At 72.1% G+C, this 112322-nt stretch carries 106 protein-coding genes, 1 tRNA gene and 1 pseudogene (2 of these 108 cut by a window edge); 61 read left to right on the forward strand and 47 right to left on the reverse strand.

Annotated elements, in window-relative coordinates; genetic code table 11:
* On the forward strand, window positions 1–73 hold the 3' portion of the coding sequence (locus ACFPCY_RS16210; protein WP_378255894.1) for a DUF5063 domain-containing protein. Its footprint begins 476 nt before the window's first position; only the last 73 of its 549 coding nucleotides appear in the window; its start codon lies beyond the left edge, outside the window; the stop codon is at window positions 71–73.
* Window positions 74–215: 142 nt separating this feature from the next.
* On the opposite strand, the gene ACFPCY_RS16215 is transcribed toward ACFPCY_RS16210, so the two are convergent.
* Window positions 216–1298, reverse strand: a complete 1083-nt coding sequence (locus ACFPCY_RS16215; RefSeq protein ID WP_378255896.1) for an NAD(P)/FAD-dependent oxidoreductase — start codon at window positions 1296–1298, stop codon at window positions 216–218.
* Between the two features lie 228 nt (window positions 1299–1526).
* Between ACFPCY_RS16215 and ACFPCY_RS16220 the strand changes: the two genes are divergently transcribed.
* Together ACFPCY_RS16220 and ACFPCY_RS16225 are read left to right on the forward strand one after the other, a co-directional pair.
* Window positions 1527–1961 carry a hypothetical protein gene (locus tag ACFPCY_RS16220; protein ID WP_378255898.1) on the forward strand — a complete coding sequence of 145 codons (435 nt, stop codon included), beginning with the start codon at window positions 1527–1529 and terminating at the stop codon, window positions 1959–1961.
* A 223-nt stretch (window positions 1962–2184) separates the two neighbouring features.
* The gene (locus ACFPCY_RS16225) at window positions 2185–2781 is read left to right on the forward strand and encodes a class I SAM-dependent methyltransferase (protein WP_378255900.1); all 597 of its coding nucleotides are present in this window, start codon (window positions 2185–2187) and stop codon (window positions 2779–2781) included.
* A 9-nt stretch (window positions 2782–2790) separates the two neighbouring features.
* Here the strand turns inward: ACFPCY_RS16225 and ACFPCY_RS16230 are convergent, their stop codons facing one another.
* Window positions 2791–3399: a TetR/AcrR family transcriptional regulator gene (locus tag ACFPCY_RS16230; protein ID WP_378255901.1), complete on the reverse strand. Its 609-nt coding sequence runs from the start codon at window positions 3397–3399 to the stop codon at window positions 2791–2793.
* A 199-nt stretch (window positions 3400–3598) separates the two neighbouring features.
* Here ACFPCY_RS16230 and ACFPCY_RS16235 point away from each other — a divergent pair.
* The 5 genes and pseudogenes from ACFPCY_RS16235 to ACFPCY_RS16255 form a co-directional block, all read left to right on the forward strand.
* Window positions 3599–3979 (forward strand): annotated as a pseudogene (locus tag ACFPCY_RS16235) (MFS transporter); the annotation flags it as partial.
* Window positions 3980–4238: 259 nt separating this feature from the next.
* A complete protein-coding gene (locus ACFPCY_RS16240; RefSeq protein ID WP_378255903.1) occupies window positions 4239–5111 on the forward strand; it encodes an MFS transporter in 873 nt (290 codons plus the stop codon).
* 83 nt (window positions 5112–5194) lie between these two features.
* Window positions 5195–6469 carry an aspartate kinase gene (locus tag ACFPCY_RS16245; protein ID WP_378255904.1) on the forward strand — a complete coding sequence of 425 codons (1275 nt, stop codon included), beginning with the start codon at window positions 5195–5197 and terminating at the stop codon, window positions 6467–6469.
* Between the two features lie 129 nt (window positions 6470–6598).
* Window positions 6599–7867, forward strand: a complete 1269-nt coding sequence (locus ACFPCY_RS16250) for an FAD-dependent monooxygenase (RefSeq protein WP_378255906.1) — start codon at window positions 6599–6601, stop codon at window positions 7865–7867.
* 188 nt (window positions 7868–8055) lie between these two features.
* A complete protein-coding gene (locus ACFPCY_RS16255) occupies window positions 8056–8727 on the forward strand; it encodes a TetR/AcrR family transcriptional regulator (RefSeq protein WP_378255908.1) in 672 nt (223 codons plus the stop codon).
* Between the two features lie 57 nt (window positions 8728–8784).
* Here the strand turns inward: ACFPCY_RS16255 and ACFPCY_RS16260 are convergent, their stop codons facing one another.
* From ACFPCY_RS16260 to ACFPCY_RS16280, 5 genes are all read right to left on the reverse strand, one after another.
* On the reverse strand, window positions 8785–9666 hold the full coding sequence (locus ACFPCY_RS16260) for a hypothetical protein (protein ID WP_378255910.1): 882 nt from the start codon (window positions 9664–9666) through the stop codon (window positions 8785–8787).
* Between the two features lie 178 nt (window positions 9667–9844).
* Window positions 9845–11602, reverse strand: a complete 1758-nt coding sequence (locus tag ACFPCY_RS16265) for a S9 family peptidase (RefSeq protein ID WP_378255912.1) — start codon at window positions 11600–11602, stop codon at window positions 9845–9847.
* 23 nt (window positions 11603–11625) lie between these two features.
* Window positions 11626–12582: a serine hydrolase gene (locus ACFPCY_RS16270; protein ID WP_378255914.1), complete on the reverse strand. Its 957-nt coding sequence runs from the start codon at window positions 12580–12582 to the stop codon at window positions 11626–11628.
* A gap of 419 nt (window positions 12583–13001) precedes the next feature.
* Window positions 13002–13958, reverse strand: coding sequence for a MerR family transcriptional regulator (locus ACFPCY_RS16275; RefSeq protein ID WP_378255916.1), 957 nt, complete (start codon window positions 13956–13958; stop codon window positions 13002–13004).
* A 202-nt stretch (window positions 13959–14160) separates the two neighbouring features.
* Window positions 14161–14424 carry a hypothetical protein gene (locus ACFPCY_RS16280; protein ID WP_378255918.1) on the reverse strand — a complete coding sequence of 88 codons (264 nt, stop codon included), beginning with the start codon at window positions 14422–14424 and terminating at the stop codon, window positions 14161–14163.
* A gap of 310 nt (window positions 14425–14734) precedes the next feature.
* Here ACFPCY_RS16280 and ACFPCY_RS16285 point away from each other — a divergent pair, with 310 nt between their 5' ends.
* On the forward strand, window positions 14735–15844 hold the full coding sequence (locus ACFPCY_RS16285; RefSeq protein WP_378255920.1) for a pyridoxal-phosphate dependent enzyme: 1110 nt from the start codon (window positions 14735–14737) through the stop codon (window positions 15842–15844).
* Between the two features lie 181 nt (window positions 15845–16025).
* On the opposite strand, the gene ACFPCY_RS16290 is transcribed toward ACFPCY_RS16285, so the two are convergent.
* Window positions 16026–16451, reverse strand: coding sequence for a MarR family winged helix-turn-helix transcriptional regulator (locus ACFPCY_RS16290; protein WP_378255922.1), 426 nt, complete (start codon window positions 16449–16451; stop codon window positions 16026–16028).
* A 197-nt stretch (window positions 16452–16648) separates the two neighbouring features.
* On the opposite strand from ACFPCY_RS16290, the gene ACFPCY_RS16295 reads away from it, so the two are divergent.
* Both ACFPCY_RS16295 and rnhA read left to right on the forward strand, forming a co-directional pair.
* On the forward strand, window positions 16649–18691 hold the full coding sequence (locus ACFPCY_RS16295) for a phosphocholine-specific phospholipase C (protein WP_378255924.1): 2043 nt from the start codon (window positions 16649–16651) through the stop codon (window positions 18689–18691).
* A gap of 98 nt (window positions 18692–18789) precedes the next feature.
* Window positions 18790–19236, forward strand: coding sequence for a ribonuclease HI (gene rnhA / locus ACFPCY_RS16300; protein ID WP_378255926.1), 447 nt, complete (start codon window positions 18790–18792; stop codon window positions 19234–19236).
* A gap of 29 nt (window positions 19237–19265) precedes the next feature.
* Here the strand turns inward: rnhA and ACFPCY_RS16305 are convergent, their stop codons facing one another.
* Both ACFPCY_RS16305 and ACFPCY_RS16310 read right to left on the reverse strand, forming a co-directional pair.
* Window positions 19266–19919 carry a class I SAM-dependent methyltransferase gene (locus ACFPCY_RS16305; protein ID WP_378255928.1) on the reverse strand — a complete coding sequence of 218 codons (654 nt, stop codon included), beginning with the start codon at window positions 19917–19919 and terminating at the stop codon, window positions 19266–19268.
* Between the two features lie 76 nt (window positions 19920–19995).
* Window positions 19996–20832 (reverse strand): alpha/beta fold hydrolase, encoded by an 837-nt coding sequence (locus ACFPCY_RS16310; protein WP_378255930.1) that lies wholly within the window; start codon window positions 20830–20832, stop codon window positions 19996–19998.
* 104 nt (window positions 20833–20936) lie between these two features.
* On the opposite strand from ACFPCY_RS16310, the gene ACFPCY_RS16315 reads away from it, so the two are divergent.
* From ACFPCY_RS16315 to ACFPCY_RS16325, 3 genes are all read left to right on the forward strand, one after another.
* Entirely contained in the window at window positions 20937–21677 is a 741-nt protein-coding gene (locus ACFPCY_RS16315) for a TetR/AcrR family transcriptional regulator (protein WP_378255932.1), read from the forward strand.
* Complete coding sequence (locus tag ACFPCY_RS16320) at window positions 21652–23124, forward strand: FAD-binding oxidoreductase (protein WP_378255934.1); 1473 nt, start codon at window positions 21652–21654, stop codon at window positions 23122–23124. The genes ACFPCY_RS16315 and ACFPCY_RS16320 overlap by 26 nt, the downstream gene beginning before the upstream one ends.
* A gap of 171 nt (window positions 23125–23295) precedes the next feature.
* The gene (locus tag ACFPCY_RS16325; protein ID WP_378255936.1) at window positions 23296–24255 is read left to right on the forward strand and encodes an MBL fold metallo-hydrolase; all 960 of its coding nucleotides are present in this window, start codon (window positions 23296–23298) and stop codon (window positions 24253–24255) included.
* 50 nt (window positions 24256–24305) lie between these two features.
* Here the strand turns inward: ACFPCY_RS16325 and ACFPCY_RS16330 are convergent, their stop codons facing one another.
* Window positions 24306–25706: an MFS transporter gene (locus ACFPCY_RS16330; RefSeq protein ID WP_378255938.1), complete on the reverse strand. Its 1401-nt coding sequence runs from the start codon at window positions 25704–25706 to the stop codon at window positions 24306–24308.
* Window positions 25707–26043: 337 nt separating this feature from the next.
* Between ACFPCY_RS16330 and ACFPCY_RS16335 the strand changes: the two genes are divergently transcribed.
* Together ACFPCY_RS16335 and ACFPCY_RS16340 are read left to right on the forward strand one after the other, a co-directional pair.
* Entirely contained in the window at window positions 26044–27096 is a 1053-nt protein-coding gene (locus ACFPCY_RS16335; protein ID WP_378255940.1) for a NucA/NucB deoxyribonuclease domain-containing protein, read from the forward strand.
* 54 nt (window positions 27097–27150) lie between these two features.
* A complete protein-coding gene (locus ACFPCY_RS16340; protein WP_378255942.1) occupies window positions 27151–28146 on the forward strand; it encodes a hypothetical protein in 996 nt (331 codons plus the stop codon).
* 46 nt (window positions 28147–28192) lie between these two features.
* On the opposite strand, the gene ACFPCY_RS16345 is transcribed toward ACFPCY_RS16340, so the two are convergent.
* Window positions 28193–29248 (reverse strand): LacI family DNA-binding transcriptional regulator, encoded by a 1056-nt coding sequence (locus ACFPCY_RS16345; RefSeq protein WP_378255943.1) that lies wholly within the window; start codon window positions 29246–29248, stop codon window positions 28193–28195.
* A gap of 153 nt (window positions 29249–29401) precedes the next feature.
* Between ACFPCY_RS16345 and ACFPCY_RS16350 the strand changes: the two genes are divergently transcribed.
* Together ACFPCY_RS16350 and ACFPCY_RS16355 are read left to right on the forward strand one after the other, a co-directional pair.
* Window positions 29402–31279, forward strand: a complete 1878-nt coding sequence (locus ACFPCY_RS16350) for an RICIN domain-containing protein (RefSeq protein ID WP_378255945.1) — start codon at window positions 29402–29404, stop codon at window positions 31277–31279.
* 71 nt (window positions 31280–31350) lie between these two features.
* Window positions 31351–31833, forward strand: coding sequence for a hypothetical protein (locus ACFPCY_RS16355; RefSeq protein WP_378255947.1), 483 nt, complete (start codon window positions 31351–31353; stop codon window positions 31831–31833).
* A 78-nt stretch (window positions 31834–31911) separates the two neighbouring features.
* On the opposite strand, the gene ACFPCY_RS16360 is transcribed toward ACFPCY_RS16355, so the two are convergent.
* On the reverse strand, window positions 31912–32910 hold the full coding sequence (locus ACFPCY_RS16360; protein WP_378255949.1) for a DUF5954 family protein: 999 nt from the start codon (window positions 32908–32910) through the stop codon (window positions 31912–31914).
* Window positions 32911–33078: 168 nt separating this feature from the next.
* The gene (locus ACFPCY_RS16365; protein ID WP_378255951.1) at window positions 33079–34026 is read right to left on the reverse strand and encodes a bile acid:sodium symporter family protein; all 948 of its coding nucleotides are present in this window, start codon (window positions 34024–34026) and stop codon (window positions 33079–33081) included.
* Between the two features lie 184 nt (window positions 34027–34210).
* Here ACFPCY_RS16365 and ACFPCY_RS16370 point away from each other — a divergent pair, with 184 nt between their 5' ends.
* The 3 genes from ACFPCY_RS16370 to ACFPCY_RS16380 are packed head-to-tail and all read left to right on the forward strand — an operon-like array spanning window position 34211 to window position 37206.
* The gene (locus tag ACFPCY_RS16370; RefSeq protein WP_378255953.1) at window positions 34211–34810 is read left to right on the forward strand and encodes an RNA polymerase sigma factor; all 600 of its coding nucleotides are present in this window, start codon (window positions 34211–34213) and stop codon (window positions 34808–34810) included.
* The gene (locus ACFPCY_RS16375) at window positions 34807–35901 is read left to right on the forward strand and encodes a hypothetical protein (protein ID WP_378255955.1); all 1095 of its coding nucleotides are present in this window, start codon (window positions 34807–34809) and stop codon (window positions 35899–35901) included. Before ACFPCY_RS16370 ends, ACFPCY_RS16375 begins: the two co-directional genes overlap by 4 nt.
* A gap of 21 nt (window positions 35902–35922) precedes the next feature.
* The gene (locus ACFPCY_RS16380; protein ID WP_378255957.1) at window positions 35923–37206 is read left to right on the forward strand and encodes a hypothetical protein; all 1284 of its coding nucleotides are present in this window, start codon (window positions 35923–35925) and stop codon (window positions 37204–37206) included.
* 40 nt (window positions 37207–37246) lie between these two features.
* On the opposite strand, the gene ACFPCY_RS16385 is transcribed toward ACFPCY_RS16380, so the two are convergent.
* Together ACFPCY_RS16385 and ACFPCY_RS16390 are read right to left on the reverse strand one after the other, a co-directional pair.
* Window positions 37247–38164, reverse strand: coding sequence for an ABC transporter ATP-binding protein (locus ACFPCY_RS16385; protein ID WP_378255959.1), 918 nt, complete (start codon window positions 38162–38164; stop codon window positions 37247–37249).
* Window positions 38157–39110: an ABC transporter permease gene (locus ACFPCY_RS16390; protein ID WP_378255960.1), complete on the reverse strand. Its 954-nt coding sequence runs from the start codon at window positions 39108–39110 to the stop codon at window positions 38157–38159. Before ACFPCY_RS16390 ends, ACFPCY_RS16385 begins: the two co-directional genes overlap by 8 nt.
* A 134-nt stretch (window positions 39111–39244) precedes the next feature.
* On the opposite strand from ACFPCY_RS16390, the gene ACFPCY_RS16395 reads away from it, so the two are divergent.
* From ACFPCY_RS16395 to ACFPCY_RS16430, 8 genes are all read left to right on the forward strand, one after another.
* Window positions 39245–39844, forward strand: coding sequence for a TetR/AcrR family transcriptional regulator (locus ACFPCY_RS16395; RefSeq protein WP_378255962.1), 600 nt, complete (start codon window positions 39245–39247; stop codon window positions 39842–39844).
* A gap of 97 nt (window positions 39845–39941) precedes the next feature.
* The gene (locus ACFPCY_RS16400; protein WP_378255964.1) at window positions 39942–40691 is read left to right on the forward strand and encodes an alpha/beta hydrolase fold domain-containing protein; all 750 of its coding nucleotides are present in this window, start codon (window positions 39942–39944) and stop codon (window positions 40689–40691) included.
* Complete coding sequence (locus ACFPCY_RS16405) at window positions 40688–41197, forward strand: hypothetical protein (protein WP_378255966.1); 510 nt, start codon at window positions 40688–40690, stop codon at window positions 41195–41197. Before ACFPCY_RS16400 ends, ACFPCY_RS16405 begins: the two co-directional genes overlap by 4 nt.
* Before the next feature lie 186 nt (window positions 41198–41383).
* Window positions 41384–41548: a hypothetical protein gene (locus tag ACFPCY_RS16410; RefSeq protein WP_378255968.1), complete on the forward strand. Its 165-nt coding sequence runs from the start codon at window positions 41384–41386 to the stop codon at window positions 41546–41548.
* 9 nt (window positions 41549–41557) lie between these two features.
* Window positions 41558–42550 carry a hypothetical protein gene (locus tag ACFPCY_RS16415; protein ID WP_378255970.1) on the forward strand — a complete coding sequence of 331 codons (993 nt, stop codon included), beginning with the start codon at window positions 41558–41560 and terminating at the stop codon, window positions 42548–42550.
* A 92-nt stretch (window positions 42551–42642) separates the two neighbouring features.
* Window positions 42643–42873, forward strand: coding sequence for a hypothetical protein (locus ACFPCY_RS16420; RefSeq protein WP_378255972.1), 231 nt, complete (start codon window positions 42643–42645; stop codon window positions 42871–42873).
* 58 nt (window positions 42874–42931) lie between these two features.
* Window positions 42932–43558 carry a YaaA family protein gene (locus tag ACFPCY_RS16425; protein ID WP_378255974.1) on the forward strand — a complete coding sequence of 209 codons (627 nt, stop codon included), beginning with the start codon at window positions 42932–42934 and terminating at the stop codon, window positions 43556–43558.
* Between the two features lie 5 nt (window positions 43559–43563).
* Window positions 43564–44256 (forward strand): GIY-YIG domain-containing protein, encoded by a 693-nt coding sequence (locus ACFPCY_RS16430; protein ID WP_378255976.1) that lies wholly within the window; start codon window positions 43564–43566, stop codon window positions 44254–44256.
* A gap of 49 nt (window positions 44257–44305) precedes the next feature.
* On the opposite strand, the gene ACFPCY_RS16435 is transcribed toward ACFPCY_RS16430, so the two are convergent.
* The 5 genes from ACFPCY_RS16435 to ACFPCY_RS16455 form a co-directional block, all read right to left on the reverse strand.
* Window positions 44306–44932, reverse strand: a complete 627-nt coding sequence (locus ACFPCY_RS16435) for a 2'-5' RNA ligase family protein (RefSeq protein ID WP_378255978.1) — start codon at window positions 44930–44932, stop codon at window positions 44306–44308.
* Complete coding sequence (locus ACFPCY_RS16440) at window positions 44929–45144, reverse strand: hypothetical protein (protein WP_378255980.1); 216 nt, start codon at window positions 45142–45144, stop codon at window positions 44929–44931. The genes ACFPCY_RS16435 and ACFPCY_RS16440 overlap by 4 nt, the downstream gene beginning before the upstream one ends.
* 85 nt (window positions 45145–45229) lie before the next feature.
* Window positions 45230–45478 carry a hypothetical protein gene (locus ACFPCY_RS16445; protein WP_378255982.1) on the reverse strand — a complete coding sequence of 83 codons (249 nt, stop codon included), beginning with the start codon at window positions 45476–45478 and terminating at the stop codon, window positions 45230–45232.
* 10 nt (window positions 45479–45488) lie between these two features.
* On the reverse strand, window positions 45489–45965 hold the full coding sequence (locus ACFPCY_RS16450) for a hypothetical protein (protein ID WP_378255984.1): 477 nt from the start codon (window positions 45963–45965) through the stop codon (window positions 45489–45491).
* Window positions 45966–46086: 121 nt separating this feature from the next.
* Window positions 46087–46431 carry a hypothetical protein gene (locus tag ACFPCY_RS16455; protein WP_378255986.1) on the reverse strand — a complete coding sequence of 115 codons (345 nt, stop codon included), beginning with the start codon at window positions 46429–46431 and terminating at the stop codon, window positions 46087–46089.
* A 40-nt stretch (window positions 46432–46471) separates the two neighbouring features.
* Here ACFPCY_RS16455 and ACFPCY_RS16460 point away from each other — a divergent pair, with 40 nt between their 5' ends.
* Window positions 46472–46849 carry a 5-formyltetrahydrofolate cyclo-ligase gene (locus ACFPCY_RS16460; protein WP_378255988.1) on the forward strand — a complete coding sequence of 126 codons (378 nt, stop codon included), beginning with the start codon at window positions 46472–46474 and terminating at the stop codon, window positions 46847–46849.
* Window positions 46850–46991: 142 nt separating this feature from the next.
* Here ACFPCY_RS16460 and ACFPCY_RS16465 read toward each other — a convergent pair.
* Together ACFPCY_RS16465 and ACFPCY_RS16470 are read right to left on the reverse strand one after the other, a co-directional pair.
* Window positions 46992–47065: transfer RNA gene (locus ACFPCY_RS16465), tRNA-Pro, on the reverse strand.
* Between the two features lie 80 nt (window positions 47066–47145).
* The gene (locus ACFPCY_RS16470; RefSeq protein WP_378255990.1) at window positions 47146–48063 is read right to left on the reverse strand and encodes a metallophosphoesterase; all 918 of its coding nucleotides are present in this window, start codon (window positions 48061–48063) and stop codon (window positions 47146–47148) included.
* 101 nt (window positions 48064–48164) lie between these two features.
* Here ACFPCY_RS16470 and ACFPCY_RS16475 point away from each other — a divergent pair, with 101 nt between their 5' ends.
* The gene (locus tag ACFPCY_RS16475; protein ID WP_378255992.1) at window positions 48165–48623 is read left to right on the forward strand and encodes a GatB/YqeY domain-containing protein; all 459 of its coding nucleotides are present in this window, start codon (window positions 48165–48167) and stop codon (window positions 48621–48623) included.
* A 126-nt stretch (window positions 48624–48749) separates the two neighbouring features.
* Here the strand turns inward: ACFPCY_RS16475 and ACFPCY_RS16480 are convergent, their stop codons facing one another.
* Window positions 48750–51074 carry a penicillin-binding protein gene (locus ACFPCY_RS16480; protein ID WP_378255994.1) on the reverse strand — a complete coding sequence of 775 codons (2325 nt, stop codon included), beginning with the start codon at window positions 51072–51074 and terminating at the stop codon, window positions 48750–48752.
* A 339-nt stretch (window positions 51075–51413) separates the two neighbouring features.
* On the opposite strand from ACFPCY_RS16480, the gene ACFPCY_RS16485 reads away from it, so the two are divergent.
* Window positions 51414–51725: a WhiB family transcriptional regulator gene (locus ACFPCY_RS16485; protein ID WP_378255996.1), complete on the forward strand. Its 312-nt coding sequence runs from the start codon at window positions 51414–51416 to the stop codon at window positions 51723–51725.
* A gap of 589 nt (window positions 51726–52314) precedes the next feature.
* Here ACFPCY_RS16485 and bagB read toward each other — a convergent pair.
* The 3 genes from bagB to bagA are packed head-to-tail and all read right to left on the reverse strand — an operon-like array spanning window position 52315 to window position 54739.
* Window positions 52315–53505 carry an ATPase BagB gene (gene bagB / locus ACFPCY_RS16490; protein WP_378255998.1) on the reverse strand — a complete coding sequence of 397 codons (1191 nt, stop codon included), beginning with the start codon at window positions 53503–53505 and terminating at the stop codon, window positions 52315–52317.
* Window positions 53505–53747 (reverse strand): hypothetical protein, encoded by a 243-nt coding sequence (locus ACFPCY_RS16495; protein ID WP_378256000.1) that lies wholly within the window; start codon window positions 53745–53747, stop codon window positions 53505–53507. Before ACFPCY_RS16495 ends, bagB begins: the two co-directional genes overlap by 1 nt.
* Window positions 53744–54739, reverse strand: a complete 996-nt coding sequence (gene bagA, locus ACFPCY_RS16500) for an ATPase BagA (protein ID WP_378256002.1) — start codon at window positions 54737–54739, stop codon at window positions 53744–53746. The genes ACFPCY_RS16495 and bagA overlap by 4 nt, the downstream gene beginning before the upstream one ends.
* A gap of 255 nt (window positions 54740–54994) precedes the next feature.
* Here bagA and ACFPCY_RS16505 point away from each other — a divergent pair, with 255 nt between their 5' ends.
* Complete coding sequence (locus tag ACFPCY_RS16505; protein WP_378256004.1) at window positions 54995–56014, forward strand: slipin family protein; 1020 nt, start codon at window positions 54995–54997, stop codon at window positions 56012–56014.
* A 64-nt stretch (window positions 56015–56078) separates the two neighbouring features.
* Here ACFPCY_RS16505 and ACFPCY_RS16510 read toward each other — a convergent pair whose 3' ends face one another.
* A complete protein-coding gene (locus ACFPCY_RS16510; protein ID WP_378256006.1) occupies window positions 56079–57368 on the reverse strand; it encodes an MFS transporter in 1290 nt (429 codons plus the stop codon).
* Window positions 57369–57447: 79 nt separating this feature from the next.
* On the opposite strand from ACFPCY_RS16510, the gene ACFPCY_RS16515 reads away from it, so the two are divergent.
* On the forward strand, window positions 57448–57939 hold the full coding sequence (locus ACFPCY_RS16515) for a MarR family winged helix-turn-helix transcriptional regulator (protein ID WP_378256008.1): 492 nt from the start codon (window positions 57448–57450) through the stop codon (window positions 57937–57939).
* Window positions 57940–58095: 156 nt separating this feature from the next.
* Here the strand turns inward: ACFPCY_RS16515 and ACFPCY_RS16520 are convergent, their stop codons facing one another.
* Window positions 58096–59028 (reverse strand): NADP-dependent oxidoreductase, encoded by a 933-nt coding sequence (locus ACFPCY_RS16520; protein WP_378256010.1) that lies wholly within the window; start codon window positions 59026–59028, stop codon window positions 58096–58098.
* Window positions 59029–59175: 147 nt separating this feature from the next.
* On the opposite strand from ACFPCY_RS16520, the gene ACFPCY_RS16525 reads away from it, so the two are divergent.
* The 5 genes from ACFPCY_RS16525 to ACFPCY_RS16545 all read left to right on the forward strand — a co-directional run bounded on the left by ACFPCY_RS16525 (window position 59176) and on the right by ACFPCY_RS16545 (window position 62271).
* A complete protein-coding gene (locus ACFPCY_RS16525; protein ID WP_378256012.1) occupies window positions 59176–59721 on the forward strand; it encodes a winged helix-turn-helix transcriptional regulator in 546 nt (181 codons plus the stop codon).
* 24 nt (window positions 59722–59745) lie between these two features.
* Window positions 59746–59901 carry a DUF4177 domain-containing protein gene (locus ACFPCY_RS16530; protein WP_378256014.1) on the forward strand — a complete coding sequence of 52 codons (156 nt, stop codon included), beginning with the start codon at window positions 59746–59748 and terminating at the stop codon, window positions 59899–59901.
* 2 nt (window positions 59902–59903) lie between these two features.
* Window positions 59904–60365 carry a RidA family protein gene (locus tag ACFPCY_RS16535; RefSeq protein WP_378256016.1) on the forward strand — a complete coding sequence of 154 codons (462 nt, stop codon included), beginning with the start codon at window positions 59904–59906 and terminating at the stop codon, window positions 60363–60365.
* Window positions 60366–60478: 113 nt separating this feature from the next.
* Window positions 60479–61354 carry an NUDIX hydrolase gene (locus tag ACFPCY_RS16540; RefSeq protein WP_378256018.1) on the forward strand — a complete coding sequence of 292 codons (876 nt, stop codon included), beginning with the start codon at window positions 60479–60481 and terminating at the stop codon, window positions 61352–61354.
* A gap of 11 nt (window positions 61355–61365) precedes the next feature.
* A complete protein-coding gene (locus ACFPCY_RS16545; protein WP_378256020.1) occupies window positions 61366–62271 on the forward strand; it encodes an MBL fold metallo-hydrolase in 906 nt (301 codons plus the stop codon).
* Between the two features lie 315 nt (window positions 62272–62586).
* Here ACFPCY_RS16545 and ACFPCY_RS16550 read toward each other — a convergent pair whose 3' ends face one another.
* A complete protein-coding gene (locus ACFPCY_RS16550) occupies window positions 62587–63273 on the reverse strand; it encodes a Crp/Fnr family transcriptional regulator (RefSeq protein WP_026412280.1) in 687 nt (228 codons plus the stop codon).
* Window positions 63274–63922: 649 nt separating this feature from the next.
* Window positions 63923–65278 (reverse strand): rhodanese-like domain-containing protein, encoded by a 1356-nt coding sequence (locus ACFPCY_RS16555; RefSeq protein ID WP_378256022.1) that lies wholly within the window; start codon window positions 65276–65278, stop codon window positions 63923–63925.
* Window positions 65279–65447: 169 nt separating this feature from the next.
* On the opposite strand from ACFPCY_RS16555, the gene trxA reads away from it, so the two are divergent.
* From trxA to nth, 5 genes are all read left to right on the forward strand, one after another.
* Window positions 65448–65801: a thioredoxin gene (gene trxA, locus ACFPCY_RS16560; RefSeq protein ID WP_378256024.1), complete on the forward strand. Its 354-nt coding sequence runs from the start codon at window positions 65448–65450 to the stop codon at window positions 65799–65801.
* A 244-nt stretch (window positions 65802–66045) separates the two neighbouring features.
* Window positions 66046–67458, forward strand: a complete 1413-nt coding sequence (locus tag ACFPCY_RS16565; RefSeq protein ID WP_378256026.1) for an MMPL family transporter — start codon at window positions 66046–66048, stop codon at window positions 67456–67458.
* Window positions 67416–68222, forward strand: a complete 807-nt coding sequence (locus ACFPCY_RS16570) for an MMPL family transporter (protein ID WP_378256028.1) — start codon at window positions 67416–67418, stop codon at window positions 68220–68222. Before ACFPCY_RS16565 ends, ACFPCY_RS16570 begins: the two co-directional genes overlap by 43 nt.
* A 45-nt stretch (window positions 68223–68267) precedes the next feature.
* The gene (locus tag ACFPCY_RS16575; protein ID WP_378256030.1) at window positions 68268–68534 is read left to right on the forward strand and encodes a metal-sensitive transcriptional regulator; all 267 of its coding nucleotides are present in this window, start codon (window positions 68268–68270) and stop codon (window positions 68532–68534) included.
* A gap of 149 nt (window positions 68535–68683) precedes the next feature.
* Complete coding sequence (gene nth, locus ACFPCY_RS16580) at window positions 68684–69442, forward strand: endonuclease III (protein ID WP_378256032.1); 759 nt, start codon at window positions 68684–68686, stop codon at window positions 69440–69442.
* 256 nt (window positions 69443–69698) lie between these two features.
* Here nth and ACFPCY_RS16585 read toward each other — a convergent pair whose 3' ends face one another.
* Window positions 69699–70274, reverse strand: a complete 576-nt coding sequence (locus ACFPCY_RS16585) for a TIGR03086 family metal-binding protein (RefSeq protein WP_378256034.1) — start codon at window positions 70272–70274, stop codon at window positions 69699–69701.
* Between the two features lie 559 nt (window positions 70275–70833).
* On the opposite strand from ACFPCY_RS16585, the gene ACFPCY_RS16590 reads away from it, so the two are divergent.
* Window positions 70834–71430 carry an NUDIX hydrolase gene (locus tag ACFPCY_RS16590; RefSeq protein ID WP_378256036.1) on the forward strand — a complete coding sequence of 199 codons (597 nt, stop codon included), beginning with the start codon at window positions 70834–70836 and terminating at the stop codon, window positions 71428–71430.
* Window positions 71431–71626: 196 nt separating this feature from the next.
* Window positions 71627–72823, forward strand: coding sequence for a MarP family serine protease (locus tag ACFPCY_RS16595; protein ID WP_378256039.1), 1197 nt, complete (start codon window positions 71627–71629; stop codon window positions 72821–72823).
* Between the two features lie 262 nt (window positions 72824–73085).
* Here the strand turns inward: ACFPCY_RS16595 and ACFPCY_RS16600 are convergent, their stop codons facing one another.
* The 5 genes from ACFPCY_RS16600 to acs form a co-directional block, all read right to left on the reverse strand.
* Entirely contained in the window at window positions 73086–73448 is a 363-nt protein-coding gene (locus tag ACFPCY_RS16600; RefSeq protein WP_378256041.1) for a DUF309 domain-containing protein, read from the reverse strand.
* Window positions 73449–73811: 363 nt separating this feature from the next.
* Entirely contained in the window at window positions 73812–74735 is a 924-nt protein-coding gene (locus ACFPCY_RS16605; RefSeq protein WP_378256043.1) for an alpha/beta fold hydrolase, read from the reverse strand.
* A gap of 16 nt (window positions 74736–74751) precedes the next feature.
* Window positions 74752–75216 (reverse strand): phage holin family protein, encoded by a 465-nt coding sequence (locus ACFPCY_RS16610; protein WP_378256045.1) that lies wholly within the window; start codon window positions 75214–75216, stop codon window positions 74752–74754.
* A 442-nt stretch (window positions 75217–75658) separates the two neighbouring features.
* The gene (gene nhaA / locus ACFPCY_RS16615; protein WP_378256047.1) at window positions 75659–76891 is read right to left on the reverse strand and encodes a Na+/H+ antiporter NhaA; all 1233 of its coding nucleotides are present in this window, start codon (window positions 76889–76891) and stop codon (window positions 75659–75661) included.
* A gap of 443 nt (window positions 76892–77334) precedes the next feature.
* Window positions 77335–79302 carry an acetate--CoA ligase gene (acs, locus tag ACFPCY_RS16620; RefSeq protein ID WP_378256049.1) on the reverse strand — a complete coding sequence of 656 codons (1968 nt, stop codon included), beginning with the start codon at window positions 79300–79302 and terminating at the stop codon, window positions 77335–77337.
* Window positions 79303–80135: 833 nt separating this feature from the next.
* Between acs and ACFPCY_RS16625 the strand changes: the two genes are divergently transcribed.
* The 9 genes from ACFPCY_RS16625 to ACFPCY_RS16665 all read left to right on the forward strand — a co-directional run bounded on the left by ACFPCY_RS16625 (window position 80136) and on the right by ACFPCY_RS16665 (window position 90165).
* Window positions 80136–80936: a Fic family protein gene (locus ACFPCY_RS16625; protein ID WP_378256051.1), complete on the forward strand. Its 801-nt coding sequence runs from the start codon at window positions 80136–80138 to the stop codon at window positions 80934–80936.
* A gap of 1128 nt (window positions 80937–82064) precedes the next feature.
* Window positions 82065–83138, forward strand: coding sequence for a septum site-determining protein Ssd (ssd, locus tag ACFPCY_RS16630; RefSeq protein WP_378256053.1), 1074 nt, complete (start codon window positions 82065–82067; stop codon window positions 83136–83138).
* Window positions 83139–83160: 22 nt separating this feature from the next.
* Entirely contained in the window at window positions 83161–84327 is a 1167-nt protein-coding gene (locus ACFPCY_RS16635) for a TadA family conjugal transfer-associated ATPase (protein WP_378256055.1), read from the forward strand.
* Between the two features lie 8 nt (window positions 84328–84335).
* Window positions 84336–85040 (forward strand): type II secretion system F family protein, encoded by a 705-nt coding sequence (locus ACFPCY_RS16640; protein WP_378256057.1) that lies wholly within the window; start codon window positions 84336–84338, stop codon window positions 85038–85040.
* Window positions 85041–85784: 744 nt separating this feature from the next.
* Complete coding sequence (locus tag ACFPCY_RS16645; RefSeq protein WP_378256059.1) at window positions 85785–86372, forward strand: type II secretion system F family protein; 588 nt, start codon at window positions 85785–85787, stop codon at window positions 86370–86372.
* A 313-nt stretch (window positions 86373–86685) separates the two neighbouring features.
* A complete protein-coding gene (locus tag ACFPCY_RS16650) occupies window positions 86686–86880 on the forward strand; it encodes a DUF4244 domain-containing protein (RefSeq protein ID WP_378256061.1) in 195 nt (64 codons plus the stop codon).
* A gap of 26 nt (window positions 86881–86906) precedes the next feature.
* Window positions 86907–87266: a TadE family type IV pilus minor pilin gene (locus ACFPCY_RS16655; RefSeq protein WP_378256063.1), complete on the forward strand. Its 360-nt coding sequence runs from the start codon at window positions 86907–86909 to the stop codon at window positions 87264–87266.
* 98 nt (window positions 87267–87364) lie between these two features.
* The gene (locus tag ACFPCY_RS16660; protein WP_378256066.1) at window positions 87365–88045 is read left to right on the forward strand and encodes an Rv3654c family TadE-like protein; all 681 of its coding nucleotides are present in this window, start codon (window positions 87365–87367) and stop codon (window positions 88043–88045) included.
* Window positions 88046–88326: 281 nt separating this feature from the next.
* Window positions 88327–90165, forward strand: coding sequence for a hypothetical protein (locus ACFPCY_RS16665; protein ID WP_378256068.1), 1839 nt, complete (start codon window positions 88327–88329; stop codon window positions 90163–90165).
* 723 nt (window positions 90166–90888) lie between these two features.
* Here the strand turns inward: ACFPCY_RS16665 and ACFPCY_RS16670 are convergent.
* Entirely contained in the window at window positions 90889–93675 is a 2787-nt protein-coding gene (locus ACFPCY_RS16670) for a DEAD/DEAH box helicase (protein WP_378256070.1), read from the reverse strand.
* A 255-nt stretch (window positions 93676–93930) separates the two neighbouring features.
* Between ACFPCY_RS16670 and ACFPCY_RS16675 the strand changes: the two genes are divergently transcribed.
* Window positions 93931–94284, forward strand: a complete 354-nt coding sequence (locus ACFPCY_RS16675) for an STAS domain-containing protein (RefSeq protein ID WP_026412268.1) — start codon at window positions 93931–93933, stop codon at window positions 94282–94284.
* Between the two features lie 16 nt (window positions 94285–94300).
* Window positions 94301–94747: an ATP-binding protein gene (locus ACFPCY_RS16680; RefSeq protein ID WP_378256072.1), complete on the forward strand. Its 447-nt coding sequence runs from the start codon at window positions 94301–94303 to the stop codon at window positions 94745–94747.
* 155 nt (window positions 94748–94902) lie between these two features.
* Here the strand turns inward: ACFPCY_RS16680 and ACFPCY_RS16685 are convergent, their stop codons facing one another.
* From ACFPCY_RS16685 to ACFPCY_RS16700, 4 genes are all read right to left on the reverse strand, one after another.
* On the reverse strand, window positions 94903–96120 hold the full coding sequence (locus tag ACFPCY_RS16685; RefSeq protein WP_378256074.1) for an ABC transporter permease: 1218 nt from the start codon (window positions 96118–96120) through the stop codon (window positions 94903–94905).
* A gap of 110 nt (window positions 96121–96230) precedes the next feature.
* Window positions 96231–97043 carry an ABC transporter ATP-binding protein gene (locus tag ACFPCY_RS16690; RefSeq protein ID WP_378256077.1) on the reverse strand — a complete coding sequence of 271 codons (813 nt, stop codon included), beginning with the start codon at window positions 97041–97043 and terminating at the stop codon, window positions 96231–96233.
* On the reverse strand, window positions 97040–98131 hold the full coding sequence (locus ACFPCY_RS16695) for a peptidoglycan-binding protein (protein WP_378256079.1): 1092 nt from the start codon (window positions 98129–98131) through the stop codon (window positions 97040–97042). Before ACFPCY_RS16695 ends, ACFPCY_RS16690 begins: the two co-directional genes overlap by 4 nt.
* Complete coding sequence (locus ACFPCY_RS16700; RefSeq protein ID WP_378256081.1) at window positions 98128–98667, reverse strand: hypothetical protein; 540 nt, start codon at window positions 98665–98667, stop codon at window positions 98128–98130. The genes ACFPCY_RS16695 and ACFPCY_RS16700 overlap by 4 nt, the downstream gene beginning before the upstream one ends.
* A 173-nt stretch (window positions 98668–98840) precedes the next feature.
* Here ACFPCY_RS16700 and ACFPCY_RS16705 point away from each other — a divergent pair, with 173 nt between their 5' ends.
* From ACFPCY_RS16705 to ACFPCY_RS16720, 4 genes are all read left to right on the forward strand, one after another.
* Window positions 98841–99497, forward strand: coding sequence for a response regulator transcription factor (locus ACFPCY_RS16705; RefSeq protein ID WP_378256083.1), 657 nt, complete (start codon window positions 98841–98843; stop codon window positions 99495–99497).
* Entirely contained in the window at window positions 99494–101014 is a 1521-nt protein-coding gene (locus ACFPCY_RS16710) for a sensor histidine kinase (protein WP_378256084.1), read from the forward strand. The genes ACFPCY_RS16705 and ACFPCY_RS16710 overlap by 4 nt, the downstream gene beginning before the upstream one ends.
* A 491-nt stretch (window positions 101015–101505) precedes the next feature.
* The gene (locus ACFPCY_RS16715; protein ID WP_378256086.1) at window positions 101506–103983 is read left to right on the forward strand and encodes a sodium-translocating pyrophosphatase; all 2478 of its coding nucleotides are present in this window, start codon (window positions 101506–101508) and stop codon (window positions 103981–103983) included.
* 384 nt (window positions 103984–104367) lie between these two features.
* On the forward strand, window positions 104368–104838 hold the full coding sequence (locus tag ACFPCY_RS16720) for a SixA phosphatase family protein (protein WP_378256088.1): 471 nt from the start codon (window positions 104368–104370) through the stop codon (window positions 104836–104838).
* A gap of 123 nt (window positions 104839–104961) precedes the next feature.
* Here the strand turns inward: ACFPCY_RS16720 and ACFPCY_RS16725 are convergent, their stop codons facing one another.
* The 5 genes from ACFPCY_RS16725 to ACFPCY_RS16745 all read right to left on the reverse strand — a co-directional run.
* Window positions 104962–107313, reverse strand: a complete 2352-nt coding sequence (locus tag ACFPCY_RS16725) for an FUSC family protein (RefSeq protein ID WP_378256090.1) — start codon at window positions 107311–107313, stop codon at window positions 104962–104964.
* Window positions 107314–107576: 263 nt separating this feature from the next.
* Entirely contained in the window at window positions 107577–108782 is a 1206-nt protein-coding gene (gene serB, locus ACFPCY_RS16730; RefSeq protein WP_378256092.1) for a phosphoserine phosphatase SerB, read from the reverse strand.
* A gap of 164 nt (window positions 108783–108946) precedes the next feature.
* Window positions 108947–109990 (reverse strand): S-adenosylmethionine:tRNA ribosyltransferase-isomerase, encoded by a 1044-nt coding sequence (locus ACFPCY_RS16735; RefSeq protein ID WP_378256094.1) that lies wholly within the window; start codon window positions 109988–109990, stop codon window positions 108947–108949.
* A 120-nt stretch (window positions 109991–110110) separates the two neighbouring features.
* Window positions 110111–111421 carry an MFS transporter gene (locus ACFPCY_RS16740; protein WP_378256096.1) on the reverse strand — a complete coding sequence of 437 codons (1311 nt, stop codon included), beginning with the start codon at window positions 111419–111421 and terminating at the stop codon, window positions 110111–110113.
* A 353-nt stretch (window positions 111422–111774) separates the two neighbouring features.
* Window positions 111775–112322, reverse strand: partial view of an SDR family NAD(P)-dependent oxidoreductase gene (locus tag ACFPCY_RS16745; RefSeq protein ID WP_378256097.1) — the 3' portion only. It continues 157 nt past the right edge of the window; 548 of the gene's 705 nt are visible here — the last part of the coding sequence; its start codon lies beyond the right edge, outside the window — the gene reads right to left on this strand; the stop codon is at window positions 111775–111777.

Here is a 112322-nt window from a genome sequence, read left to right on the forward strand (position 1 = left end):
CCTCCGCGCCCTGCACGCGGTGGTCGCGAACGCCCGCCTGGACGTCTCCGAAGAGGCCGCCACGGTCGCCTGACCACCCGTCCGACGGCCTCGCCGGCGTTCCGCCGGCCGTGCCGCCCATCCGGCGGCTATGTCGGCCGTCCGCGGGGCGCGTCGGCGTCCGAGGGCCGCGGTCCCGGTCACCTCGGCGGAGGTGACCGGGACCGGCTCGTTCCTCACTTCGATCCGGGCAGGGCGCCGACGATGCCGGTGTGCGCGCTGAACTTCGCGCCGCGCACCACGCCCTCCTTGGCCAGCGCCGCAGGCCGTCCGGCGAAGTACTGGCGCCGGGGGCTGTCGTCGCGGCGGAGCACCTGGATGATGCCGTCGCGCCGGCCGAGGCTGATGCAGGAGGCGAGGTATTCGGGCGCGTAGGGCTTCGGCGCCTCCCCCTTGGCCAGCCGGACGAGGTTGTCGGCGGCGTGCGCGCCCTGCGGTTCCGCCGTCTGGCAGGACATGCGCGACCCGGGGATCGCGGCGCAGTCGCCGGCGACGATGACGCGCGGGTCGGTGACGCTGCGCAGGTACTCGTCCACGATGGCGCGTCCATGCTCGTCCACCTGCAGCCCGCTGCGCGCGGCGAGGTCCGGGACGCTGCCGATGACGGCCCACAGCGTGAGGTCCGAAGCGACCTCCTCGCCCGAGCCCAGCCGGACCGTGCCGCCGTCCGGACGGACCTCGGTCACGACGTCCTCCACGATGGTCACCTTCAGCTTGTCGAGGCCCTCGCGCAGTCGCCGGCGCGCGCCTTCGGAGAGCGGCGCGGCGAGCGTCCGTCCGACGAGCCGGACCTTAAGGTCGGGACGGGCGTCGGCGATCTCGGCGGCCGTCTCGATGCCGGTCGCGCCGGACCCGACGACCGTCACCGTGCCGCCCGCCTTCACCTCGGCCAGCGCCTCGCGGGACCGCTGCGCGCCTTCCCAGGTGCCGATCGGGAGGGCGCCGGGCAGCGGCGTGAGGGTGCTGCCCACGGCCAGGACGAGGAAGTCGAACTCCAGCGCCCGTCCGTCGTCGAGCAGCACCTCGCCGTCGCCGATCTTCTCGACGGACGCCCGGCGCGTGCGGACGCCGTCCCGCAGCATGTCCGCGAGCGGGGTCGCCGCGTCGCCCGTCCCGGCGACCTGCTGGTGCAGCCGGACCCGCTCGACGAAGTGGGCGCGCGGGTTGACCACCGTGATCTCGGCGTCCGGGAGCCTCTTCGCCACCCGGTTCGCAGCGACCGTCCCGGCGTATCCCGCGCCTGCCACGACCACCTTCATGTCCGCCTCCTCCATCGGGGTGTCTGCACAAGAGACACCGGAGGCGGCACGTCCATAACAGTGACCTGCATCACGGATCGCGCAGTGGGAGTGCCGTCGAAGCCGTAGGACGGATGTGACATTTGTACTGCCGAGGACCGGAGGGATGTTTCTGCCGGTGGATGGGGTCCGCGCGACAGGATTCAGACGTCGGCACGACGCGGACACGGACCCACCCAGGAGCAGGACATGAGCGAGACCCTGAAGGCCAGCGACATCAAGCCCCTCCCGATCTGGTTCTTCGCCTTCGAGGGCACGATGGGCGCGGCCTACGACCTCCTCAAGGCCTGGGACGGCGCCTGGATGGTCCTCGCGGCGCTCGGCGCGGTCAACATTGCCGTCGGGCTCACCGTCCTGCGGCGGCGCAAGAAGCTCGTCAAGGCGATGCTGAAGAACAACCGCACCCGCAAGATCTTCTTCGCGCTGATCGGCCTGCGGATGGGCGTCCACCTCGTGCTCGGCGCGATCGGCGCCGAGGTCCACAGCGCGCCGATGCACCTGGCGCTCGGGCTCGGGATGGCGGCGATCACGATGGGCCTGCTCTGGTTCGACCAGCGGATCACCTTCCGCGTCCTCGGCCTCACCGAGGCGCGTCCCCAGGTCGCGCCGGTCCCGGCGGCCTGACCCTTCACTCCACGCGCGACGAGGCCCGGCAGGCGGACGCCCTGCCGGGCCTCTCGGCTGCCCGCTTCTGGCAGGCTGTCCGCACGAGCCACGCAAGCCGGACGCGCCACGCGAGGCCGCGCAAGCCGGACGCGCTGCGCAAGCCGCGTAAGCCGCGTAAGCCGGGTGAGCCGGGCGAGCTGCGCGAGGCCCGACGAGCCGGATAAGTCGAGGAGGCGGTCAGGTGGGGCGGGAACGACGCTGGAACCACAACATCCACTACCACCCGCGCATTCTCGGCGCCGTGCCCGAGGGTGCGAGCCGCGCGCTGGACGTCGGTTGCGGAGAGGGAATGCTTGCCCGGGCGCTACACCGGACCATCCCGGACGTCACGGGAATCGATCTCGACACCACCAGCCTGGAACAGGCACGCGCGTACAACGACGGCATCGAATACATCCAAGGCGATTTCCTGACTCATCCCTTGGAACTCGCCTCGTTCGACGTCGTCGCGTCCGTCGCCACGCTGCACCACATGGACGCCGCCAAGGGGCTCGCCCGGATGCGCGATCTGGTCCGTCCGGGAGGCGTGCTGGCCGTCGTCGGCCTCGCGCGGAACGAACTGCCCAGGGAGTTGCCGCAGGTGCTGGCCGCTATGGCGGCCGGGGCCGTGTACCGGGTGGCGAAGGGCCACTGGGAGCACCCGTCACCGATCGTTTGGCCGCCTCCCGTGACCTACGCCGAGATGCGGGCGCTGGCCGCGGAGATCGTGCCCGGCGCCGAGTACCGGCGGCATCTCCTGTGGCGCTACAGCATCGTCTGGCGAAAGCCGCTCGGCTGAACGACGCCGTCAGGAGTGCCCGGTGGATTGCGTTGCCAGGGCTGTCCAGCCGTTTTCGAGGAGGGCGAAGATCCGGGCGAGCGACTCCTGGTAGTCGTCCTGAAGGCGGGCCAGATGCGCGGCCTCCAGGGCGAAATGGGCCAGGCCGAGGCAGGCGGGATCAGACGCGGGAAGCCCTGATTCCGAGGCGATCGCCTCGGCCAGGGCCGTCTCGTGGCGCAGCCACATGCGGCGGGAGTACTCGCGCAGCGCGGGGGTGCTCTCGATCAGGCGCAGAAAGTCCTCGAACGCCGGGTCCTTGCGCATCCGCTCAGCGCGCTCGTCGCGGAGCAGGTCGAGCAGGGCGCCGGGCACCGACGTCCCGGCCGGACGGTCCCGGACGGCCCGGACGAGCATCGCCTCCCGGTCGGCGTCCTGGTCGAAGAGCAGCGCCTCCTTGCCGTCCGGGAAGTGCTTGAACAGCGTCGTCACCGACACGTCCGCGGCCTCGGCGATCTCACGGACGCCGACCGCGTCGTAGCCGCGTTCGAGGAACAGCTTCAGGGCCGCGTCCGCCAGCGCCCGGCGGGTCGCGGCCTTCTTGCGTTCGCGGCGTCCCATGGTCTCGGTCTCGGTCACCCCGCCATCCTACGCCATCGGTGCAACAGGTAACTAAGTTTAACTGTTGCACTTTTTTAGCGGTTGCACCTACCGTGAGTAGGGCCGCAACCGAGGGAGGTAGGAGATGACCGGGAACGCCCGCGTCCGATGGACGCTGCTGGGAGTGATGCTGGCGATGCTGCTGGCCATGCTCGACAACGCGATCGTCGGGACCGCGATGCCGACGATCGTCCGCGACCTGGGCGGGGTGGCGCACCTCTCCTGGGTCGTGACCGCGTACACGCTCGCGACCGCCGTCTCGACGCCCGTCTGGGGCAAGCTCAGCGACCTGCGCGGACGCCGGAACGTGTTCCTCACCGCGATCGGCGTGTTCCTCGCCGGATCGGTGGCGTCCGGGACGGCGCAGACGATGGGGCAGCTCATCGGGTTCCGCGCCGTCCAGGGGCTCGGCGCGGGCGGCCTCGCCGTGGGCGCGTTCGCGCTGATCGCCGACCTCGTCCCGCCGCGCGAGCGGGGCCGCTACCAGGGGATGTCGTCCGCCGTGATGGCCCTCGGCACGATCGGCGGCCCGCTCGTCGGCGGCTTCATCACCGGCCATCTCGGCTGGCGCTACGCCTTCTACGTCAACCTTCCGCTCGGCCTGCTCGCCTTCGCCTGGTGCCGCGCGATGCTGAAGCCCACCGCCCGTCCGACGACGCGGGAGCCCGGCGCCCAGCCGGCGTCGGCGCCCGCCCGCAAGCCGACGCCGAGCCCCACTGCCCGTTCGGCGGCGCGCGAGCCCGGCGCCCAGCCGGCGTCGGCGCCCGCCCAAGAGCCGACGCCGAACTCCGCCGGCCGGGCGGCGGCGCGGGGGGGCCGTGCGCCTCGACTGGGAGGGTGTTCTGCTCCTCGGCGGGACGATCGCGACCGTCATCCTCGCCGCGACCTGGGCGGGCGTCCGCTACGCGTGGACGTCCCCGCAGATCATCGGCCTGGGGGCGCTGGCGTTCGCGGGGCTCGTCGCGTTCGTCGTGACGCAGCGCCGGGTGGCCGATCCGCTGCTGCCGCCGCGCGTGTTCGCCCACCGCAACATGCGGCTGGCCTCCGCGATCGTGCTGATCGTCGGCGCGGTGATGTTCACCGGCGCGCTCTACCTGCCGCTCTACCAGCAGACCGTGCAGCACGCGAGCGCCGCCGACTCCGGACTCCTGCTGCTGCCGATGATGATCCCGATGGTGCTGGCGTCCCAGCTCCCGGGGCGGGTGATGACCCGCACCGGCCGTTACAAGATCTTCCCGATCGCGGGCGGCGCGGCCCTGACGCTGGGCGCGGCGCTGCTCGCCAGCCTGGACGCCTCGTCCGGACGCGTCGAGACGTCCGTCTACATGGCGGTCGTCGGCATTGGCCTCGGTCTCACCATGCAGATGACCACGACCATCGCGCAGAACAGCGTCGAGATGCGCGACATCGGCGCGGCGACCGCCGCGACCACGCTGTTCCGCACGCTCGGCGGCACCCTGGCCGTCGCCGCCTTCGGCGCGCTGTACACCCGTTCCGTCCTGCACGCGGGACAGATCGCGGGCTCTGCCCAGGGCTTCTCGCACATCTACACGGGCGTCGCGATCCTGTGCGCCCTCGCGTTCGTCGCGGCCCTGTTCGTCAAGGAGGTTCCGCTACGCGGCAAGCCCAAGATCGAGACAGCGGAGACCCCCGCTGTCTCGGATGCCGGACGGGGCGTCTCAGCTCGGTAGTTACCTCGTCGTAATGACATCGGCGGCGCTCGGTAGACTCTCGTCGGCAAGCCCCAGAATCCCGAACCCGAGGAGCGCTGCCCGTGGCCCTTGTCGTGCAGAAGTACGGTGGCTCCTCCGTCGCCGATGCCGAGCGCATCAAGGCGGTGGCCCAGCGGATCGTGGCGACCCGGAAGGCGGGCAACGACGTCGTCGTCGTGGTGTCCGCGATGGGCGACACGACCGACGACCTGATCGACAAGGCGAAGCAGGTGTCGCCGCTGCCCCCCGGGCGCGAGCTGGACATGCTGCTCACCGCCGGCGAGCGCATCTCGATGGCGCTGCTCGCCATGGCGATCTCCAACCTGGGCCACGAGGCCCGCTCGTTCACCGGCTCGCAGGCCGGGGTGATCACCGACGGCGCGCACGGCAAGGCGAAGATCATCGACGTCACGCCGGGCCGGATCCGGACCGCGCTCGGCGAGGGCTCGATCTGCATCGTCGCCGGGTTCCAGGGCGTGTCGCAGGGCACCAAGGACATCACCACGCTCGGCCGCGGCGGCTCCGACACCACCGCCGTCGCGCTCGCCGCGGCGCTGGACGCCGACGTCTGCGAGATCTACACCGACGTGGACGGCGTGTTCACCGCCGACCCGCGGATCGTCCCGGCCGCGCGCCGCATCCCGCGCATCTCCTACGAGGAGATGCTGGAGATGGCCGCGTCCGGCGCCAAGATCCTGCACCTGCGCTGCGTGGAGTACGCGCGCCGTTACAACATGCCGATCCACGTCCGCTCGTCCTTCTCCACGAAGGAGGGCACCTGGGTCGTCGACAGCAGCGAGATCGAAGGGCACGAGATGGAGCAGGCGATCATCTCCGGCGTCGCGCACGACCGGAGCGAGGCCAAGATCACGGTGGTGGGGGTGCCGGACAAGGTCGGCGAGGCCGCCTCCATCTTCTCGGCGCTGTCCGAGGCCGAGATCAACATCGACATGATCGTGCAGAACGTGTCCGCGGCGTCCACCGGGCGCACCGACATCTCGTTCACGCTGCCGGTCACCGACGGGCAGGCCGCGCTGACCGCGCTGAACAAGCTCAAGGACCGGATCGGCTTCGAGTCGCTGCGGTTCGACGACCGGATCGGCAAGGTCTCCCTGATCGGCGCGGGCATGCGCTCGCACCCGGGCGTGACCGCGAAGTTCTTCGGCGCGATCGCCGACGCGGGCGTCAACATCGAGATGATCTCCACCTCGGAGATCCGGATCTCGGTCGTGGTCGCGCAGGACGACGTGGACACCGCCGTCGCGTCCGCGCACCGCGCGTTCGACCTCGACTCCGACCAGATCGAGGCGGTCGTCTACGGCGGCACCGGCCGCTGACCAGCGCTTTCCCGAAGGGCCGTCCGGCGCGCCGGACGGCCCTTCGCATTGTCAGCGGGTGGTGCGCGGACGGTCAGCGCCTCCGGCGAATCTCCGTGTCATCGCAGGAACGACACAAGGGAGCGCGTCATGAAGGTTCTGATCTCGGGTGCGAGCATCGCCGGTCCGTCCCTCGCCTACTGGCTGACCCGGTACGGGCACGAGGTGACCGTGGTGGAGCGCGCGGCCGGCATCCGGCCCGGCGGCCAGGCGGTGGACTTCCGGGGCCGCGTCCACATGGAGGTCCTGACGAAGATGGGCATCCTGGACGAGATCCGGCGCCACCGGACCGAGAACGGGCCGCTGCACCTGATCGACGAGCGCGGCGAGGACCTGCTCGCGCTGCCCGCCTCGTTCACCGGCGGGCAGGTCGAGATCCAGCGCGGCGACCTGGCGCGCATCCTCTACGACCTCACGAAGGACGCCGCGCGGTACGTGTTCGACGACTCGATCACGTCCCTCCAGGAGACCGCCGACGGGGTGTACGCGACCTTCGAGCGCAGCGCGCCCGGGTGGTTCGACCTGGTCGTCGGCGCGGACGGGCTGCACTCGAACGTCCGGCGGCTGACCTTCGGCGACGAGTCGCAGTTCGTGCGGGACTCCGGGTACAACGTCGCGATCTTCAACGCGCCGAACCGGCTCCGGCTGGAGCGCGACGGCCTGCTCTACAGCGAGCCCGGCCGCGGCATCTCGGTCTACCCGCTGGGCGGCGGCGCGTCCGCGAACGTGATGTGCGTGTACGCCGCCGGGGACGCCACCGTGGACCGGCGCGACATCGAGGGCCAGAAGCGCCTGGTCGCCGGGCGTTTCGCCGGCATGGGCTGGCACACCCGTCCGCTCTTGGCGGACCTGGCGGGCGCGCCGTACTTCTACCACGACTCGATCAGCATCGTCCGGATGAAGTCCTGGACGAAGGGGCGCGTCGCGCTGCTCGGCGACGCCGGATACGGCGCGACCTGCGGCGGCATGGGCACCGGTCTCGCGGTCGTCTGCGCCTACGTCCTGGCGGGCGAGATCGCCGCCGCGGACGGCGACCACCGGGTCGCGTTCCCCGCCTACGAGCAGGCGATCCGCAAGTTCACCAAGGCGTGCCAGCAGGTCGCGGGCGGTGTCGGGCCGTTCTTCGCGCCGAAGACCGCGCGCAGCCTGCGGCGCCGCACCCGGATCTACAAGGTGCTCACCGCCGGGCCGCTGCTGCGCCTGCTGGACAAGCTGACCACCAAGGCCGCCACGTCCATCGAGCTCAAGGACTACCCCGCGCCCGTCCGCCACGCCGCCGCCGCTCACGCCGCCGCTCACGTCCCCGCTCACGTCCCTGCTCACGGCGCTGATGACGGCACCGTTCGCGCCCGCGCATGAGGCGCCGGACGGACGCGGCGACTCGCGCGGGCGGGACGGTGATCCTTCCGGTCTGGGAACGGGTCCCAAAGGGGGCGAAACGGGACCGGAAGGTGGCGGGAAGGGCAGGGCCGGGTCGCCGAAAGGCGCGCCCGGCCCTGAATCGCGACGAACGCAACAGCCAAGTGTCTCTGCGGGCCTTTAGGGTGATGGGCGTGACCGAGACCAAAGCCGTCAGGTCCGAGACGCGGACACAGATCGTCCAGACCGCGCTCCGCCTCTTCCGGGAGCGCGGATACGAGGCGACGACCATGCGCGCCATCGCCAAGGAGGCGGGGGTCGCGGTCGGGAACGCCTACTACTACTTCGGTTCCAAGGAAGAGCTCCTCCAGGCCTACTACGACCAGCTCCAGGAGGAGCACGAGGAGGCCTGCCGGGCCGTCCTGGCGAGCGAGCGCGACTTCGCGCCGCGGCTGCGCGGCGTGCTGCGCGCGCGGGTCGACACGATGGTCCCCTACCACGAGTTCGCCGGGAAGTTCTTCAAGTTCGCCGCCGAGCCCGACAGCCCGCTCAACCCGTTCAGCTCCGAGTCCGGGTCCGCGCGCAGCGCCGCCGTCGCGCTGTACCGCGAGGTCGTGGACGGCTCGACGCTGAAGATCGACGACGACTTCCGCGCCGAGCTGCCCGAACTGCTCTGGCTGTACTCGATGGGCATCGTCCTGTACTGGGTGCACGACTCGTCCGAGGGCTGCCGCAAGACCTACCTGCTCGTGGATCGGACCGTTCCGCTGGTGAACAAGATGGTCTCGATGTCGCGGCTGCCCGGGTTCAAGTCCGTGACGCGCGACCTCGTCGGGATCATCCGCGACGTCCGCGCCTGACCACCGCCCACCGCCACCGCCTGCTGCGCGGCCCCGTGGGGAGGCGTGCGCCGCCGTCTACTCGGGGACGAGGATGTCCCAGTGGCTGGCCTCGCGGGCGAAGACGTCCCCGTCGGGGGAGCGGTAGAGCTCGGCCCGGTCGCCGCCGCGCTGCCCGGCGTACTGGAAGTGGCCGGGGATGTAGGCGTCCAGGCATCCGGTCGGCATCACGTCGATCTTGTGACCGGTCTCGTGGCTGAGCCTGCCCGGGGCGTGGCCGCGCTCCGTGCCGCCGGAGACGGTCAGCGGGCAGCGGCTCGCCCGGGCGAAGGCGACCAGGTCGTCCAGCGAGCCGCGCAGCAGCCCGTCTAGCGCGGTGCAACGCGGGTTCGCGCGGTCGGCGCAGTGCCCGTTGGAGCGCCAGCGGACGTTGCCGGCGCTCAGCAGCCGCTCGACGGCCTGCTGCGTGAGCGGGACGGCGCGGGCGACATGGGCCATCCGGGCCGCCAGATCCGCGAGGCGTTCGCCCAGGTCGCCCAGCAGGCTGTGGTGGGAGTGGGGACGCAGCGCCGTCGCCACCAGCGCCCGGCCGCCCCCGCCGTACATCCGGCGCGATCTCCTGATCGCCATGGCGCGGTTTCCGGAGTCGGCCGCCGAAGCCCGGTCGGCGGCGCCCGCGAGCGCCGAGGCGCCCTTGCCCGCCGAAGCCCCCTTGCCGGCCGCTGAGACGCCCTTGCCCGCCGCCGACGCCCGCTCGCCTGGCGTCGAGGTGCGCTCGCCCGTGGTCGAGGTGCGCTCGCCCGGCGTGGAGGTGCGCTTGGCCGTGGTCGAGGTTCGCCCGGACGTCGCCGTCGTGGCGGCGTCTAAAGGCGGGACGCGCGGCCATGACGGCACGGTCGCCGTGCTCGCCGCGAGCGGCACGGCGGCCAGGGCCAGCCACCAGTCGATCCGCCTTCTCATCGGTCCTCCCGGCACGCTCTGCGTCGCCGGGGGGACGGCGCTCGGTGCGCCGCGCGGCATCGTGCCGGACGATTCCCGGCCCGCACGCCGGTCAAACCGGACAGATCCCCGCGTCCCACCCGGACGGACCGGGCGACGAACCGCGTTCGCCCAGGTGGGACGGGGTTTCGTGTAGATGTCAGAGATGCTTCAGGGCGAACCCGATCTCCGCCTCCATCTGCTTGATCCGCTCCTCGACGACGAGCGAGCCGTGCCCGGCGTCGTAGCGGTACACCTCGTGCGGACGGCCCAGCTCGGCGAGCCGGGCGAGGTAGTTGTCGATCTGGCGGATCGGGCAGCGCGGGTCGTTCTCCCCGGCGAGGATCAGCACGGGCGCCCGCACCCGGTCGACATAGGTGATAGGTGAGGATTCGCGGTATTTGTCCGGAACCTCGTCCGGCGATCCGCCGAACAGCGACCGGTCGAACGCCTGGAGCGCCTCCATCTCGTCCTCGAACGCGGCGACGTAGTCGGCGACCGGGACGGCCGCGACCGCCACCGACCAGTCGTCCGGCTGCGTCCCGATTCCGAGCAGGGTGAGGAAGCCGCCCCACGACCCGCCCGTCAGCACCAGCCGCTCGGGATCGGCCAGCCCGGACGCGACCGCCCAGTCGCGGACGGCCTTCACGTCCTCCAGCTCGGTGAGGCCGACGCGGCCCTCGATCGCGTCCCGCCACGCCGAGCCGTACCCGGTGGAGCCGCGGTAGTTGACCCGGACGACCGCGAACCCGTGGTCCACCCACGCGCCGACGGACGCCACGAACGAGTCGTCGTCCTGCGCGGTCGGGCCGCCGTGCACGTCGAACACCGTCGGGAACGGGCCCTCGCCCTCCTCGGGACGGCTGACCAGCGCGTGGATCCGGCCGCCGGGGCCGTCCACCCAGGCGTCCTCGACCGGCACCGACGGCGGCGCGGGCGGCCCCTCCGGCGCCAGCACCACCGTGCCGGCCGTGGACCGGATCACCGGCGGCTCGGCCGCCGACGACCAGGCGAACTCGACCGTGCCGTCCGGGCGCGCGGTCGCGCCGCCGATCGACCCGCGCGGCGTCTCGATCCGGGACAGCTCACCAGAAGCCAGGTCGTACCGGTACAGCTCGTCGCGCGCCTCGTACGAGTGCGTGACCAGCAGCGCCGTCGCGTCCGGGAACCAGTCCGCGTCGATCTCGCCGGGCAGGTCGAAGGTGATCTCGTTCTGCTCGCCGGTCACCGGGTCCCAGACGAGGACCTCCTCGCGCCCGCGCCGCTCGTGCCCGACGAGCAGCCGCGAGTCGCCCGCGACCGGCGCGAACCCGGACGAGTACACGCCCTTGCCCGGCCCGTCCCAGAGCTCGCCGACCGTCGAGCCGTCCTCGGTCCGGACGACGCGGATCGCCATGTGCCGGCTGTCGCCGTGCTCGCTGTGCCCGATCGCGATCAGCGACTCGTCCCGCGAGAGGCCGCCGACGTGCGCGTCCTCGGCGTGCTCGTAGAGCGTCACCAGCTCGCCGTTCCGGTACCGATGGACGGTGCTGCCCTGCTCTCCGGACCGTCCGACCACGACCGTCCCGCCGCTGCCGAGCGCCAGCCCGGACGGGTAGGACGGCTCCAGCCCCGGCACCGCGATCTCCGCCTCGCCGCCGCCGAACGGGGTGCGCTTCCACACCCCGAACTCGTCGCCGTCGGTGTCGTCGAACCACCAGACCCACGCGCCGGACGGGTCGACGGCCCCCATCCACGTCCCGTTCGGCCGGTCGGTGACCCGGCGCCGCTCCCCGGTGTCCCGGTCCCAGACGTAGATCTCCCACGTCCCGGTCGCGTTCGACTGGTACGTGCTCCGCTGCGGCGCGTCGCGCGCCCACCTGGGCAGGCTCACCCGTGCGGCCCGAAACCGCGCCTTCCAACGTTCCTCGTCGACCATGCCCCCAGTATCGAGCGTCCCGGTCAGACGTTGGGCGGGACCGAGCCGTCGGACTGCTCCCACGGGACGTTCTGGGCGCCCTGCGTGGTCAGCGAGCGCAGGCCGGGGTTCAGGTTGCCGTGGACGGCCCGGGCGACGCGCTCGATCGTGCTGACGCCATACGCCATGGACGGCGTGTCGCGGGTGAGGACGGCGATCGTGTAGGAGTGGCCGCGTCCGGTGAACGCGCCGATGCTGTGCACGCGCCACGCGGAGCCGTGGCGGGGGAGCCAGCCGTTCTTGACGTGCCAGGTGATGCCGGACGGCGTGCCCGCGGGCGTGCCCCAGCGCTGCGAGGAGATGACCTCGTGCATCAGGCCGAGCGCGTAGGAGCGGGCCTTGTCGGTCAGCAGGCCGTTGCGTTCGGTGTACTTGCGCAGCAGGACGATCTCGTCCCGCGCGGTGATCTGGGTGAGGCCCCAGTAGCCGCCCGACCCGAGCGTGGTCTGGGTCATGCCCGCCTGGCCCAGGAAGCGCTGCATGCGGGTGCGGCCGACGTGCGTCCACAGCTTGGACGCCGCGTCGTTGTCCGACCGCGTGATCATCTTCTTGGCGAGGGACTTCTCCGACGCCGTCATGGGCCGCTTCTCGTCCAGCACCTTGCGCAGCAGCGCGCCGAGGATGGTCGCCTTCACGACGCTCGCCGAGTCGAAGCGGCGCCCGGCCAAGACGCCGCACCAGAGCTTGCGCTCGACGTCGTAGACGGCGACGGACTCGGTTCCGGAACGTCCGCGCAGGGCGGCGGCGATGGCGTTGCCGAGCCGCTTGGCGGTGGCGGGCGCGGACGGCGAGGAGCAGATCGCCGCCGCGGACGACGAGGTCCCTCCGGCGGGCGTCGGCGAGGCGCCTCGAACCGGCGCGGCCTGGGCGGCTCCGGCGGTGGACGCGAGTGCGGCGGTGAGAACGGCGGCGGTGAGGACACGCGGTACACGTCGGGTCACGTCCGTCACGCTAGTGATCTCACGACACACGCCAGGGCCGGGTTGCGGTAACGGTTCGGCAACGGTGCGGCCCGGCAGGGACGAGGCGGTGCCCGCTAGGTGCGTAACGCGGCACGCCTAGGTGCGTGGCGCGCCCGGACAGGTGCGTGCGGGGTCGCGAATAGGGGTCGCGCCGCGGCGGAGGTGCCCGCCGAGGCGGAGAAGAGCGCTGCCGCGGCGGACGAGGGGGCTGCCGCGCCAGGTAAGGCTGCCGCGCCAGGCTGCCGCGCCGGGCAAGGGCTGCCGCGGCGGGCAAGGCTGCCGCGCCAGGCTGCCGCGCCGGGCACGGTTGCCGCGCCGGGCAAGGGCTGCCGCGGCGGGCAAGGGCTGCCGCGGCGGGCAAGGGCTGCCGCGGCGGGGAAGGGGGCCGGCGCGGGCGGTCACTCGGGCTGGGTCGCGAGGCCTCCGAGGACGCGGTCGATCTCGGCGCGGACCTGGCGGTCCATCGCGGCCGCGAAGCCGACCTCGACCGCGAGCTCCGCGCCCGGACGCAGCCGGGCGAGGGTGCCGGCGAGCTCGCCGGTGTCCTTGCCGGCCGGTCCGCCGACGACGTACTGCGAGGTCAGCCGGACGAACAGGGCGGCCAGCTCGTCCAGGCGGCGGCGCAGCTCCAGCCCGGCGGCGAGCACCTCCTCCAGCGGCACGCCCGCGCGGACGAACGCGATCGTCGTCTCCAGCTGGCGGCGGCTCCAGTGCGTGACGCGGTCGCCGTCCACCTCCAGCAGCCCGGCCTCGGCGACCGCGCGCAGCCGCTCGCGGGTGACCTGGCCGGGGAAGAGCGCGGCGAGCTCGTCGTAGCTCATGGTCACCGGCTCCTCGTGCGACCACGGGTCGGTGACGGCCCGCTCGACGCCGAGGACGCTGTGGATGTCGCGGCCCTGCTCCCACGCCGACAGCAGCTCCCGGATGCCCTCCAGGGTGTGGCCGCGCTCCAGCAGGTTCGCGATCATGCGGAGCCGGGCGAGGTGCTCCTCGGAGTAGAGGCCGATCCGGCCGGTGCGGCGCGGCGGCGGCAGGAGCTTGCGCTCCTGGTAGTAGCGGAGCGTCCGGACGGGCAGCCCGGCGGCCTCGGCGAGCTCGCCGATCCGGTACTCGCGTCCGGACCCGGGGCCCTGGCCCGGTCCCTGGCTCGGTCCCAGTTCCGATCCCAGGCCCGGTCCCTTGCCTCGGCCCGGTCCCTGACCCTGGCCGGGGACGGCGGGAACGGCGGGAACGGCGGGGACGGCCGGGGCCGCACCGGGCCGCTCCTCGGCGGCGTCTTCGCTGCTGCCCTCGGGGGTGCCTCGCCTGGCGCCCTCGCCGGTGCCTTGGCCCATCAGATCCCGTTCAGCGCGCACCGGGTCAGCATAGTTCGCCCGGCCGGGCCCTGATCACGTGGTGTTGCGAAGTGTTCGCGTTGCGCGCGGTTTGCGACGGGTCCGCGGTTCCGCGGCGGCGGTTTCCTCGTCGGTGGCGACGAGCTGGGACAGGGTGCGGGGCGCGACCCTGGACTCCGGGCGGTCGGCGAAGCGGGAACGGCGCATCGTGGCCCCCTCCCCGTCAGGCCGCGGAGACCGGGCTGGGGAAGGCGTGCGAGACGGCGTCGAGCGCCCAGCGCATCCTCCGCGCGAACAGTTCGGGGTGGTCGCCGGCCTCCTGCGCGACGTACGCGGCGCAGTCGCGGCAGGCGCACAGGCCGTCCTCGACGACGCTGCGGATCTGCTCGTCGGACGGGCCCTGCGACTCCTGGAGGCGCGAGGCGAACAGGATCTGGGCCAGGTCGGCTTCGGTCATCTCGGTCGGCATCGTCGGCATCGTCGCCATCGTGGACCTTCTTCCTTCGGGAGGGGTCTCCCGGCCCCTTCTCCTGCTTATGACTCTGACGGTCCGGCGAACTCATCGCCATCGGTGAAAACCCCCATTCGGTGGTGGACCCGACCCCCATGTCCGTCAGGTAAGTCCCCTGTGTCCTCTGCTCACGCCGCGTGAGCGAGCGGTCACGTCACCGTCTCTTACCCGCATCGCGGCGAGAATGCCTCGCGCGCATGACGGGCCCTTCTCGGGAACTCACCGGAGATCGCCATCGGAAACGTCCGCTGGACCGGGAGAACGCCGGTAGGGAAAGGTCGGGATCATGCAGCCGCCCGCCACCGACCTCACGCCCGCGTCGAGCACGGACGCCGCGACGCCCCGATGGTTCGCCAACCCCGTCGCGCGCTCCTGGCGGTGCGAGCCGCCCTCGCGGGACGTCGCCGCCTTCCACGCCGGGCTGCACGGGTACGCGCCGACCCCGCTGGTCGAGCTGCCCGGGCTCGCCGCCGAGCTCGGCGTCGGGCGCCTGCTGGTGAAGGACGAGTCGGCGCGGCTCGGGCTGCCCGCCTTCAAGATCCTCGGGGCGTCGTGGGGCGTGCACCGCGCGCTGGCGGCCCGTTACGGCCTGCCCCCTTCGGCCACCGCGGCGGAGCTGCGACTCAAGATCGCCGAGTTCGGGCCGGTCCGGCTCGTCACGGCCACCGACGGGAACCACGGCCGCGCCGTCGCCCGCATGGCGCGCCTGTACGGGCTGCCCGCGCACGTGTTCGTGGCGGCGGGCGTCCATCCGTCCGCGTGCGCGGCGATCGAGGGCGAGGGCGCGCGGGTGACGGTTCTGGACGTCCCTTACGACGAGGCCGTCCGGCGGGCGGCGGAGTCGGGCGGGCTGCTCGTCCAGGACATGGGACGGCCCGGCTACGAGGACGTCCCGCGCTGGATCTGCGACGGCTACACGACGCTGTTCACCGAGATCGACGAGCGGCTCGGCGGCCCGCCCGACCTGGTGGCGTTCCCGGTCGGGGTCGGCTCGCTCGCGCAGGCCGCCGTGACGCACTACCGGGGCGGGCCGGAGCCGGGGCCGTCGCTGCTCTCCGTCGAGCCGGACGCGGCGGCGAGCCTGCTGGCCTCGCTCGTCGCGGGCCGCCGCGTCGCCACCCCGCCCGGCCGGACGATCATGGCGGGCCTCAACTGCACCACGCCGTCCGAGACGGCCTGGCCGATCCTGCGCGCCGGGATCGACGCCGCCGTCGCGGTGTCCGACGCCGACGCGGCGCGGGCCGTCCGCGACCGGGGCGAGCTCGGCGTGGACGCGGGTCCCTGCGGCGCGGCGTCCCTCGCGGGTCTCCGCGCCGCGCTGCCGCGCCTGCCCCGCCAGGGCACGGTCGTCATGCTCAGCACTGAAGGCCGGGAGGCCAACCCCAACGCCGGCTGACGACGCCGACCGCGGGCCAGGCCGCGGGGCCAGGTGGCGGCGTCGGGCCGCGCCGTCCGGCCGCGGGGTTGGGCCACGGGTCAGGTGCGGGGTTGGGCCACGGGTCAGGCCGCAGAGTCGGGCGGCCGCGTCCGACCGCGGGATCGGGCTGCGGGTTGGGGCCGCGGGGTTGGGCTGGGGGTCAGGTGCGGCGGCCGGCCAGGGGGCGGAGGCTGGCCAGCAGGGCCTGCTGGTCGGGGGCGGCGGCGAAGAAGGCGCCGTCGGCGCTCTCGACGGCCTTGATGGCGGCCTCGGCCATGGCGCGGCCCTGGTCGGTGATGCGCAGCCGCTTGGCGCGCGTGTCGGCGGCGTCCGTCTCGCGGACGAGCAGGCCCTTGTCCTCCAGCCGCCGGACGACCTGGGACGTCATCTTCACGTCGGTGTCGGCATGCTGGGCGAGGGTGAGCTGGTTCGGCCGGACGCCGTCGCGGTCCAGCCACCACAGGCTCGCGAGCAGGACGAACTGGACGTGCGTCAGCGAGAACGGCGCGAGCGTCGCCGTGATCTGCCGCTGCCAGCGCAGCGTCGCCCGCCAGAGCAGGTAGCCGGGGCTGTCGTCCGGATCCATGTCACCCTCCGCGCAGATGGTCTACGCACATCCTAACCCGGCGGCGGGTGCTGTTCACGCCGGGGACGGGCGGCCGTAAGCGGCCGTTGACGTTTTCGTGTGCGGTGGGCGACATTGTTTGCGCGATAATCCCCCGCTTGGCGCAACTCTGCGCAATTCGCGCCCGATGCGCCGTTCGCTCCGTGAGGAGACGTGCCATGACCGCAGTGAACCGCCGCAGGTTCCTCCAGATCGCGGGTGGCGCGACCGCCCTGACGATGCTGCCCGAGAGCATCGCCAGGGCAGCCGCCATCCCGGCGCACCGCCGCACCGGAACCCTCAAGGACGTCGAGCACATCGTCGTCCTGATGCAGGAGAACCGCTCGTTCGACCACTACTTCGGCGCGCTGCGCGGCGTGCGCGGCTTCAACGACCCGCGGCCGGTCGTCCTGCCCAGCGGGAAGACGGTCTGGCACCAGCAGAACGGGAGCACCGAGGTGCTGCCGTTCCGCCCGGACGTGGACGACCTCGGCATGAAGTACCTGCCGGGCCTCGACCACGACTGGAACGGCGGCCACAAGGCGTGGCACGACGGCCGCTACGACCAGTGGATCCCGGCCAAGGGCGTCAACACGATGGCGCACCTCGAACGCCGGGACATCCCGTTCCACTACGCGCTGGCCGACGCGTTCACCATCTGCGACGCCTACCACTGCTCGTTCATCGGCGCGACCGACCCGAACCGCTACTACATGTGGACGGGCTACGTCGGCAACGACGGCAAGGGCGGCGGCCCCGTCCTCGGCAACGACGAGAAGGGCTACGGCTGGACGACCTATCCCGAGCGCCTGGAGAAGGCCGGGATCTCCTGGAAGGTCTACCAGGACACCGGCGACGGCCTCGACGCGAGCGGCTCGTGGGGCTGGACGAACGACCCGTTCATCGGCAACTACGGCGACACGTCCCTGCTGTACTTCGACAACTACCGGAACGCCAAGCCGGGGGACGCGCTCTACGAGAAGGCGCGGAAGGGCACGACCGTCAAGCAGGGCGGCACGTACTTCGACATCCTCCGCGACGACGTGAAGAACGGGCGTCTCCCGCAGGTCTCCTGGATCACCGCGCCCGAGGCGTACTCCGAGCACCCGAACTGGCCGGTCAACTACGGCGCCTGGTACGTCGCGCAGGTCCTGGACGCGCTGACCTCGAACCCGGACGTGTGGAGCAAGACCGTCCTGCTGCTCACCTACGACGAGAACGACGGGTTCTTCGACCACGTCGTCCCGGCGTTCGCGCCCGCGTCGGCCGACCAGGGGCTCTCGACCGCCGACAGCAGGTACGAGGTGTTCCCCGGGAACGCGAGCCGCCCCGCCGGCCCGTACGGGCTCGGGCCGCGCGTGCCGATGCTCGCGATCTCGCCGTGGAGCAAGGGCGGCTGGGTCTGCTCCCAGACCTTCGACCACACGTCGGTCATCCAGTTCATCGAGAAGCGGTTCGGCGTGGTCGAGCCGAACATCTCGCCGTGGCGGCGCGCGGTCTGCGGCGACCTGACGTCCGCGTTCGACTTCGCGCGCACGCCCGACCCGAAGCCCGCGCAACTGCCGTCCACCAGCGGATACGTTCCGCCGGACAGGAACCGGCACGCCAGCTACCCGATCCGGCCGCCCGGCAGCCCGGCGATGCCGAAGCAGGAGGCGGGCTCGCGGTACGCGCGTCCGCTGCCGTACGCGCTGGACGTCACGGCGTCGGTCGCGCCGTCCAAGGTGACGGTGAGCTTCGCGTCCGGGCCGTCGGTGGGCGCGAACTTCTACGTCACCTCGTCCGCGCGCCCGGACGGCCCGTGGACGTACACGGTCGAGGCGGGCAAGAAGCTCTCCGACACCTGGACGTTCCCGGGCGCGTACGAGCTGTCGGTGTACGGCCCGAACGGCTTCCTGCGCCAGTTCAAGGGCGACACGACGAAGCCCGCGCCCGAGATCGCCGTCACGAAGGCCGGCTCGCACCTGCGCGTCACGGTGACGAACCGGAGCGCGGCGGCCGTGGGCATCGCGATCGCCGACGCCTACGAGGGGCTGAAGGCGGTCACGCACACGGTGCGGGCGGGGCACAAGGTCACCCACACCGTCCCGCTGCACCGGTCGGCGTCCTGGTACGACGTGACGGTGACGGTGCCGGGCGACCCGTCCTACCTGCGCCGGTTCGCCGGGCATGTGGAGAACGGCCGTCCGAGCCTGAGCGACCCGGCCCTCAACGCCCGTTGACGCATCGGGCGGCGGTCCCCAGGGGGAGCGGTGTTCACGCGGAGCGATCGGCGCCGGACGGTAAGGTGTCCGGCGTCGATCGCCCGTCCGCTGGAGCCGTGTTGTCCGAACCCGTGATCATCTACACCGACGGCGGTTGCAGCCCGAATCCGGGCGCGGGCGGCTGGGGCGCGATCCTGCGCTACGGACCGCACGAGAAGGAACTGCGCGGCGGCGAGCCCGACACCACCAACAACCGGATGGAACTGATGGCCGCCATCGAGGCCCTCGAACACCTCCGGCGGCCGTCCGTCGTCCAGATCCACACCGACAGCCAGTACGTCCGGCAGGGCATCACGCAGTGGATGAACTCCTGGAAGCGCAACGGCTGGCAGACCGCCGCCCGCAAGCCCGTCAAGAACGCCGACCTGTGGCGCCGCCTCGACGAGGCCGTCCGCCGCCACCAGGTCGAATGGTTCTGGGTGAAGGGCCACGCGGGCGACCCCGGCAACGAGCGCGCGGACGAGCTGGCGACGCTGGGCCGCGCCGAGTTCGGAACGGTCTAGCGGACTTCTAGCGGATCTCTAGCCGTTCGCTAGCCGTTCGCGGCGCTTCCTGGACGGAGCTCGAAGACGGCGGCACGCGTCGTGTCGCGTTCTTCCAGATTGCCGGTCTCCGGCACGTCGTACTCGGCGACGGCTTCCAGACCGCGCGGCAGGTAGGGCCGTCTCGGATCGCCGACCAGCACGTGCGCGCCCCGCTCGGCGCAGGCCCGGAGGACGGCGAGCATCGGCGGAGCCATGTCGGGGTCGTAGCAGACGTCCCCGGCGAGCACGACGTCGGCGGCTTTCAGTTCGCTTGCCGACTCGTCCGCCGTCACGTCGGCTCGGACGGTTTCGACTACGACATTGTTGAGCGCGGCGTTCTCCGCGGCGGCGGTCTGCGCGAGCGGATCCACGTCGAACGCCGTCACGGCCGCCGCGCCGACGAGCGCCGCCGCGATCGCGACCAGACCCGAGCCGCTCGCGATGTCCGCGACGCGGCGTCCGGCCACGGCCTCCGGACGGTCGAGGACGAACCGCGCGAGCGCCTGCCCGCCCGACCAGGCGAAAGCCCAGAACGGCGGGTCGTCGGCGCGGGTGGCCGTCCAGGTGGCGAACGGCTCCTCCGCGAGCCTCAGCCGTATCTCCGGCACCAGCGGCGGTGAGGTCAGCCGGGTCAGTCCTCGCACCACCGCACGCTCGTCCACCAGCACACCGTAGTCAGCGCGAGCGTCTTGCGCGCGCGAGGCGAGCCGTCATGGCGGACGCGCTCACGCGCGGGGGTCAAGCGCGGGAGCGCTTCGCTTCTGCGTCGTCCCAGAAGGCGGCGAGCAGTTTGTTGAGCGTGTCGGGTGCATCGACATGCGGATAGTGCGCCGATCCCGGAATCGATACGTGACGTGCGCCGATGCGTTCGGCCGTCACGCGCGCGCACGCGAGGAGCGGCCCGCCGCCGCGCTCGCGGTACAGGTCGGGAGCCGTTTCCCACGTCCCGGACACGACGAGCTTGGGAAACGGCGCGACGCTCAATGCGGGAACCGGAATCCCGGCCTCCCAGCACACCCGCTCGGCCGCCGCACTGGCCGCCGCGCGCAACCGCTCCTCGGTCGGCTCCATCGGCGGAAGGCCCACCGATTCGGTCGCGGCGCGCAACCACTGCTCGGGCGTCAGGTCGGGGACGTCGGCGTACGCCTCGCGGTTGGCCCGCAACGCGGCGGCGACCTGCGGATCGTCCGCCGCGGCCTGGTAGCACCCCGGCTCGATCAGGACCAGCGACCGGACGGCGTCCGCCCGCCGCGCCGCCGCGATCATCGCGCCGACCGCGCCGTACGAGTGCCCGACGAGGTGCGCGCCGTCCCCGAGCAGCTCGGCCACGTCGTCGGCGTCGGCCAGGTAGTCGCTGCGGAACACCGGACCGGCGTCCGGGCTCCCGCCGTGCCCGCGCCGGTCCATCAGGACGAGCCGGAACCGGTCCGCGAGCCCGCGCTGCGCCGCGAACCCGGACACCGGGTCATCGCCCCAGCTCAGTGACCCGTGCACGAACACGACCCGCGGGCCGTCCGCCGGTCCGACGACGCTCGCGTGCACCTCGCCCGGCAGGTTCCCGTTGGGGCGGAACATCGAGCCACCTCCTTAAACGACGTTCGATGGAGTTAAACAGTGTATAAGGCCGCGCCTCGGGCCATCGTCCGCCTCGGCTCCGCCGCCCCGGTAGCGTGGGCGGCGTGCCGTCCTTCGACTCGGTGTGGCTGCGGCCCGACCGTCCCGCCCGCGACCGGCGGCTCGACCGCGACCGGATCGTCGCCGTCGCGGTCGAGCTGCTCGACTCGGGCGGGCACGGAACCCTGTCGATGCGCCGCGTCGCCGCCGAGCTGGGCGTCACCGCCGGTTCGCTGTACTGGTACGTCCGGACCAAGGACGAGCTGCTCGAACTGGCCCTGGACCGCGTCCTCGGCGAGATCCGCGCAGATCTCGGCGAGCCGACCGGACTCGACTGGCGCAGCGCTGTGGCCGCGCTGGCACGAAGCCATCGCGCGATGCTGCTCCGGCATCGGTGGGTTCTGCAGGAGTTGGGCAGCCGTCCGAATCTCGGACCGAACGCCTTCGCGCTCGCCGAAACCGGTCTGCGGCTCATGTCCCGCGCGGGTTTCGCCGACGCGGAACTGGACGCCGCCCTGGCCCTCGTCAACGATCACGTCGTAGGCGCGGTCCTCGCCGAGCTGGCGTGGCGGGACGCCCTGGCCGGTCCCGGCCCGGCCTGGAACGAGGCAACGGCCGACTACCTGCGGAAAGCGGTCAGCGGCCATCCTCTCCTGGCCGGACGCATGGCCGCCTCCACCGGCGCCGATCCCGAGCGGGAGAGCGAGCGCCGCTTCACCTTCGCCCTCGACTGCCTGCTGGACGGCCTCGCCACCCGCGTCCGCAGCCTCCCGGCGCACGATGACCGACCTGAGCCCGCAGCATGAATCGAGAGGTGCCGTGTCTGTAGAGGAACTGGCCCGGGCGTTGCCGGACAGCGCGCTCGTCACCGACGCCGACGTGCTGGCGAGCCTCGGGCACGACGAGGCCGAATGGGCTCCGGCGGGCAAGGCCCTCGCCGCGCTGCGCGCCACGTCCGCCGACGAGGTGTCGCGGGCCGTGGCCGCCTGCGCGGACCTCGGAATCCCGGTCGTGCCGAGGGGCGCGGGCACCGGGCTCTCGGGCGGCGCGAACGCCGTGGACGGCTGCCTCGTCCTCGACCTGTCCCGGATGGACGCGATCGTCGAGATCGACGCGGAGAACATGGTCGCGGTCGTCCAGCCGGGCGTGGTGAACGACGACCTGAAGGCGGCCGTCGCCGCACACGGCCTCTGGTACCCGCCGGACCCGGCGAGCGCGCCGTGGTCCACGATCGGCGGCAACGTCGCGACCAACGCCGGGGGACTGTGCTGCCTGAAGTACGGCGTGACCCGCGACTACGTCCTCGGCCTGGAGGCCGTCGTCGGCGGCCCCGGCGGCGGGTACGGCACCCGCCTCCGGTTCGGCCGCCGGACGACCAAGGGCGTCGCCGGATACGACCTGACCGGCCTGTTCGTCGGCGCGGAGGGCACGCTCGGCGTCGTCACCGAGGTCACGCTGCGGCTGCGTCCGGCCCGGCGGGACGCGCCGCGCACGGTCGTCGGCGCGTTCGACGACCTCGTGGCCGCCGGACGCGCCGTCGCCGCCGTCACCGCGCGCGGCCTCGTCCCGGCCGCGCTGGAGCTCCTCGACCGGTTCTGCCTGGAGGCCGTCGAGGAGTGGAAGCACCTCGGGATCGAGCCGTCCGCGGAGGCGCTGCTGCTCGCCAGCATCGACACGCCGGGCGCGTCCGGCGACGAGGACGCCTCGGCCGTGGCCGCCGCGTTCCGCGACTGCGGCGCGGTGTGGGCCGAGCAGTCGACCGATCCGGTCGAGGCCGAGGCGCTGTTCGAGGCGCGCCGGCTGGCGTACCCGGCGCTGGAGCGCCTCGGGCCCGTCCTGACCGAGGACCTGTGCGTGCCGCGCTCGCTCGTCCCCGCGATGCTCGCCCGCACCGAGGAGATCGGCCGCCGGCACGACGTCCGGATCGCGACGATCGCGCACGCCGGGGACGGCAACCTGCACCCCCTCCTGATCACCCCGCCCGGCGACGACGCGGCCCGCGCCGCCGCCCAGGCCGCGTTCGAGGAGCTCCTCACCGCCGCCGTCGAGATGGGCGGCACCGTCACCGGCGAGCACGGCGTCGGCCTGCTCAAGCGCCGCGGCATGCAGCGCGAGCTGCCGCTGGGCGTCCGCGCCATGCAGAAGGCCGTGAAGGACGCCCTCGACCCGCTCGGCGTCTTCAACCCGGGCAAGGTCATCGGCGACGACCCCGACCTCGGTGACGCGACGTCTCGGGCACGCGCCTCGGCCTGACGACGACCACCGCCGCGCGCCGCGGCTCCGCGCGCCGCGACTTTGCGCAGAATCCGCGGGCCCGGAATCCGCGCGCTGCGAATCCGTGCAGGCCTCTGGACGAATTCTCCGTGCGCCTGGAAAATCCGGCTGGTCCACGCCCGCCGAGCCCTGACCTTCCGAGGAGGAACCATGGCCGTTCCGTATCGCCGGGGGCTGCACGAGATCGCCGCGGAAACCTACGCCTATCTCCAGCCGGACGGCTCGTGGGGCTGGAGCAACGCCGGGCTCGTGGTCTCCGGAACGGACGCGCTGCTCGTGGACACGCTGTTCAGCGTCCCGCTGACCCGGGCGATGCTGGACGAGATCGCCGCCGTCCGGCCGGACGTCCGGATCCGGACGCTGGTCAACACGCACAGCGACGGCGATCACTGGTGGGGCAACCAGCTGCTCCCGGACGCCGAGATCGTCGCCTCGGAGGCGACCGCGGCCGTCATGCGCGCCGACCACACGCACGAACTGCTGGCCGCGCTGTCGCCGGGCCAGCTCTCCGGCGCGGTGGACGAGATGGTCAGGTCGTTCGACTTCGACGGGATCGTCCCGGCGTATCCGGCGCGGACGTTCGAGGGCGGGCTGGACCTCGCGGTGGGGGACCGGGGCGTCCGGCTGATCCAGGTCGGGCCCGCGCACACGTCCGGGGACGTCCTGGTCCACGTGCCCGACGCGAAGGTGCTGTTCACCGGCGACATCCTGTTCGTCGGCGGGCATCCGGTCGTCCACACGGGGCCGGTCTCGGGCTGGATCGCCGCCTGCGACCTGATCCTGGATCTGGACGTCGAGACGATCGTCCCGGGGCACGGGCCGGTGGTCGGGAAGCCGGAGGTGCGGCGGTTCCGCGAGTACCTGGTCCGGTTGCTCGACCACGCCGTCCGGTCGCACGAGGCGGGCGTCCCGCTCGACGACGCCGCCCGGACGATGGATCTGACCGGTTTCGCCGATCTGGGCAATTCCGAGCGGCTCCTGCTGAACGTCGGAGCGGTCTACCGCGAGCTGAACGGCGACGGCACGCCCGACGAACTCGGGCTCCTCACGCGCCTGGGCGAGTTCGCCGCCCCCGACGTGAAGGACGCGAAGGACCAGCCCGGCGAGTGACGACGCGAAAGGCCCCGCCGTGACGGCGGGGCCTGGCGTTTCCGGAGAGGTCAGCGGCCCTTGGGGAGCGCCTGCACCAGCGCAACGACCAGGACGTTCAGGACGATCAGCAGGTCCAGCCCGGTGGCGAAGGCGTGCGGGACGCCGCCGTGCGCGCCGTAGAAGACGACCCCGACGAGCGCCACCCCGATCGCACCGCCCGCCTGCTGCGCGGTGCTCAGCACGCCGGACGCGGCGCCGGCGTGCTCGGCGTCCACGCGGCTCAGCACCAGGGCGGGCAGCGGCGCCATGACCAGTCCCATCCCGGCCCCCGCGACGACCAGGCCGGGGATGACCCAGGCGACCGCGCCGTGCTGCCCGAGGCCGGTCGCGGTGACCGCGAGGACGCCGTAGCCGACCGCCATGGCGAGCGCGCCGAGCGCGAGGGTCTGGCGTCCGAGCCGCTCGGCGACGGCGCCCGCCCGCGCCGAGGAGACGAAGTAGCCGAGGCCGAGCGGCAGGAAGATCAGCCCGGACTCCAGCGCCGAGAGGCCGCGTCCCATCTGGAGGTAGAGCGCGAGGATCAGGAAGAACGAGCCCATCGTCATGGAGTGCAGCAGCGCGACGACCGCGCCGACGCCGAACGAGCGGTGCCGGAACAGGGCCGGCGCGACCAGCGGGGCGGCGGCGCGGCGCTGGTGCAGGGCGAATGCGCCGAGCAGGACGACGGCTGCGCCGAGGCACTCCCAGGTCCACATCGGCCAGCCTTGCTCGCGTCCCTGGACGAGCGGGTACACGATCGCGACGAGGCCGAGCGAGGCGAGGACGGTGCCGGCCAGGTCGAGCCGGGCGGCGCCGTTCGCGCGGGACTCGGGGACGAGCCGGGGCACCAGCGCGAGCGCCGCGGCGCCGACCGGGACGTTGATCCAGAAGATGGCGCGCCAGCCCAGCCCGGCGACGTCCGCCTTGATGAGGACACCGCCGATGAGCTGCCCGAACACGCCGCCGAAGCCCATCGCGATCCCGTAGGCGTTGAACGCCTTCGCCCGCGCCGGACCGGTGTACACGGTGTTGACGATGCCGAGCACCTGCGGCATGAGCAGCGCCGCGCCGATGCCCTGCGCGACGCGTCCGGCGATCAGCGCGCCCGCGGTGGAGGACTCCGCGCAGGCCGCCGAGGCGAGGGTGAACACCGCGAGCCCGAGCGCGAACATCCGCCGCCGCCCGTAGAGGTCACCGAGGCGTCCGGCGGTGATCAGCCCGGCGGCGAGCGCGACGCCGAACCCGGCGACGACGAACTGGATCTGCGAGGGAGTCGCGTGCAGGTCCCGCTGGGTGGCCGGGATCGCGACGTTGACGATGAAGAAGTCGAGGGTGGTGATGAAGACCCCGGTGAGCAGGACCAGAAGGGTCCCCCAACCGGGGACGGCCACCCGCGCGGGTGCCGATTCCGGTGCCTTGACGGCGGTCATGTCGCGCTCCTGGCGAGTCGGTGATCGCTGATGCACCGAGACTGCCCGCCGCACCCGCCGCCCGGCGATTACGCGAGAGGTCATGGAACCTCCGCACCCCGCTTCCCGGCCCGCCGCGCGCCCGGCCCGCCGCGCGTCCTGCCCCGCGTGCCCGCGGGTCCGGCCCGGAGCTCGTCCCTCTCTGGTGATGTGTCACACCGTTCGTCCCGGAAAGGGGAAAGCGTCGCGCTGGCCACAGCCGGTCAATGGATAAATCCCCATATCTCCAATCTTGTTGACGATCATCGGGTTTCTCTAATTTGAGGCCATTGATCACTTCCATCGCGGGGAGGTTGATGTGCCGAAGCGCTGGCCGGTCCGGGCCGCCGTTCTGGGGACCACCGGATTCCTGCTGGTCCCGCTGGCCGCCGGGACGGCGTCCGCGGGCGCGGCGAACGACGGAGGCGGCGACCGGATCGTCGTGACCGCCACTCCGACGGCGCCGACCGCGGCCGGGAGCGACTCCCGCGCGGCGGCGGCGTGCAACGTGTTCAACCGCACCGGGGTGTGCTGGAACACCCGCCTCACGGTGACGCTCTACCGCAACACCACGCCCGTCGGGCAGGTGTTCGGGACGCTCACGCAGGTCATCGAGCTCAACATGAAGAGCCGCGCGTTCAGCGAGCGGTTCGCGCTGCACACCGACCGGATCGTCGGCAGCGCGTCCGGCGTGTTCGGGACGATCGCGGTGTCGTGCGGCGGCGGCTGCAAGGCCAGCCCGAGCGGCATCAGCGGAAAGGTCCTGCGGGTCGGATCGACCATCAACGGGAAGATCGGCTACAGCGACTCGGTGCGAAAGGGCAAGGCGCATTCCTCGCCCACGCATTACACGATGACCTTCACCAAGGCGGGTTACGTTCCGACGAAGCCGGCCGTCTGGAACTCGCCGCTGAAGTTCCGCTGCGACGACGCGATCGGCGGGCTCGGCGCGGGCTGCGTGTTCCCGGCCTACACGCCGACGCTCACGAGCATGCGCAGCCTGAGGTTCATCAGCCAGAACATCCGCAACCTGCAGAAGAAGGGCGCGCCGAAGCTGCTGCACCGCAACAGCAAGCTCACCACGTCCAACCGGCGCGCGGTGTGCGGACCGGCGAAGCTGCCGCGCGGCTGGAAGCCCCCGGCGGGCTGGCCGAAGCCGCTCAGCGACAAGAAGAACAAGCCGAGCTGCGACGAGTACGCGTTCGCGGGCACCAACGAGGGCGGCAAGAAGCCGCACAACGGCTACGCCTGGGTGCCGAAGCGCGAGAACGACTCGCAGGGCGGCAAGCTGATCGCCTTCTACAAGGCCTGGCGCGTGCTGGACGCCACGTCCGCGCGCGGCCAGGGTGACGCGTTCTACGTGTCGGTCTGACATGAGTGGCGGGACGGGGCCCTCGCGGGCCCCGTCCTGTACGAGGATGTGGGCATGAGCGACGGGGGCGTCCACCGGGGGATCGTGCATCCGAGCCACTACCAGTACTGGCTGGGCGACGGCACGGAACCCGACGTGGACACGCTGTACGAGAGCCGGCGCGACCACGACCTCGTGGCCCTCGACCGCAGCGGCCACATGGCGTGCGTCTTCACCGGTATGTACGGGTTCGACCTGCCGGTCACGGTCGCCGTGTGCCCGGCCCGTCCCGAACCCGAGCTGGACGGCTGGGACGAGGCGATCGAGTTCAGCCTCACCCTGTCCGGCGGTCGCGCCGGCGTCGAGTCGATCCTGTCCTCGGACGGCACGATCGACTTCGACCTGCCGCCCTCCCCGGACGGCGCGTACCGCCTGCGCCTGCACGCGCGCGGGCGCCGCGAGGCCGCCGAGCTCCAGCACATCTCGAAGGACGACGGCGACGAGCTCGTCGAAGAGCACCTCATCCAGCTCTGGGCCGCCCCGCCCGAGCCCGTCCGGTGGCTCAAGGAGGATGACCAGGAAGCCCGGGACGCCGATGAGTCCGTCCCGCGCACGGACTTCCTGGTCGAGACCGGGAAGCACGACCGGTACTGGCTGACCGACTTCAGCACCGGACGCCACGCCGCCGACGTCGAGGGACGCGGCGACGGCGTCGTCCAGCCCGAACCGGGCGGCCACATGGCGGCGATCTACACGGCCCGGCCGGACACGGTCGTCGAGGTCGTCATCGACATCCTCGACGCCGCGCCCGCCCCGGACACCGCCGAGTGGGACGTGTCGGCCGAGGTCGGCATGGTCTTCACCGACACGCTCGTGGGCTGCAACTTCGGCGAGGACGACACGAGCCCGACGCTCTACCAGGAGCTTCCGGCGGAAGGCGGCGAGACGCGCGCCTACCGCGTCCGCGTCTCGATGAAGGGACGCACCGCCCCCTTCGAGAGCGCCGAACGCGAAGCCGGGGACGACCGCCCTCGCGAACGGCACCTGATCGAGATCTGGCCGGACGAGTAAGTCCCGTCCTGGCGCTCCTTAGCTCTGGGGATCGGGCAGAGACGGCTCAGCTGCGGGGAACCGGGCCGGAGCTGTCGCGGGGAACCGGGCCGGAACTGTCGCGGGCGACCAGGGTCGGGCGGAGGAGCTGGAGCGAGTTGACCGGCGGACGGCCGTCCTCGACCGCGCGCAGCAGCAGCTCGATCGCCTGCCGCGCCATCGCGCGGCTCGGTATCGCGACGGTCGTCAGCGACGGGTGGACGTGCCGGGCCTCGTCCACGTCGTCGTGCCCGACGACCGACAGCGAGCCGGGCACGGCGCGGCCGAGCGTGCGGGCCGCGTCCAGCGCGCCGATCGCCAGCACGTCGTAGGTCGCGAAGATCGCCGTCAGCTCCGGGTGCGCGCGCAGCGCCTCGGACGCCGCGGTGAACCCGCCCGCCGCGGTCGGGTCGGACACCGGGAAGACCATCGCGTCCGGGACGGTCAGCCCGTCGCGGGCGAACGCGCGCCGGAAGCCGTCGAGGCGGTCGGCGTGCGCGGGCAGGCTCGCGACGACCGCGACCCGCTCGTGGCCGAGCTCGCGCAGGTGCCGTCCGGCCAGGTGGCCCGCCTGCTCGTAGTCGATCGTGACGACCGGCAGCGTGCCGGGGATCTCGGTCTCCCAGGCGCACAGCGCGATCGGGAACCCGGCGCCCGCGAGCAGCGGGAGATGGTCGTCCAGACCGTCGTCGCCCGCGATGAGCAGGGCGTCCACCGAGCGGCTGGCCAGGCTCGCCATGTGCCGCCGGGCGCGCTCGGCGTCCTGCCGGGTGGTGCAGAGCAGCAGGTGGTAGCCGTGCTCCTCCAGGACGTTCTCGGCCTCCTCGACGACCTCGGAGTAGAACGCGTTGGTCACCGTCGGGACGAACAGCCCGACCGTCCGGGACGCGCCGGTCGCGAGCGAGCGGGCGACCAGGTTCGGGGTGTAGCCGAGCTCGGCGATGGCGGCGCGCACCCGCGCCTCGGTCTCCGGGCGCACCCGGACCCGTCCGGTGACGACGTTGGAGACCGTCTGCTTCGTGACGCCCGCGCGCTCGGCCACCTCGCGCATCGTGACCACGGCGCCTCCAGTTGACCGGTCCAAGAGATCACCTCCATTGGTAGTGGTGGGTCACCGTCCCGGTCAAGGGAAAGGGGAAACCCCCCTTGTTTGACCGGTCAAATTCGCTTACCGTCCCGAAGGAACGATCACGGCACGACGACATCCGACCCGGGGGACGGACCGGAAGGAGCACGTGTGTCAGCGAAGATCACCGCACCACTCTCAGCGCGCGCCACGGCACGCACCACGCCACGCACCACGCCGCGTACCACGGCACGCACCGCGGCACGCACCGCGGCACGCACCGCGGCACGCACCGCGCCGCGCACCGCGCCACGCACCGCGGCACGGCGGATCACCGCGTCCCTGACGACGCTGACCGCCGCGGCGGCCCTGACCGTCGCCGCCGCGTCCGAGGCGACGGCCGCGGGCTACACGGTCACGATCGGCTCCACCGGAGCCTACGCGTACCCGACCGACACTCCGGCCGGCGCGTTCACCGACAAGGACGGCACGTTCTACTTCCAGCAGTCGGCCGCGCTCTACGGCAAGACCGATCCCCGGTACTGGGACTTCTACACCGGTTCCGACTTCGACCACGCCTCCCGCGCCAGGACGATCAGCGACGCGAACGGCGACACGACCGCGCGCTGCAACAACAGCCCGACGGGCGTCGAGGCGACCGCCGCGCCGTCCGGGTCCGGATACTCGCAGAAGAACTTCTGCGACCTCGTCGGAACGTGGGTCGATCCCGACACCGGGAACTGGGTCGGCCTCGTCCACAACGAGTTCACCCCGCAGCCGTTCGGCGACGGCCTGCACTACGACTCGCTCGACTACGCCGTCTCCACCGACCAGGGCCTGACCTGGACCATCAAGGGCCACGCGATCACCTCGCCCTACAGCACCAGGCGCGGCGACAACGCGGCGTTCCCGAACCAGACCTACAACTACGGCGACGGCGACCCGCGCCTGTTCGTGGACGCCGCGTCCGGCTACTTCTACGTCTACTACGGTTCCCGAGTCATCCCGAAGGGCGGCGTGGGCGGGAGCAACGGCGGGCTCGCGCACGTCGCGCGCGCTCCGATGTCGGCGAAGATGGCGTCCGGCTCCTGGACGAAGTGGTACGACGGCTCCTGGTCGCAGCCCGGCATCGGCGGCAAGGAGAGCAACATGGTGCCGGTGACCTCGGCCGACCCGTCCGGGTACACGCCGGTGGACCGCGACTACGACCCGTCCAACACCGGGAACGTGGACCAGCAGGTCGCGGCGGGCGAGCTGCCGCCGAAGTCCGACCTGTTCATCATGAACATCGCCTACGACGCGCACCTCGGCCTCTACATCGGCGAGCCGGAGGTCGTGAAGGGCACCGCGCCGCAGCGGTTCTACGCCACCGCGGACCTCTCGACGCAGAAGTGGCGGCTGATCGGCGACTCGGGGAGCTACACGTCCGGGTCCTGGTACCGCTGGTTCGTGGACAGCGCGAACCGGACGAACTCGACGATCGTCGGGAAGTCGTTCCGGTCGTACTGCTCGATCGCCTGCGCGTCCTCGGACGGCGAGTACGCGAACGTCACCATCACCTCCGACACGCCCGCCGCCCCGCCGATCGACCTCAACCGCACCTACCGGATCGGCAACGGCAACGGACGCGTCCTCGCGCAGGTGGGCGGCGGATCCGCGACGACCTCGGTGGCCGCGCCGACCGGGTCCGCGCTGGAGGGCTGGAAATTCACGGCCAACGGCGACGGGTCGTACCGCGTCACCAACGCGAGCACCGGCAGGTCCCTCGGCGTCAGCGCGAGCGGGACCGCCGGACGCGCGTGGGGCGCGAAGTCGACCGTCACCGCGAGCGGTTCGAGCGTCGGCCAGCAGTGGTGGCTCGTGCCGTCGGGTGGCGGGACGTTCCGCCTGGTCAACCGGTACAGCGGGCTCGTGCTCGGCATGTCCTCGGCGACCGGACGGCTCGCCGAGACGACCCCCGCGCGGAACTGGACCGACCGTTCGGGCAGCTCCGTGGGCGGCGGGCGGACGGCGGCCGAACAGACCCTCAAGCTTACGGTGAACTCTTGACGACGGCCCTCCCGGAAAGCCGCCCGCGTTCCGTACGTTGGACGTGAGGCCGGACTTTCCGGGAGGGACCGGTGCCGACGGGCAGGTGGCTGGACCGCGTGGACGAGGCGTCCGGACGGGTGCTGCTCGTGGTCGCCGCGCTGGTCGGGACGGCCGCCGCGCTGGCCCTGCTCGCCTGCGTCGGGCTGATCGTGGCGGGCGTCGTGCACGCCCTGGTCCCCTATTGGCCGTACGTGCTCGGCGGGTTCGGGCTGCTGGTCGTCCTGCCGCTGACGATCACCTTGCTGGAGTCGCGGTTCGAGCCGCCGCCGGCCACCTCGCCTTCGGTTTCCGGGTCGATCTCCGGCTCGATCTCCTGGCACACGGAAACGCCGTACAGCTGCCGGAGCTGCGGTCACAACTGGACGTCCCACGGCCTCGGCCAGGGGACGTGCTCGGTGACCGGACCGCCCTACACGACCGAGACGTCCGTCGGCTGGGAGGGCGACATCGTCCAGACGCGGAGCGGCACGCCGTGCGGCTGCCCGCGCTACGACGGCCTCGAACCCGACTGAACCGCCGCCGTCCCCGGAACCGGGTCAGCCGCAACGTTCCCGGAAACCGGGTCAGCCGCTACGTTCCCGGAAACCGGGTCAGCCGTAACGTTCCTGGTCGGACGGCCGGGGCGACTCGGGGCCGTCCGGACCGACGCGCACCATGCGGCCGATCCGCACGACGCGGAACCGGCGCGGCTCGCCGCCGATCGTGACGTTCCACTCCGGGCCGGGCGCGGCGTCGATCTCCGCGGCGGCGGACGCCCAGTCGGCGAGCTCGGCCGGTGTCGGCGGGTCGCCCTGGAACTCGCGCAGCATCGGCAGCAGCTGGGTGAAGTGGCCGCTCAGCCGCTCCTTGGCCCGGTCCGGGCCGTGGCCGCCGGTCAGCGGCTCCCAGCCGCCCTCGGCCGTGACCTCCACGATCGAGTACGTCGGCGGCAGCATCACCACGCCCGGATGGGTGCGGCAGGCGTGCCGCGCCTCGGCCTCGACCTGCTCGGGCACGGTCCCCGGGATCGGCCCGAAGTCGGCCAGGTTCAGGCGCAGCTGCGCCTCCCAGAACCCGGCGGGCGCGCCCGGATCGATCGGGTGGCCGCGCCGCGGCGACGACTCGTCCGGCGGCTCGGCGTCGCTCGACCTCGGCGGCTCCATCCCGGACGAGTTGATCAGGACGAACTTCTCCATCCGGATCACGCGGTAGCGGCGCGCGCCGATCTCCCACTCGTCCTTCGCGAGCGGCTCGCCCTCCTCGGGATCGAGCCTGGCCGCCGCCGCGAGCATCGCCCGGACGGTCTCCGGGTCGGTCTCGCGCCGCGCGTCGCCCGAGTCCGACGCCGCCGCGCCGGCCGCCTGGCGCAGCGTCGCGGCGAGATCGACGCGCGCCGAGAGCGGGTCGCCGGCGCCGGTGCACAGGATCGTCCAGGCCCCGTTGACCTGCTCGGCGCTGCCGAAGTCCGGCGAGCCGCCGGGCAGCATCTTCGGGTAGGAACGGATCCGCTCCCCGAGGTCGGCGTCGCGCATGGCCGCCATCGGCTCCAGATCCGTGCTGACGTTGATGGTGTCGTAGCCGTGCATCAGCGGAAACGCCTCGACGCTCATCGCCGGACGGCCCGTTCGCGAGTGTCCATGGACACATGGTGACCCGACCGGCACCCTCCGTGCCCGCCGATTCCCGGAATCCGCTTTCCGGGCCCCGCTTTCGGGACCGCCCGGATCCCGCCGGACCGCTGCGGGATACCGCCGGACCGCTGCGGGATCTCGCTCGGGTCAGGTATCGGCGGGGCGGCGCGAGAACCAGGCGGCGGCGAGCGCCCCGGAGACGTTGTGCCACACCGAGAAGATCGCGGCCGGGAGCGCGGCGAGCGGGCTGAAGTGCGCGGTCGCCAGGGACGCGGCGAGCCCGGAGTTCTGCATGCCGACCTCGAAGGTCAGCGCGCGGCTGCCGCGCTCGCCGAGCCGTCCGGCGCGTCCGGCGAGGTAACCGAGCAGCAGCCCGAACCCGTTGTGCAGGACGACCGCGGCGAACACCACGCCCGCCGCCGAGGTGATCGCCTTGGCGCTGCCCCCGACCACGATCGCGACGATCACCCCGATGGCCGCGACCGACAGCCACGGCAGCACCGGCGCCAGCCGGGTGACCAGCCCGTTCGCGACCGCTCGCAGCACGAACCCGGCCACCACGGGGATCAGCACGGTCTTGAGGATGTCGGTCACCATCGACCCGGCGTGCACCGGCAGGTACTCGCCCGCGAGCAGCAGCGTCAGCGGCGGCGTGAGCACGGGCGCGAGCAGCGTGGACACGGTGCCGATCGAGACCGCGAGCGCCACGTCGCCGCGCGCCAGGAACGCCACGACGTTGGACGCCGTCCCGCTCGGCGCGCATCCCACGAGGATCAGCCCGGCCGCGAGCTGCGGCGACAGGCCGAGCGCGTGCGCGATCAGCCAGCCGAGCCCCGGCATGATCACGTAGTGCGCGGCCAGGCCCATGCCGACCGCCCACGGGCGCCGCGCGACGCCCCGGAAGTCCTGCCCGGTCATGGTGAGGCCCATGCAGAACATCACGACGCCCAGCAGGTACGGCACCGCCTCCTTCCCGCCCTTGAGGGTGTCCGGCATGAGCAGGCCGAGGCCCCCGGCGAGCAGCACGAGCAGGGGGAAGGCGGTCACGGCCAGGCGCGCGCCCCGGTTCGGAGCGCCCTCGGCCTGCGGAGTCATTTGTTCCGTATCCACCCTCATGGGTTATTCGCTGGGACGGCTGTGACGCAACACCATCTCAGTGGCTGGACGTCCGCACCGCCTCCCCCGGGGCAGGGCGGAAGGAATTCGGCGTTCCGATGTAATCCGGCGGGGACTTCCCGGACTTCTCGGCGTCAAGGCCCCCGAGGAGAGAGGAGGTGGCGTGGACGAGCAAGAAGCGAGATTCACCCGCCTCTACGAGACCTGCTACCGCAACGTGTACGGGTACGTCGTGCTGCGGGTCGGTCCGCACGCCGCGGAGGACGTCACCGGCGACGTGTTCGCCGTCGCCTGGCGGAAGATCGACGAGATCCCGGACCGGGCGCTGCCCTGGCTGCTCGGCGTGGCGCGGAACCTCGCCCGGCAGTCGCACGACACGGCCGGCCGGGCCCGCCGCCTGGTCGACCGGCTGGCGTCCCTTCCCGTGCCCGCCGACCGGGACGCCGCCGACGGCGTCATCGCCCGCGACCAGGCGCTCGCCGCGCTGGCCGAGCTCTCGCCCAAGGAGGTCGAGGCCGTCACGCTGACCGCCTGGCACGGCCTCGACCCGGCCGAGGCGGCACGCGTCGCCGGCTGCTCCCGCGCGGCCTTCACGGTGCGCCTGCACCGGGGCCGCCGCCGCCTGGCCAAGGCCCTCGACCTCCCACCCGCCGCGTCGGCCGCGTCCGCCGCGTCCGCCGTCCCCAGCTCATCCGGTGGAACCGCCGCGCCCGGAGGCGCCGCACGGACCGTCCGCCCTCGAGTCACCACGGAGAAGCCGTGAAGAACGACCAGGTCACGCAGGTGATCAACGCACTGAAGCCGACGGTGGACGAGCTCGCGGACGCCGCGTTCGAGCGCCGTCCGGACCCGTCCGCGATTCGCGCGCGGGCCGAGGTGTCCGCGCCGTCCGTGGCGCGCACTCGCCGTCCCGTCCGGAAGGCCGGGTTCGCCCTCGGCGCGGTCGCCGCGCTGACGGCTGCGGGCGTGGCCGTCGCCGTGATGCTGCCCGGCGGAGACCACGCGCCCGGGACGACCCCGCACACCGCGGCGCTCGACGCACGAACGGTCCTCCTGGCCAGCGCGGACACCGCGGCGAAGCAGCCCACCACGCACGGGACGTGCTGGTACAGCCGCACCCGCTCCTTCGAGGAGTACCGTCCGCTCACGGCCGCCGAATCGCGCGCGAAGCCCGATTTCAAGCCGCTGCCGTACCGGGCGAGCGTCGCCAGCAGCAGCGACCACTGGATCTGCGCCGACCCGGGCGCGAAGAAGCTGCGGATGCAGAGCCGCCTGCCGCTGGACATCCGGGTCACCTTCCCGAGCAAGAAGGACGAGGCGGCGTACCGGAAGGCGGGCTCCCCGCCCCTGGACGTCAACGGCGGCACCACCGCGACCAAGCCGTTCACCGCGCGGTACGGCGACACCTCGCACGAGGTGAACCCCCTCATCGGATCCCACGAGATCGAGTGGCGGGCCGTCCCGAACCTGCCCGCCACCCGCCAGCAACTGGACTCCTACCTGCGGAAGCTCTGGCAGCAGGACCGCCGGGGCGGCGCGCACGGCTACACGGCGCCGGCCGACTACTGCCGCTACGTCTTCGTCACCGCGTGGGACCTGTTCATGGCCCCGACCTCGGCCGGGACCAGGTCGTCCCTGTACCGGATCATGGCCGGCTGCCCGTCCATCCGCGCCACCGGACGCGTCACCGACGCGCTCGGCCGGCCGGGCGTCGGCCTCAAGGTCGGGGACGTCCGGCTGGTGGTCGATCCGGCCACCGCGCAGCTCCTCGACTTCCAGGAGAACGCGTCCACCCACACGGCCTACGAGAAGCAGGGCTGGGTCGACGCCATCGGCGCGCTCCCGGCCCGCTGACGCCGAGCGAAGGACCATCACATGCGTAGATCAGCGTTCTTGTCCGTGGCCGCGGGCCTCACGATGGCGGCCACCGCGTCGCCCGCCCTCGCCGAGTCGGGGACGGGAGCAGGTACGGGCTGGCGTCAGTTCGACGTGCCCGTCGAAGGCGAGACGAACGTGCTGACCGTCGCCGCGACCGGCCGCCACGACGCGTGGGCGGGCGGGCTCGTGCTCAGGGAAAGGTCGAAGAGCAAGCAGGACCTCGCAGCCAGGCGATCACTCGCGGGCAGGGGAGACGGTTCTCCGGAGTCCTCGGCCATGCCGGGCTGGTCCGGGATGCCGGGACCTTCCAGAGGGACGGCGCCGCGCGCGACCGCCAGGGCCGCGGACGAGTGCGTCGACCGCAGAACGTTCTACACGCTCATGCTCCACTGGAACGGCAAGGCGTGGACGAAGGTCACGATGCCGGAGGTCGGCCGTGTCAACCACATCAGCGCCTTGCGCGCGGACGACGTGTGGGCCTCGGCCGACTGCGCCCTGCTCCACTGGGACGGGCGAACCTGGAAATCCGTCCCGTACGAGCCGATCCCGAACGCCCAGCAGGTCGGGAACTGGTCGATCAAGGCCGTCGGACCGCGGGACGCCTGGCTGCTCGTCTACACCTACGACAACACAACGGGCTTCATGCGCTCGTACGTGCAGCGCTGGGACGGGGAGCGCTGGCGCGACGTCCGGCTGCCCGATCTCGGCGACGAGTTCATGCTCGACAGCATCGACGCTCGCGGCCCGAACGACGCCTGGGCCGTCGGCACGGCCTATTCGCCGGACGACAGCGAGCCGGAGAAGACGCTTCTCCTTCACTGGGACGGCCGGAGCTGGCAGCGCACGCCCGAACCGTCCACCGGCGAATGGACGAACCGGCTGACGCGCGTGCGCATGGTGTCCCGAAACGACGTCTGGGTCTCCGGCTGGGGCAAGCGCAAGCCCGACTGGGACCAGATCCGGCGTCCTCTGCTCCTGCATTGGGACGGCCGGAAATGGTCCGCCGCGAAGGTTCCCGACGGACGGGGCGAACTGATGGACGTCGCCGTCAGCGGGCGCCGCGCCTTCGCCGCCGGTGACGACTTCGCCCCGGCCGAGGCGACGTACTCGACCTACGCGCTGCGGCTGACCGGGCAGGGCTGGGAGCAGACGGCGCCGCCCGTGTCGGGGACCGGAACCATCGAAGGGCTCGCGCCCATCCCCGGCGGCGGGATGTGGAGCGTCGGCACGATCCACGACGCCGACGACCGCATGCGTCCGGTGATCGCCCGCCAGGGCTGACCGATCGGCCGGCGGCCGGCCCTGAGCGGGTGATCACCGGTCAGGGCCGGCCGAAACCGGAGCCGGAGTCCGTCCGGGAGGCCGAGTTCGTCCGGGAGTCGGGGTCCGCCCGGGAGTCGGGGGCCGTCCGGGAGCCAGGGTCCGGGCGGGAGGCGGAGTCCGGCCGCGGGGCGGGGTTCGCGTGGGTGAAGTCCTCGTAGGCGGCGAGGACGTCGTCGGTCGCGCCGTCCATCCGCAGGACCCCGGACTCCAGCCAGAGCGTGCGGTCGCAGGTCTCGCGGATGGTGGCGCTGTTGTGGCTGACCAGGAAGACGGTTCCGGCCTCGGCGCGGAGCTGCTCGATCCGCTCCCTGCTCCGCCGCTGGAACGTGCCGTCGCCGGTGGACAGCGCCTCGTCGATCAGCAGTACGTCGTGCGTCTTCGCGGCGGCGATGGAGAAGCGCAGGCGCGCCGCCATCCCGGACGAGTACGTCCGCATCGGCATGTGGATGAAGTCGCCGCGCGCGTTGATGCCGGAGAAGTCGACGATGCCGGGATAGCGGTCCCGCGTCTCCTGCGGCGTCATGCCCATCGCGAGGCAGCCGAGCGTGACGTTCCGCTCGCCGGACAGGTCGTTCATCATCGCGGCGTTGACGCCGAGCAGCGACGGCTGGCCGTCGGTGTAGACGCGTCCGCGCTCGGGCGGGAGCAGTCCGGCGATCGCGCGGAGCAACGTGGACTTGCCGGAACCGTTCGTCCCGACCATGCCGACCGCTTCGCCCCGGCGCGCGACGAAACTGACGCCCTTCACGGCGTGCACCTCGCGCGTCCCGGGGAGGGATCTGCGGGTGGTCAGGCGTCCGAGGGCCGAGGTCGCGCTGCCGCGTCCCGTCCCCGATCCGTGGACGCGGTAGACGACGTGCACGTCGTCCACGATCACCGTCGGCGGCGTCCGCCGCGCCTTCCCGATCTCAGCCACGACCGTATTCCTCCTCGGCCTTCCAGAAGTAGACGTAGCCGCCGATGCCGATCACGAGCGCCCACGCGAAGGCCAGCGCCCAGACGTGCGGGGGCAGGCTCGCGGACGGCACCGAGCGCATGAGCGAGTAGCGCATCAGGGCGATGTAGACGTGCGCCGGATTCGCCTCCAGTAGCGTCCCGGCCCAGGCCGGCGCGTGCTCGGTGAGCGTGGTCAGGTTGTAGAAGACGCCGGAGAAGTACAGCCACGTGCGCGTCACGAACGGGACGAGCTGCGCGGCGTCGGTGTACTTCGCGCCGACGCGTGCCATCGCCAGCGCGAGACCCATGTTGAACAGCGCCTGCGCGAGCAGGACGGGCGCGATGAGCAGCCAGCGCGGCGTCAGCGGCTCCCCGAAGGCGAGGACGATCGCCGCGAGCACGCCGGTGGAGAACAGCGTCTGCTGGAGCTGGTTGAGCGTCAGCGCGATCGGCAGGCACGCGCGCGGGAAGTGCAGGGCGCGGATCAGGCTCAGGTTGCCCTGGACGGCCCGCGTCCCGGCGAGGACGGTGCCCTGCGTGAAGCTGTAGACGAACACCCCGGTGCACAGGTACGGGACGAAGTTCGTGACGGTGTGCCGGGTGCCCATGAGCACTCCGAAGATCAGGTAGTAGACGCCCGCGTTGAGCAGCGGCGTCATGACCTGCCAGAGCTGGCCCAGCTTCGCGCTCGCGTACATCGAGGTCAGGCGGGCGGTGGCGTAGGCGGTGATGAAGTGCCGCCGCGACCAGACCTGCTTCGTGTACGCGGCCAGGGACGGTCTGGCCCCGCTGACGCCGAGCCCGTACTTGGCGGCCAGCTCGTGCGGCGGGAGATCGTCCTCGTCGTCGGCGGGTGTTCGGGGTGCTGGTGGTGGTGGTGCTGGTGCGGTGCGGATTCGCGGATGGCTGACGGCGTGCTGACTCATGGCGCGCTCGCATTCGGGAGAGGACGCGACCCGCAAGTTGGATAGAACGGTACCGTTTCGTCGCGTCGGCTCAACGGTAGGCGGATGATGGACGGAACGCAACCGTTCCGTCCATTCGGCTAGGCTCGACCGCCATGACCACCCAGCCCCGTCCGCGCCGCGCCCCCAGCGGAGCCGCCGTCCTGCGCGAGGACATCACCGAGGCCATCCGCGCCGCGGTCTTCGAGGAACTCGCCGCCGCGGGCTACGGCCGCCTGTCGGTCGAGGCGGTCGCGCGCCGGGCGGGCGTCGGCAAGACGGCCGTGTACCGGCGCTGGCCGTCCAAGCTGGAGCTGGTCATCGACGCGGTCTCCGCGGTGGCGGCGCTGCGCCTCCCCGTCCCGGACACCGGCTCGCTGCGCGGCGACATCCGCGCGCTGCTCGGCATCCTGTCCCGCGCGCTGCGCCATCCGCTGGCCGCGCAGATCGTCCCGGACCTGCTGGCCGAGGCCGCCCGGAACCCCGAGATCGCTCAGACGCTGGAAAAGGCGCTGCTCAACGCGCAGCGGGACATCACGTCCAAGGTCTTCGGCGCCGCCACCGCGCGTGGCGAACTTCCCGAGGACGTCGATGCCGGCCTCGCGCTCGACCTGCTCCTCGGGCCGCTGTACTGGCGGCTGACCGTCCTGCGCACCGCGCCGACGCGCGCCTACCTGGACGAGCTGGCCGCCACGGTCGTGGAGAAGCTCGCCTGACGTTCGCCCTAACAGAACTCCAGTTTCATTTGCTACCTGGTCCGTGCTACGCTCCCGGCCATTAACGGAACTGGGGTTCTTTTAGGGGGTGAGGGCGTTGGCCGCCTGGTCGCCGATGTGCCTCCCGACGCCGGACGGCGCGATCACCGCCCGCCTCCACCGTCCTCCCGCCACGGACCGGTGGCTGGTGTGGGCGCACGGCGGGAGCTGGCGGTCCGGCTCGTCCGCCGAATGGCACGCACCCGTCTCCGACCTGGCACTCGCCGCCCGCGCGACGGTCGTCAGCGTCGACTACCGGCTCGTCCCCGCCCACCGGCATCCGGACGCGCTGCGTGACGTGCTCGCCGCCGTGATGTGGGCCCGCGTCCAGACGAACCTCCCGGTCGCCGTCGGCGGCGACAGCGCCGGAGCCACCCTCGCCGCCGATGCCGCGCTGGTGCTGCGCGACCGAGGCGTCCGGCTGGCGGCGCAGGTGCTGGCCTATCCGCCCATCGACCCGGCGTGCCGCGCGCCGTCCTACCGCCGCGCCCCCGCGGCCTTCCCGGACCGCGACGCGCTCCGCGCCGCCTGGGCCGCCTACCAGGGCGGACGCCCCCATCCCGGCCTCTACAGCACGCCCGCCGAGGCGGCCGACCTCCGTGGCGCGCCACCCGCCGCGATCGCCGTCGGCGTCGCCGACCCGGTCATCGACGACGCGCGCGACTACGCGGCCCGCCTGCGCCGCGCCGACGTGCCCGTCCACCTGGATGAAGTCCCGGGGCTGGGGCACGGAGCCTTCCTGACGAGCCCGTCCTTCCGGCGGCGGCTGGCCGCCGCTTACGTCCGACTTGAGGAGAATCCGCGATGACCGCTCCGGCTTCCGCTTCCGCGCCCACTCCCACGAGCGCGCTGCTCCGCCACTTCGCCGACCTGCGTGACGGCACCCACGGCGACCACGCCCGCGACCGCGCCGACAAAGAGGAGCTGTTCCGCGCGGCCGTCGAGCTGCTCGACCCGCATGCCCGGCGCGTCCTGGCCGAGTTCGACGCCGACCTGCTCCGCGGCACCGGAGAGATCGCCGCGACCGGCGTGCGCCGCTCGTCCGACGGCGGCCTGCACGCCGCCTGGACGCTCGGCTGGCCCGAACAGCGCGCCGCGAACCTCCAGCCGATCACGCTGCACGCGTTCTACGGAGCCGGATTCCACCACCCGCACCTGCGCGGCGGCACCGTCGGCGACTGGCCGCTCAACGTCTTCACCGCCGACCAGGCCGCCGCCGAAGTCCCCACGCTGCGCGCGATCGCGTCCGCCGACCTGCACAACCTCGTCTTCCAGCGCGACTTCCGCATCATCCCCGCGATCACCCGCGCCTGAGCACCGCCCTCGCGACCACGCGCGCTTGAGCACCGCCCCGCGGCCATGCACGGCTGAGCGCCGACTCACGGCCCGCGCTCGGTACGGGACATTTGTACTGTCGATCTCCAGACAGACGATGCTGCCACCGCCGCCTTCGTCCCCGCGAAGCTGAAGGCACCGCCACAGCGAAGCGAAGGAACCACGATGGTGCAGCTCACCCGGGCAGAACGGCCCGCACCGACTCCGGTCGCCGCCTTCCGGCCCCTCCTGCTGGACGTCGCGGTCCCGCTCGCCGCCATCGCCCTCGCCGCCGTCAACGCGGGCGGCAGCGCCGCGGAACCGATGCAGAAAATGCTCGTAGAACACTGAGGAGAATCAATGCGCGCCAAAGGCATCAACTACGACACCGGCTTCTTCCCGGGTGGACGAAACTCCCGGACGAATTTCAGCCGCGAAGCCGTCCAGCGCGAAATGCGAGTCATCGCCGACGAGCTGAACTGCACCGCCGTCCGGATCTCCGGCGGAGATCCCGACCGCCTCGCGACGGCCGCCGAAGCCGCAGCCGCCGCCGGCCTGGAAATCTGGTACGCGCCCTTCCCCTGCGAACTGACCGCCGACGAAATGCTGACCCTCTTCGCCCGCTGCGCCGAAACCGCCGAGAACCTACGCGCCGCAGGCTCCGAGGTGGTCTTCGTCACCGGCTGCGAAGTGAGCCTCTTCTCCCGAGGCTTCATCCCCGGTGACACCGTCTACGAGCGCATCGCCGCCATCACCTCGGGCGACCCGGAGATCTACGCTCAAATGGCCGACGTTCCTACCCGAACCAACGACTTCCTCGCGGAAGCAGCAGCCACCGTCCGCACCCATTTCAACGGCCGCGTCACCTACGCGTCCGGCCCCTGGGAAGCCATCGACTGGACGCACTTCGACCTCGTCTCCGTAGACGCCTACCGCGACGCGGACAACGCCGAAACCTACCGCGAAGACCTCCGCCGCCATTTCGTCCACGGAAAGCCCGTCGCGGTGACCGAATTCGGCTGCTGCACCTACAAGGGCGCCGCGGACCGAGGCGGAATGGGCTGGGCCATCATCGACCGCGACGCCACCCCGCCGCGCCTCACCGGCGCCTACACCCGCGACGAGCAGGAGCAGGTCCGCTACCTGCAGGACCTCCTAGGGATCTTCGAGTCCGAGGGCATCGACAGCGCCTTCTGGTTCACCTTCGCCGGCTACGAACTACCGCACGACGAGACCGACCCAGCCCACGACCTCGACATGGCGTCCTATGGCGTCGTCAAGATCCTCCCGGACGGCACGCAGCGCCCCAAGGCCGCCTTCACCGCCCTGGCCACCGCCTACCAGCGCCCCTGACAGACCGCCCAATCCGTGCCAACACGCCCCGGCTCACCACCGACACGCAGCCAATCAGCCATCTCTTCGAACACGTGTTCTACGATGACCCCATGCACCTCGACCAATCCGTCACCGCCGAGACCACCGCCACCGGCCGCCCGCTCCGCCTGACCCGCCCGGACGGCACCCACTTCGGCGTCCGCCGCGTCATGGCCGAGTGGCAGCCCCCGGGCGCCCCGCGCCTCCTCCGCCTCCAGGTCACCACCCCCACCGGCGCCCTGGCCATAGCCGAAGTGACCGCCACCCCCGAAACCTGGTACCTCCGCCACCTCTGGACCTGACCGTCCACAGGCGTACACTCACCGATCCGGGAGTGCGATCAGGCTGTCGGAGGACGGCATGAAGACGCTGCAAGGTCTCACCACCAGCGAGACTCTCCTGCTGATCCCCTGCTCGAAGACAAAGAGGACCGGCGGCGACTCGGCCAGAGCCGAAACCGCGCCATGGCCTCCCGAACTCCTCACGGCCCGGCGAAACAATCGCGCACTGGCGAACGTGGACGACCGGCAACTGATGCCCGCCTGGCGTCGCTACAACGGCAAATTCTATGTAGCCGCCGAAGAAGCACTCCGGGAAGCCGTATCTCAGGAAGCGCCACTGCTCATCCTCAGCGGCGGATACGGCCTCCTGCACCCGCAAGAGCCGATCGGTGACTACAACAAGATCATGCGCCTGTCGGACTGGCCGTCCGGCCTGCTCGAAGAGCTACTGATCAGCGAAGCCAGACGCCGCAGCGTATCGTCGGTCGTGGCTTTCGCGGCTACCACTTCCGACTATGCGAAGCTCATACGGCGCACACCCTGGAAGCAAGCAGACATCAGCGCATTCCTAGTGACCATCAAGGACGCCGGAAAGGGCGCCTCAGGTAAGGTGCCACGCCAGCTCGGAAAAGCTTTCACCTGCTTCTGGCAGGGCCAACCCGCCGACAGTTACCCGAAAGACGTAACGGCTGTCCCTCTGGAGTGAGCGTCATGCGAGAAGACCGTCGACTGGACACTGAACGCTTCTACGCCCTCCTCGACGAATTGGCCGCCCGGCTAGGCGGCCCCCGCCGACTCGAAGATTGCACCGAAACAGACGGATGGCCGCGCTACGGCGTGGAGTTCTTCCTGGAAGACGGCCAGGTCAGAGCGGGGGAAGACCGACTCCGAGTCGTGCGCGTGGGCAGCCATGCGTTGAAGGCCGACTCCAAGACGTCCTTCTGGAGCAGGCTCGCGCAACACCGAGGCCCGGTCACCGGCAGCAACGCAGGAGTGGGCAATCACCGCGGCTCGATCTTCCGGCACCACGTCGGCAGCGCCCTACTCCAAACCGGCCAGTGGCCGACGGAAGTCCAGACGTCCTGGACTCAGCCCAAAGTGAGCCCCACCCAACGAACGGCCGAAGCCCCGCTTGAGCGAGCTGTAAGCGACCACATAGGTGCCATGCCCCTGCTCTGGCTCGACGTGCCCGACCGCGAACAACGCAAGTTGATAAGGGCCAACTCGATCGCCCTCCTCTCCCGTTGCACCGGCGGAACCCACCCCATCAGCCCCGGCTGGCTGGGCATGGAGGCCGCAAACGAGAACGTCCGCAGATCCGGCCTGTGGAACAGCGAGCACGTGGACGACCCGTACGACCCCACCTTCCTGGACGCCATGGAAGCCCGCGTAAAAGCGCTCTGAAATATCGATAACCTCGCCGCGGATGCGCGAAGACGATCGTGAACTGGTTTCAGCCTCCGGAGCTACCACCTGTGGGAATCTCCCCCAGAACCCTCCAGTTCCAGGAGCGCTCAGGGCCGACCTGGCTGACCAGCTGTAGCGTGTCGAGCGTCAGGGAGGCACTCGGAAGGCGGCGTCCGAGCGCGCTGATAATGGGCGCGGCCGGCTGGTCGGCCGTGCTGTAGGCGACGGTGACGTGGGGGAACCACGGTGCGACGTCGCCGTGCACATCGACCGCGCGTGTCGCGGCCTGAGCTGCTGATCGGAACCGGGCGAGCGCGTCTCTGGGTTCGACCGCCAGCACGATCGCTTCAGGGTGGTACAGAACTCTTCCGACATCGACCCGCGCGGGATCGGCCCGTTCGAGCAGGTCGCGGGCCACGTCGGCCGTCATTTTCAACTGGGCCTCATCATCCGGCGGACGGCCGACCACAAGCGTGGTGATATGAAGCCATTCCAACGGCGTGAAGTGAAGGCCGTCGGCGAAGGGGACAAGGCGTTCCTGAGCTCGCTCTGCAAGGGCGACGACCGCCGGATGATCACGTAGAAGAATGTGCCAGTACAGCACCTCTTCGCCCGGAAGTTGATCACCGCGCACCCGCCATCGGTCGACCATGCGGCTCGGCAATGGGCTCACAGAAGCTCCTTCGGACCGGTGACCGCGCCGGCGTTGAAGACGCGAATGCGTTCCCGGAGATCGATCGCTTCGACGCTGTGCCGGAAACGGCGGGCGCACAGACGCCGGTCCAACTGAGCGAGGTAACGAGTGATGGTCGAGATACGGTACTCAGGCGCCAGGCCGAGCATCAGTCCGATCTCAGTGGACGCTCCATCCAGAGAGCCCTTCATGACATGGGCCGTGCCGGCGCCGATGCGGACCTGGGCCCACGTCGTCCACGCACGGGCGGGAGGCGAACCCGGAGCCCACGTGGCGTCAGCCATTCGCAGCCGAGCGCCAGGCGTCGATGACGGCATCGGCGTGGGCTTCGGTGATCTCGACGTAGTCCTGGTCGTTGTGGCCGAGCCAGTAGCGGTGGAGGAAGTCGGTGGGTTGCCAGGTCAGGTCGCGGGTGAGGATCTCGTCGGTCGGGACGGGGACGGTGTGGATCCGGCGGACGAGCCCGGCGGGACGTTCAGCCGGGTGGTCGTCGTTGACGAGGGCGTAGTAGGTGGTGTCGGGCATCGCTGGTGTCCTAGCCGGGTGGGCGCAGGTCGGCGGCTCCCGGTGGGATCGGGACCTGGCGGAACGTGTCGTGTTGTTGCTGGTTGAGCCGGTTCGCCTCGTCGGGTGTGGTGCCGGGTAGGCGGGCTTTCTCGTAGAGCTCGTGGGTGACCATCTTGGCGCGGAAGCTCGCAGCGGTGTGGAACTGGACCTCAAAGACCTGTCCGGTGCGCGGGGCGCGCCAGGTGGTGTTGATGCCGCGGTAGCCGTCGCTGCTCCATGTGTTCTTCCAGGTGACGGGCTCATATCCGTCGTCGCGGAGGCATCGCGCGGCTTCTCGGACTCCGGCGGTGTAGCCGTCGTCGCTGAACGACATGGTGTAGCGGACCGAGTCCTTGATGCCACGGAGGGCGTCGTTGACGTTCCAGCCGGGGCGAGTCTGCAGCAGCGTGGCGAGCTTGCGTTTCAGGGAGGCCGAGGTCTTCAGCGAGTACTGCAGCCCTTCCATGTCCGCCGAGGTCGTGTGCGATGTCGGTCATGCGGGGGCTGAGTTCGCGCTCGCTGGTGCGGGCCCGTTCGATGAAGCGGTCGGCCGAGGCGTTTTCCGCAGGCTGAGCCTCAGCCCGTCTTCACCCGCCCATCCGGTGACGGCTGACTGAACGGCGTATCCATCGGGCATGGGCATCGACGAGGCCAAGCATCAGATCCGTCAGCGTGTCTGGGACCGGCTCGAAGAGCAGCGTGCGGTGCGCGAGCCGGGAGTGCATGGCCACATACCCGACTTCGTCGGCTCCGACCAGGCCGCTGAGCGCCTGGCCGGGTTGGCGCTCTGGCAGGACATTCAGGTCATCAAGGCCAACCCCGACCGCGCGCAGTTGCCCGTCCGCGCCCGGGCGCTGCATGACGGCAAGCTCGTCTACATGGCGGTGCCCCGGCTGGCCGACCGCCGCCCCTTCTACGAGCTCGACCCCCACTCGCGTCCCGCTCGAAGCCGCCGGCGGCCAGACCGCGCAGGTGATCGCCCCGAAGGTCACGCCAGCTGCGATGCGACCGATCGGCCTGTTCCTCTGCGGCACGGTCGCCGTCAACCACCAGGGCGTCCGGCTGGGCAAGGGAGCAGGCTACTCCGACATCGAGTTCGCCATGGTTCGGGAAGCCGGGCTCGTCGGGCCGGACACCCTCGTCGCGACGACCGTCCACGACCTCCAGGTGCTCGACGAGCCGTTGCCCGAGGACGATCACGACTTCCGCGTGGACCTGATCATCACTCCGACCCGGACCGTCCGCTGCGGTAGACCGCGTCGTCCCGCCGGATTGCTCTGGGACCGCCTTGCGCCGGAAAAGATCGCTGCGATCCCTTACCTCGCCGAAAGAGCCGCTGACCAGGCATGACTACCGGTGTGCCGCTCGGCTGGTGCCATGCGCACCAGGGCGGTGACGGGCGTTGGGTTTCAGATCGAGGGGCGAAGAGGGGATGAACGATCAAGAGGCCGGTCTCCGTGTGGAGAACCGGCCTCTTGCCTGCTTCAACCTGTCGGGGTGGCGGGATTTGAACCCACGACCTCTTCGTCCCGAACGAAGCGCGCTGCCAAGCTGCGCTACACCCCGGTTGGTGGCTGCCCGGGAGTCGTACGTTCCTCCCGGCGCCTTGACTACTTTAGCGGATGTCGGGGAGTGCTGGGGACGGGTTATCGGGGTGACGTGGGTCCCTCGCGGGGGACGAGGGTGAGGAGGGCGGCTTCCGGGGGGCAGCAGAAGCGCATGGGGGCGGTGGGGGAGGTGCCCAGGCCGGCGGAGACGTGGAGCCAGGCGCCGTTGTAGTCGTGCAGGCCCTTCACGCGGGGGCGGTCGATGCCGCAGTTGGTGGCGAGGGCGCCGTAGAAGGGGACGCAGACCTGGCCGCCGTGGGTGTGGCCGGCGAGCATGAGGTCGTAGCCGTCGGCGACGAAGCGGTCGAGGTTGCGGGGTTCGGGGGAGTGCAGGACGCCGAGGTGGACGTCGGCCTGGGGGTCGACCGGGCCCGCGATCTTGTCGTAGCGGTCGCGGTTGATGTGGGAGTCGTCGATGCCGCCGAACTCGACGTCCAGGCCGCCGATCTTGAGGCGGCCGATGCGGTTGTTGAGGTCGAGCCAGCCGGCGGCGCGCAGGGACGAGGCCAGCTCGCGGTAGGGCAGGTCCGGTTCGCGGCGGCGCTTGGCGTAGTCGGACTTGCTGGTGCGCCAGACGTAGCGGAGCGGGTTCTTGAACGTCGGCGAGTACAGGTCGTTCGAGCCGTAGACGAAGACCCCGGGACGGTCGAGGAGGGGGCCGAGGGCGTCCAGGAAGGGGCCGACGGCGTCGCGGTGGCCGAGGGAGTCGCCGGTGTTGACGACGAGGTCGGGCTCCAGGGCGTCCAGGGAGCGGACCCAGTCGATCAGGCGGTGCCGGCCGGGGGTGAGGTGCGCGTCCGACACGTGCAGGACGCGGACGGACGGGCGGCCCGGGGCGAGGACGGGGACGTCGAACCGGCGCAGGCGGAACCAGTTCCGCTCCACGAGTGAGGCGTAGCCGAACGTCGCGGCGCCCGCGCCCGCCAGGGCCAGGGGCACGCTGTAGAGCTTTCGCACGGTTCTCTTCCCTCCGGATGGTCTCCTCCAATGGTTCCAGAGTCGCGGGCCACGCGGTAATCCTGATGAGGCCACGGGCGCGTAGCGGGCATCATGTGACCATGAGTGCCCTGAAGGAGAAGCTGGAGGCCGACCTGTCGGTCGCCATGAAAGCCCGCGACGAGGTGCGCACCCGCACCCTGCGGATGGCGCTGACGGCGGTCAAGAACGAGGAGGTCGCCGGGAAGCAGGCCCGCGAGCTGTCCGACGACGACGTGGTGAGGGTGCTGACCCGCGAGGCCAAGAAGCGGCGGGAGGCCGCGCAGGCGTTCGCGGACGCGGGCCGGACCGAGCAGGCGCAGGCCGAGCGCGACGAGGGCGAGGTGCTGGACGGGTACCTGCCCGCGCAGCTGAGCGACGTCGAGCTGACCGCGCTCGTCGCCGACGCGATCGCCGAGACCGGCGCGGACGGTCCGCGCGCCATGGGCCAGGTCATGAAGGCCGTGAACCCGAAGGTCGCCGGGCGCGCCGAGGGCGGGCGCGTCGCCGCCGAGGTGAAGCGCCAGCTGTCCTCGTCCTGAGGGATCGCCGAACGTGGAGGCCCCGGCGGTGCGACACCGCCGGGGCCTCGTCGCTTTCGGGGCCGGAACGGCCGGGGCCGGCCGTTGTCGGGGGCCGGAACGGCCCGGTTCAGCCGTTGTCCGGGGCTAGAACGGCCAGGGCCAGCCGTTGTCGCCGCCGCCGTGCTGGGTGGGCGGCTGGCCGCCCTGCCCGGGCTGCGGGTTCTTCTGGGCGCCGTTGCTCAGATAGATGATCACGACGGTGTTGAGGTCGGCGTCTGAGCCCGCGCCGGGGGAGGTGGACGCGACCGTGCCCTTCGGCTGGTCGGAGTTCACCGGCTGCGGCGAGACCTTGACGTCGAACCCGGCGGACTTGAGCGTGGCGGTGGCCGCGCCGACCGACTGGCCCTTCACGTCCGGGACCTTGGTGGTGTCGCCGAAGTTCTTGGTGGGCGAGGTGAAGCCGGGCGCGGGCTTGCCCGCGAGCGCGCCGCGCATGGACTGCGCCCAGATCGGGGCCGGGATGTCGGCGCCGTACACGCCGTAGACCGGGTGCGACCAGGGGCCGCGGAAGTCCCAGTAGGCGACGGCGGACGCCAGGTTCGGGGTGTGCCCGGCGAACACGGCGCAGGTGAAGTTCTCGCAGGTGCCGGTCTTGCCGGCGGCCGGACGGCCGATGCCGCCGACGTTCTTGGCCGTGCCCTTGGTGAGGACGCCGGTGAGGATGGAGTTGACCTCGTCGGCGACGCTGGAGTCGACGGCCTGGTGGCAGTCCTGGGCGGGGAGCTTCAGCTGCTTGCCCTGCGGGTCGACGACCTGCGTGATGGCGACCGGCGAGCAGTACTTGCCGCGCGCCGCGAAGCCCGCGTAGGCGGCGGCCAGGTGCACCATGTCGATGTCGTTGGTGCCGAGGACCTGGGACGGGTTCGGGTCGAGCGGCGCCCCGGTGGCCTTCCGCAGGCCGAACTTCTCGGCCATCCGCACCGCGTTGCAGACGCCGACCCGCTTCTCCAGCTCGGCGTAGAAGGTGTTCACCGAGTGCCAGGTGCCGCTCTTGAGGTTGAAGTTGCCCGCCTCGGAGTCGCCCGCGTTGCTGATCGAGGGCCACGGGCCGCCGCCGCTGAGCTTGCCGACCTTGCAGATCGGGAAGTTCATCGAGGTGCTCTGCGGCGAGTTGATCGTGGTGTTGACCGGGATGCCCTGGTCGAGCGCCTCGGCGAGGGTGAAGACTTTGAAGGTCGAGCCCGCGGAGACGCCCGCGCCGCCGCCGTGCGCGGTGTCGGCGGCGAGGTTCAGCGTGGTGCGGCCCTTGGTGTCACCGAACCGCTTGCTCTGGCCGATGGCCAGGATCTTGCCGGTGCCGGGCTGCACCATCGCCTCGGCCGCGACCTTGTTGCCGGACGGCGTGACCGCGCTGCGCAGCGCGCTGTCGATCGAACGCTGGGCGTCCATGTCGAGCGTGGTGCGGATGGTGTAGCCGCCGCGGTTGAGCTTGTTGACGTACTCGACCTGCTGCTTGCCGGGCAGCGACCAGTACTTGCCGTCCGACAGGACGTTGAGCATCTCGTACTTCACGTACTCGCAGAAGAACGGCGCCTTGCTGGTCTCGCAGCCGCCGACCGGGTCGGTGCGGTCCAGCGTGATGGGCTTGGCGATCGCGGCGTCCGCCTGCGCCTTGGTGATGTGGTTGAGCTGCTGCATGCGGCGCAGCACGGTGTCGCGGCGCTTCTTGGCGGCGTCCGGGAAGCGGATCGGGTCGTAGGCGTTCGGGTTCTGCGTGATGCCCGCGAGCAGCGCCGCCTGTTCGAGCGTGAGCGCGGAGGCGGGCTTGCTGAAGTAGCGCTTGGCGGCGGCCTGGATGCCGTACGCGCCCGCGCCGAAGTAGGCGATGTTGAGGTAGCCCTCGAGGATCTTGTCTTTCGACATCCGGCGCTCGATGTCGAGCGCGTAGCGCAGCTCGCGCAGCTTGCGGCCGGCGGTCGGGGCGGTCGCCTCCTGGTACTCCTTCTGGTTGCGCGCCCGGTCGACCAGGACGTTCTTGACGTACTGCTGGGTGAGGGTGGAGCCGCCCTGGGTGCCCTCGGACTCGACGTTCGACGCCAGGGCGCGGATGGTGCCCTTCAGGTCGAGCGCGCCGTGGTGGTAGAAGCGGTAGTCCTCGATGTCGACGATCGCGTTGCGCATGATGGGCGCGACCTGGTCGAGCCGGACCGACTCGCGGTACCGGTCGAAGAACGTGGCGATCTGGGTGCCGCTCGCGTCGTAGACCACCGTCTTCTCGGACGGCGGCGTGGCGTCGAGCCTGCTGTCCATGCTCTCGAAGTTCTCCGCCGCGTCCCGCGCGGTCATGCCGGACGAGCCGACGCCCGGCAGGGCGATCAGCGCGACCAGGACACCCGCGGCGACCGCCGCCGCGAGCAGCTTGACCAGCGTGGAGAAGGCGTTCCCCCGACCCTCGTTCGCATCATGCACGGGGACTAGAGTACGCGGGACGACCAGTGCATTCGGGACAGGTCGCCCGGCCACGCCGGGATTTGGCCCGAACATGGCCCTCTCTCCCGTCCGGTCCCGTAGGCGCGTGCCAAGCGTGTGACAACCGACGGACTGGCTCGCGCGTCAAGTAGAGGTAACTAGTCCGTTCCGGCGGTATGGCCCCGGTGGGCTATATCGAGAATGGGCCCATCGGGGACTGTTGAATCGTCCCTCGCTTCCGTAAGTTCTTCCCCACGGCTTTCGTTTGGCGGCCCGACGTCCGCGCCCGTCTGGCCATAGAGCGCAAATCGACACAGACCCTAGGGGAGTGGGGCCAAGATGTGGATCACGGATTGGACCGCCCGCGCCGCCTGCCGTAACGCGGATCCGGACGCCCTGTTCGTGCAGGGTGCGGCGCAGAACCGGGCCAAGCTCATCTGCCGCGGCTGCCCGGTGCGGACCGAGTGCCTCGCGGACGCCCTCGACAACCGGATCGAGTTCGGCGTGTGGGGCGGGATGACCGAGCGGGAACGGCGCGCGCTGCTGCGGCGGCGACCGGACGTGCACTCGTGGCGCGACCTGTTGGAGACCGCCAAGGAGGAGTACGAGCGGTCAGTGGACGGTGACGAGAGCGAACTCGTCGCGAGCTGAACGACCTCAGGCGTCCTCGCGTTCGGAGGGGGCGTCCACGCCGGAGGCGCGCGCATCTTTGAGGGACGGTCGGCACGAGCCGGCCGGGTGCGCGAGTCCCGCGGGCGCGGACGCAGCGAGCACGAGCACGCCCGAACACAAGCGCGACGCGCGTGAGTGCGGCGCTACAGGACTCATGGGGCCACGGACCCGGATCGTCGTCGAGACGGGCCCGTGGCCCTCGTCGTCCCAGCTCAGGGCGGTTTCGGACGTGTCTGAACCCGAGTTTGTGGCCTGATCTAACCGGCGGTGGCCGGATGTGGCCACGGTCTTGCGGTTTGTGTGCCACGGAGTTCGGGAACCGCTGATCAGACGCGCATCGCGGTCATAGGATGACGAATGCCCGGCGAGAGCCATTCACTCGCCGGGCATTCGCCGTTAATCCGGAAGGGTGCCGACGATTACGGCGTGCCCCGACTTTCGCGGAAGAATCGCACAGATCCGCAGCTCAGCCAGCTCGATCGCACCCGCCTCGGCGCATCCTTGACCCCCGCCCCCTTACCCGAATGGAATTCGCGTTTAGGGGGCGGAGGTCGCGTCCGGGGAAGGGTCAGCTGGCGGCGCGTTCGGAAGTCGTGTCCACGGAGCCGGTGTCCGAGTCGGACTCGGTATCGGCCGCCAAGGCGGCGCCGATGCGGCGGAGACCGTCGAGGTCGTGCACGTCCTCGGCCTGGGCCGGGACGGCGACGACCGGCACTGTCGGGTGGGCCGAGGAGAAGTGCTCGCGGAGGCGGGCCTCGCGGGCGGCGAGCTGGACGCGGTCGGTGTGCAGGCGCAGCAGGGCGGCGGTGACCGGGTGCTCGCCGCGTTCCTCCAGCGTCTCCGCGGCGGCCTGGGCGCGGGCCGCCGACAGCAGCTCGTCGGCCTCGTGGACGCGGTTCACGACCAGTCCGGCGAGCGGCATGCGCTCCTCGGCGAGGCGTTCCACGAAGTAGGACGCCTCGCGCAGCGCGTCCGGCTCGGGGGCGGCGACGACGAGGAAGGCGGTGCCCGGCGTCTGGAGGAGCTTGAAGGTCTTCTCGGCGCGCTCGCGGAAGCCGCCGAACATCGTGTCGAACGCGGCGACGAAGGTCTGGACGTCGCGCAGCAGCTGCACGCCCAGCACCTTGTTGAGCACGCCGGTGAACATGCCGAACCCGGCGCTGATCACCTTCACCCCGAACCGGCCGCCGGTCTTGGCCGGGGCGGCGAGGATCTTCATGAACCGTCCGTCCAGGAAGCGGCCCATCCGCTCGGGCGCGTCCAGGAAGTCCAGCGCGTTCCGGGACGGCGGGGTGTCCACGATGATCAGGTCCCACGCGCCGGAGCGGTGCAGCTGGCCGAGCTTCTCCATCGCCATGTACTCCTGCGTCCCGGACAGCGACGAGGAGAGCGACTGGTAGAAGGGGTTGGCGAGGATCTGCCGGGCCCGGTCCGGGTCGGCGTGCGCCTCGACGATCTCGTCGAAGGTGCGCTTCATGTCGAGCATCATCGCGTGCAGCTCGCCGTCGCCGCCGACCTCGATGCGCCGGGGGCTGTTGTCCAGCTCGGACAGGCCCATCGACTGGGCGAGGCGGCGGGCCGGGTCCACGGTGAGGACGACGACGTCGCGGCCCCGGCGGGCGGCGCGGACGCCGAGCGCGGCGGCCGTGGTGGTCTTGCCGACCCCGCCGGAGCCGCAGCACACGATGATCTTGGTGCGGGGGTCGTCCAGCAGCTCGTTGACGTCCAGCGCGGGCGGGGTCTTGCCGGTCGGGCTCATCACACCGTCTCCGTCGAACCAGGGGTCATGCCGCGAAGGCCGTTCTCGCGCGCCGTCACGCCACGTCCGTCGATTCCGCGCGGGGGCGTGCCACGGCCGTCGATCTCGCGTGGAAGCGTGCCGCGAAGGCCGGTCTCGCGCGGGGGCGTGCCGCGAAGGCCGGTCTCGCGCGCGGTCATCCTGCGGCGGTCGGGCTTGCGCGGGGGCGTGGCGATGCCGGCGATCTGTGCGCGCGGGGTCATGCGGCGCCCTGCGCGCGGAGGGATTCGGCCAGCTCGTAGAGGCCGGCGAGGTCCATGCCGTCCGGGAGGAGGGGGAGCGTGTAGCGGGGCAGGTCGAGGCCCTCCAGGCGCTCCTTCTCGCGGGCCTGCAGCGCGGTGCGGCGGGCGTGCTCGCCGGCCTCGGCGGTGAGGACGGCGCCGATCCGCTCGGCGTCCTGCTCCAGCCCGGCGGCCTTGACGCCCCGGACGATCTCCTCGGCGTCCAGCTCGCCCGCGGCGGCCGCGGCGAGCGCGTCCGGCGGCAGGACGGGCTGGTGCTCCATGTTCACGATCACGCCGCCGACCGGGAGCCCGGCCTCGCGCAGGTCGTGGATGCCGTCCATGGTCTCCTGGACGGGCATCTCCTCCAGCAGCGTGACGAAGTGGACGGCCGTCTCCGGGCTGCGCACCACCTTCATCACCGTGTCGGCGTGGTTGCGGATCGGGCCGACCTTGGCGAGCCCGGACACCTCGTCGTTGACGTTGAGGAACTTGGTGATGCGTCCGGTCGGCGGCGCGTCCATGACGACCGCGTCGTAGATGAACGAGCCGTCCTTGTTCTTGCGCCGGACGGACTCGGAGGTCTTGCCCGTGAGGATCACGTCGCGCAGCCCGGGCGCGATCGTGGTGACGAAGTCGACGATGCCGAGCTTGGTCATCGCCTTCCCCGCGCGCCGGAGGTTGTAGAACATCTCGAGGTACTCGATGAGCGCCTCCTCGGTGTCCACGGCGAGCGCGTAGACTTCGCCGCGGTCCGGCGCGACCGCCACCCTGCGCTCCTCGTAGGGCAGCGGGGGGACGTCGAAGAGCTGGGCGATCCCCTGCCGCCCCTCGACCTCAACCAGCAGTACCCTGCGTCCGCCCGCCGCCAAGGCCAGGGCCAGGGCCGCGGCCACGGTGGTCTTGCCGGTGCCGCCCTTGCCCGTGACCACGTGGAGGCGTACGCCGTCCCAGTCGGTGTCTCTCGCGCTCACCCGATCGACCATATCGTTCGCTCGGCAAGGACTTCAGAGCCCGGCCACCGCTGGATAAGTGATCCCTGACACGATGCCCCGCCGAGGTGTGGACCGTTGTTTCGGACGTGCCCACGCGGTTAGCTGGGAAACGCGAACCGGGCGCCGGTCCGCCGCGTCCGATCCAGGGACCGGACGGCGGCGGCCAGTCGGTCGGCCGGTCCGCCGGACCCGGACCTCGGGCCCGTGGGCAGTTCGGCTGAAAGGTGGCCCGCCATGGCGGTGGTCCTCTTCCTCGTCATAGTGATCGCGGTGCTCGCGCTGATCGGGGTGGCGTCGTCGATCCGGATCGTGCAGCAGTTCGAGCACGGCATCGTGTTCCGTTTCGGCCAGGTGCAGCGCGGCGGCCAGCTCCGGCCGGGCGCGGTGCGCACGCCGGGCCTGACGTTCATCCTGCCGATCGTCGAGCGGATGCAGAAGGTCAACCAGCAGACGGTGACCATGGGGGTGCCCGCGCAGGAGGGCATCACCCAGGACAACGTCAGCGTCCGGGTGGACGCGGTCGTCTACTTCCGGGTGGTGGACCCGGTGAAGGCGATCGTGAACGTGCAGAACTATGGCTACGCGGTGTCCACCGTCGCACAGACCTCGCTCCGGTCGATCATCGGCCAGTCCGACATGCAGGAGCTGCTGGGCGAGCGGGAGAAGATCAACGCCCGGCTGCGCGGGATCATCGACAACATCACCCAGGACCCGTGGGGCATCCTGATCGAGCGCGTCGAGATCAAGGACGTGTCGCTGCCGGAGGGCATGAAGCGCTCGATGGCCCGGCAGGCCGAGGCGGAGCGGGAGCGGCGCGCCCGGATCATCACCGCGGACGGTGAGTTCCAGGCGTCCAAGCGGCTGGCCGCCGCCGCCGAGATCATGTCGCAGGACCCGGCGGCCCTCCAGCTGCGCCTGCTGCAGACCGTCGTGGAGGTGTCGGCCGAGAAGAACAGCACGCTCGTCATGCCGCTGCCGGTCGAGATCCTGCGCTTCTTCGAGCGCGCGGCGGGCGGCTCGCTCTCCGCGCAGGGCGGCGAGGGGCAGCCCAAGACGGACCTGAGCGAGCGGCTGGCCAAGGCCGAGCACGACCTCGCGAAGGCCACCGAGCAGGCCCCGCCGATGGAGTCGGTCGAGGACGTCCCGCCGGTCATGGGCCTGGACGCGCCGCAGCACCACGAGGAGGACGCGCCGGAACTGACGCGTCCGGAGCACCCGCGCGGCATCGGTGGCGGCGAGCAGCCGTCGGCATAGCCGCCGCGAGGAGATCAGCGGCGTCCCCGGTGCTGCCGGGGGCGCCGCCTTTTCTTGTATCGGCTCAGACCGTTTGATGCTCTGGCGCAGCTTTCGGCGCGTCCGGCGGGGAAGCGTCCAGGGTGAGACGGCGGACGCCCGGAGCGGCCAGCGTCCCCAGGGACGACGCGGCGACCAGTACGGCCGCGACCAGCAACGGACCTCGCGGTCCCCACGCGGACGCGGCCCACGGCGCGAGCGAGTAGCCGAGGGGTGCGGCGGCAAGCGACAGGAGCCAGTCATAGGAACTCACTCGCGCGAGCGCTCCGGCGGGAATGGTCGCCTGCACGGTCGTTTCCCACGTGGGGTTCAGGAACCCTAGGCCGGCCATAGCGAAGCAGTAGCAGGGGATGAAAACCGGAGCCGGCGCGTAGAACGCGAGCGCGATGAGCGGTATGGCATGGGCGGCGAGGCCCGCGTTAGCAACCGCTACCGGACGGCGCGGACGGACGCGTCCCGCTATCAGGGACCCGACGACGAAGCCCACCGCCCCCGCTTCCGTCGTGACGATCCATGCGGTCTCGCCGCCCATGTGCTGAACGGCGATCAGCGGTGCGAGCGTGAGCAGGGTGCTCTGCGCGCCGTTCCACATGGCGTGCGCGACGAGACTCGTCCAGTACCAGTCGCGTGAACGGACTTCCGTCCATCCCTGCCTGAAGTCGGCGACCAGCGAACGCGCCGGTGCGGAGTCGTTCGCGGAGTCGTTCGCGGCTTCCTTCGCGGAGTCCTTTGAGGAGTCCCTGCGGCGTACGCGCGCGCACGAGATCAGGGCTGCGCTGGCACCGAAGGACGCGGCGTCCAACAGGAACGTCCAGCCGGGACCGATCGTGAGCACGAACGTCCCCGCCACGGCCGGGCCGATGAGGCGGGTCGCGCCCGTGACCGTGCCGAGCAGGGAGTTCGCGCGGGACAGGGCGTCCGCCGGGACGGTCCCGACGACCAGCGGCGACATCGTCGGCAGGGCCAGCCCGGACGCCGCGCCGCCGACCGCCTGCAGGACGGCGAGCTGCCACAACGCCGGGTGTCCGCCGAGCAGCAGCAGGGCGGTGCAGAGCTGGGCGGCGCACGCGAGCGCGTCCGTGCCGATCGCGATGGGGCGCGCGCCGCGGCGGTCGGCGAGCACACCGCCGATCGGCAGGGCCACGAGGCGGGGGATCAGCGCGGACGCGAGCACGAGCCCCAGCGCCGAGCCCGACTCGGTGATCCGCAGGACGGCCAGGGCCAGCGCGGCGGGGACGGCGGCGTCGCCGGACAGGGAGAGCGCGCGGGCCGTGAACAGCAGCCGGAAGTCCCGGCTGCGCAGAGGGTGCGTCATGCCCACGGAGATTAGTTCGCTGACGAATTATTCGTCAAAGAATTATTCCTCGGCGAAGCGGCTGGGTATCCTGGCGGGCATGGAGACCCGCGACCAGGTGGACGAGCACATCGAGCGGTGGGTGCCGCTCCTTCCGGGCCTCGACCCCGACGTCGAGGGGGCCATCACCCGCATCCACAAGATCTCCGCGCATCTCCGGCGGGTCCGGGAGCGGGCGCTCGCGGACGGCGACCTGCACCTGCACGAGTTCGACACCCTCCACGCCCTCGCCGGACGGCGCGGCCGGGCCATGCCCTCCCAGCTCGCGGCCGACCTCGGCGTCGCGCCCAACTCGATCACCGGCCGCCTCGACGGCCTCGCCGCGCGCGGCTTCGTCCGCCGCACGCCGTCCGAGTCCGACCGCCGCCGCGTGATCGTCGAGCTCACCGACGAGGGACGCGCGGCCTGGCGCGGTGCGATGGACGCCCAGGGCGACGAGGAGCACCGCATCTTCGCCGCCCTGGGCCCGGACGAGCTCCGCCACCTCTCCGCCCTGCTCCGCCGCGTCCTGATCCGCACCGACCACCCCTGACACCCACCCCCATCACCCCGCTCCGACGCGGTCCGCGCGAACCCGCGCAGCCCGCGGCTCAGGCGTCCGCGCGAACGCGCCGTGAGGGCCGGGGCGTCTGCGCGAGCCCGCGCTAGTGCGTGAAGCCGGGTGCGCGGTCTTCTTGTGCGGTGCGGTTTAGGACGGCTGGAGGACGAGGCGTCCGCGCAGCCCTCCTTCGGCTAGGCGGATGTGGGCTTTCGCGGCGTCCTGCAGAGGGAGCACGTCGGCGACGCGGAGGGTGAGGCTTCCGGCGTCCGCAAGCGAGACGAGGTGGGCGAGCTGCCCGGCGTCGGCGTGGAACCAGACGTTCTGGACGCGGGTCCCGCGCAGGTTCACCGGCACCACCGCGCCGCCGTTGACCGCGACGAATGCGCCGCGGTTCCGGAGGGCGTCGAGGGCGCGGATGCCGAGTCCGGCGGCGTCCAGGACGCCGTCCACGCCGCCGGGGACCAGCGTGCGGACGGTCGCGCCCAGCGGCTCGTCCCGTGCGACGAAGAACGACGCTCCGGCCTCGCGAAGGTCCGCCTCGTCCGACGCGGAGGCCGCGGCGACCACCCGGAGGCCGCGCAGCGCCGCGAGCTCGACCGCGAACCGTCCGACCGCTCCTGCCGCGCCGGTGACCAGCAGCGTCGCGCCCGTGGGGAGGTTCAGGAGGTCGAGGCCCTGGTAGGCGGTGACGCCGTTCAGTGGAAGCGTCGCGGCGTGCGCGGCGTCCACGGTGCGCGGCGCGTGGACCACGGCGTCCGCGTCAAGGACGATCGCCTCCGCGTGCGTGCCGGTCGCCATCGGCAGCCGGTCGCGCAGGCCGATGACCTTGTCGCCGACCGCGAGCCGCTCCACGCCCGCGCCCACGGCGTCGATCACGCCGGCCGCGTCCAGGCCCAGGCCGAGGGGCAGGTCGGGGGCGAGGGAGGTCAGGAGGCCTTCGCGGGCGGCGACGTCCACCGGGTTGACCGTTGCCGCCTCGATCCTGATCCGGACCTGGCCCGGCCCGGGGACGGGCTCGGGGACGTCCGCGACCCGCAGCGTCTCCGGCCCGCCGTACTCCGTCACACTGATCGCACGCATGCCGAACAACTCCCTGGTGATATGGGTTGCGCGGGAACCTCCCGCAGCTACGAGGCTGCGCGGAAGAGAGGTCGGCCGGAAGAGGTTACTTCCGAGTGCGTACCCGACCCCGAGGTGAGGCGTGCGACATAACGGGAGGTGGGAGCCATGGTCACGATGACCGCAGCGGAGCGGCGCGCGCGGGCGAAGGCCGAGTTCGACGCTTACATGGAGTCATGCCCGACGAGCCGGCTCATGGCCGTCCTCGGCAACAAGTGGACGACCATGCTGCTCACCCGCCTCGCCGAGAACGGGACGATGCGGCACGCCGAACTCGCCCGCGCCGTCCCCGGGATCAGCGCCAAGATGCTCACCCAGTCGCTCCGCGGTCTGGAGCGGGACGGCCTGGTCGCGCGGCACGTCACCCACACGGTTCCGGTCCAGGTGGACTACACGCTGACCGTCCTCGGGGAGAGCCTGATGCCGATCGTCGAGACCGTCCGGGAGTGGGCGGAGCGGCACATGCCCGAGGTGGACGACGCGCGCGCCCGCTACGACACCGCCCACCCCCGGAACGGCGACGATCGCGCCCGTTATGACGACGACCGTGCCCGGAACGATGGCGACCGTGCCCGGTATGACGGTGATCATGTGCGTTTCGGCGGCGCGGGCGTGGACGCGGGGAGGCGCCTCCCGCCGCCGCGCGGTCGCTAGGCGGCGATCGCTAGGCTGAGCGCCATGAAGAAGTGGGAGTACGTGACCGTTCCGCTGCTGGTCCACGCGACCAAGCAGATCCTCGACAACTGGGGCCAGGACGGGTGGGAGCTCGTCACCGTGCTGCCCGGCCCGAACCCCGAGAACCTGGTGGCCTACTTCAAGCGCGAGGTGGAGTGAGCGTGGCCACGCCCGAGGAGCGGCTCGCCGAGCTGGGACTCGAACTGCCCGAGGTGGTCCGTCCGCTGGCCGCCTACGCGCCGACCGCGCGCACCGGGAACCTGGTCTACACGGCCGGGCAGCTTCCGCTGGTCAAGGGCGAGCTGCCGGCGACCGGCAAGGTCGGCGCCGAGGTCAGCCCCGAGCGGGCCGCCGAGCTGGCCCGGATCTGCGGGCTGAACATGATCGCGGCGCTGAAGGCGGAGCTCGGTGACCTGTCGAGGGTCGTCCGGATCGTCAAGGTCGTCGGGTTCGTCGCGTCCGCCCCGGACTTCACCGGCCAGCCGCAGGTGATCAACGGTGCGAGCGAGCTGCTCGGCGAGGTCTTCGGCGACGCGGGTGTGCACGCGCGCAGCGCGGTCGGCGTCTCGGTCCTGCCGAAGGACGCGCCGGTCGAGGTCGAACTGATCGCCGAAGTTTCCTGACTCCTCCCTGGTCGCGGTCGCGACCAGGGAAGTCCCCGGCTCGCTGATCGCCGGGGGCCGCCGACTCCGGCGGCGAGCCGGAGTGCCGGAACGCGCCCGGCAGCCTTGACGGAATGTCGTTCGGTATGCCCGAATGGGGCGCCATGAACGGGTTGAGGTTGCCGGCGGAGTTCCGGAAGCAGATCGAGGGAATCGCGGCCGGGACGATCGAGCCGGTTCCGCCGCGGCACGCCGCGACCGTGGTCGTGCTGCGCGACCACGCCGAGCACGGGCTCCAGGCGTTCCTGCTGCGCCGGGTCGGCTCGATGGCGTTCGCGCCCGGCGCGTACGTGTTCCCCGGCGGCTCGGTCGACCCGCGCGACGGCGAGGCGAGCCTCGGCTGGTCCGGGCCGTCCCCGGCCGAGTGGGGGCGGGCCTTCGGCGCGGACGAGCCGCTCGCCCGCGAGCTGGTCTGCGCGGCCGTCCGCGAGACGTTCGAGGAGACCTGCGTGCTGCTCGCCGGGCCGACCGGCGAGTCCGTCGTGGACGACACGCGCGGCGACGACTGGGAGCGCGACCGGCGCGCGCTGCTGGACCGTTCCCTGTCCTTCGCCGAGTTCCTGGACGCGCGCGGGCTCGTGCTGCGCTCGGACCTGCTGCGTCCCTGGGCGCACTGGATCACGCCCGCGATCGAGCCGAAGCGCTACGACACGCGGTTCTTCGTCGCGGCCATGCCGGACGGCCAGCGCGCCCGCGACGTGAGCACCGAGGCCGACCGGGTCGCGTGGGTGCGTCCGGACGAGGCCGTCGCGCGGGCGCGCGCGGGCGAATGGGCCATGCTGCCGCCGACGCTCGCGACGCTGGAGGAGCTGTCCCGCTTCGAGACGGTGGCGGACGTCCTCGCCTCGCCGCGCGAGATCGTCGTCCTGGAGCCCGAGGGCCGGATCATCGACGGTGAGCCCTATCTCGTCCTGCCCGAGGACGCCGTCCGGTACGACGCCTCGGCGTAGGGAACGTTCTGATGCCTGCGGCGCGGGCGCGGCTGATGTGGGCGCTCGGCACCCGCCTCGCCGGGACGTCCCTGCCGCGGCGGCTGGCCCGGCTCGGTGCCGGCCTCGGACGGTCGGGCAGGATGGAACGCGTGAGCGAGATCGACGGGACCGGCACGGAACGGGCGAGATGCGTGCTCGCCCCCAATCCGTCCCCCATGACCCTGGACGGCACGAACACCTGGATCGTCGGCGAGCCCGGCGCCGAGGAGGTCGTGGTCGTCGACCCCGGTCCGAAGGACCGGACGCACCTGGCCCGCGTCCTCGCCGAGGCCGAGGCGGGCGGACGGCGCGTCGGGCTCGTCCTGCTGACGCACGGGCACCCGGACCACTCGGCGGGCGCGGCGATGTTCGCCGGGATGGCCGGGAAGGACGTCCGGGTGCGGGCGCTCGACCCCCGGCACCGGCTCGGCGAGGAGGGCCTGGTCGAGGGCGACGTGGTCACGACCGGCGGGCTCGACCTGCGGATCATGGAGACGCCGGGCCACTCCGACGACTCGCTGACGTTCTGGCTGGCCGCCGACCGCTCGATCCTGACCGGCGACACCGTGCTCGGCTACGGATCGACGGTGCTGGAGGGGCGGCTGGGCGACTACCTGGCGTCCCTGGACCGGCTGCGCCGCTTCGCCGAGGACAACGAGGCCGTCGCCGTCCTGCCGGGCCACGGCCCCAAGCTGGACGACCCGCTCGGCGCGATCGACCACTACATCGCGCACCGGCGCGACCGGCTCGCCCAGGTCGAGGCGGCCGTCCGGGCGGGCGCCCGGACGGCCCGTGAGGTGGTGGAGATCGTCTACGCCGACGTGGACCGGAACCTGTGGCCCGCCGCGGAATGGTCCGTGCAGAGCCAGCTCGACTACCTGGCCGAACGCTCCTGACACCGACGCCCTGCGCGCGCAGTGCGAGCGCAGGGGCCGAAGCCCTTGCGCTCGCCGGGGGGCCGACTCGGAACGCTCGGGCTTCACGCAAGCCCGCCCCAAGCGTTCGCGCTCACGCGCAGTCGCTCGGAGCCTTTCGTGCTCGCGCGGGGCCGCTCCAAGCGGTTGCGCTCGCGCCGGATTGTTCGGAGCGAATGCGCTTGCGCAGGGTTGGTTGGAGCGTTCGCGCTTGCGCGGGTCGCTCGGAGCGTTCGCGCTCGCGCCGGGTTGCTGAAGGCGTTTCGCGCTTGCTGGGAGCGTCCGCGCTTGCGCGGGCTACTTGGAGCGCTTGCGGAGGCGCTCGATGTCGAGGATGACGACGGCGCGCGCCTCGATGCGCAGCCAGTTGCGCTGGGCGAAGTCGGCGAGGGCCTTGTTGACGGTCTCGCGGGACGCGCCGACGAGCTGGGCCAGCTCCTCCTGCGTCAGGTCGTGGTGGACGTGCAGCCCGGCCTCCGACGGCTGGCCGAAACGCTCGGCCAGGTCGAGCAGCGCCTTGGCGACGCGGCCCGGCACGTCGGTGAAGACCAGGTCGGCCATCACGTCGTTGGTCTTGCGGAGCCGCTGCGCGAGCGCGCGCAGCAGCTGCACCGCCACCTCGGGGTGGCCGGTCAGCCACGGCCGCAGGTCGTCGTGCCCGAGCCCGGCCAGGCGGCACTCGGTGACGGCGACCGCGCTGGCGGTGCGGGGCCGCGGGTCGAACAGCGACAGCTCACCGAACATCTCGGACGGACCGAGCACGCTCAGCAGGTTCTCGCGGCCGTCCGGCGCGGTCCGGGTGAGCTTGATCTTGCCCTCCAGGACGACGTACAGCCGGTCGCCGGTCTCCCCCTCGTTGAACAGCGTCTGACCGCGGGCGAGCCGCACCTCGGTCACGTTGGCGCGCAGCGCCTTGGCACCCTGTTCGTCCAGGGCCTCGAACAGCGGAGCCCTGCTCAGAACGTCCACGTCGCGGTCGGTCACGCTTCTCCTCCTCGAACACCCACATGCATAGTGTGACGTACGTCCCACCGCGTACGTGAAGGCAGGGTCCGCGGCGCGCCGAAACCGGGTCTTTCCGCGCCGTCCGCGACACCGTGAACGGCGGCGCTTCGGGCGGATCGTCCCGCAGCGGCGTCCAGTTGCCTGAACGTCTCCTGCGCACCCAGTGTACGGATCGCCGGGTGAATGCCGTCACAAAGGTACCGTTTCTGCTCTTCGGACGTGGTTACCCGCGAGTCACTCACTGTTCGCCAGAACCTCTTCCACCTGTCGCAGGGCCGTCATCCGCGGGGCCTGGACGAGCCACCAGGTGCTCCCGCCGGCTCCCGCGCGCGTACGGGACGCGATCGGAGCCGGGCGAGCCGCCTACCGAGACTTCGTAACCGTCCCTGTCACCGTCCCTGTGCTCGGCGATGATTTCCAGCATCTGGCGCAGAACGTCCGGTGACACCTCGGGCCACAGGCCGTCATAGCGCGAGGCCCGTCACAGCGGGGGCGGCCTGGTCGTCTGCGCAGCGACTAGCGCAGGGAACGGGTGATCCGGGCCTCTCTCACGCCGCCACGGCCTCTCTCGCCCCGCTACGGCCAGTCTCACGCTGCCCCGGGAAGGCTCACGCTGCTCCGGGAAGGCTCACGCTGCTACGGCCAGGCCCAGAGTGAGGGCCTCGGCGTACTCGTCGTCGATGGTGACGACGCGGCGTCCGGCGGCGTCGAGCAGGGACGCGGCGATCGAGGCGCGGTATCCGGTGCCGCAATGTACCCAGATCTCGCCCTCGGGCAGCTCGCCGATCCGCGCGGGCAGCTCGTGCAGCGGGACGTGGACGGCGTCCGGGATGTGCGACTCGTCCCACTCCTGGTCGCGGCGGACGTCGAGGACGGTCACCGGCCGGTGGCTGCGGACCGCCGCCAGCTCGGCGAACCCCGCCGTGGGGAACGAGCGCGGCCGCGCGCCGTCCGTCCAGTCGCCGGGCTTGCCCGTGGCCGCGGCGGCCGGACGGTCGATGCCGATGCGGACCAGCTCCCGCTGGGCTTCGGCGACGGCCTCGGGCGTCTCGGCGAGGAGCGTCAGCGGGGTGCCCCACGGGATCAGCCAGCCGAGGTAGGTGGCGAAGGATCCGTCCAGGCCGAAGTTGAGGGTTCCGGCGAGGTGTCCGGCGGCGAAGGCCGTCCGGGAGCGGAGGTCCACGATCCACTCGCCGTCGTCGATGCGGCGCCGCAGCTCGGCGGCGTCGGCGCGGCGGGGCGGGGACAGGTCGGGCGCGGCGGGTCCGGCGGCGTTGAGCGGGCTCATGTGGGCGTAGTAGGCGGGGAAGGCGTCCAGGCCGTCCAGGAGCGTGGCGACGTAGTCGTGCTCGCTCCGGGTCAGGACCGGGTTGCCGCGCTTCTCCGCGCCGATCGTCGAGGCCGTCGCCTTGCTCTGGGTCGCCGAGCAGAAGCTTCCGAAGCCGTGGGTGGGGTAGACCTCGGCGTCCTCGGGAAGCTCCGCGGCCAGCCGCCGGGCGGAGGCGTACTGGGCGTGGACGAGCGTCCGCGTGTGCTCCGGACCGAGCAGATCCGGCCTTCCGGTCGAGCCGTAGAGCAGGGAGCCGCCGGTGAAGACCGCGCGGTCGGCGCCGTCCGCCCGCAGGACGTAGGCCAGGTGCGTGTGCGTGTGGCCGGGCGTCGCGAGCGCGCGGACCGTCATGGCGTCGCCGACCGCGACCTCGTCGCCCTCCCGGACGGGCGTGCGCTCGAACGCGACGTCATCCTCGCCGTTGACGTGGTAGGACGCGCCGGTCGCGCGGGCGAGCGCGAGGCCGCCGGACACGTAGTCGTTGTGGATGTGCGTCTCGAACACGTGCGTGATCGTCAGCGACCGGCTCTCCGCGAGGGAGAGGACGCGGTCGATGTCGCGCTGCGGGTCGACGGCGAACGCCACCCGGCCGTCGGTGACCAGGTAGCTGCGGTCGCCCAGGCTCGGCGTGTCGATCGGAATGACTTCGATCATCGGTGGTTCCTCCTCGCATATACCCCAGGGGGTATTACGACCATACTCGACGTGGAGCGGTCGCGCGGGGGCGGGTTTCTGGGAGTCGGCCTGGGCGCAGGGTTGGGGAATGCGCGTCGGCGGCGGGCTGTTCGCATACCCGTAGGGGTATAGACGAAAGGTGGACGGCATGGCCACGGTGAACCTGACGACGGAGAACTTCACGGAGGTCCTGGAGGGCGACCGCATGGTGCTGGTCGACTTCTGGGCGGCCTGGTGCGGACCGTGCCGCATGTTCGCCCCGGTCTTCGAGAAGGCGTCGGACCGGCACCCCGAGATCGTCTTCGCCAAGGTCGACACCGAGGCGGAGCCGGAGCTCGCGGCGGCCTTCGAGATCCGCTCCATCCCGACGCTGATGATCGTCCGGGACCGGAACGTGATCTTCCAGCAGCCGGGCGCGCTGCCCGAGGACGTCCTGGAGGACCTGATCGGCCGGGCCGCCGCCCTGGACATGGCCGAGGTGGGCCGTCCGGCCGAGGGCTGACGCCGGGCCGAGCATGGACGCTCGACCGAGCATTGACGCCGGGCCGAGGTTCGTCTTCCTCACTCTGGCGTGATTCCTTCTCCGGAGCTCTTCTCACTTCTTTCGACGCCCGTCCCGCGGTCTCGCGGGGCGGGCGTTTCGCGTCTCGCGCCTCCGGCGACACGTATACCCCTGGGGGTATCGGGTACGCTTGTGGTCGAAGGTACCCCCTGGGGTATGTGAGTCGCTGGCGAAAGGGGGCCGAATGGCCACCGCACAAGGAAGGCGGAGCCGCGGAGGACGCGCGGCGGTGCCGCCCGGACGGCCAGGGCCGCTCGGACGGCTGGGAGGCTGGGCCGCCGGGCATTTCCGGCTGGTCGTCCTGGTCTGGGTCGGACTGGTCGTCGTGCTCGGCGCGTTCGCGCCGAAGGTGACCACCGCCCTGTCGGGCGCCGGATGGCAGGCGGACGGATCGGGATCCGTTCAGGTGCGCGAGCTGGCCGCCAAGCACTTCGGAGGCAACGCCTCCACGGCCCTCCAGGTCGTCGTCGCGGCGGACCGTCCGGTCACCGACCCCTCCGTCTCGTCCGTGATCGACCGGGCCGTGGCGGTGCTGAAGGCGGACGGCAGGATCGGCGACGTCGTCCGGCCGCAGCCCGGTGCGACCGTCAGCCCGGACGGGCGGACGGCGGTGATCCTCGCCGGTGCGGCGGCCGACCCCAACGAGATGGTGCGCGCCGCCGACGACCTGAAAGCGCCTCTGGCTGCGCTGGCATCGCCGGGCGTGAAGGTCGCGGCGACCGGCTCGTCGGTCATGTGGAGCGACTTCAACACCGCCAACCACGACGCGATGATGACGTCGGAGATGCTGTCCTGGCCGGTGACGCTGGCGATCCTCGTGCTGGCCTTCGGGTCGCTGGTCGCCGCCGGGCTGCCGCTGCTGCTGACCCTCGCGGGGCTCGCCGCCTCGGCGGGCTCGCTCGTGCTGCTCACCGCGCTCACGCCCGTCTCCATCTGGGCCATGAACTTCGCGATGATGTTCGCGCTGGCGCTCGGCATCGACTACGCGCTGTTCCTGGTCATGCGCTTCCGCGGAGCGCTCGCCCGGTCCGGGGCGGAGGACGCTCGGTCGAGGGCGGAGGGAGCGGTCGCCGAGACCATGGACACCGCCGGGAAGGCCGTCCTGCTGTCCGGGGTGACCGTCCTGGTGAGCCTGTCGGCCGTGATGCTCGTGCCGTCCCCGGCCTTCCGGTCCATGGCCGGGGGCGTGATGCTCGCCGTCGTCTTCGTCCTGGCGGCCACGCTCACGCTCCTGCCCGCCGCCCTCGGCCGGCTCGGGCACCGCGTCGACAAGGGCGCCCTGCCGTGGGTGGATACGGGCGAGCACCGCTCGCCGCGGTTCGCCGCCTGGGGACGGCTGCTGTGGCGCAGGCCCGCGCTGCTGGGGATCGCCGCCACGGCCGTGCTCGTCGCGCTGGCCGTGCCCGTGATCGGGCTGCGCACGGCCATGCCGTCCATCGACGTCGTCCCCTCGGACGCTTCCGCGCGGGTCGGTTCACGGCCGTCCAGCGAGCCTTCGGGGCCGGCGCTCCCGGTGCGCTCCAGATCGTCACGCCCGACGCGCGGGCCGCCGAGGTGCGGCGGACGCTGGCGGCCGATCCGGGCATCGCCGCCGTGATGCCGGGTGCGCCGTCCGCCGACGGATCCGCGCTCACGCTCATCCAGGCCGTGCCGAAGGACGACCCGTCCGCCCCGGCCCTCGCGGGGACCGTCGAGCGGCTGCGCGCCCACCTGCCGGACACCGCGCTGGTCGGCGGGGCCGCCGTGGAGAACCTCGACCTGAAGTCCCTGCTGGACCAGAAGACGCCGCTCGTGCTGGGCACCGTGCTGGGTCTCGGGTTCCTGCTCCTGCTGTTCGCGTTGCGCGCGCCGCTCATCGCCGCGCTGGGCACGCTCACCAGCCTGCTCTCGACCGCCGCCGCGTTCGGCGTCGCCCGGCTGGTCTTCCAGGACGGGCACGGCTCCGGCCTGCTCGGCTTCACCCCGCAGGGCTTCCTGGACGGCTGGGCGCCGGTGTTCTTCTTCGCCATGATCTTCGCGATCGCGATGGACTACACCGTCTTCCTGCTCGCCTCCGCCAAGGAGCACTACGAGCGGAGCGGCGATCCCCGCGAGGCCGCCGTCGGAGCCCTCGCTCACTCCGGCCGGGTCATCTTCGCCGCCGCGGGCGTCATGGTGGCGGTGTTCCTGACCTTCGCCCTGTCCGGCCCGCTTCCGCCGAAGGAGATGGGGCTCGTCCTGGGCGTCGCGGTCCTGCTGGACGCCTTCCTCGTCCGGCTCGTCCTGCTGCCCGTGCTGCTCCGCCTGACCGGGCACGCGGCCTGGGCCTGCCCCCGCCGGCTCGCCCGGATCCTGCCCGACGTCCGGTTCGCTCATGACTGATACCCGGGCGGGTATCATCGGAGGCGGACTCCCGGGAGGTCAGCAATGAAGGTCGACGAGGACGCGCAGCAGGCCGTGCTCAACCGGCTCCGCAGGGCGCAGGGGCAGCTCGCCGCGGTCATCACGATGATCGAGGCCGGCCGCGACTGCAAGGACGTCGTCACGCAGCTCGCCGCCGTCTCCCGCGCCCTCGACCGCGCCGGATTCAAGATCGTGGCGAGTGGCATGCGCCAGTGCCTGGCCAGCGCCGACGACCAGGCCCCGCCGATGTCGGTGGAGGAACTCGAAAAACTGTTCCTCGCCCTAGCCTGAAGCCCTCGCCGCCTGCTCCGCCACGCCCCACCCGCTCCGCCATCCCTCGACTGCGCCGCGCCGCGCGCCGGCCGTGTCCGACCGCGCGCCGGAGGCTCTCTCGCCGTGTGCCGGACACGGCGGGTTGGCGGAGCTTCTACGCTGGCGGTATGGCGACGGCTGACGGTAAGGCGACGCAGGCGGCTCAGAGGCAGAGGCGGAAGCGGTTCCAGGAGGAGACCCGGCTGGGGCTCGTCCGGCGGGCGCGGCGGATCAACCGCGAGCTGGCCGAGATCTACCCGGACGCGCACTGCGAGCTGAACTTCACCTCGCCCTACGAGCTGCTCATCGCGACCGTCCTGTCCGCGCAGACCACGGACAAGCGGGTCAACCTGACCACGCCCGAACTGTTCGCCAAGTATCCCACGCCCGAGGACCTCGCCGCCGCGAACCCCGAGGACGTCGAGGCGATCCTGAAGCCGACCGGGTTCTTTCGAGCCAAGACCAAGTCCGTCATGGGACTGTCGAGGGCGCTGGTCGAGCGCTTCGACGGCGAGGTCCCCGCCCGGCTGAAGGACCTGGTCACGCTGCCCGGCGTCGGCCGCAAGACCGCCAACGTCGTGCTCGGCAACGCCTTCGGCGTGCCGGGGATCACCGTGGACACCCACTTCGGCCGGCTCGCCCGCCGCTTCGGCTGGACGACGTCCGACGACCCGGTCAAGGTCGAGCAGGACGTCGCGGACCTCATCCCGCGCAAGGAGTGGACGATCCTCTCCCACCGCATGATCTGGCACGGTCGCCGCATCTGCCACTCGCAGCGTCCCGCCTGCGGCGCCTGCGCGATCGCGCCGCTGTGCCCGTCCTACGGCGAAGGACCCACCGACCCGAAGGTGGCCGCCAAACTAGTCCGCGACCGATCCTTCGCCTAACCCGCGCCCAGCGTTCCACGCACCCCTCTGCCCGCGCACCTCAGCTCCGCCAACCGCTGCGACGCGCAAACGGCGCCAAGCCACGCCACGGGTGGTTCGGAGCGCTTGCTCTGTTACGTGCGTGCCTGACCGTGGCTGGGTTGCACGCAGCGCGAGGGTCCCCATCCAGCTGCACAGGTCGTCAGCTGGGCCGTGCGGCGTGTGGATCACGGGCTGGCTGGTCTGCGCAGTGTCTGGGGCGGCGGCCGGGGTGGTGTCAGGGCGTCCAGTGGGGGTTGCGGCCTAGGTAGCGCATGAGGGCGGCTACCTCGTCGTCGCCGGATGTGGCCGGGAGGACGGGGGCGTAGGCGCCGAAGGCGCGGAGAGGCTCCACGATCTGCTGGGCGACCGGGAGCAGGTCGCGCGCGAGGGTGGGGGTCAGCGGGGAGGGTGCTCCGGCGGAACGCGCGATGTCCCAGGCGTGGACGGCGGCGTCGAGGGCGCACGCGCCGACGCCGAGTCCGGCGGGCATGTCGTTCGGCGGGACGGGGACGTGCACCTGCTCGGAGCTGGTCGCGACGCCCGCCCAGGCCTCGGCGGACACCTTGAGCGCGGGCTCCAGCAGGTCGCCGGGCGCGCCGTCCAGCACGCCGGACGGCGCGAACGGGTCGAAGGACGGTCCCGGACCGCCGGTGAGGAAGGCCGCGAAGGCGATCTGGTCGCCCGCCGCGTGCTGCAGCACCTGGGCGGCGGTCCAGTCCGTGCAGGGCGTCGGGGCGTCCCAGTCGGTGACGGCGTCCGCCGCGGCGCGCAGCGCGTCGTGGGACTGCGCCAGGATCGGCCAGTTGGTCATGTCATGCTCCTGCCGGTTCGGCTCTCCGGCCGAAACGATCAAGGCCGGTCAACGGGGTTTCTATCGCGAAATCCGCCGGTTGGGCAGTGGTTCGAGGTATCGAGTTGGCGACTCCGACCGGTGCATCGACGTCGAGACCTCCTTCGACGCCACCGACACCCGCTACCCCGCCCTCCTGAACGGCGCGGACGGCGCTTTTCCGCCGCATCCGCCGATGCGGTTTCGTTCCTGACGCCGCGCGAGTGCTCGGCTCTCGCCGGGTGAGGCTGGTGCGTGGCGGCGGCTGGTGCTGTGCCCGTATGAGGGGTTCGCGCCGGACGCCGCGCGAGTGCTTTCGGTGGGTGGGTGCGGGGTGGCGGGTGGGCGTGTCAGGGTTGGTGCGGCGGCTCGCTGGGAGACTCGCTGGAGACTCGTGATGGGTTTTCGGGTCGGGGACGCGTACCGGACGTCGGCGGTGGGAAGCATCTGGGCCGCTGACAGGTTGGGAGAAGATGTGATCGACGCCGCCGCCTCCTCGTACCCCGCTTGGCTGGACCGTTTCGTCCGGGAAGCCCCGCGGATGCCGGTTCCTGAGGGGATGCGGCCCGGCGCGAGTGCCCGCCGCGCGGCGGTGCTGATCCTTTTCGGCGAGGGTCCGGACGGCCCGGACGTGCTGCTCACCGAGCGCGCCGCGACCCTGTCCAAGCACGCCGGGCAGCCGGCGTTCCCCGGCGGACGCATCGACCCCGAGGACGACGGCCCGGTCGGCGCCGCTCTCCGCGAGGCGCAGGAGGAGGCCGGGGTCGAGCCGTCCGGCGTGGACGTCCTCGGCACGCTGCCCGAGCTGTACCTGTCCCACAGTGACCACCGGGTCACGCCGGTGGCGGGCTGGTGGCGCGAGCCGTCCGACATCGCGCCCGGCCACCCGGGCGAGGTCGCGACGGTCGCGCGCGTTCCGATCGCGGAGCTGGCCGACCCGGCGAACCGGCTGACCGTCCGGCATCCGACGGGGCTGCGCCTCGGGCCGGCGTTCCGGGTCCGCGGCATGCTCGTGTGGGGCTTCACGGCCGGCCTGCTCACCGCCGTCCTCACCGCGGGCGGCTGGGACCGTCCGTGGGACGCCGATCACATCGAGGACCTTCCCCCGGACGTCCTCTCCCTCTCGCTCCGCCGCTGACCGGCTGGTCACGCGGACGCCCGAAACCTCGTGTGCGGCGTCCGAAACCCCCGCGTGCGGCGACGAAACGGGCCACAGCGGGCCTCCGCGACGGCTCGTACGCGCGCGCCCATCGCTCCGGATGACTACACACGTCCGCTGAAACTGGTACAGCGAGGGGACGTGCGCAGGGGTGTTGTCGCTATACGGTGAAGCGGTGCTGGGCGACCACCTCTTGGATCTGATCCTGCTCGTGCTGATACTGCTGTTCGCGGTGTCGGGGTACCGGCAGGGCTTCATCGTCAGCCTGCTGAGCTTCGTCGGCTTCGTGGGCGGCGGCGTCGTGGGCGTCCTGATCGCGCCGCCGATCGCCGAGGCGACGGTGAGCGGAGCCGCTCAGCAGGCGCTGCTGGCCATCGTCATCGCGTTCCTCGCGGCCACCCTGGGGCAGTTGCTGGCGTCCTCGCTCGGCGCGGTGCTGCGCAACCGGGTGACGCACAACAACGCCCGCACGGCGGACGCGGTGGGCGGCGGTGTCGTGTCGGTCCTGTCCCTGCTCATCGTCGCGTGGTTCTTCGGGTCGCTGGTCGCCAACTCGGAGTTCAAGTCGGTGCGGACGCAGGTCAAGGGGTCGTCCATCATCCGCGGCGTCAACGACGTGATGCCGCAGGAGGCGCAGACCTGGTTCTCCTCCTTCCGCGGGTTCGTGGCCAGCAGCGAGTTCCCGCAGGTGTTCAACGGCCTCGGCGGCGAGTCGGTGGCGAAGGTCCCGCCGCCCAACGACGCCATCCTCAACACCGCGTCGCTGCGCGGGGCCAAGCAGTCCATCGTGAAGATCACCAGCACCGCGCCGGACTGCCAGCGCCGCATCGAGGGCACCGGATTCGTGTTCGCACCCGAGCGCGTCATGACCAACGCGCACGTGGTCGCGGGCGCGCGCGGCTTCTCCCGGATCGACTCGCTGGACGGCACGCACCACAACGGCAAGGTCGTCCTGTACGACCCGCAGCGTGACGTGGCCGTCCTGTACGTACCGGGGCTGAACGCCACGCCGCTGAAGTTCGCCGGTCCCGCGCGCGTACGAGACGACGCCATCATCGCCGGCTACCCCAAGAGCCATCCGTTCACCGCGCTCGCCGCCCGCATCCGCGCCCGGCAGATCTCCAAGGCCCCGGACATCTACCACTCGCCGCAGGTCACGCGCGAGATCTACGCCATCCGCGGCGACGTCGAGCAGGGCAACTCCGGCGGTCCGCTGCTCTCCACCGACGGACGCGTCTACGGCGTCATCTTCGCCGCCGCGCTCGACTCCCCGCAGACCGGCTACGCCCTCACCGCCAACGAGGTCGAGCCGGACGCGCGCGCGGCCGAGGGCGCGACCATCCCCGTCTCCACCGAAGGCTGCGCGGACTAGCGCGCTCGCGCCCAAGGCGCCCCCGAAGGCGGATCGCTAGCCCGGAGGGCCGTCCAGAGCAGGCGCAGTAGGCGGATCGCCAGGCCGCGAGGGGCCGCCTAGAGCAGTGCAGCTGGATCACTGGGCCGCGGAGGACGTCTGAAGCCGCGCAGGTGGATCGCTAGGTAGCAGGGCCGCCTGGAGCAGGTGCAGTAGGGGGATCGCTAGGCCGCGGGGGACGCCTGGAGCAGTGCAGGTGGATTGCAAGGCCGCGGGGTGCCGCCTAGAGCAGGCGGAGCTGGATGGGTGCGTCGAGGGGAAGCTCTTCGGCGAGCCCCCGAATATCGGACGTCAGCCTTGGGACGTCGATGCCGTGCGTAGCGTCGGCGTAGTCGCCATGGATCGCGTCTGCTGCGAAGTCGTCGAGCCGATCCGCCGCGCGAGAGAGAAGCGCCTGCGCGCCGCGCGGGTTGCCTCTGCGTAGGTGCGTGATGCCGACGGCTACCTGCGCTAGGCCACGCCACAGTTCGCGCTCGTTCTCGGGCGCCGTCTTCCAGACCGCTTCCAGCACCTCGTGCGCGTGAAACGGACGGTCCGCGTCGAGCAGCCGCTGTGCCTCCGCCAAGGCTTCGTCCGGCGGAAGCACGAAGTCGTCCGGCGTCGTAGGCACCCCCGAAGCGCCATGAGGCAGCGGACGCCCGTAAGCGTCCCGAGGACGCGCATTACGCGCCCGTCCTTCCTCATCCCGATCCCGCATCCGCGTCTCACGCTCCTGCCCGCGCGCACCGCGCTCCTGTCCGCGTGCATCGCGATCCCGTCCGTGCGCGGCGCGGTCCTGTTCGTGCGCGGGGCGGTTTCGGTTGTGCGTCTCGCGGTTCTGTTCCTTCGGGACGCGGTTCCGTCCTTGCGGGGCGGGTTGCTGCTGCTGGGCGGCGGGAGTGTGCTGGTTTGCGGCGCGGTTCTGGGGAGCGGACGGGGGCGGGGCGGGAGGTTCCTGGTCGGGCATCGGTCAGTGTTCGGGTTCGGGGTCGTTGATCCAGCCGATGAGCTGGGTGTCGAAGGCGCGCGGGCGTTCTTCGTGCGGGAAGTGTCCGGCGCCCTCGATGAGTTTCCAGCGGTAGGGCGCGGCGACGTAGCGTCCGGACCCTTGCGCACTGGACGGGAGCGTGCAGCGGTCGAGCGCGCCGTGCAGTTGGAGCGTGGGGACCTGGATGGGCGCGCGCATGCGGCGCGCGTAGCGAATACCGTCGGGACGCGGCTGCGATCGGACGAGCCAACGGTGGTACTCCAGCGCGCAGTGGGCGACACCGGGGATGCGTATCGCGTCGCGCACGAGGCGTTCGGTGCGTTCGTCCGGCCAGCCGGGGCCGGACCAGTCGTGTAGCAATCGCCCCACGAGCGCGGCGTCGTCCTGCACGAGTCGGCGCTCGGGCCATATCGGGACCTGGAAGCCGAGCGTGTGGCGGGTGGCCCAGAGCTGTCCGCGCAGATCGCCGCGCAGCGCCTGCCGCAGCCGTAGCGGATGCGGAGCGCCGACCGTCACCAGCCGCTGGACGACCTTCGGGTGGTAGGCGGCCATCGTCCAGGCGAGGAGTCCACCCCAGTCGTGGCCCACGATGATCGCGTTCGCCTCCCCGAGCGCGCGCACGAGGCCCGCCGCGTCCGCGGCGAGGGTGACCAGGTCGTATCCGCGCGGCGGCTTGTCGCTCGCGCCGTAACCGCGCAGGTCGACCGCCGCCGCCCGGAACCCGGCGGCGGGCAGCGACACGAGCTGGTTGTGCCAGGCCCACCAGAACTCCGGGAACCCGTGCAGCAGCAGGACGAGCGGTCCCTCGCCCGCCTCGGCGACGTGGAAGCGGGTGCCGCCCGCGCTCACCGAGCGGTGCGTCCAGGGGCCCTCGATCTCGACGAGCGAGGCGTCCGGCGCGGCCATGGTCCGTCTCGTCCGTTCAGTCCGTCAGGGCCCGGGCGCCCGCGTCCCCGACGGCGCCGGCGTCCGCGTCGTCCCCGTCGCCGCGGTGCCGGAGCATGTCGAAGTCGGCGCGCAGCTCGGCGCGGGTCCGCTTCGCCCCGTCGATCTTGCGGATGCGCAGGTACCCGATGCCGACCAGGGCGGCGGCGAGCAGCAGGTAGACGCCCGCGACGATGAGGAACGCGGCCCAGTGCCAGACGCCGAGCGCGACGAGCCCGTAGGCGGCCGCGATCGAGAGCAGGATCACGATGAGCCCGGCGCACAGCGCGGCGATCGTGAACATCACGCTGCCCAGCGCGGCCTTCTTGGCGTCGTCCTTCAGCTCCAGCTTGGCCAGGTCCATCTCGGCCCTGATCAGGCTGGACACGTTGCTGGACGCCATCGCGACGAGCTCGCCGAGGGACTTGTCCTCCATGCGGTCGCCCGGCAGTGCCTCCGACATAGCGCTCTCTCCTTCCAGGGCCCCGGTCAGCAGGGCCGAACCCAGCCTGGCAGCTCGTCCGCCACCACGGCCACCCGGCCCGCCCGCACGGACGTCCGGCACGCCCGCAGAATCGACCGGCCCGCCAGCAGGACCGGCCGTTCCGTCCGCGAGTGCGGACGACCCGTCCGCCACTGCGGACAGTACCGCCGCAAGCGCGAACAGCACGCCCGCAGCCGCGGCCAATTCACCCGCAGGCGCGGACGATCCGCCCGCGAGCACGGACGATCCGCCCACGAGTGCAGGCGTTCCGTCCGCATGTGCGGGCGGTCCGTCCGCATGTGCGGGCGTTCCGTCCGCGGGTGCGGACGGTCCGGCAGCGGCTGCGGACAGTGCGGTCGCGAGGACGGGCGGTCCGTCCGCGCATTGCGGCCCGGCGGATCGCCGGTTCCGCGCACGGACATCAGCCCGCCTCCGCCTCGCGGGCGCGCTGCCGCACCCGGTGCCGGAAGACCGCGGACGCGATCGCCGAGGCGAGGACGCTCGCGATCAGGACCGCTGTCGTCACTCTCTCGAATTGTTCCGGGTCCGGGTAGGCCAAACCGCCGATCAACAACGAAACGGTGAAGCCGACCCCGGCCAGTGCCGCCACTCCGGCGATCTCGCGCCAGCGCAGTTCGGAGCCGAGCGTCGCCAGACCGAGCCGGACGGCCGTCCACGCGCCGCCGAGCACGCCCACGAACTTGCCCACGACCAGCCCCGCCATCACGCCCAGCGCGACCCGGTCGCCGAACACCGCGCTCAGCGCGTCCCCTCCGAGCGCGACGCCCGCGCTGAGGAACGCGAACAGCGGCACGCACAATCCAGCCGAGATCGGACGCAGCACGTGGTCGGCCTGTTCGGCGTTCGTGGGCCGTTCGTCCGGCGTCGGCCTGCCGGACGTCAGCAGTCCGAGCGCGACCCCCGCGACCGTCGCGTGGATCCCGCTGCGCTGCGCGAAGTACCACGCGAGGACGGCCAGCGGAACGTGCACCCACGCCGTCCGGACGCCTCTGGCCTGCAACAAGCCGTAGAGCGCGACGAGCACGACGGCGGTCAGCAGCGGCCCGTACGCCAGGTGCGAGGTGTAGAACAACGCGATGATCGTGATGGCGATCAGGTCGTCCACGACGGCGAGCGTCAGCAGGAACGCGCGCAGCGGGCCGGGGCAGTCGGAGAACGTCACGGCGAGGACGGCCAGTGCGAACGCGATGTCCGTCGCGGTCGGGACGGCCCATCCGCGCAGCGCGTCCCCGTCGGCTCCCGCAGTAAGCGCGACGTAGACGACCGCGGGTACGGCGACGCCCGCCGCGGCCGCAATGACCGGAAGTGCGGCGTCGCGCGGATTGCGCAGTTCGCCGTGTGTGAGTTCCTCGCGCAGCTCGAGCCCTGCGATGAAGAAGAACACCGCGAGCAGCCCCCCGGACGCCCAGTGCGCGAGGTCCATGTGCCGCAACCCCAGCCAGTCGGGGTTCAGCTCGTACTTCTGCAGGCGCGCGTACGAGGACGACCAAGGCGTGTTGGCCCACACGATCGCGGCGAGGGTGGCGGCCAGCATGATGACGCCGCCTACGGTCTCCGTCCGCAACGCCTCGGTGACGTGCTTGCCGTAACGGACGGTGGGCCGGACAGGCCAGGTGTTGCGAACGCGCGTCATCGATCCCCCGGAGTGGCAGACGAACCATGGTCCTGAGGACGAAACGGATCCCTCGTGCACAGCGACCCGTCGCCCCGACGCCGACCAGACTTCCCGGCACACCCGCGACCGAGGCTACCCGGATGATCGCCACCTACGTCCCTTGTGCCCGCCCCTGACCACGCGAAACAGCCGCCCCCCGCTCCCCGCCGGACGCCCGTTCCTCACCCGTCCGTGCGTTCTCCTAGCCCTATGCGCGCGCGTGTGCAGGGGCCGTTTACGAGCGGTCACGCCCGTCAACGCGTGCGCAACCCGTCCTCACACCTAGGGACGCTGATGTCCGTCCGCGCAGAGGCCGCACTGAGCGGGCGCGCGCACGAGAAAGGACGCGTGTGTGCGCGGGTTCGGGGTCGGCGCGTTCTCGGTGTGGACGCGCCAACCCCGAACCCGTGGCGAAAAGGTGCTCAGTCCTCGGACTTCGCGCTGGGGAGCTTCTCGGCGATGAGGTTCATCACGGTGCTGTCGGCGAGCGTGGTGACGTCGCCGATGCTCCGGTTCTCCGCGACGTCCCGCAGCAGCCGGCGCATGATCTTGCCGGAGCGGGTCTTCGGCAGCTCCGGAACGATCATGATCTGGCGCGGCTTGGCGATCGGGCCGAGGGTGTGCGCCACGTGGTTGCGCAGTTCCTTCAGGAAGTCCTCGCCCTCGACGTCCTCACCGGCGCTGCCGCGCGGGATCACGAACGCGACGATGGCCTGCCCGGTCAGCGGGTCGGTCGCGCCGACCACGGCCGCCTCGGCGACCTTCGGGTGCGACACCAGCGCCGACTCGACCTCGGTCGTGGAGATGTTGTGCCCCGACACGAGCATCACGTCGTCCACCCGGCCGAGCAGCCAGATGTCGCCGTCCTCGTCCTTCTTCGCGCCGTCGCCCGCGAAGTACAGGCCCTCGAACCGGGACCAGTAGGTCTTGACGTACCGCTCGTCGTCGCCCCAGATCGTCCGGAGCATGGACGGCCACGGCTCCTGGAGCGTCAGGAACCCGCCGCCGCCGTTCGGCACCGGCTGGGCCTGGTCGTCCACGACGTCCGCGACGATGCCCGGCAGCGGACGCATCGCCGCGCCCGGCTTGCCCGCCGTCACGCCCGGCAGCGGGCTGATCATGATCGCGCCGGTCTCGGTCTGCCACCAGGTGTCCACGACCGGGCAGCGGTCCGCGCCGATGTGCTCGCGGTACCAGACGTACGCCTCGGGGTTGATCGGCTCGCCGACCGACCCGATCACCCGCAGCGAGGACAGGTCGTACTGCGCGGGGATGTCGTCGCCCCACTTCATGAACGTCCGGATCGCGGTCGGGGCGGTGTAGAAGATCGAGACCTTGTACTTCTGGATGATCTCCCACCAGCGGCCGCGGTGCGGCGTGTCGGGCGTCCCCTCGTACATGACGGACGTCGCGCCGTTCGCGAGCGGCCCGTACACGATGTAGGAGTGCCCGGTCACCCAGCCGATGTCGGCCGAGCACCAGTACACGTCCGTTTCGGGCTTCAGGTCGAAGACCGCGTGGTGCGTGTAGGCGACCTGCGTGAGGTAACCGCCGGTCGTGTGCAGGATGCCCTTCGGCTTACCCGTCGTGCCCGACGTGTAGAGGATGTACAGCGGGTGCTCGGAGTCGAGGGGTTCCGGCGTGTGGGTGTCGTCCTGGCGGTCGACGAGGTCGTGCCACCACACGTCCCGCTCGTGCTGCTCCACCTGCTCGCCCGTCCGCCGGACGACCAGGACCTTCTCGACGGACGGCGTGTTCTGGACGGCCTCGTCCACGGTCGGCTTCAGCGCGGACGGCTTGCCGCGCCGGTAACCGCCGTCCGCCGTGATGACGAGCTTCGCCTCGGCGTCCTCGATACGGGTGCGCAGGGCGTCGGCGCTGAACCCGCCGAAGACGACCGAGTGGGTCGCGCCGATGCGCGCGCACGCGAGCATCGAGATCGGCAGCTCGGGAATCATCGGCATGTAGACGGCGACCCGGTCGCCTTTGCGGACGCCCAGCTCGAGCAGCGCGTTCGCCGCCTTCGAGACCTCCTTCTGGAGGTCGGCGTAGGTGAGCGTGCGGCTGTCGCCCGGCTCGCCCTCCCAGTGGTAGGCGACGCGGTCGCCGTGGCCGTTCTCCACATGGCGGTCGACGCAGTTGTAGGCGATGTTCAGCTCGCCGCCCACGAACCACTTGGCGAACGGGGGGTTGCTCCAGTCGAGCACCTCGTCCCAGCGCTTGGACCAGCTGAGCCGGTCCGCCTGCTCCGCCCAGAAGCCGAGCCGGTCCTCGGCAGCCCGCTCGTAGGCCTCGGCGGTGACGTTGGCGGACTCCGCGAGCTCGGCCGGCGGGGGGAAGCGCCTGGTCTCCTGCAGGAGGTTCGACAGTGTCTCTTGGCTCTCGCTCACGCGTACTCCTCGCTGTTCAAAGAGGGGGCGCCTTCCACTGGCCCACTCCATCAGCGAACGTCCGGTCGGACAAGAGCTCACCGGTTTCGTGGGCAGAAGGGGCGAAAGGTACTCCCCGACCTCGGGTTGGATGCTAGGTGATGCCAGCCACACGTGGCCTTCCCAGGTTGGGCGTTCGGGAATCCGAGAGAGATCGACGCTCCGTGGACCGCGCTCGTCATGTCCGCCTTGACCTGCGCCAACAGGATCTGGTCGGGGTTCGCGCTACTTGAAACAAACTTTCCGATTTCGGCCGTCCGCCATCGTGCTCCCCTGCCCCCAGAGCCCCCGCCGGCGAGCCGGACCGCTTTCGCGGGCCGGATGAGGCGGGAACGCCGCGCTTCGGGAGCGGTCGCGCGGTGCGTGGGCGCGCGCGTCATCCGCCAGCCCCGAAGCGCCGCGCGCGGAGACGCGGCGCGTGGAGACGCGGCGCGTGGAGACGCGAGATGGAGACGGCGCGTGGAGGCCGCGCGTGGAGGCGCCGCGCGTGGAGACGCGGCGTGCGGGGGTGTGGGGGTGTGGCGTATGCGGGTGTGATGTGCGCGGGGACCCCGCGCGGGGAGGCGCGGCGTGCGGGAGTGCGGGGGGCGTATGCGGGTGCGATGTGCGCGGGACGCATTGCGCGTCGGGCGGGGTTGGTCAGGGCGTGCGTTCGGCGGAGGGGGCAGCGCGTGGGGCTGGGGGGCGCGTCGGGCGGGTTGATTAGTGAGTGGGGCAGGGGTGCGTCGGTCGGATAGGTCGTTGGTGGAGGGTGGCGGACGGGCGGGTCGCGGGGACCGCATAAGGTCGGGCGCGTGACCGATGCCGATGCCTTCGCCAACGTCGCCGACCTGCCCGGAGTGGAGGAGGCCGTCGCCGACGCGCGCAAAGCCGTGGACCGCCTGCTGGGCCATCGCATCCTGAGGCGGCGCAGCGCGGAGGTCTCCACGGAGTCCGCGTTGCGTGGCGCCCGCGCGTCCGCTGTGCTGGAGGGCGCGTCCGTCACGCTGGACGAACTGCGCGCCGCGGTGGACGGCCACGCGGCGCCGCTCGTCCAGGGTTCGCTGCGCGTCAGCGCCGAGCTGGGCTCGCTCGCCGAGACCTGGCGTAAGGCGCCGCGGCAGGTCCTCGCGCGCCTGCACGTCCTGGCCGCCGCCGATCTGGTGGACGAGGCCGACCTCGGTCGTCCGCGCTCCGACGAGGGCGTGGTCACCGACCCGCTCGCGCTGGGGCCCGCGCCGTCGTCCGCCGAGGTGGCACAGCGACTGGACGCCCTGTGCGACCTGCTCGTGCGGTCGAGTAAGGCTCCGGCGCTGGTCATCGCCGCTCTGGTGCACGGCGAGCTGCTGACGCTGCGTCCGTTCGGCGTCGCCGACGGCGTGATCGCGCGGGCCGCCGAGCGGCTCACGTTCGTCGCGCGCGGCCTCGACCCCAAGTCCCTCACCGCGCCCGAGGTCGGTCACCTGGAGTTCGCCACCGAGTACCCGGACGCCCTGATCGGCTACGCGTCCGGCACCGCCGAGGGGATGACCCGCTGGATCCGCCACTGCGCGGACGCGACGGTCGCCGCGGCCCGCGACTCCCAAGCCATCTGCGAGGCCTACCTCCGCGGCTGACCCGCCCGACGCTCCGTCTGAAGGCTCGTCCTTAAGCGTCCCAGGGAGCTCGGGCCAAGAGCCCGCGCTCGCGTCCGTGAGCGCTCCGGAGCCACGAGCCAGAGACTCGCGCTAGAAGAAGCCGTCTGTCGGCGCTTCGAGCGGAGCGCGGCGCTCTCTGCGTGTGCGGGAGAGTCGCGTCCGGGAGCCGAGAACGCGGCGGAGGTAAAAAATGAACGGCGCCCCGCGCTCGGCGGGGCGCCGCCCTAGTCACGTCACACCGGGTTACCAAGCGTGCAACTCCAATTCGTCGGAGCGGGTCAAGCCCGTCTCGACGCGCCTCCCGCGGCTGGTCGCGCGTGGGTGCCCGGCTGCCGTGCACGGACACTCGGTCCGTAGAACCTGTCTACGCCTCATATGTCCAGTTGACAAGCCCTCATTCGGTAAAGGAAACGTTCTGGCGGGGCGTCCGTGGACGGGCGCCGGAGGTGCGCGGGACGGGACCGCGGGGACGCCGGAGACCGGGGAGCGCGCCATTCTCCGGCCCTTCCCGATCACCGATTTCGATCACGCAGTGTGATCGTTTCTAATTGCACCCGCTCGTGTCCGCACGTGCCCATGCGGGCGGACTCGTGCTGGACTGTCCGGCTCTGCGCCCGCGCCCGCTGGGGTGGCGCGAACCCCCTGCGCGCACGGGAGTACGGTCTTCCCAACCAGGCTAGAAATTTCGTCCCCGTGGGTGCACTTTCCCGCTCGACGGAACTCTCGACGATCGGGCAGCATATGTTGTATCTGCCTAGACTGGAGATGACGAGATTGCTTCTCGCGTAGATCAAACTGGTGTACGCGCTTAGTGCGATCCGTCCGAGACTTTCTTGGAAAACGGGCCGGCTCTACCCCCCCGGAGCCGGACCGTTCGGCGACCCCCGCTCTCCCCCCCCCGGCGGGGGTCGCCATACGTGAACGGCCCGGGTGGCGGTACCACCCCCCGGAACCCCACCCGGGCCTTCACCGGAACTCCTCCCCATCACCGGCTTGACCTGTGGTTTCGCCTGACTGCGCGAAAGTTTTCCACAGAACGACGTTCGGCTTTCGGTGGACGCGGCGGGCGGCGCATCGTGGAACTCCGCGATGCGAGAGGAGAGCGCGATGACCGCCGCGCTGATCGTCACCGAAGACCCGTCCACCGCCGACGACCTGCTGCGCCTGGCCGCCGCCGCCGACGCGCCCGCCGAGGTCGTCGGGTCCGTGGGAGACGCGCGGGCGGGCTGGTACCAGGCCCCGCTCGTGCTCGTCGGCGCGGACGTCGCGGGCGGCCTCGCCGCCGCCGGGCCGCACCGCCGCTCGGGCGTCGTGCTGGTCGCCCGCCCCGGCGAGGGGGCCGACGTCTACCGCCTCGCCCTCGGCGTCGGGGCGGGCGACGTCGCCGTCTTACCGGACGACGAGCCCTGGCTCACCGACGCGATGGCCGCCGCGGCGGAGCCCGCCGACGCCCGTGGCGTGGTCGTGTGCGTCACCGGCGCGCGGGGCGGCGCGGGCGCGAGCGTCCTGGCCACCGCGCTGGCCTACTGTTCCGCCCGGGACGGCCTGCGCACCCTGCTCGTGGACGGCGACCCGCTGGGCGGCGGCGTCGACCTCCTGCTCGGCATCGAGGGCCACGAGGGCGCGCGCTGGCCCGACCTGGCGCAGCGCCAGGGCCGCATCAGCGTCGCCACGCTCCGCGACTCGCTGCCGAGCCTGGGTGAGCTGTCGGTCCTGTCGTGGGGCAAGGGCGAGCCGGTGGCCGTCGCCCCGGAAGCCGTCCGTTCCCTGCTCGGCTCGGCGGCCCGGGGCTACGACCTGACCGTCGTCGACGTGCCCCGCTACCTGGGCGACATCGGCCGCGTCGCGCTGCGCGCCGCGCACACCTGCTACCTGGTCGTCCCGGCCGAGGTCCGCGCGACCGTGGCGGCCGACGTCCTCGCGACCTACCTGCGCCGCGAGACCGCCGACGTGCGCCTCGTCATCGGCGGCCAGCCGCCGGGCGACCTCCGCCCGGACGCGGTGGCCCGCCATCTCGCCCTGCCGAGCATCGGCACCCTCGACCGCGACCGCCGCGTCCCGCCCGCACTGGAACACGGCGGCCTGCCCCGAATAGCCCGCCGAGGCCCGCTGCGCGACCTCTGCGACCACCTGCTCGACACCCAGTCCCTGGCCCCCGCCCCCACCTCGAAGGCCGCCTGACCGGCCGCGGAAGGAGACGACGATGAACAGCAGATTCTCCGAGGCCGTCCGCGGCAGGCTGGCCGAGGGCGGCGTCGAGCCCACCGCAGGCCACGTCGCGGCGGCTCTGCGCGCCGAAGAACGCCTGCTGGGCGACCGCGAGGTCCTCGCCTTGGCGGACGAGTTACGCGCCGAATTCGTCGGCGCCGGGCCGCTGGAGCCGTTGCTGCGCATCCCGGAGGTCACCGACGTCCTGGTCAACGGCCCCGACGACGTGTGGGTGGACGCCGGGTCCGGCCTCGTCCGGACGGCCACCCGGTTCGCCGACGAACCCACCCTGCGGCGGCTGGCCCAGCGTCTCACGGCCGCCGCGGGCCGCCGCCTGGACGACGCGTCCCCGTACGCCGACGCCCGCCTGCCGGGCGGTGTGCGGCTGCACGCCGTCCTGCCCCCGGTCGCGCCGAACGGCACCTGCCTCTCGCTGCGCCTGCCCCGCCGCCGCGCCTTCACCCTGGACGAACTGGTCGCCACCGAATCGATCCCGCCCGCGGGAGCCACGCTTCTCGCCGCGCTGATCAAAGCCCGTGCGGCCTTCCTCATCAGCGGCGGGACAGGAACGGGCAAGACGACGCTCCTCAGCTGCCTCCTCGGCCTGGCGGACGCGACCGAACGCCTGCTGCTGGTCGAAGACTCGGCCGAACTGAGCCCCGACCATCCGCACGTCGTCCGGCTGGAGGCCCGGCCGCCGAACGTCGAGGGGGCGGGCGGCGTGACGCTGCATCAGCTGGTCCGCCAGGCCTTGCGCATGCGCCCCGACCGCCTGGTCGTCGGCGAGGTCCGCGGCGCCGAGGTGGTCGATCTCCTGGGCGCTCTGAACACGGGTCACGAGGGTGGGTGCGGCACGCTGCACGCGAACGCCGCGACCGACGTCCCGGCCCGCCTGGAGGCGCTGGCGTGCGCCGCGGGCCTGAGCCGTGAGGCCGTGCACAGCCAGCTTGCCGCCGCACTCGACGTGGTCGTCCACCTGGTCAGATCCCCGGGAACCGGCCGTCGCCACGTGGCCGAGGTCTGCCTCCTCCGCCGCTCCCCGGACGGCCTGGTCACGGCGGTCCCCGCGGTGACCTTCACCCCGTCCGGCGCCCTCGACCCCGCCGAGGCGGCCCCGGCCCTGTCCCGCCTGCTGCACCCCCACTGGCCGCTGCCATGGTGACCGCAGCCATGATCTGCGCGGCCGTGGCGGTCTGGCTGCTCTACGGCCCGTCGAAGGCAGCCGTGCGCCTGCAACGAGCCCTGCCTTCCCCCGCCCCGCCGACGCGGACGGCCGCCCTCCTGCACCGGGCAGCCGTCGTCCGCACGAACCTGCTCGACAAACGCCGAGCCCCCGCCAGATGGCGAGCCATCTCCGTCGAGCTCTGCGAAGGCATGGCCGCCGAACTCACTGCGGGCAAAACCCCGGAAGAAGCCTTCCTGACGACGACCGCCGTTCTGCCCACCGCCATGGCCAAGGCCCTCCGAGCCCCGCCCCCACACCAGGACCCGGTCGCACACCTCGACCATTTGGCCGCCACCCAGCCGGGCGCCGAATCTTTGAGACTCCTCGCCGCCACCTGGCGCCTGGGCGCCGAACGAGGCGGCACCCTCGCCACCGTCCTGGACGGACTGGCCACGGCCCTACGCGACGAGGAGACGCAGCGCCAGGAGATAGCCGTCCACCTGGCCGCCCCGAGAGCTACCGCCCGCCTCCTGGCCGTCCTCCCCGTCCTCGGCCTGGCCATGGCCACAGCCCTGGGCACGAACCCCCTGCCCTTCCTGCTGACCACCCCACCCGGCCTGGCCTGCCTCACCACCGCCCTGACCCTCGACGCCGCCGGCCTCTGGTGGACCTCCCACCTGGCCACGAAAGCCGCCACCACCCACCCATGAACCCCGCCCTGGCTCCAGGCCCCGCCCCTACCCACCCATGCGCCCTGCTCCCAGTCCGGCCATGCCAAGAGCATCCCCAGCCCGCTTTCGGTCCCCGCCGTCCGTCCACCCGATCAGCATTCGCTCGATCTCCGCCTACCCGATCTCCGCTGACCCGCCCCGCGCCGCTCGTTCCGCGCCTCTCGTGCCGCGTGGCTCGTGCTGGGGCGCCGGTGCCGCGCCGCTCGGGGCGCGTCGTCTTGCCATGTCCGTCCGTGTCCGCCCGTCCTCTTTCAACAGCCACCCGCCCATCCGGGAGTGCACATGCTGTGGATAGCCGCTCTCTGTTTTGCCATAGGCGCCTACCTGACCTCGAAGCCGTCGCGGTCGGCTACTCGGCGGCTTGCCGGCCTTGATTCGTCCCGCGGCTCTCCTGGGCTGGACGGGCGAAGGCGCAACTTCGGGCGTCTGGTGCGGTGGGTGGACCGCCGGGCAGCCTCGCCGCGGCGACGCACGAATCAAGGAGCGCATCACGGGCCAGCTCCACCGCAGTTGGCGGTGACCCGGCTGGTAGACCGCCGACGCTGGGGCACCGAGCCCCCTGGCAGGACGGCCGACTTGGCCATTCCTCGTCACCAGATCGGCGCTGATCCTGGTCAGACGAGGAGTGCCGCGTCAGCTCGACCTACTGCGCCGCATGGCAAGGGAATCTTCGCGGGGTCCAGCGGTGAGGGCTCTGAGTCGCGGGATCGGGCGCTGCGGATCGTGGCGGCGCTTGTCCCGGGAGTGGTCGCCGTGTGGGTGGTCGGGGGATCAGGCGGGTGGATCGCCGGAGCGCTCGTCACGGCGGCAGTCGCCAAGTGGTCGGCGAATCTAGGGAAGGGCGACGAGCGTGAAAGGCGCGCCCGCATCGTCCTTGATCTTCCAGTGAGTGTGGACCTGCTGGCCGCCTGCCTGAAGGGCGGGATGCCGTGGGACGAGTCGGTCGAGGCCGTCGCGTCCACGATCGGTGGTCCGCTGGGAGAGGAACTCACTGCCGTCTCCGTCCAGATACGGCTGGGAGCCGATCCAATGCGGGCGTGGCTCGACCTGGGGGAGCGGCAGCCGTTGCTGGCTCCGTTGGCGCGTGCGGCGGTCCGCGCGTCGCGTAGCGGGACAGCGCTCGCGGTCTCTTTGGGGCGGCTCGCCCAGGAGCAACGGCGGACGGCGAGAACGGCGGCGGCTGCGCGGGCGCGTTCGGCGGGTATTCGGGCGCTGATGCCGTTGGGCTTGTGCTTTCTTCCGGCGTTCGTGTTGCTGGGGATCGTCCCGGCCATTGTCGGCATCGCGTCCTCGATGACGCTTCCATGGTGAGTCGCTGCCGTCCCGGCGTGAGCACGGGTCGCCGTGGTCATGCCCGCGAGCCCTGCCGCGAAGGCCACTATCGCCCGCCGGGTGCCGCATTGATGGCTGCCTCGCCTGCTTGACGCCGGCCGTTGCGCGGTGCCCGTCGGCTCCGCTTGACGAGTCGGTCCACCGACGCAAATCCGTCGTGACGAGGGCGTTGACTCCCTGCTCCTAAGGGCTCGAAGTTATCCACAGATCGGCGGCGAGGTTGGTGACCCACCTCGGTGTGTATCAGGCTGATTACAAGACGTGAAAGGCGTCCAAACGGAAGGAGAGAACGATGAGAACCATTGCTCGGGCGTTCCAGCGCCGGTGCCGGGTCGCGCGCGACGCGGGCATGTCCACGGCCGAGTACGCGGTCGGCACCATCGCCGCCACCGCGTTCGCCGGCCTGCTCTACAAGATCGTGACCAGTGCGGAGGTGCAGAAGGCGCTCTTAGGGATCATCCAGAAGGCCCTCCAGTTGGCGCAGTGACCATGCGGCGGCAGTGCGACCGTGGCATGGCCACCGCGGAGATCGCGGTCGCGCTGCCCGCCCTGGTCCTCGTCACGGTGCTCGCGCTGTGGGCCGTGGCGGCCGCTTCCACCCAGATGTCCTGTGTGGACGCGGCCCGCGCCGGAGCCCGCGCCGCCGCACGCGGCGAGGACCTCGACGCCGTCCGAGCCCAAGTGGGCAGATCGGCTCCCCGAGGGGCGGCGATCACCGTCCAACGCGACACCGACTCCGTGCGAGTGACGGTCTCCGCTGCCGTCCGCCCGCCGGCCCTCACGGGTCTGCCGCCACTCGGCGTCCAGGCTCATGCGGACGCGGAGACCGAGCCGGGAGGGCAGGACAACCCGGAATCGCAAGCCGGGCCCTGAAGCAATCCCGATAAGCGGACGCCTTCCGGCCCGGCCTCCACACCGGGGCCGTCGGTCGCCCTCGATTGCGGAGCCTGTCGCTCTGGACGGCGAGGCCAATGGCGCGTTCGTGTGTCCCTGGGCCCGAGCGTTTCAGGCTGGACGGGGTGAGCGGTGCTCTGGGGTCCTGCTGGCAAGGGCGCCGAGGCGGTGAAGGGGGGTGCGTGGGCGGAGGTGTGCGGAGGGGAGCTGTGCGGGGCGCAGGTGTGCGGGGCGGAGGTGTGCGGGGCGAGGTGTGCGGGGCGGAGCTGTGCGGGGCGCAGGTGCGCGGACGGGAGGTGTGTGGGCTGGAGCTACGCGGGCGAAAAGGGGTGCGGGCGGAAAGGTGGCTGGAGGGGAGGCGTGTGGACAGGCGGCTTGTGGACGGAGGGCACGGGAGGGGTGGGGATCGTGGGGCGGGGACGGTGTGGGTGCTGGCGTTCATGGGGGTGATCTGGATGGTCGGGGTGGCGGCGATGGTGGTGGGAGGTGTGCGGGTGGCGCGGCATCGGGTGGAGGCGGCGGCTGATCTGGGGGCGCTGGCGGCGGCTCGGCGAGTGAGCGAGGGAGAGGAGGCCGCCTGCCGGGCGGCGCGGGGAGTGGCGGCGGATTCCGGGGGCCGGGTGGCGTCCTGCCTGGTGCGTGGGAGGATCATCGAGGTCTCGGCGGACGTCGTGGTGCGGCTGCCGTTCGGGATTCACGGGGTTCGGGTCGCGGCGCGGGCCAGGGCTGGTCCTGTGGGACTGGACGGCGTACCCTGACGGGACTCGACTCTTGAACCAGATGTCAATAGAGGTCCGGAAGGACGGCCGAGGCCGGTGAGGCCGAAGTCGTGTCGCTTTGTCACCCTTCCGTGACTTTCGCTACCAAGTAGTACGTTACGCTGCCGTAAGCCCAGAGTTATCGCGTGAAACGGTGGCTGCTACGGCCCCTCGCCCCTCCCGAGGCCGGACACCCCCAGACGGGCTCGGCTGCGCGGACGGTGCGTCCGGCCGGGAGCTGTTGGAGGTATGAGGCTGTGACGAGGATTCGCAGGATCGGCGTGATCGCTCTCGCGACGCCCCTTGCGATGGCCTTCCCCGTGGTCGGCACGCTGTCGGCCGGGGCGTCCACGGGCATCGTCGCGCCGCAGAACGGCAGCGTGATCACGAGCGGTTCCCAGGTGTCCGTCCGGGCGCACTACGACTTCGCGTTCCAGATGCAGCTCCGGGCCAAGATCCCCGGCTCGGGCGACAGCTTCCTGACGTCCGGCGGCGTGTTCGACCACTCGCTCTCGGCCCCGCTCTCGCTCAACCGCAACGGGCGCTACACCGTCTACCTCAAGGGCTCCCAGACCGGGCACGTCTACGCGTCCAGCAGCTTCACGGTCCGGATCGCGCCCGCAGCGCCGAGCGGCGTCTCGGCGTCCGTCTCCGGCGGCAAGATCCGAGTGAGCTGGAACCTCGGGTACGAGGACGACTTGACGGGTTACTCCGTGTCGGCGTCCGGTGCCGGTTCGACGAGCGGCAGTGTCTCCAGCCTCTGCTCGGGCTCCAGTTGCTCCGCCTCGATTCCGGTGGGGTCTGGCAGCGGCAGTGTCTCGGTGCAGGTCCAGGCCCGCCGATCGAACGGCCTCGGCGGCTCGGTCTCGTCCTCGCCTGCTTCGACGACCGTGTCCGTCGGCGGAGGCGGTGGCGGAGGCGGCAACGGCGGCCCGAACACGAGCGTTCCGCCCGGCACCACGAATCCGGGTGGCGGCGGCACCAACGGGAACACCCCGCTGACGCCGTTCAACAACCAGTCGCCGGTCACGCTGCCGTCGGTCCAGCCGTCCGACGCGACGCCGGGTTTCGCCTACCCGACGCCGCAGGTCGCGTCCAACCAGTCGTCCCCGAAGGCCATGAACGCCGCCGCGTCCACCCAGCTCGCGTGGGGACGCAGCATCGGCATCGCGCTCATCCTGCTCGTCGTCGCCGCTCACCTCGGCACCTGGACGCGCCGGCTGCGCACGGCCCAGGCCGGAGTGAGCGAGAAGGGCATGGCGGCCCGACTCGCTCGCAGCGGTTCCGGACGCAGCCGCGTGCGCAAGGCTCAGCAGCACATCGCGCAGGCCGAGGCGATGGCCAAGACCGCCGTCCTCACCCCGGCTGCCGACGGATCGTCCGCAGCGCCGCTCGCGGGCGCGGCTACCGCCGGTACCGCGACCGCAGTCGATGCCATGCCTGGTGCGGCCCTCGGAGTGGCAGGTCGCGACGCCTCGAAGAACGCGAACGGTATGCCGGGCGTTGTCCAGGGGGCTGCGGCCAACCCCAGCGGCGCGCGTCGCTCGTCCCGACGTCCGGCCCGACTGGGCAAGCGCCCGGGTAATGCCGATGGCCGCGTCGCCGACAAGGGGAACAGTGCGGGCGGCCGTCCGGCTGGACCGCTCTCCAGCGACCCGACCCGCAAGCTGCCCAGTGGCCCGGCAGGCACATCTGCCACCGGCCCGGCGACTGACGGCTCCGTCGCATCGGCGGCCAAGCCGACTGCTCCCGTGCCCGGTCTTCCCGCCGACCCGACGCCCGGCGCCTCCGCCCCCACGGCGAGCGCGCCCCAAAGCCCAACGGCCGGCGTTCCCGGCGTTTCCAAGGGTGGGCTGTTCGACGGTCCGGTGACCAGCGCGGCTGCTGGAACGGCGGACAAGGCGTCCAACGGCCCGACCGCCGACGCGCCCCGTCCGAGCGGAGGACAGGGCACTCCGGACGCCGGGACGCGCCCGCGCGTGCAGCACAACATCTTCAGCATCGAGTCGGCCGTCGCGGGCATCCCCGATGCGCCCACCGCGTCCGCCCAGGATGAGGCCGCTTCGGACGCGAACACCAAGGGCCGTCGCTCCGGCCGAGGCCGCCGCCGCAAAAAGTAGCCCACCCGACGCATAGCCCACTCGGCAAAGAGCCGGTCCAGTGGGAGTTCGGCTGGTGCGGAGTCGGCTCGGCGCAGAGCCGACCCGGTGCGGACCCAACCCGGCGAGAAGCGGCCGGGGGGAAGCTCCCCTGGCGTGGACCCTGCTCGGCGCAGAGGCGGGCCCGGTGCTCGGTCGCGAACACCGGGGGCCGTCGCTCCGGCCGAGCCGACGCCGGGAGAAGTAGCCCACCCGACGCATAGCCCCCGACGTGGAGCCCCGCTCGACACGAAGCCCACTCGGCGCGCAGCCAACACGGTGCGCAGCCAACACGGTGCGCAGCGGACCCGGTGCGGAGCCTGCTCGGCGGGGAGCTCACCTGGGGCGGAGCCCGCTTGGTGTGGAGCCGGGGCGGTGCGGAGGCGACCGGCGCGGAGCTTATTCGGGGGGGAAGAGCCGACCCGGGAGCCGAGTTCGCTCGGTGCGGAGCTGGCCGGGTGCAGAGTTCACCTGGAGGAGAGCTCACTCGGGGCGGGGCTCAGTTGATGGGCAGGCTGCCGAGGCGCAGCACTGGGTGGGGGCGCGGCGGGGTGGTTTCGCGTTTTGGGCGGGCGCTGGCCAGCGGGGGCCGCTGGCATGCCTTGCCGTGCGTGCTGGGGCGGGCTGGCGTCCGGAGGGGGATGTTTCGGAGATCGCAGTCGTACGCGTTCGGGGAGGGCGGTCGGAGGGGGTGTGCGGCGGTGGTTAGGGGGTTGGGGGGAGGAGTTCGGCTAGGAGGGTTAGGGCGCCTTGCTTGTCCAGGGGCTCGTTGCCGTTGCCGCATTTGGGGGACTGGATGCAGGAGGGGCAGCCGGAGTCGCATTCGCAGGAGGCGATGGCGTCGCGGGTGGCGGTGAGCCAGGCGCGGGCGTCGCGGTAGCCGCGTTCGGCGAAGCCGGCGCCGCCTTCGTGGCCGTCGTAGACGAAGACGGTGAGGAGGCCGGTGTCGGGGTGGACGGCGGTGGAGACGCCGCCGATGTCCCAGCGGTCGCAGGTGGCGAAGAGGGGGAGCAGGCCGATGGAGGCGTGCTCGGCGGCGTGTGCGGAGCCCGCGAGGTCGAGGTCGCCGAGGCGGTCGACCTGGTCGGCGGAGAGGGTCCACCAGACGGCGCGGGTTCGGAGGGTGCGCGGGGGAAGGTCCAAAGGCTTCTCGCCGAGCATCTCGCCGGTCTGGAGGCGGCGCATCTGGTAGGCGACGACCTGGTGTGTGACCTCGACCGTCCCGTAGTGCAGGCGGGCCTCGCCCCACGGGGTGGAGCGGAGTTCCTCGACGATGCGGATGTCGGTGACGTCGCGGGCGGTCGTCGAGTAATCGGGTTCGGCGGCTTCGACGAGGGCGACCGAGTCGTCCAGGTCGAGGGTCTGGACGACGAAGGACTCGCCCTGGTGGATGTAGACGGCGCCGTCGTGCACGGTCGTGTGCGCGGACGACTCGTCCACGGTGCCGAGGAGCCGGCCGGTGGCGAGTTCGACCACCTGGACGGGCGCGCCGCCGGCCCCGCGGATGTCGGCCAGGTCGGTGGGGTTGTCGCGGCGCGTCCAGTACCAGCCCGCGGGTCGGCGGCGCAGCATGCCGCGGCGGACGAGGTCGGGGAGCAGTTCGTCGGTGGTCGGGCCGAAGAGCGCGCGATCGGCGTCGGTCAGGGGGAGCTCGGCGGCGGCCGCGCACAGGTGCGGTTCGAGGACGTACGGATTGTCCGGGTCCAGGACGGTCGCCTCGACGGGAGTGCCGAAGATCGCCTCGGGGTGGTGGACGAGGTAGGTGTCCAGCGGGTCGTCACGGGCGACCAGAACGGTCAGGGCGGACTGGCCGGAACGTCCGGCGCGTCCTGCCTGCTGCCAGAGCGAGGCGCGGGTGCCGGGCCAGCCGCAGACCAGGACGGCGTCCAGGCCCGAGACGTCCACCCCGAGTTCGAGCGCGTTCGTGCTGGCCAGGCCCACGAGTTCGCGCGATCGCAGGGACGCCTCCAGGGCGCGGCGCTCCTCGGGGAGGTATCCGGCGCGGTAGGCGGCGACCTGTCCGGCGAGTTCGGGAGCCGATTCCTCCAGCGCGCGCTTCGCGCCGAGCGCGACCGATTCCGCGCCCTTGCGGGAGCGGACGAACGCCAGCGTCTGGACGTTCTCCACGACCAGGTCGGCGAGCAGGTCGCCCGCCTCGGCGGTGGCGGTGCGGCGGACGGGCGCGCCGTGCTCGCCGCGCAGGTCGGTCAGCGGCGGCTCCCACAGCGCGAAGGTCGCGGGCCCGCGCGGCGACGTGTCGTCGTCCACCGCGATCACGTCCAGGCCGGTGAGGCGGGACGCGGCGGTCGCGGGCTCGGACGTCGTCGCGGACGCCAGGATGAACGTCGGATACGCGCCATACCGGGCGCAGATGCGGCGCAGGCGGCGGATGATCTGCGCGACGTGTGAGCCGAATACCCCTCGGTATCCGTGCGCCTCGTCCACGATCACGTAGCGGAGGCGGCGCAGGAACCCCGACCAGCGTGCATGGGCGGGCAGGATCGACCGGTGCAGCATGTCCGGATTGGTGAGCACGTAGTTGGCGTGCTGCCGCACCCAGGCGCGCTCGTCCCGCGGCGTGTCCCCGTCGTAGGTCGCCGCCCGGACGCGAGGCAGATGCAGCGCCCGCACGGCCCTCAGCTGGTCGGCCGCCAGCGCCTTCGTCGGCGACAGGTAGAGGACGGTCCCCTCGCCGGCGAACCGTCCACGCCCGGCCGCGCTCCGCCCGGCGGCGCCCTTACGCCCCTCCGTCGTGCCCTGCGCGTCCGACGCGGCCTGGCTGCCCGTTGTGGCCCGGCTGCCCGTCGCGCTCTGCTCGTCCGTCGCGCTGGGGCTGGCCGTTGCGTTCTGGCCGACCGCCGAGCTCTTGCCGACCGTCGTGCTCTGGCCGGCTGTCGTGCTTTGGCGGGGCGTCGTGCTTTGGCTGGCTGTCGTGTTTTGGGTGGGCGTCGCGCCTTGGCTGTCCGTCAGCGCGCCTGAGCCTGACTCTTCAGGCTGCGAGGCGCCTGGGCGTATAGCTGCGCTTGCGCTTTGGGCGTTACTTGAGCCTCGGTCGGCCTCGCGGGCGGTGTCCGCGTTCTGGGCTTGGGCTGCGTCCGGCGCGGGGGGCGTGGTCTGGGTCACGGGGGCGAACGGCGCGGGGGCGAGGTGTGAGGTGTTCGTGGGAGTTCGGGGGGCCGGGACGGTGGAGTCGGTGTAGATCGCGGCTATGGACGGGAGGAGGTAGGCGAGGGATTTGCCGGAGGCGGTGCCGGTGGCGATGATCACAGAGTGGCCGGCGTGGGCGAGGTCGGCCGCGCGGGTCTGGTGGGCCCAGGGGGCCTCGATGCCGGCGGCGCGCAGGCGGTCGAGCAGGGGCTGCGGAGCCCAGGACGGCCAGCCCGCACGGCGGCCCTGACGTGCGGGAACGCGCTGGACATGGGTGATCCGCCCACGCCGGGAGGGGTCGGCCAGGAGGCGGTCCAGGGGTGAGAAAGATCTTTGGCCGGACATGAGGTTTTCAGTGTGCCAGCCTGGGGACAACCATTGGAACGCCCCGCCGCCGGAGGCTGGCTTCCCCGTGCCATGACCGGCAGATCACCAGGTCAGACGTGATGGCGCGAACTTTCGTCCCAGTAGGCGATAACCTGCCTGCAGGGTGGCGGAGCGTGGTTGAATCTCGACGGAGTTCCGCCGTCCCGAAACCGGCCGTATCCGGGGGATCGGGGCGTGCGGAGTGCTAGTTCGCTGCACGGCGCTGGAGGACCTGTGGACCTGAAGGTGAACGACTACACCACCGATGACGGCCTGACCGTCATCACCGTGGAAGGCGAGATCGACGTCTACACGGCCCCCAAGCTTCGCGAGAAGCTGATCGACCTGGTGAACAAGGGCAAGTTCCACCTGCTCGTGGACATGGAGAAGGTCGAGTTCCTGGACTCGACCGGCCTCGGCGTCCTGGTCGGCGGGTTGAAGCGGGTGCGGGCGCACGACGGTTCGCTGGAGCTCGTCTGCACCCAGGAGCGGATCCTCAAGATCTTCCGCATCACCGGGTTGACCAAGGTCTTCGGCATTCACAAGACGATCGCCGAGGCCGAGGAGAAGCGCAAGGGCGCCAAGTAGGCGGCCTGTCAGAGAGATGGCGACCGTCGAACTCTCTTTCAGCGCGCTGCCCGTGCACGTCCGGACGGCCCGTCTGATCGTCACCGCCGTCGCACGCCGGAGCGGCGTCGACGAGACGATCATGGACGAGGTCCGGCTGGCGGTCGGGGAGGCGTGCTCGCGGGCGGTGGAGGCACACCGTCTGCACTGTCCCGATGAACCGGTAAGGCTGGAGCTGAGCGGTGCCGACCACCGCTTCCAGGTGATCGTCAGCGACTCCGTCCCGGCGGACGACGCGGCGGGCGAGCCCCCCTCGGCGCCGCGCCCGGACGACAGCCTGGAGCTCGCCCTCGCCGGGGACGCCGATCTGGGCCTCGCCGTCATCGCCGGACTGGCCGATGACGTCGAGATCTCGAACACCCCCAAGGGCGTCCAGATCCGGATGAGCTGGCCGGCCGAGCATCCAGCGGCTCCCGCGAACTGACCGGCCGCGCCCCCCGGAGCCGGAGATCGTGAAAGGCCCCGTCCCATCAGGGACGGGGCCTTTCGCATGTCCGCGAACCGGTCCGTGTCGCCCGGTCCGGTCCGTGTCGCCCGGTCCGGTCCGGGGCGGCCGTAGCGGCGCGCGCTGATCGCGGCTCAAGGGGTGGTGAGGGCTTCGGTCGGGGGGAGGCGGGCGGCCCGGAGGGCGGGGTAGAGGCCGGCTATGGCGCCGATGAGGAGGGTGGCGGCCAGGCCGCCCGCCATGGCCCAGGGCGGGACGACGGTGGGCCAGTCCTGGGCGACGGCGAAGCCGAAGGTGACCAAGGCCCCCAGGGCGACGCCGCCGACGCCCCCGAGGGCGGCCAGCAACTGGGATTCGGTCAGGAACTGGAGGCGGATCTGGCCTCGGGTGGCGCCCAGGGCGCGGCGCAGGCCGATCTCGGCGCGGCGTTCCAGGACGGAGATAACCATCGTGTTCGCGACGCCGACGCCGCCGACGAGGAGGGCGACGCCGCCGAGGCCGAGGAGGAGCGCCGTGAAGGTCTGGTTCGCGGCGTGCTCGGCGGCCAGGGCGTCGGACGGCCGGGACACCTCGATCTCGTTCGGCGACTCCGGGTTGGCGGTCGCGGCGAGCAGGTCGCGGACGCGCTCGACGGCGTTCTTGGCGGCCCGCGTGTAGACGGTGGTGGCGTGGCCGTCGAAGCCGAGGCGGGAGACGGCCGCGTCCCAGCCGACCAGCGCGGACGAGTCCAGTTCGGGCGCGAGGGCGTTCGGCGCGAGGACGCCGACGACGGTGAACCAGCGTCCGCCGAGCCACACCTGGACGCCGGGGCCCGTGACGCCGAGCCGATCCGCGGCGGCGGAGCCGAGGACGACGGCGGGGTAGCGGCCGGTCGCCGCGTTCAGCCAGGTGCCGGAGCGGAGGGTGAGGCCGACGGTCGCGGGGAGGCGCAGGTCGGCGGCCAGGACGGCGATCCCGCCGGTCTCCTCGGGGTCGATGTGGTCGTTGCGGTAGACGTGCGTGTCGGAGACCTTGCCGGTGGCCGCGGCGGACGACACGTCCGGCATCCGTCCGATCATGCCGGGGGCGGTGAGCGGCAGCTTGGCGTTGTCGCCGAAGAAGTCGCGGCCGGGCGTGACGGTCAGCAGGTTGGTGCCGAGGCGGTCCAGGGTGGTCTGGAGCTGGGCCCGGCTGGACGTCGAGATCCCGACGACGCCGATCATGGCGGCGATGCCGATCGCGATGCCGAGCGCGGACAGGACCACCCGCAGCGGGCGCGTCCGGAGGCCCGCCGCCCCGACCCGCAGCATGTCGCGGGGGCCGAGCCGGCCCGTCCGCTCCAGCCTGCGTCCCGCCGGTCGTCCGCGCCTCATGAGACCTCTGCGCCTCATGAGACCTCTGCGCCTCATGGGGCCTCCGCGCCCCCTGAGGCGTCCGTGTCTCGTGGGGCGTCCGCGCGTGAGGGGGCGTTGCCGGGTTTCGGTCATGGGCGGGGCTCCGCGGTGTCGTGGACGATGCGGCCGTCCCGCATGGTGACGCGCCGGGGGACGCGGGCGGCGATGTCGCGGTCGTGGGTGATCAGGACGACCGTGGTTCCGGTCGCGGACAGTTCGCGCAGCAGGTCGAGGACGACGGTTCCGGACGCGGTGTCGAGGGCGCCGGTGGGTTCGTCCGCCAGCAGGAGCGCCGGGTCGCCGATGACGGCGCGCGCGATGGCGACGCGCTGCTTCTCGCCGCCGGAGAGCTGGTGCGGGCGGTGTCCGAGGCGGTGTCCGAGGCCGACGCGTTCGAGGGCCTCGCGGGCGAGCGCCCGCCGGCGCGACGGCGGGACGCCCGCGTAGAGCAGGCCGTCCGCGACGTTCTCCAGGGCCGGGACGCCCGCGGCCAGGTGGAACTGCTGGAACACGAACCCGATGCGGCGGGCGCGCAGCGCGGACAGCCGCCGGTCGGACAGCCGCGACACGTCCCGTCCCTCGAACAGGACGGTCCCGGAGCCGGGCAGGTCGAGCGTGCCGAGCAGGTGCAGCATCGTGGACTTGCCCGAGCCGGACGGCCCGACCACCGCGACGAACTCGCCGGGCGAGATCGTGAGCGACACGGCGTCCAGCGCGGTCACCCCGCCCGGATAGGTCTTGGTGACCTCGCGCAGCTCGACGACCGCGAGGCCCGCGCCGGCCAGGGCCGGTTCCGTGCCTTCGGTCTCGGGCTCGATCTCTTCGGGCAGCGTTCGGGTGCGGGACGCGTCGTCCACAGAACCCGGTTCGGTGTGCGTGGCGGAGTTCTCGTGGACGCTCATGCGGGGACGACCACCTTGGTGCCCTCGGCGATGTCGGAGCCGGTGACCTCGACCTCGCCCTGGGCGAAGACGCCGGTGTCGACCTTGACCGTCCGGACCGGCGCGGACGGCCCGGAGACGACCTGGACGCCGTAGCCGCCGCCCGGCAGGGCGACGAGCGCGCCGACCGGTACGGCCAGCACCGACGAGTGCCGCGACGCGGTCAGGTAGACCTCCACCGGGGCTTTGTCGTAGCCGCCGAGCGAGCGCCGGCGGCCGACCTCGACGGTGACCTTGACGGTCGTCGGCTGGTCGGCCTTCGCCTGGGTGGCGACCTTGCCGACGTCGCTGATCGTGCCCTTCGTGGAGCCGCCGTCGGGCAGGTCGATGGAGACGGTCGCGCCGATCTTGGCGAGCCGCTGGTACTTGACGTCGAGGTCGATGGTGACGACGCGGGTGGTGCCGGTGTAGGTGAGCAGCGGGCCGCTCGCGCGGTCGCCGACCTGCGCGCGGCGCTCGGCGACGCGGATCTCGTCCGGCGCGACGACGACCGTGCCGGGGGCGATCTGTCCTGTCTCGTCCATGCCCATGTCGTCCTGCCACTCGCGGACGGCGTCGGCGGTCGCGGACGTGTACTCCTTGTCGACGTCGAACCCGCCGTAGCCGAGCGCGGCGAGGTTGCGTTCGAGCTGGAGGACGTCCGAGCCGGTGACCCCGGCCTTGAGGGTGCGGTAGAGCGGCAGCTTGCCGTACAGCAGCGGCACCGGGCGGTTGTTCACGCGGTAGGCGGCCTCCCCGCGCGCGATCTTCGCCCCCGGGGACGGCAGCCAGGTGATCGTTCCGCCGCCGGAACCGGAGCCGCCCCGCCCGCCGCCGCCTCCTCCCGAGGACGCCGCCGACAGCGACGTCGTGTCGCCGTAGCCGAGCGTCCCGTCCACCTTCTGCGTCTCGGTGAGCGTCGTCCGCTCGACGGACGCGGTCGCGGGCACCTTCGGCCCGCCGGACGACCCGGACCCGTGCCCGCCGCCGAGGCCGGCCGTCGCGAAGCCCGCGCCGCCGACGGCCGCCAGGGCGAGGACGCCCAGCGCGACCGCGCGGGACCGCCTCACTTGGGCCCTCCGGGCTGGTACTGCTTGCAGGCGTCCTGCGCGGCCTTGAACTTGGGGTCGGAGTCGGGACCGGTCCCGGCCTCCCTCTTGCCGGGGCCGCCGGTGGCCTTGATCTCGATCCTGCCGTCCGGGCCGGGGTCCTGCATGTTGACGCCGTGCTCGCGCATGCAGCGGGCGAGCTTGCGGGCCTTGTCGAGGTCCTGCGGGCTCATCTTGCGCGGCTTGCCGCCGTTCGGCATGAGGTGCTGGCAGGCCTTCTGCGCCGCCTTCATCTGCGAGTCGTCGCCGAGTCCGCCGTTGCCGCCGCCCGGGCCCTTCGACAACCGCATCGTGACCCGGCCGTCCGCGTCGGGGTCGGGCATGTCTACGCCGTGCTCGCGCATGCACTTGGCGAAGTCCCGCATCCTGGTCGTCTCGTCGGCCTTCTTCGCCGTCTGGTCGGCGACCTTGTCGCCCGAGCCGCCGCCTCCGCAGGCCGCGAGGCCGAAGGCGAGGGCCGGGACCAGCAGCAGGCCGGTGAGCCGTGGAGTGCGCATGGTCAGTCTCCTCGTCCGCGCCGGGACCGTCCCGGCGGTCGACGAGAAGTTCAGCGGGCGGCCGATAACCGTGCCGTAACCGCATCGCGTTATGCGGACATTACGGCTCATCCAACACGCTCGTCCCGGAGGATCGGGACGAGCGGAGCGGGACGGGCGGAGGAGGACGGGCCGTGCGGGTGCTGGTGGCCGAGGACGAGCGGATGCTCGCCGACTCGATCGCGGAGGGGCTGCGCGCCGAGACGATCGCGGTGGACGTCGTGTACGACGGCGATGCCGCGCTCGAACGGCTCGGCGTTCACGAGTACGACGTCCTGCTGCTCGACCGGGACCTGCCGGTCGTGCACGGGGACGAGGTGTGCCGGGCGGTCGTGGAGTCGGCGGCGCAGGTGCGGGTGCTGATGCTGACCGCCGCCTCGTCCGTCCCGGCGCGGGTGGAGGGGCTGAGCATCGGCGCGGACGACTACCTGCCCAAGCCGTTCGCGTTCGAGGAGCTGATCGCCCGCGTGCACGCGCTGGCCCGCCGCGTCCGGCCGGCGGATCCGCCGACGTTCGAGCGCGCGGGGATCCGGCTCGACCCGGCCCACCGCGAGGTGTTCCGGGACGGCCGCTACGTCCGCCTGGCGCGCAAGGAGTTCGCGGTGCTCGCCGAGCTGCTGCGCGCGGACGGCGCCGTCGTCTCCGCCGAACGCCTGCTGGAGAAGGTGTGGGACGAGCACACCGACCCGTTCACCAACACCGTCCGGGTGACCCTGATGAAGCTGCGCCGCAAGCTCGGGGAACCGGCCGTCATCGAGACCGTCCCGGGAGTGGGGTACCGCATTCCATGAGACCGACGATCCGCGCGCGACTGACCCTCCTGTACGGCGGCATGTTCGTCGTGGCGGGGATCGTGCTGCTCACGCTCACGTACGTGCTCGTCCAGAACAGCTTGCAGGGGCCGCGCGGGCAGCTCGTCAACCAGATCGTGACGGCCGCGCACGTGCCGAGCGCGCGTGCGCCCATGCCGGGCGGGACACCGGACGCGTTGACCCTCCTGCAAGTCCCGCAGGGAGGCCGTCCCCAGACCGGAACGTCCGCAACCCCACCGCCGCAGCAGGCCCCCGCCGGCCAGCAGCCGCAGGCGCCCGTAAGCCAACAGCCTAAGTCGCCCGCCGGCCAGCAGCCGCAGGCGCCCGCAAGCCAACAGCCCAAGTCGCCCGCCGGCCAGCAGCCGCAAGCGCCGGCAGGGCAGCAGTCCAAGTCGCCCGCGGATCAGCAGCCGGTGACGCTCGGGGAGCGGCAGCCGCAGACGCGGGTCCTCGTCGGCGGGAAGGACGAGAGCGCCGCGCTCGGCACGGGCTTCGAGGGGACGAAGGCGGCGATCTTCTTCCAGAGGCAGAAGGTCGGCGGCGCGGCCGACGACTTCCAGAAGGCGACGCTGAACTCGGTGCTGACGCAGGGCGCGATCGCGCTCGGCCTGGTGGCGCTGGCGGCGCTCGGGCTCGGCTGGCTGATGGCCGACCGGGCGCTGCGGCCCGTCCAGCGGATCACCGAGACCGCGCGGCGGGTGGCGCGCAGCCACGACCTGACCGAGCGGATCGGCTACGACGGCCCGCGCGACGAGGTGCGCGAGCTGGCCGACACCTTCGACACGATGCTCGGACGGCTGTCGCGGGCGTTCGACGGGCAGCGCCGGTTCGTCGCGAACGCCTCGCACGAGCTGCGCACCCCGCTGGCGATCAACCGGACGCTGGTGGACGTGGCGGTGCGGCGGCGCGGCGCGTCCGAGGACGTGCGGCGGCTGGGCGAGTCGCTGCTGGTGGTGAACGAGCGGCACGAGCGGCTGATCGACGGGCTGCTGACCCTGGCCGGCGGCGAGAACGAGGTGACCGAGCGGTCGCCGCTGGACCTCGCCGACGTCGCCCGGCACGTGGTGGACCTCGCGTCGGCCGCGAACGGGGAGGCGGCCGAGCGGGAGATCACGGTGCGCGGCGAGCTGGCGTCCGCGCCGACGACGGGCGATCCGGTGCTGCTGGAGCGGCTCGTCCAGAACCTGGTGGAGAACGCCGTCCGGCACAACCGTCCCGGCGGGACGTGCCGGGTGATGACGGGCGTGCACGACGGCTGGACGGAGCTGACGGTGACCAACACCGGGCCGGTCGTCCCGGCCTACGAGACCGAGACGATCTTCGAGCCGTTCCGGCGGCTGGGCGCCGAGCGGGTGCGGTCGGACCGGGGCAGCGGGCTCGGCCTCTCGATCGTCCGGGCGGTGGCCGTGGCGCACGGCGGAACGGCGGAGGCGTCCCCGAATCCAGGGGGTGGTCTGCGCGTCACGGTGCGATTGCCGAATACGGGAAAGATGTGAACGGATGTGAACAAGGGGACCCCTGTGACGCGCGGGGGGAACGGTTATGAGATCGTTCTTTTGACGATCTTCACCCGCTCCGGATATCGGTCGAAGATCAATTATCGATTTCGGGCGTCTATAAGTGGGAAGCTTGAGTCTCGCGAGGGCGACGGGGCGAGAATATGGCCTGAGGGTAAGAGAAATCTTACCCTCGCTGACCTGCCCGGACGGACGAGGCCGAGCGCGCGGGAGCAAAAGCCGGAGTTGTGGGTATTGCATTTCCAGCGCGTGATCGAGCGATGCCGGACGGTCTTCTCAAAGACGTCGTCACCTGCGTAGACTCCCGGCACCCGTGTAGCCGTGCGCAGTGACTGATTCGGCGTTGCCGCCGAGGGGTGCAGGGGGCCCGTCCCTCCTCGGAGACATTGAACCGGCCGCTCGCGGGGTACGCGGTAAAGATCGTCCGTTCGGACGATCCGGATCGCCACGCCCCTGCTCGAGGAGGACGGATGTCTGGGCTTTCCCTGTCAAGCCCGGCCGTTGCGAAAGGCGCAGACGTCGATCTCGGCGGCGGCGACCTCACCCTGGTCGTCGTCGTCGCCGTGGTCGCGCTGCTGGCACTGGCCGTCGCCGCAGGACTCGTCCGAGAGGTGCTGGCCGCCGGCCAGGGCACCGCGAAGATGCAGTCCATCGCGCGGGCCGTCCAGGTCGGCGCGCTCGCCTACCTGAAGCGCCAGTTCCGCACGGTCGCGATCTTCGTTGTCGTCATCCCGTTCCTGCTGCTCCTGCTGCCCGCCGACAGCACCGGGGAGCGGATCGGCCGATCGGTCTTCTTCGTCGTCGGGGCGCTGTTCTCGGCGGTCACCGGCTTCACCGGCATGTGGCTGGCGGTGCGCGGCAACGTGCGCGTCGCCGCCGCGGCCAGGGACCCGCAGGGCGGCGAGCGGACCGCCATGCGCATCGCGTTCCGCACCGGCGGCGTGGCGGGCATGTTCACCGTCGGCCTCGGCCTGTTCGGCGCGGCCGTGGTCGTCCTCGCCTACAAGGGCGAGGCGCCGAAGGTGCTGGAGGGCTTCGGGTTCGGCGCCGCGCTGCTCGCCATGTTCATGCGGGTCGGCGGCGGCATCTTCACCAAGGCCGCCGACGTCGGCGCCGACCTGGTCGGCAAGGTCGAGCAGGGCATCCCCGAGGACGACCCGCGCAACGCCGCGACGATCGCCGACAACGTGGGCGACAACGTCGGCGACTGCGCCGGGATGGCCGCGGACCTGTTCGAGTCGTACGCGGTCATGCTGGTCGCGGCGCTGATCCTCGGCACCAACGCGTTCGGCAACGAGGGCCTGGTGTTCCCGCTGCTGGTCCCGATGATCGGCGTGATCACCGCGGTGATCGGCATCTTCGCGGTCGCGCCGCGGGCCCGGGACCGGTCCGGGATGTCGGCGATCAACCGCGGCTTCTTCCTCTCCGCGATCATCTCGGCCGTGCTGGTCGCGATCGCGGCGTTCAGCTACCTGCCGTCCTCGTTCGGCGACCTGCACGGCGTGACCGACGCCAAGATCAGGGGCCTGGACGCCGACCCGCGCTGGGTCGCGCTCGGCGCCGTCCTGATCGGGATCGTGCTGGCCAGCGCGATCCAGCTGCTCACCGGCTACTTCACCGAGACCAACCGGAAACCGGTCCGGGAGGTGACCGGAAGCGCCCGCACCGGCCCCGCGACCGTGATCCTCTCCGGCATCTCGCTCGGCCTGGAGTCGGCCGTCTACACCGCGCTGGTGATCGCCGCCGCCGTGTACGGCGCGTTCCTGCTCGGCTTCGGCAACACCACGGTCGCGCTGTTCGCCGTGGCGATGGCCGGGACGGGCCTGCTCACGACGGTCGGCGTGATCGTGTCCATGGACACCTTCGGCCCGGTCTCCGACAACGCGCAGGGCATCGCCGAGATGTCCGGCGACGTCCAGGGCGAGGCCGCCGCGGTGCTGGAGCGGCTCGACGCGGTCGGCAACACCACCAAGGCGATCACCAAGGGCATCGCGATCGCGACCGCCGTCCTCGCCGCGACCGCGCTGTTCGGCTCGTTCCGGACGACCGTGGTGAACGCGCTCGACCACGCCTCGCCCTCGGCGAAGGACGCGCTCGGCACGTTCAAGGTGTTCTCGCTGTCCATCGACAACCCGAACGTGCTGATCGGCCTGGTCATCGGCGCCGCCGTGGTGTTCCTGTTCTCCGGCCTGGCGATCATGGCCGTGGGACGGGCCGCCGGACGCGTCGTCGTCGAGGTCCGCAACCAGTTCCGCACCAAGCCGGGCATCATGGACGGCACCGAGGAGCCGGACTACGACCGCGTCGTGTCCATCTGCACCCGGGACGCGCAGCGCGAGCTCGCCACCCCCGGACTCCTGGCGATCATGACCCCGATCGCGGTCGGGTTCGCGCTCGGCTACGCCCCGCTCGGCGCCTACCTCGGCGGCGCGATCGCCGCGGGCGTGCTCATGGCGGTGTTCCTCTCGAACTCCGGCGGCGCCTGGGACAACGCGAAGAAGCTGGTCGAGGAGGGCAAGCTCGGCGGCAAGGGCTCCGACGCGCACGCCGCGACCGTGATCGGCGACACCGTCGGCGACCCGTTCAAGGACACCGCCGGACCCGCGATCAACCCGCTGATCAAGGTGATGAACCTGGTCGCGCTGCTGGTCGCGGACGCCGTCGTCCGTTACGCCGGGAACACCTGGCTGCGCGTGCTGGTCGCGCTCGTCGCCGTCGCCGTCGTGGTCGCCGCGATCGTGGTCTCCAAGCGGCGCGCCGACCCGATCGGCGAGATGGCCGGTGCGGAGGCCCCGCCCGTCGAGGCCCCGGCGGCGACCGCGGCCACCGTCCCGTCCGCTGCCGAGGCCCCGGCGGTCGAGCCCGCGGTCCCCGCGCCCGGCGAGCCCGTCGCCGCGCCGGAGTCGAACGGCACGACCCGGACGGCCGACCCGTCCCAGAAGGAGTGAGATAGCCCACCGAGCCGGTCAGGTTCGCCCGGCTCCGCTCGCCCGGCTGGCCCGTCAGGCTCGACCGGCTCGGCCCGTCAGTCTCGGCCCCTCGGCCCGCTCGGGTCGCTCGGCTGGTCCGTCAGGTTCGGTCTGCGCCCTCGTCCGCTTCGCGCGGGCGGGGGCGTTCGGGTGCCGGGCGTGCGGCGGCCCTGGATCCGGGGCACGGGAAGGCGGCCGTACGCTTGTACGACACCACACGACACGCGGGAGGCGCGGCCTTGAGCGGCGAGAAGTCCACCCTGTCCGGTCCGAAGGGGTTCGCCCTCGTCCTCGCCGGGATGCTGGCGATCATCGGCGTCCTCTTCCTCATCGCCTACCTGGTCGCGCCGTAGGCTGCCGGGCATGCCGACGTTGATCGTGCTGCGGCACGCCAAGGCCGAGGACGGGTTCGGGAAGGCCGACACCGACCGGGAACTGACCGCGCGCGGACGCCGGGACGCGGCCGCCGCCGGGGACTGGCTGCGCGCCCACGGGCACGCCCCGGACCTGGTGCTCTGCTCGCCCGCCGTCCGGACCCGCCAGACCCTCGGCGAGCTGGGCCTCGGCGCGGACGTCCGGTACGAGCCGCTGATCTACGCCAACGACGCCGAGGAGCTGCTCCAGCTCGTCCGGGAGGCCGGGGACGGCGTCGGCACGCTGCTGCTCGTCGGCCACAACCCGTCGGTGCACGGGCTCGTCCACGATCTGGCGCCGGACGAGGCCCCGCAGGGCTTCCCGACCTGCGCGCTCGCCGTGATCGACCTTCCCGGGCCGTGGGAGGCCGTCCGTCCCGGCCTCGGCGATCTCGTCGCCTACAACGACCCGAAGAGCTGACCTTCCGGGCGTCCGGCCGCCGTCGCCGACGCCCGTCCGCCCGTCCGCTCGTCCGACCGCCCTCGCCGACGCCCGTCCGCCCGTCCGCCCGTTCGGCCGCCCTCGCCCGTTCGTCCTTGAGGCTCAGACCGGAGGCGGCGGCAGGTTCGGGTGGCCGAGGCCGATGGCGCCGGGCGGACGCGGCGGCTCGGGGATCTCGGGCGGCGGCTCGTACGTCAGGGCGGCCTTGAGAGCGCTCCGCACCAGCACGTCGGTGTCCCGCCGCAGGGACCGCAGGGCGTAGCGCATCCCGGAGATCTGGAGCAGGGCGTGCTGGAGCGGCGTGAACTCGTCGTGGCCGACGCCCGCCTGGAGCTCGTCCCGGCGGCGGCGCGCGACGGCGGAGAGGTGCTGTTCCAGGTCGGCGAACTCCTCGTCCAGGCTCTTGCCCTCGGGCTCGTCGTCGGCCGATCCCTGCGCGGGCGGCGGATCGGACAGCGCCGCGGCGGACTCCTCCAGCCGGTCGGCGATCCGGTCGAGGATCTCCGGGCCGGGACCGGCGTCCACGGCCTCCTCGCGGGTCATCCGGGTGACCGCGATGAGGTGGTCGCGGATGCGGTGCGCCGCGGCGATCGTGGCGTGCAGCTCCCGGACGCGCGGCTCGTCCGGAACCCGCTCGTGGCCGAGGCTGACGCACGCCGACGACACCGCGTCCGCGCTCTCCTCGGCCTCGACGATCAGGTCGTTGGGCAGCAGGTCGCGCTCGCCCTGGACGACCTCGGCGGACGCCCGCACCAGCTCGGCGTGCGCGGTGAGCAGTCGGCGGAGCTGGCCGGGCAGCCGCTCGACGTGCCCGGTCGGCCACAGCAGCCGGATCGCGAGCACGGCCAGCACCCCGCCGAACAGGGTGAGCCAGATCCGCTCGCCCGCGGCCGTCCAGTCGGACGGCGTGGAGAAGTCCAGCAGCATCATCGCCAGCGGCGTGCCGAACAGGAACCAGTAGGTGATGTTGACCGGCCGCAGGGTGAACCCGACCACCGCGAACACGAACAGGAACAGCGCGGCGGTGATCTGCCCGGGGGCGAGCGTGAGCAGCACCGCGGCGATCGCCGATCCGACGGCGGTGCCGACGATCCGCTCGACGATCCGGTTGATCGTCTCGCCGTAGGTGCCGCGCAGGCTGAGCATCGCGGTGATCACCATCCACTGGCCGTGCGGCAGCTTCAGCGCGGCGGCGAGCGACATCGCGACGACGGCGGTGACGTAGACGCGCGCGGCCAGCCGGAACGACGGCGAGCGGGTGCGGACGGCGCGGGCCATCCGCCCCCACGTGGACGCCGGGTGCGGGGTGGGGATCTGCGGCGGCCCGAACCCGATCCGCATCCCGGCCTTGACCAGCCGCCGGGCCGAGTCCACGCCGCCGGCGATCCGGTCGATGGCGCGGCGGATCTGGTCGATCAGCGCGACCGCGACCAGGTCCTCGTCCCCGGCCATGCCGGCCCGGCGGATCCTGTCGCTCTGCCGGGCCAGCCGCCGGATCGCGGCGGAGTCCAGCTCCCCGAACGGCGCGCCCAGCGGGGACTCGCCGTCGCTGCGGACCGCGCCCGCGAGCAGCCGCAGCCGGGCGGCGATCGCGGAGATCGCGACGTGCGCCTCCAGCTCCCACTCGCGGTTGCGGTCCGGCGGACGGCGGCGCTCGGCCTCGATCAGGGCGCGCAGCGCGACGGTCTCGTGCAGGATGCGGGCCAGCCCGTTGAGCAGCCGCTCGGGACGCGTCGGCTCGTTGCGGCCGCGTCCGGTCCGGTAGAGGGCGTAGGTGCCGCGCGCCTCGGTCAGCGCCTGGGACGCGGCGCGCCGCTGGTCCTCCCAGTCGACGGTGTGCACGACGGCGGCGAGGTCGGGATTGGTGATCTGGACGGCGTCGATGGCGGCGGCGTCGGAGGAGCCGACCTCCTGCGCGACCGCGTCCAGCGCGCCGGCGACCTCGTCGGCGGCGTCGGCCAGCGCGTCCCGGAGCGGACGCAGCCGCCGCGCGGGCCAGGGCGCGAGCACTACAAGGCAGAACAGGACGCCGCCGATCAGCTCCAGCGTCCCCATGAAGACGATGTCGTGCGCGTGCGGGCGGATCGCGGTCAGCAGCACGGCCAGGCCCGCGGTGGACCCGATCCAGGACACCGCCGTCCCGACCGCCACGATCGGCGGGACGGCCGCGACGGCGAGCCAGGTGTGCCCGCTGAGCAGCCCGCCGACGCCCGCGCCGACCGCGACGATCAGCACGGCGCTGCCGAGGTTGCGGGCGCGCGCGCCGTACGGCCCCTCAGGGGCGCGCAGGGCCACCAGGTACGCGCCGAGCGCGATCACCGAACCCTGCCCCGGGTGCTCGGTCAGCGCGCCGACGATCAGCGGCAGGGCGATCGCGAGCGCCGCCGACAGCCCGTAGAACGGGGTCGCCTCGCCCTCGATCGAGGCATAGGTCCGCCGCACGCGCTCCAGCACCGCGGCACCGCCCCCCAGCTCTCGACCGCCCGATCCGGATATACCCCGCCGTCGCCGTCGTGATCATTATGCCCGGACGTCTCTCGCGTCACCTGTGTCCCTCTTCACGTGCACGAGTGAGATTCTCAGGAAACAGGACAACTGTGCCGGTCGCTCGAGGCGATCGGCGCGGAAGGTGGGCTCGTTCAGGCGGGCGCTTCGGGTGGTCCGGTGAAGGACAGGGGTCCGGCGACGGGCCGGGGGATCAGGCGAGGGACGGCGGATCAGGCGAGGGACGGGTCGGCCGCGTCGGCGGCCTCGACTTCCTCGCGGGAGATGCCCAGCAGGAACAGGATCGTGTCCAGGTACGGGACGTTCACGGCCGTGTCGGCGGCCTGCCGCACCACCGGCTTGGCGTTGTAGGCGATCCCGAGCCCGGCGGCCTGGAGCATGTCGAGGTCGTTCGCGCCGTCGCCGATCGCGACCGTCTGGCTGATCGGGATCCCGGCCTCGCGGGCGAACCGGGCCAGCGCGGCGGCCTTGCCCGCGCGGTCGATGACCGGGCCGACGACGCGTCCGGTGAGCCGTCCGCCCTCGACCTCCAGGGTGTTGGCGGCCGAGTAGTCGATTCCGAGATCGGTCACGAGCGCGTCGGTGACCTGCGTGAACCCGCCGGACACGATCGCGAACTTGTAGTCCAGCCGCTTCAGCGTCCGGACCATCGTGCGCGCCCCGGCGGCCAGCTCGATCCGGTCCCGGACGACCTCCAGCGCCGCGGCGTCCAGCCCGGCGAGCAGCGCGACCCGCTCCCGCAGCGAGCCCTCGAAGTCGAGCTCGCCGCGCATCGCCGCCTCGGTGACCTTGGCGACCTCTTCGAGGCAGCCGGCCTGCTCGGCGAGCAGCTCGATCACCTCGCCCTGGATCAGGGTCGAGTCGACGTCCATGACGATCAGCCGCTTGGCCCGGCGGTGCAGCCCGCCCGGCTGGACGGCCACGTCGACCTGCCGCTCGGCGGCCTCGCGGGCCAGCGCGGCCCGCAGCGCGCCCGCGTCGGCGCCCGAGACGTCCATCTCGATGCAGGTGACCGGGTAGCCGGCGAGCCGCTCGATGCGGTCGATGTTCGCGCCGTTCGCGGCGATCTGGCCGGCGATCCCGGCCATCGCGGCGGGCAGCAGCGGCGCGCCGAGCACGGTCACGTGCAGGCGCCCGCGGCGCCGGGGCACCGCCCGGTCGCGCCCGGTGGACAGCTCGATCTCCATGTCGAGGTCCGTCGCGACGCGTTCGGCGGCGGTCCAGACCCGTCCGATGTCGGCCCCGTCGGCGTAGGAGACCAGCACGCCGAGGACGAGCCGGCCGCGGATCACGACCTGCTCCACGTCGGCGACCGTCACCGGGAACTCGGAGAGGGTGCTGAAGAGCCGCGACGTGACCCCGGGGCGGTCGCGGCCGGTGAGCGTGATGAGCAGCGTGCGCTGTGCTGTGCCGTCCATGCTGCTCACCACGGTACCGGCCCCGCGGCGGACGCGTCTGTGACGTCCACCATGCGGACGCCGAGCGTTCACGGCCCCCACCGCAGCGCGGTGGCCGGGGTTCACCGAACCCGGCCGCGCCCGCGGCCACGGCCCTGAAATGGCCGTTTTGCCAGGTCGAGGGCTCAGTCCGCCATGATCAGGTTGAGGTCCCCGAACTCGTGCCAGAGGTAGCGCTCGTCCAGGGCGGCGGCGTAGAGGGACGAGAGCAGGGGGCGTCCGGCGATCGCGGTCAGCATCATCAGGTGGGACGACCGCGGCTCGTGCAGGCCGGTGAGCAGGCCGTCCACGGCCGCGACGCCGCGCTCGGGGGTGACGACGTGCTCGGTCCAGCCGGAGAGCGGGCCGCCCGCCGCGACCGTCTCCAGGGCCCGGACGACCGTGGTGCCGACGGCGACGACGCGTCCGCCCCGGTTCCGGACGTGCCGGGTCAGCTCCCACGTCGGCTCCGGGACGCGGTAGCGCTCGGCGTACGGCGGCTCGTGCGCCTCGGGGGACGCGACGCCGGTGTGCAGGGTCAGCGGCGCGATCAGGACGCCGCGCGAGACCAGCCCGGTGACCAGTTCGGGCGTGAACGGACGGGCCGCGCTCGGCATCTCGGCGCCGCCGTCGTCCCGGTCGAACGCGAACGCGGTCTGGTAGGCGGCCGTCGGCCAGTCCCGCCGGACGTACCCGTAGCGGATCGGGACGCCGTTGCGGCGCAGGTAGGGCACCACGTCGGTGCTGAGCCGTGCGTGCCACAGCCGGTCGGTGTGGCGCCGGACGAGGGTCAGGGTCGCGCCGTCCGGCATCGGGATCCACTCGCCGGGGCAGCCGCCGTCGTACGGCAGGCTGCCCTTTCCCGACCGCTGCCGCAGCTCGACGAGCCAGTCCCGGTCGGCGCCGGTTCCGCCTCCGCCGCGACCGGTTCCGTCGGGGACGGGGGTGGAGAAGTGGACGGCGAGCCGGTCCAGCCGGACGGCCGCGGGCAGCGTGGCGGACGTGTTGACCACCAGCAGGTCCCCGGGCCGCAGCTGGGCGGGCAGGTCACGGAAGTCGTGGTGGCTCACCTCGCCGGTCGCGACCCGTCCGACCAGGAGCCGGACGCCGTCCCGGGTCCGGCCGCGCGCCTCGGGCGGCTCGTGCGCTTCCAGGTCGGTCGGCAGGACGAAATCGAGAGTTTCGGTCATGACGAACTCCAGAGTCGGCCCCCGGCGACCGGAGACCGGAAGAGGGAAGGATGCGCCCGTTTCGTCCCGCCCCGGACAGGCGCCGGGGCGGAACCGATCGCTCGGGGAAGCGAACGCTTGCTAGGAGGTGGTGGAACGGGTGGTGAGGCGGGTGGCGGCGAGGACGCCCACGGCCGCCAGGGCGGTCAGCAGGACGCCCGCGACCGCCAGCCCCGTGCCCATCCGGTCGGTGCCGAGGGCCGCGACCAGGGCGCCCGACGCGCCGACGAAGAGCGACGAGCCGAGGTTGTCGGCGATCTGGAGGGACGCGGAGTTGACGCCCTGCTCGTCCTCGGGGGAGTCGTTCAGCATCAGCACGCTGAGGCTGCCGATCGCGAAGCCCATGCCGGCGCCGCCGAGGACCCAGGCGGGCGCGGCGGCCCAGCCGCTGACCTGCACCGCGACGGCCGCGGCGGCGATCCCGGCGGTGACCAGCACCGCGCCGAGCCGGACGAAGAACTGCCGGGGCCGCCTGGACCGTCCCTGGACCTGCGACGCCGCCGACCAGCCGAGCCCGCCGAGGGTCAGCACGACGCCCGCCTCGGCGGGGCTGAACTTGTGCAGGCTGGTCAGCGCGAGCGGGATGAACACGTCCATGCCGAAGAACGCGCCGGACAGCATCCCGCGCACCAGGACCACGCTCGGCAGGCCGCGGCGGAACCGCATCGTCCCGGCGGGCAGCATTTTCGGCAGACCGAAACCGAGCGCGACCAGCCCGGCCGCCACGCCGACGACGAGGACGAGGCCGGGATGCTGGAGGCCGTACAGCAGCACCCCCGCGCCGCCCGCGACGGCGACCGCCGCCACGTAGCGGGACGGCTTGGTCCGCGCCGGGGGCCGCTCGGCGGGCCGCATGTCCCGCAGCGCGGGCACCAGCAACGCCGCCGCCGGCACGACCAGCGGGATCAGCCCGAGGAACACCCAGCGCCAGCCCGCGTGCTGCGCGACGATCCCGCCGATCGCCGGCCCGATCAGCGAGGGCAGCACCCACGCGGCCGACAGCGCGGCGAACACGCGCGGCCGCAGCTCCTCCGGGTAGACGCGGGCGATCAGCACGTACACCGCGACCATCGCGACGCCCACGCCGAGGCCCTGCAGCGTGCGCGCCCCGATGAAGGTCCACATGGTGGGCGCGGCCCCGGCCACGGCGAGCCCCGCGACGAACAGCGCCAGCCCCGCCAGCAGCGGACGCGCCGGACCGGAACGGTCCACCCAGCCGCCCGCCAGCACCGTGGTCAGCAGGCTCGCGATCAGCGTCGCGCTGAACCCCCATCCGTAGAGCGACAGCCCGTGCAGGTCGCGCGCCGTCAGCGGCATGACCGTCCCGACCGCCATCGCCTCGAACGCGAGCAGCGTCACGACCAGCACGATGCCGAGCGTCGGCAGCAGCATCCGCCCGCTCCACACCCCGCCCGGTGACGCGTCGGAAACCCCGTCCGCAGGCGGATCGACGACACCCGCCGAGGAGACCGCGGCAACCGCATCCTGGGCAGGCGAAGTCCCGTCGGCCGCGTCCGGGACACCCGCGACTGGGGCAGACGGGATCGGAGCAGGCTCGTTCGGAACAGGCTCGTTCGGAGCAGGCTCGTTCGGGGCAGGCTCGTTCGGGGCGGGCTCGTTCGGGGCGGGCTCGTTCGGGGCGGGCGAGGTTGGGGTTGCTGCGTCCGGGGCGTCGGCGGTCTCGTACGGGTCGACGAGGGACGCGTCGGACGGTTCGGAGGGGGTGTCGGGTTCCAGCACGGTCGTCATTGTCCGGTGCCTTCCGGATGCGCGGCCGGTGCCAGGTCGTCTGCCCGGTAGCGGCCACTGGGCCTGCGGTCGGAGATCAGGGCGCGCAGCGCGGCGGCGGTCCGCTCGGGCGGCGGCGCGGCGTCGGCGTCCTCGCCCGCCGCGCGGAGCATGTCCGTGCTCATCTCGCCCGGATCGACGCACCAGACGGCGAGATCGGGCTCCTCGGCGGCGAGGACGTTGGACAGCTGGTCCAGGGCGGCCTTCGTGGAGCCGTAGCCGCCCCACGTCTCGTAGCCCTCGACCGCCGCGTCCGAGGTGATGTTCAGGACGGCCCCGCGGCGCTCGCGCAGGCCCGGCAGGAACGCCTGGACGAGCGCCAGCGGCGCCAGGACGTTCGTCCGGAACGCGGCTTCGAGCTCGTCCAGCGGCTGGTCGGCGAGGCGCGGCAGCGGCGTCGTGCCGAGCGTGCTCGCGTTGTTCACGAGCAGGTCGATGCCGCCCGCCTCCTCGACGGCCCGGACGAGCGCTGCGCGGTGCGCGGGGTCCGTCACGTCTCCCGGGA

Source organism: Actinomadura gamaensis, from assembly GCF_042652125.1.
Lineage (GTDB): Bacteria > Actinomycetota > Actinomycetes > Streptosporangiales > Streptosporangiaceae > Spirillospora > Spirillospora gamaensis.

What these genes read in the sequence shown, in the direction of transcription:
- ACFPCY_RS16215 (WP_378255896.1), bottom strand. Translation starts at nt 1,298, where the DNA reads ATGAAGGTGGTCGTGGCAGGCGCGGGATACGCCGGGACGGTCGCTGCG.
- ACFPCY_RS16220 (WP_378255898.1), top strand. Translation starts at nt 1,527, where the DNA reads ATGAGCGAGACCCTGAAGGCCAGCGACATCAAGCCCCTCCCGATCTGG.
- ACFPCY_RS16250 (WP_378255906.1), top strand. Translation starts at nt 6,599, where the DNA reads ATGAAGGTTCTGATCTCGGGTGCGAGCATCGCCGGTCCGTCCCTCGCC.
- ACFPCY_RS16255 (WP_378255908.1), top strand. Translation starts at nt 8,056, where the DNA reads ATGGGCGTGACCGAGACCAAAGCCGTCAGGTCCGAGACGCGGACACAG.
- ACFPCY_RS16260 (WP_378255910.1), bottom strand. Translation starts at nt 9,666, where the DNA reads ATGAGAAGGCGGATCGACTGGTGGCTGGCCCTGGCCGCCGTGCCGCTC.
- ACFPCY_RS16265 (WP_378255912.1), bottom strand. Translation starts at nt 11,602, where the DNA reads ATGGTCGACGAGGAACGTTGGAAGGCGCGGTTTCGGGCCGCACGGGTG.
- ACFPCY_RS16280 (WP_378255918.1), bottom strand. Translation starts at nt 14,424, where the DNA reads ATGGCGACGATGCCGACGATGCCGACCGAGATGACCGAAGCCGACCTG.
- ACFPCY_RS16285 (WP_378255920.1), top strand. Translation starts at nt 14,735, where the DNA reads ATGCAGCCGCCCGCCACCGACCTCACGCCCGCGTCGAGCACGGACGCC.
- ACFPCY_RS16290 (WP_378255922.1), bottom strand. Translation starts at nt 16,451, where the DNA reads ATGGATCCGGACGACAGCCCCGGCTACCTGCTCTGGCGGGCGACGCTG.
- ACFPCY_RS16295 (WP_378255924.1), top strand. Translation starts at nt 16,649, where the DNA reads ATGACCGCAGTGAACCGCCGCAGGTTCCTCCAGATCGCGGGTGGCGCG.
- ACFPCY_RS16310 (WP_378255930.1), bottom strand. Translation starts at nt 20,832, where the DNA reads ATGTTCCGCCCCAACGGGAACCTGCCGGGCGAGGTGCACGCGAGCGTC.
- ACFPCY_RS16320 (WP_378255934.1), top strand. Translation starts at nt 21,652, where the DNA reads ATGACCGACCTGAGCCCGCAGCATGAATCGAGAGGTGCCGTGTCTGTA.
- ACFPCY_RS16325 (WP_378255936.1), top strand. Translation starts at nt 23,296, where the DNA reads ATGGCCGTTCCGTATCGCCGGGGGCTGCACGAGATCGCCGCGGAAACC.
- ACFPCY_RS16330 (WP_378255938.1), bottom strand. Translation starts at nt 25,706, where the DNA reads ATGACCGCCGTCAAGGCACCGGAATCGGCACCCGCGCGGGTGGCCGTC.
- ACFPCY_RS16340 (WP_378255942.1), top strand. Translation starts at nt 27,151, where the DNA reads ATGAGCGACGGGGGCGTCCACCGGGGGATCGTGCATCCGAGCCACTAC.
- ACFPCY_RS16360 (WP_378255949.1), bottom strand. Translation starts at nt 32,910, where the DNA reads ATGAGCGTCGAGGCGTTTCCGCTGATGCACGGCTACGACACCATCAAC.
- ACFPCY_RS16365 (WP_378255951.1), bottom strand. Translation starts at nt 34,026, where the DNA reads ATGACTCCGCAGGCCGAGGGCGCTCCGAACCGGGGCGCGCGCCTGGCC.
- ACFPCY_RS16380 (WP_378255957.1), top strand. Translation starts at nt 35,923, where the DNA reads ATGCGTAGATCAGCGTTCTTGTCCGTGGCCGCGGGCCTCACGATGGCG.
- ACFPCY_RS16390 (WP_378255960.1), bottom strand. Translation starts at nt 39,110, where the DNA reads ATGAGTCAGCACGCCGTCAGCCATCCGCGAATCCGCACCGCACCAGCA.
- ACFPCY_RS16395 (WP_378255962.1), top strand. Translation starts at nt 39,245, where the DNA reads ATGACCACCCAGCCCCGTCCGCGCCGCGCCCCCAGCGGAGCCGCCGTC.
- ACFPCY_RS16405 (WP_378255966.1), top strand. Translation starts at nt 40,688, where the DNA reads ATGACCGCTCCGGCTTCCGCTTCCGCGCCCACTCCCACGAGCGCGCTG.
- ACFPCY_RS16410 (WP_378255968.1), top strand. Translation starts at nt 41,384, where the DNA reads ATGGTGCAGCTCACCCGGGCAGAACGGCCCGCACCGACTCCGGTCGCC.
- ACFPCY_RS16415 (WP_378255970.1), top strand. Translation starts at nt 41,558, where the DNA reads ATGCGCGCCAAAGGCATCAACTACGACACCGGCTTCTTCCCGGGTGGA.
- ACFPCY_RS16420 (WP_378255972.1), top strand. Translation starts at nt 42,643, where the DNA reads ATGCACCTCGACCAATCCGTCACCGCCGAGACCACCGCCACCGGCCGC.
- ACFPCY_RS16425 (WP_378255974.1), top strand. Translation starts at nt 42,932, where the DNA reads ATGAAGACGCTGCAAGGTCTCACCACCAGCGAGACTCTCCTGCTGATC.
- ACFPCY_RS16430 (WP_378255976.1), top strand. Translation starts at nt 43,564, where the DNA reads ATGCGAGAAGACCGTCGACTGGACACTGAACGCTTCTACGCCCTCCTC.
- ACFPCY_RS16440 (WP_378255980.1), bottom strand. Translation starts at nt 45,144, where the DNA reads ATGAAGGGCTCTCTGGATGGAGCGTCCACTGAGATCGGACTGATGCTC.
- ACFPCY_RS16445 (WP_378255982.1), bottom strand. Translation starts at nt 45,478, where the DNA reads ATGCCCGACACCACCTACTACGCCCTCGTCAACGACGACCACCCGGCT.
- ACFPCY_RS16450 (WP_378255984.1), bottom strand. Translation starts at nt 45,965, where the DNA reads ATGGAAGGGCTGCAGTACTCGCTGAAGACCTCGGCCTCCCTGAAACGC.
- ACFPCY_RS16475 (WP_378255992.1), top strand. Translation starts at nt 48,165, where the DNA reads ATGAGTGCCCTGAAGGAGAAGCTGGAGGCCGACCTGTCGGTCGCCATG.
- ACFPCY_RS16485 (WP_378255996.1), top strand. Translation starts at nt 51,414, where the DNA reads ATGTGGATCACGGATTGGACCGCCCGCGCCGCCTGCCGTAACGCGGAT.
- bagB (WP_378255998.1), bottom strand. Translation starts at nt 53,505, where the DNA reads ATGAGCCCGACCGGCAAGACCCCGCCCGCGCTGGACGTCAACGAGCTG.
- ACFPCY_RS16495 (WP_378256000.1), bottom strand. Translation starts at nt 53,747, where the DNA reads ATGACCCCGCGCGCACAGATCGCCGGCATCGCCACGCCCCCGCGCAAG.
- ACFPCY_RS16505 (WP_378256004.1), top strand. Translation starts at nt 54,995, where the DNA reads ATGGCGGTGGTCCTCTTCCTCGTCATAGTGATCGCGGTGCTCGCGCTG.
- ACFPCY_RS16510 (WP_378256006.1), bottom strand. Translation starts at nt 57,368, where the DNA reads ATGACGCACCCTCTGCGCAGCCGGGACTTCCGGCTGCTGTTCACGGCC.
- ACFPCY_RS16515 (WP_378256008.1), top strand. Translation starts at nt 57,448, where the DNA reads ATGGAGACCCGCGACCAGGTGGACGAGCACATCGAGCGGTGGGTGCCG.
- ACFPCY_RS16520 (WP_378256010.1), bottom strand. Translation starts at nt 59,028, where the DNA reads ATGCGTGCGATCAGTGTGACGGAGTACGGCGGGCCGGAGACGCTGCGG.
- ACFPCY_RS16525 (WP_378256012.1), top strand. Translation starts at nt 59,176, where the DNA reads ATGGTCACGATGACCGCAGCGGAGCGGCGCGCGCGGGCGAAGGCCGAG.
- ACFPCY_RS16530 (WP_378256014.1), top strand. Translation starts at nt 59,746, where the DNA reads ATGAAGAAGTGGGAGTACGTGACCGTTCCGCTGCTGGTCCACGCGACC.
- ACFPCY_RS16540 (WP_378256018.1), top strand. Translation starts at nt 60,479, where the DNA reads ATGTCGTTCGGTATGCCCGAATGGGGCGCCATGAACGGGTTGAGGTTG.
- ACFPCY_RS16545 (WP_378256020.1), top strand. Translation starts at nt 61,366, where the DNA reads ATGCCTGCGGCGCGGGCGCGGCTGATGTGGGCGCTCGGCACCCGCCTC.
- ACFPCY_RS16555 (WP_378256022.1), bottom strand. Translation starts at nt 65,278, where the DNA reads ATGATCGAAGTCATTCCGATCGACACGCCGAGCCTGGGCGACCGCAGC.
- trxA (WP_378256024.1), top strand. Translation starts at nt 65,448, where the DNA reads ATGGCCACGGTGAACCTGACGACGGAGAACTTCACGGAGGTCCTGGAG.
- ACFPCY_RS16565 (WP_378256026.1), top strand. Translation starts at nt 66,046, where the DNA reads ATGGCCACCGCACAAGGAAGGCGGAGCCGCGGAGGACGCGCGGCGGTG.
- ACFPCY_RS16575 (WP_378256030.1), top strand. Translation starts at nt 68,268, where the DNA reads ATGAAGGTCGACGAGGACGCGCAGCAGGCCGTGCTCAACCGGCTCCGC.
- nth (WP_378256032.1), top strand. Translation starts at nt 68,684, where the DNA reads ATGGCGACGGCTGACGGTAAGGCGACGCAGGCGGCTCAGAGGCAGAGG.
- ACFPCY_RS16585 (WP_378256034.1), bottom strand. Translation starts at nt 70,274, where the DNA reads ATGACCAACTGGCCGATCCTGGCGCAGTCCCACGACGCGCTGCGCGCC.
- ACFPCY_RS16590 (WP_378256036.1), top strand. Translation starts at nt 70,834, where the DNA reads ATGCCGGTTCCTGAGGGGATGCGGCCCGGCGCGAGTGCCCGCCGCGCG.
- ACFPCY_RS16605 (WP_378256043.1), bottom strand. Translation starts at nt 74,735, where the DNA reads ATGGCCGCGCCGGACGCCTCGCTCGTCGAGATCGAGGGCCCCTGGACG.
- ACFPCY_RS16610 (WP_378256045.1), bottom strand. Translation starts at nt 75,216, where the DNA reads ATGTCGGAGGCACTGCCGGGCGACCGCATGGAGGACAAGTCCCTCGGC.
- nhaA (WP_378256047.1), bottom strand. Translation starts at nt 76,891, where the DNA reads ATGACGCGCGTTCGCAACACCTGGCCTGTCCGGCCCACCGTCCGTTAC.
- ssd (WP_378256053.1), top strand. Translation starts at nt 82,065, where the DNA reads ATGACCGCCGCGCTGATCGTCACCGAAGACCCGTCCACCGCCGACGAC.
- ACFPCY_RS16635 (WP_378256055.1), top strand. Translation starts at nt 83,161, where the DNA reads ATGAACAGCAGATTCTCCGAGGCCGTCCGCGGCAGGCTGGCCGAGGGC.
- ACFPCY_RS16640 (WP_378256057.1), top strand. Translation starts at nt 84,336, where the DNA reads ATGATCTGCGCGGCCGTGGCGGTCTGGCTGCTCTACGGCCCGTCGAAG.
- ACFPCY_RS16650 (WP_378256061.1), top strand. Translation starts at nt 86,686, where the DNA reads ATGAGAACCATTGCTCGGGCGTTCCAGCGCCGGTGCCGGGTCGCGCGC.
- ACFPCY_RS16655 (WP_378256063.1), top strand. Translation starts at nt 86,907, where the DNA reads ATGGCCACCGCGGAGATCGCGGTCGCGCTGCCCGCCCTGGTCCTCGTC.
- ACFPCY_RS16660 (WP_378256066.1), top strand. Translation starts at nt 87,365, where the DNA reads ATGGCGCGTTCGTGTGTCCCTGGGCCCGAGCGTTTCAGGCTGGACGGG.
- ACFPCY_RS16670 (WP_378256070.1), bottom strand. Translation starts at nt 93,675, where the DNA reads ATGTCCGGCCAAAGATCTTTCTCACCCCTGGACCGCCTCCTGGCCGAC.
- ACFPCY_RS16680 (WP_378256072.1), top strand. Translation starts at nt 94,301, where the DNA reads ATGGCGACCGTCGAACTCTCTTTCAGCGCGCTGCCCGTGCACGTCCGG.
- ACFPCY_RS16685 (WP_378256074.1), bottom strand. Translation starts at nt 96,120, where the DNA reads ATGAGGCGCGGACGACCGGCGGGACGCAGGCTGGAGCGGACGGGCCGG.
- ACFPCY_RS16690 (WP_378256077.1), bottom strand. Translation starts at nt 97,043, where the DNA reads ATGAGCGTCCACGAGAACTCCGCCACGCACACCGAACCGGGTTCTGTG.
- ACFPCY_RS16700 (WP_378256081.1), bottom strand. Translation starts at nt 98,667, where the DNA reads ATGCGCACTCCACGGCTCACCGGCCTGCTGCTGGTCCCGGCCCTCGCC.
- ACFPCY_RS16710 (WP_378256084.1), top strand. Translation starts at nt 99,494, where the DNA reads ATGAGACCGACGATCCGCGCGCGACTGACCCTCCTGTACGGCGGCATG.
- ACFPCY_RS16715 (WP_378256086.1), top strand. Translation starts at nt 101,506, where the DNA reads ATGTCTGGGCTTTCCCTGTCAAGCCCGGCCGTTGCGAAAGGCGCAGAC.
- ACFPCY_RS16720 (WP_378256088.1), top strand. Translation starts at nt 104,368, where the DNA reads ATGCCGACGTTGATCGTGCTGCGGCACGCCAAGGCCGAGGACGGGTTC.
- serB (WP_378256092.1), bottom strand. Translation starts at nt 108,782, where the DNA reads ATGGACGGCACAGCACAGCGCACGCTGCTCATCACGCTCACCGGCCGC.
- ACFPCY_RS16735 (WP_378256094.1), bottom strand. Translation starts at nt 109,990, where the DNA reads ATGACCGAAACTCTCGATTTCGTCCTGCCGACCGACCTGGAAGCGCAC.
- ACFPCY_RS16740 (WP_378256096.1), bottom strand. Translation starts at nt 111,421, where the DNA reads ATGCTGCTGCCGACGCTCGGCATCGTGCTGGTCGTGACGCTGCTCGCG.